The 113,713-nt window shown below is 72.4% G+C and carries 99 protein-coding genes, 3 pseudogenes and 1 riboswitch (2 of these 103 running past the window's edge); of the genes and pseudogenes, 53 read left to right on the top strand and 49 right to left on the bottom strand.

Annotated elements, in window-relative coordinates; all coding sequences use genetic code 11:
- On the top strand, positions 1 to 868 hold the 3' portion of the coding sequence (locus ABD832_RS28425) for a carboxyl transferase domain-containing protein (RefSeq protein ID WP_344900809.1). 647 nt of this gene lie to the left of the window's left edge; the window shows 868 of its 1,515 coding nt (coding positions 648–1,515); the start codon falls outside the window, past its left edge; it ends in the stop codon at positions 866 to 868.
- Positions 869 to 1,085: 217 nt separating this feature from the next.
- Here the strand turns inward: ABD832_RS28425 and ABD832_RS28420 are convergent, their stop codons facing one another.
- From ABD832_RS28420 to ABD832_RS28405, 4 genes are read right to left on the bottom strand one after another with little or no spacing between them, the layout of a single operon-like run.
- Complete coding sequence (locus ABD832_RS28420) at positions 1,086 to 1,517, bottom strand: hypothetical protein (protein WP_344900807.1); 432 nt, start codon at positions 1,515 to 1,517, stop codon at positions 1,086 to 1,088.
- Complete coding sequence (locus tag ABD832_RS28415) at positions 1,514 to 1,975, bottom strand: hypothetical protein (RefSeq protein ID WP_344900805.1); 462 nt, start codon at positions 1,973 to 1,975, stop codon at positions 1,514 to 1,516. The genes ABD832_RS28420 and ABD832_RS28415 overlap by 4 nt, the downstream gene beginning before the upstream one ends.
- A gap of 10 nt (positions 1,976 to 1,985) precedes the next feature.
- The gene (locus tag ABD832_RS28410) at positions 1,986 to 2,780 is read right to left on the bottom strand and encodes a carbon-nitrogen hydrolase family protein (protein WP_344900803.1); all 795 of its coding nucleotides are present in this window, start codon (positions 2,778 to 2,780) and stop codon (positions 1,986 to 1,988) included.
- Positions 2,777 to 3,724: a DUF418 domain-containing protein gene (locus ABD832_RS28405; RefSeq protein ID WP_344900801.1), complete on the bottom strand. Its 948-nt coding sequence runs from the start codon at positions 3,722 to 3,724 to the stop codon at positions 2,777 to 2,779. Before ABD832_RS28405 ends, ABD832_RS28410 begins: the two co-directional genes overlap by 4 nt.
- Before the next feature lie 242 nt (positions 3,725 to 3,966).
- Between ABD832_RS28405 and ABD832_RS28400 the strand changes: the two genes are divergently transcribed.
- Positions 3,967 to 5,370: a GH1 family beta-glucosidase gene (locus ABD832_RS28400; protein ID WP_344900799.1), complete on the top strand. Its 1,404-nt coding sequence runs from the start codon at positions 3,967 to 3,969 to the stop codon at positions 5,368 to 5,370.
- Here the strand turns inward: ABD832_RS28400 and ABD832_RS28395 are convergent.
- The gene (locus ABD832_RS28395; protein WP_344900797.1) at positions 5,333 to 6,100 is read right to left on the bottom strand and encodes a MerR family transcriptional regulator; all 768 of its coding nucleotides are present in this window, start codon (positions 6,098 to 6,100) and stop codon (positions 5,333 to 5,335) included. The genes ABD832_RS28400 and ABD832_RS28395 overlap by 38 nt on opposite strands.
- Complete coding sequence (locus tag ABD832_RS28390) at positions 6,087 to 7,400, bottom strand: MFS transporter (RefSeq protein WP_344900795.1); 1,314 nt, start codon at positions 7,398 to 7,400, stop codon at positions 6,087 to 6,089. The genes ABD832_RS28395 and ABD832_RS28390 overlap by 14 nt, the downstream gene beginning before the upstream one ends.
- Positions 7,401 to 7,604: 204 nt before the next feature.
- On the opposite strand from ABD832_RS28390, the gene ABD832_RS28385 reads away from it, so the two are divergent.
- Both ABD832_RS28385 and ABD832_RS28380 read left to right on the top strand, forming a co-directional pair.
- Positions 7,605 to 7,808: a CopG family transcriptional regulator gene (locus tag ABD832_RS28385; protein ID WP_344900793.1), complete on the top strand. Its 204-nt coding sequence runs from the start codon at positions 7,605 to 7,607 to the stop codon at positions 7,806 to 7,808.
- Positions 7,805 to 8,188: a type II toxin-antitoxin system death-on-curing family toxin gene (locus ABD832_RS28380; protein WP_344900792.1), complete on the top strand. Its 384-nt coding sequence runs from the start codon at positions 7,805 to 7,807 to the stop codon at positions 8,186 to 8,188. Before ABD832_RS28385 ends, ABD832_RS28380 begins: the two co-directional genes overlap by 4 nt.
- Before the next feature lie 59 nt (positions 8,189 to 8,247).
- On the opposite strand, the gene ABD832_RS28375 is transcribed toward ABD832_RS28380, so the two are convergent.
- The 3 genes from ABD832_RS28375 to ABD832_RS28365 form a co-directional block, all read right to left on the bottom strand.
- Positions 8,248 to 9,630 (bottom strand): extracellular solute-binding protein, encoded by a 1,383-nt coding sequence (locus ABD832_RS28375; protein ID WP_344900790.1) that lies wholly within the window; start codon positions 9,628 to 9,630, stop codon positions 8,248 to 8,250.
- Positions 9,627 to 11,606 (bottom strand): substrate-binding domain-containing protein, encoded by a 1,980-nt coding sequence (locus ABD832_RS28370; RefSeq protein WP_344900788.1) that lies wholly within the window; start codon positions 11,604 to 11,606, stop codon positions 9,627 to 9,629. The genes ABD832_RS28375 and ABD832_RS28370 overlap by 4 nt, the downstream gene beginning before the upstream one ends.
- A 422-nt stretch (positions 11,607 to 12,028) precedes the next feature.
- Positions 12,029 to 12,334 (bottom strand): hypothetical protein, encoded by a 306-nt coding sequence (locus ABD832_RS28365; protein WP_344900786.1) that lies wholly within the window; start codon positions 12,332 to 12,334, stop codon positions 12,029 to 12,031.
- Between the two features lie 245 nt (positions 12,335 to 12,579).
- Between ABD832_RS28365 and ABD832_RS28360 the strand changes: the two genes are divergently transcribed.
- Positions 12,580 to 13,767 (top strand): pyridoxal phosphate-dependent aminotransferase, encoded by a 1,188-nt coding sequence (locus ABD832_RS28360; protein ID WP_344900784.1) that lies wholly within the window; start codon positions 12,580 to 12,582, stop codon positions 13,765 to 13,767.
- 59 nt (positions 13,768 to 13,826) lie between these two features.
- Positions 13,827 to 13,909, top strand: a riboswitch (ZMP/ZTP riboswitch).
- Between the two features lie 14 nt (positions 13,910 to 13,923).
- Entirely contained in the window at positions 13,924 to 14,889 is a 966-nt protein-coding gene (locus tag ABD832_RS28355) for a bifunctional 5,10-methylenetetrahydrofolate dehydrogenase/5,10-methenyltetrahydrofolate cyclohydrolase (RefSeq protein ID WP_425582662.1), read from the top strand.
- 8 nt (positions 14,890 to 14,897) lie between these two features.
- On the opposite strand, the gene ABD832_RS28350 is transcribed toward ABD832_RS28355, so the two are convergent.
- A complete protein-coding gene (locus tag ABD832_RS28350) occupies positions 14,898 to 15,785 on the bottom strand; it encodes an IS5 family transposase (protein ID WP_344895986.1) in 888 nt (295 codons plus the stop codon).
- A gap of 502 nt (positions 15,786 to 16,287) precedes the next feature.
- Here ABD832_RS28350 and ABD832_RS28345 point away from each other — a divergent pair.
- Entirely contained in the window at positions 16,288 to 16,851 is a 564-nt protein-coding gene (locus ABD832_RS28345; protein WP_344900782.1) for an RICIN domain-containing protein, read from the top strand.
- A 168-nt stretch (positions 16,852 to 17,019) separates the two neighbouring features.
- Here the strand turns inward: ABD832_RS28345 and ABD832_RS28340 are convergent, their stop codons facing one another.
- Positions 17,020 to 18,612, bottom strand: coding sequence for an MDR family MFS transporter (locus ABD832_RS28340; protein WP_344900781.1), 1,593 nt, complete (start codon positions 18,610 to 18,612; stop codon positions 17,020 to 17,022).
- Between the two features lie 81 nt (positions 18,613 to 18,693).
- On the opposite strand from ABD832_RS28340, the gene ABD832_RS28335 reads away from it, so the two are divergent.
- On the top strand, positions 18,694 to 19,269 hold the full coding sequence (locus ABD832_RS28335) for a TetR/AcrR family transcriptional regulator (RefSeq protein WP_344900779.1): 576 nt from the start codon (positions 18,694 to 18,696) through the stop codon (positions 19,267 to 19,269).
- An 87-nt stretch (positions 19,270 to 19,356) separates the two neighbouring features.
- Here ABD832_RS28335 and ABD832_RS28330 read toward each other — a convergent pair whose 3' ends face one another.
- Positions 19,357 to 20,265: a cation diffusion facilitator family transporter gene (locus ABD832_RS28330; protein ID WP_344900777.1), complete on the bottom strand. Its 909-nt coding sequence runs from the start codon at positions 20,263 to 20,265 to the stop codon at positions 19,357 to 19,359.
- Between the two features lie 289 nt (positions 20,266 to 20,554).
- Between ABD832_RS28330 and ABD832_RS28325 the strand changes: the two genes are divergently transcribed.
- The 5 genes from ABD832_RS28325 (at position 20,555) to ABD832_RS28305 (ending at position 24,570) form a co-directional block, all read left to right on the top strand.
- Positions 20,555 to 20,767 (top strand): MbtH family protein, encoded by a 213-nt coding sequence (locus ABD832_RS28325; RefSeq protein ID WP_344900775.1) that lies wholly within the window; start codon positions 20,555 to 20,557, stop codon positions 20,765 to 20,767.
- A gap of 25 nt (positions 20,768 to 20,792) precedes the next feature.
- A complete protein-coding gene (locus ABD832_RS28320) occupies positions 20,793 to 21,521 on the top strand; it encodes a thioesterase II family protein (RefSeq protein WP_344900773.1) in 729 nt (242 codons plus the stop codon).
- A 249-nt stretch (positions 21,522 to 21,770) separates the two neighbouring features.
- On the top strand, positions 21,771 to 22,679 hold the full coding sequence (locus tag ABD832_RS28315) for a carbamate kinase (protein ID WP_344900771.1): 909 nt from the start codon (positions 21,771 to 21,773) through the stop codon (positions 22,677 to 22,679).
- A 24-nt stretch (positions 22,680 to 22,703) separates the two neighbouring features.
- Positions 22,704 to 23,795, top strand: coding sequence for a barbiturase (gene bar / locus ABD832_RS28310; protein WP_344900769.1), 1,092 nt, complete (start codon positions 22,704 to 22,706; stop codon positions 23,793 to 23,795).
- A 220-nt stretch (positions 23,796 to 24,015) separates the two neighbouring features.
- The gene (locus ABD832_RS28305) at positions 24,016 to 24,570 is read left to right on the top strand and encodes an SseB family protein (RefSeq protein ID WP_344900767.1); all 555 of its coding nucleotides are present in this window, start codon (positions 24,016 to 24,018) and stop codon (positions 24,568 to 24,570) included.
- Between the two features lie 135 nt (positions 24,571 to 24,705).
- On the opposite strand, the gene ABD832_RS28300 is transcribed toward ABD832_RS28305, so the two are convergent.
- Positions 24,706 to 25,122, bottom strand: a complete 417-nt coding sequence (locus ABD832_RS28300; protein WP_344900765.1) for a VOC family protein — start codon at positions 25,120 to 25,122, stop codon at positions 24,706 to 24,708.
- 82 nt (positions 25,123 to 25,204) lie between these two features.
- Here ABD832_RS28300 and ABD832_RS28295 point away from each other — a divergent pair.
- The 6 genes and pseudogenes from ABD832_RS28295 to aroQ all read left to right on the top strand — a co-directional run bounded on the left by ABD832_RS28295 (position 25,205) and on the right by aroQ (position 30,523).
- Positions 25,205 to 25,796, top strand: a pseudogene (locus ABD832_RS28295) (TetR/AcrR family transcriptional regulator).
- Positions 25,797 to 26,216: 420 nt separating this feature from the next.
- Complete coding sequence (locus ABD832_RS28290; protein WP_344900763.1) at positions 26,217 to 26,750, top strand: prepilin peptidase; 534 nt, start codon at positions 26,217 to 26,219, stop codon at positions 26,748 to 26,750.
- Positions 26,751 to 26,980: 230 nt separating this feature from the next.
- Positions 26,981 to 28,159: a chorismate synthase gene (gene aroC, locus ABD832_RS28285; RefSeq protein WP_344900761.1), complete on the top strand. Its 1,179-nt coding sequence runs from the start codon at positions 26,981 to 26,983 to the stop codon at positions 28,157 to 28,159.
- A 64-nt stretch (positions 28,160 to 28,223) separates the two neighbouring features.
- Complete coding sequence (locus tag ABD832_RS28280) at positions 28,224 to 28,727, top strand: shikimate kinase (protein ID WP_344900759.1); 504 nt, start codon at positions 28,224 to 28,226, stop codon at positions 28,725 to 28,727.
- Positions 28,728 to 28,851: 124 nt separating this feature from the next.
- A complete protein-coding gene (aroB, locus tag ABD832_RS28275; RefSeq protein WP_344900757.1) occupies positions 28,852 to 29,928 on the top strand; it encodes a 3-dehydroquinate synthase in 1,077 nt (358 codons plus the stop codon).
- Between the two features lie 160 nt (positions 29,929 to 30,088).
- A complete protein-coding gene (gene aroQ / locus ABD832_RS28270; protein ID WP_344900755.1) occupies positions 30,089 to 30,523 on the top strand; it encodes a type II 3-dehydroquinate dehydratase in 435 nt (144 codons plus the stop codon).
- Between the two features lie 37 nt (positions 30,524 to 30,560).
- Here the strand turns inward: aroQ and ABD832_RS28265 are convergent, their stop codons facing one another.
- On the bottom strand, positions 30,561 to 32,759 hold the full coding sequence (locus ABD832_RS28265; protein WP_344900753.1) for an ATP-dependent DNA helicase: 2,199 nt from the start codon (positions 32,757 to 32,759) through the stop codon (positions 30,561 to 30,563).
- Between the two features lie 284 nt (positions 32,760 to 33,043).
- On the opposite strand from ABD832_RS28265, the gene ABD832_RS28260 reads away from it, so the two are divergent.
- The 4 genes from ABD832_RS28260 to ABD832_RS28245 all read left to right on the top strand — a co-directional run bounded on the left by ABD832_RS28260 (position 33,044) and on the right by ABD832_RS28245 (position 38,188).
- The gene (locus tag ABD832_RS28260; protein ID WP_344900751.1) at positions 33,044 to 34,510 is read left to right on the top strand and encodes a hypothetical protein; all 1,467 of its coding nucleotides are present in this window, start codon (positions 33,044 to 33,046) and stop codon (positions 34,508 to 34,510) included.
- 321 nt (positions 34,511 to 34,831) lie between these two features.
- Positions 34,832 to 36,415, top strand: a complete 1,584-nt coding sequence (locus ABD832_RS28255; RefSeq protein WP_344900749.1) for a Na+/H+ antiporter — start codon at positions 34,832 to 34,834, stop codon at positions 36,413 to 36,415.
- Positions 36,416 to 36,650: 235 nt separating this feature from the next.
- Complete coding sequence (locus ABD832_RS28250; RefSeq protein WP_344900747.1) at positions 36,651 to 37,124, top strand: carboxymuconolactone decarboxylase family protein; 474 nt, start codon at positions 36,651 to 36,653, stop codon at positions 37,122 to 37,124.
- 140 nt (positions 37,125 to 37,264) lie between these two features.
- On the top strand, positions 37,265 to 38,188 hold the full coding sequence (locus ABD832_RS28245) for an RNA polymerase sigma-70 factor (protein WP_344900745.1): 924 nt from the start codon (positions 37,265 to 37,267) through the stop codon (positions 38,186 to 38,188).
- A 263-nt stretch (positions 38,189 to 38,451) separates the two neighbouring features.
- Here ABD832_RS28245 and ABD832_RS28240 read toward each other — a convergent pair whose 3' ends face one another.
- Complete coding sequence (locus ABD832_RS28240; protein WP_344900743.1) at positions 38,452 to 38,715, bottom strand: UBP-type zinc finger domain-containing protein; 264 nt, start codon at positions 38,713 to 38,715, stop codon at positions 38,452 to 38,454.
- Between the two features lie 150 nt (positions 38,716 to 38,865).
- Here ABD832_RS28240 and ABD832_RS28235 point away from each other — a divergent pair, with 150 nt between their 5' ends.
- The 4 genes from ABD832_RS28235 (at position 38,866) to ABD832_RS28220 (ending at position 40,863) form a co-directional block, all read left to right on the top strand.
- On the top strand, positions 38,866 to 39,267 hold the full coding sequence (locus ABD832_RS28235) for a hypothetical protein (protein ID WP_344900741.1): 402 nt from the start codon (positions 38,866 to 38,868) through the stop codon (positions 39,265 to 39,267).
- 61 nt (positions 39,268 to 39,328) lie between these two features.
- Complete coding sequence (locus tag ABD832_RS28230) at positions 39,329 to 39,670, top strand: YidH family protein (RefSeq protein ID WP_344900739.1); 342 nt, start codon at positions 39,329 to 39,331, stop codon at positions 39,668 to 39,670.
- 24 nt (positions 39,671 to 39,694) lie between these two features.
- Positions 39,695 to 40,090: a DUF202 domain-containing protein gene (locus tag ABD832_RS28225; protein ID WP_344900737.1), complete on the top strand. Its 396-nt coding sequence runs from the start codon at positions 39,695 to 39,697 to the stop codon at positions 40,088 to 40,090.
- Positions 40,091 to 40,113: 23 nt separating this feature from the next.
- Positions 40,114 to 40,863, top strand: a complete 750-nt coding sequence (locus ABD832_RS28220; RefSeq protein ID WP_344900735.1) for a hypothetical protein — start codon at positions 40,114 to 40,116, stop codon at positions 40,861 to 40,863.
- 22 nt (positions 40,864 to 40,885) lie between these two features.
- On the opposite strand, the gene ABD832_RS28215 is transcribed toward ABD832_RS28220, so the two are convergent.
- From ABD832_RS28215 to ABD832_RS28205, 3 genes and pseudogenes are all read right to left on the bottom strand, one after another.
- Positions 40,886 to 42,013: a ferritin-like domain-containing protein gene (locus ABD832_RS28215; RefSeq protein ID WP_344900733.1), complete on the bottom strand. Its 1,128-nt coding sequence runs from the start codon at positions 42,011 to 42,013 to the stop codon at positions 40,886 to 40,888.
- Positions 42,014 to 42,178: 165 nt separating this feature from the next.
- On the bottom strand, positions 42,179 to 42,676 hold the full coding sequence (locus tag ABD832_RS28210) for an aggregation-promoting factor C-terminal-like domain-containing protein (RefSeq protein WP_344900731.1): 498 nt from the start codon (positions 42,674 to 42,676) through the stop codon (positions 42,179 to 42,181).
- A gap of 339 nt (positions 42,677 to 43,015) precedes the next feature.
- A pseudogene (locus tag ABD832_RS28205) lies at positions 43,016 to 43,306 on the bottom strand (aggregation-promoting factor C-terminal-like domain-containing protein); the annotation flags it as partial.
- A gap of 319 nt (positions 43,307 to 43,625) precedes the next feature.
- Here ABD832_RS28205 and ABD832_RS28200 point away from each other — a divergent pair.
- Entirely contained in the window at positions 43,626 to 44,111 is a 486-nt protein-coding gene (locus tag ABD832_RS28200; protein ID WP_344900729.1) for a glutathione peroxidase, read from the top strand.
- Here the strand turns inward: ABD832_RS28200 and ABD832_RS28195 are convergent.
- Positions 44,083 to 45,081 (bottom strand): LacI family DNA-binding transcriptional regulator, encoded by a 999-nt coding sequence (locus ABD832_RS28195; RefSeq protein WP_344900727.1) that lies wholly within the window; start codon positions 45,079 to 45,081, stop codon positions 44,083 to 44,085. The two genes, ABD832_RS28200 and ABD832_RS28195, sit on opposite strands and share 29 nt — an antisense overlap.
- A gap of 177 nt (positions 45,082 to 45,258) precedes the next feature.
- Between ABD832_RS28195 and ABD832_RS28190 the strand changes: the two genes are divergently transcribed.
- Positions 45,259 to 46,479: an ABC transporter ATP-binding protein gene (locus ABD832_RS28190; RefSeq protein WP_344900725.1), complete on the top strand. Its 1,221-nt coding sequence runs from the start codon at positions 45,259 to 45,261 to the stop codon at positions 46,477 to 46,479.
- Between the two features lie 451 nt (positions 46,480 to 46,930).
- A complete protein-coding gene (locus ABD832_RS28185) occupies positions 46,931 to 48,280 on the top strand; it encodes an ice-binding family protein (RefSeq protein WP_344900723.1) in 1,350 nt (449 codons plus the stop codon).
- 124 nt (positions 48,281 to 48,404) lie between these two features.
- Here the strand turns inward: ABD832_RS28185 and ABD832_RS28180 are convergent, their stop codons facing one another.
- On the bottom strand, positions 48,405 to 49,154 hold the full coding sequence (locus ABD832_RS28180) for an SDR family NAD(P)-dependent oxidoreductase (protein WP_344900721.1): 750 nt from the start codon (positions 49,152 to 49,154) through the stop codon (positions 48,405 to 48,407).
- Between the two features lie 269 nt (positions 49,155 to 49,423).
- Here ABD832_RS28180 and ABD832_RS28175 point away from each other — a divergent pair, with 269 nt between their 5' ends.
- The 3 genes from ABD832_RS28175 (at position 49,424) to ABD832_RS28165 (ending at position 52,992) form a co-directional block, all read left to right on the top strand.
- Positions 49,424 to 50,359: a hypothetical protein gene (locus ABD832_RS28175; protein WP_344900720.1), complete on the top strand. Its 936-nt coding sequence runs from the start codon at positions 49,424 to 49,426 to the stop codon at positions 50,357 to 50,359.
- Positions 50,349 to 52,115, top strand: coding sequence for a DUF4012 domain-containing protein (locus ABD832_RS28170; protein WP_344900718.1), 1,767 nt, complete (start codon positions 50,349 to 50,351; stop codon positions 52,113 to 52,115). Before ABD832_RS28175 ends, ABD832_RS28170 begins: the two co-directional genes overlap by 11 nt.
- Positions 52,116 to 52,266: 151 nt before the next feature.
- Positions 52,267 to 52,992, top strand: coding sequence for an arsenate reductase/protein-tyrosine-phosphatase family protein (locus ABD832_RS28165; RefSeq protein WP_344900716.1), 726 nt, complete (start codon positions 52,267 to 52,269; stop codon positions 52,990 to 52,992).
- Here the strand turns inward: ABD832_RS28165 and ABD832_RS28160 are convergent.
- The 7 genes from ABD832_RS28160 to asnB all read right to left on the bottom strand — a co-directional run bounded on the left by ABD832_RS28160 (position 52,970) and on the right by asnB (position 62,164).
- Positions 52,970 to 54,346 (bottom strand): tyrosine-protein kinase domain-containing protein, encoded by a 1,377-nt coding sequence (locus ABD832_RS28160; RefSeq protein WP_344900714.1) that lies wholly within the window; start codon positions 54,344 to 54,346, stop codon positions 52,970 to 52,972. The genes ABD832_RS28165 and ABD832_RS28160 overlap by 23 nt on opposite strands.
- Before the next feature lies 1 nt (position 54,347).
- Entirely contained in the window at positions 54,348 to 55,385 is a 1,038-nt protein-coding gene (locus tag ABD832_RS28155) for a glycosyltransferase family 4 protein (protein WP_344900712.1), read from the bottom strand.
- The gene (locus ABD832_RS28150; protein WP_344900710.1) at positions 55,382 to 56,371 is read right to left on the bottom strand and encodes an NAD-dependent epimerase/dehydratase family protein; all 990 of its coding nucleotides are present in this window, start codon (positions 56,369 to 56,371) and stop codon (positions 55,382 to 55,384) included. Before ABD832_RS28150 ends, ABD832_RS28155 begins: the two co-directional genes overlap by 4 nt.
- A 60-nt stretch (positions 56,372 to 56,431) precedes the next feature.
- The gene (locus ABD832_RS28145; protein WP_344900708.1) at positions 56,432 to 57,397 is read right to left on the bottom strand and encodes an NAD-dependent epimerase/dehydratase family protein; all 966 of its coding nucleotides are present in this window, start codon (positions 57,395 to 57,397) and stop codon (positions 56,432 to 56,434) included.
- A complete protein-coding gene (locus tag ABD832_RS28140) occupies positions 57,394 to 58,530 on the bottom strand; it encodes a glycosyltransferase (protein ID WP_344900706.1) in 1,137 nt (378 codons plus the stop codon). Before ABD832_RS28140 ends, ABD832_RS28145 begins: the two co-directional genes overlap by 4 nt.
- Positions 58,531 to 58,871: 341 nt before the next feature.
- Entirely contained in the window at positions 58,872 to 60,167 is a 1,296-nt protein-coding gene (locus tag ABD832_RS28135) for a lipopolysaccharide biosynthesis protein (protein ID WP_344900704.1), read from the bottom strand.
- Positions 60,152 to 62,164, bottom strand: coding sequence for an asparagine synthase (glutamine-hydrolyzing) (gene asnB / locus ABD832_RS28130; RefSeq protein WP_344900702.1), 2,013 nt, complete (start codon positions 62,162 to 62,164; stop codon positions 60,152 to 60,154). The genes ABD832_RS28135 and asnB overlap by 16 nt, the downstream gene beginning before the upstream one ends.
- Before the next feature lie 333 nt (positions 62,165 to 62,497).
- Between asnB and ABD832_RS28125 the strand changes: the two genes are divergently transcribed.
- The 3 genes from ABD832_RS28125 to ABD832_RS28115 all read left to right on the top strand — a co-directional run bounded on the left by ABD832_RS28125 (position 62,498) and on the right by ABD832_RS28115 (position 66,077).
- Positions 62,498 to 63,565 carry a methyltransferase domain-containing protein gene (locus ABD832_RS28125; RefSeq protein ID WP_344900700.1) on the top strand — a complete coding sequence of 356 codons (1,068 nt, stop codon included), beginning with the start codon at positions 62,498 to 62,500 and terminating at the stop codon, positions 63,563 to 63,565.
- 71 nt (positions 63,566 to 63,636) lie between these two features.
- Entirely contained in the window at positions 63,637 to 64,911 is a 1,275-nt protein-coding gene (locus ABD832_RS28120) for a hypothetical protein (RefSeq protein ID WP_344900698.1), read from the top strand.
- Positions 64,908 to 66,077, top strand: a complete 1,170-nt coding sequence (locus tag ABD832_RS28115) for a glycosyltransferase (protein ID WP_344900697.1) — start codon at positions 64,908 to 64,910, stop codon at positions 66,075 to 66,077. Before ABD832_RS28120 ends, ABD832_RS28115 begins: the two co-directional genes overlap by 4 nt.
- 76 nt (positions 66,078 to 66,153) lie before the next feature.
- Here the strand turns inward: ABD832_RS28115 and ABD832_RS28110 are convergent, their stop codons facing one another.
- Positions 66,154 to 67,023 carry a sulfotransferase family protein gene (locus ABD832_RS28110; protein ID WP_344900695.1) on the bottom strand — a complete coding sequence of 290 codons (870 nt, stop codon included), beginning with the start codon at positions 67,021 to 67,023 and terminating at the stop codon, positions 66,154 to 66,156.
- Positions 67,024 to 67,500: 477 nt separating this feature from the next.
- On the opposite strand from ABD832_RS28110, the gene ABD832_RS28105 reads away from it, so the two are divergent.
- A complete protein-coding gene (locus ABD832_RS28105; RefSeq protein ID WP_344900693.1) occupies positions 67,501 to 69,759 on the top strand; it encodes a hypothetical protein in 2,259 nt (752 codons plus the stop codon).
- Positions 69,760 to 70,036: 277 nt separating this feature from the next.
- Here the strand turns inward: ABD832_RS28105 and ABD832_RS28100 are convergent, their stop codons facing one another.
- Positions 70,037 to 71,605: a carbohydrate-binding protein gene (locus tag ABD832_RS28100; protein WP_344900691.1), complete on the bottom strand. Its 1,569-nt coding sequence runs from the start codon at positions 71,603 to 71,605 to the stop codon at positions 70,037 to 70,039.
- Between the two features lie 599 nt (positions 71,606 to 72,204).
- Between ABD832_RS28100 and ABD832_RS28095 the strand changes: the two genes are divergently transcribed.
- The gene (locus ABD832_RS28095; protein ID WP_344900689.1) at positions 72,205 to 73,785 is read left to right on the top strand and encodes a right-handed parallel beta-helix repeat-containing protein; all 1,581 of its coding nucleotides are present in this window, start codon (positions 72,205 to 72,207) and stop codon (positions 73,783 to 73,785) included.
- Between the two features lie 62 nt (positions 73,786 to 73,847).
- On the opposite strand, the gene ABD832_RS28090 is transcribed toward ABD832_RS28095, so the two are convergent.
- Positions 73,848 to 74,561: a thermonuclease family protein gene (locus tag ABD832_RS28090; RefSeq protein WP_344900687.1), complete on the bottom strand. Its 714-nt coding sequence runs from the start codon at positions 74,559 to 74,561 to the stop codon at positions 73,848 to 73,850.
- Between the two features lie 226 nt (positions 74,562 to 74,787).
- Between ABD832_RS28090 and ABD832_RS28085 the strand changes: the two genes are divergently transcribed.
- On the top strand, positions 74,788 to 76,113 hold the full coding sequence (locus ABD832_RS28085; protein WP_344900685.1) for an MFS transporter: 1,326 nt from the start codon (positions 74,788 to 74,790) through the stop codon (positions 76,111 to 76,113).
- A gap of 123 nt (positions 76,114 to 76,236) precedes the next feature.
- On the opposite strand, the pseudogene ABD832_RS42310 reads toward ABD832_RS28085, so the two are convergent.
- Positions 76,237 to 76,317: pseudogene (locus ABD832_RS42310) on the bottom strand (hypothetical protein); the annotation flags it as partial.
- 100 nt (positions 76,318 to 76,417) lie between these two features.
- Positions 76,418 to 77,239, bottom strand: a complete 822-nt coding sequence (locus ABD832_RS28080) for a permease-like cell division protein FtsX (RefSeq protein ID WP_344900683.1) — start codon at positions 77,237 to 77,239, stop codon at positions 76,418 to 76,420.
- Between the two features lie 484 nt (positions 77,240 to 77,723).
- On the opposite strand from ABD832_RS28080, the gene ABD832_RS28075 reads away from it, so the two are divergent.
- Positions 77,724 to 78,863, top strand: coding sequence for an epoxide hydrolase family protein (locus tag ABD832_RS28075; RefSeq protein ID WP_344900682.1), 1,140 nt, complete (start codon positions 77,724 to 77,726; stop codon positions 78,861 to 78,863).
- Positions 78,864 to 78,884: 21 nt separating this feature from the next.
- Here ABD832_RS28075 and ABD832_RS28070 read toward each other — a convergent pair whose 3' ends face one another.
- From ABD832_RS28070 to ABD832_RS28055, 4 genes are all read right to left on the bottom strand, one after another.
- A complete protein-coding gene (locus ABD832_RS28070) occupies positions 78,885 to 81,272 on the bottom strand; it encodes a hypothetical protein (protein ID WP_344900680.1) in 2,388 nt (795 codons plus the stop codon).
- Positions 81,273 to 81,430: 158 nt separating this feature from the next.
- The gene (locus ABD832_RS28065) at positions 81,431 to 82,135 is read right to left on the bottom strand and encodes a class I SAM-dependent methyltransferase (RefSeq protein WP_344900678.1); all 705 of its coding nucleotides are present in this window, start codon (positions 82,133 to 82,135) and stop codon (positions 81,431 to 81,433) included.
- Positions 82,136 to 82,180: 45 nt separating this feature from the next.
- Positions 82,181 to 83,248, bottom strand: coding sequence for a glucose-1-phosphate thymidylyltransferase (locus ABD832_RS28060; protein WP_344900676.1), 1,068 nt, complete (start codon positions 83,246 to 83,248; stop codon positions 82,181 to 82,183).
- Positions 83,249 to 83,373: 125 nt separating this feature from the next.
- Positions 83,374 to 83,748: a GtrA family protein gene (locus ABD832_RS28055; RefSeq protein ID WP_344900674.1), complete on the bottom strand. Its 375-nt coding sequence runs from the start codon at positions 83,746 to 83,748 to the stop codon at positions 83,374 to 83,376.
- Between the two features lie 172 nt (positions 83,749 to 83,920).
- On the opposite strand from ABD832_RS28055, the gene ABD832_RS28050 reads away from it, so the two are divergent.
- Positions 83,921 to 84,928 (top strand): glycosyltransferase family 2 protein, encoded by a 1,008-nt coding sequence (locus ABD832_RS28050; protein ID WP_344900672.1) that lies wholly within the window; start codon positions 83,921 to 83,923, stop codon positions 84,926 to 84,928.
- Here the strand turns inward: ABD832_RS28050 and ABD832_RS28045 are convergent.
- Both ABD832_RS28045 and rffA read right to left on the bottom strand, forming a co-directional pair.
- Positions 84,879 to 85,718 carry a GNAT family N-acetyltransferase gene (locus ABD832_RS28045; protein ID WP_344900670.1) on the bottom strand — a complete coding sequence of 280 codons (840 nt, stop codon included), beginning with the start codon at positions 85,716 to 85,718 and terminating at the stop codon, positions 84,879 to 84,881. The genes ABD832_RS28050 and ABD832_RS28045 overlap by 50 nt on opposite strands.
- Entirely contained in the window at positions 85,715 to 86,911 is a 1,197-nt protein-coding gene (gene rffA / locus ABD832_RS28040) for a dTDP-4-amino-4,6-dideoxygalactose transaminase (RefSeq protein ID WP_344900668.1), read from the bottom strand. Before rffA ends, ABD832_RS28045 begins: the two co-directional genes overlap by 4 nt.
- A 465-nt stretch (positions 86,912 to 87,376) precedes the next feature.
- On the opposite strand from rffA, the gene ABD832_RS28035 reads away from it, so the two are divergent.
- A complete protein-coding gene (locus ABD832_RS28035; RefSeq protein WP_344900666.1) occupies positions 87,377 to 88,636 on the top strand; it encodes a nucleotide sugar dehydrogenase in 1,260 nt (419 codons plus the stop codon).
- Positions 88,637 to 88,801: 165 nt separating this feature from the next.
- On the opposite strand, the gene ABD832_RS28030 is transcribed toward ABD832_RS28035, so the two are convergent.
- Entirely contained in the window at positions 88,802 to 89,185 is a 384-nt protein-coding gene (locus tag ABD832_RS28030) for a carboxymuconolactone decarboxylase family protein (protein ID WP_344900664.1), read from the bottom strand.
- Positions 89,186 to 89,686: 501 nt separating this feature from the next.
- Here ABD832_RS28030 and ABD832_RS28025 point away from each other — a divergent pair.
- On the top strand, positions 89,687 to 92,347 hold the full coding sequence (locus ABD832_RS28025) for a glycoside hydrolase family 3 N-terminal domain-containing protein (RefSeq protein WP_344900662.1): 2,661 nt from the start codon (positions 89,687 to 89,689) through the stop codon (positions 92,345 to 92,347).
- Positions 92,348 to 92,447: 100 nt separating this feature from the next.
- Here the strand turns inward: ABD832_RS28025 and ABD832_RS28020 are convergent, their stop codons facing one another.
- Entirely contained in the window at positions 92,448 to 92,675 is a 228-nt protein-coding gene (locus ABD832_RS28020; RefSeq protein WP_344900660.1) for a DUF397 domain-containing protein, read from the bottom strand.
- A gap of 33 nt (positions 92,676 to 92,708) precedes the next feature.
- Positions 92,709 to 93,575, bottom strand: a complete 867-nt coding sequence (locus ABD832_RS28015; protein ID WP_344900658.1) for a helix-turn-helix domain-containing protein — start codon at positions 93,573 to 93,575, stop codon at positions 92,709 to 92,711.
- Positions 93,576 to 93,725: 150 nt separating this feature from the next.
- Here ABD832_RS28015 and ABD832_RS28010 point away from each other — a divergent pair, with 150 nt between their 5' ends.
- Both ABD832_RS28010 and ABD832_RS28005 read left to right on the top strand, forming a co-directional pair.
- Positions 93,726 to 94,133, top strand: coding sequence for an ATP-binding protein (locus ABD832_RS28010; protein ID WP_344900656.1), 408 nt, complete (start codon positions 93,726 to 93,728; stop codon positions 94,131 to 94,133).
- A 138-nt stretch (positions 94,134 to 94,271) separates the two neighbouring features.
- Positions 94,272 to 96,095, top strand: a complete 1,824-nt coding sequence (locus ABD832_RS28005) for a M14 family metallopeptidase (protein ID WP_344900654.1) — start codon at positions 94,272 to 94,274, stop codon at positions 96,093 to 96,095.
- A gap of 126 nt (positions 96,096 to 96,221) precedes the next feature.
- Here ABD832_RS28005 and ABD832_RS28000 read toward each other — a convergent pair whose 3' ends face one another.
- The 3 genes from ABD832_RS28000 to ABD832_RS27990 form a co-directional block, all read right to left on the bottom strand.
- Positions 96,222 to 97,031 carry a methyltransferase domain-containing protein gene (locus ABD832_RS28000; protein WP_344900652.1) on the bottom strand — a complete coding sequence of 270 codons (810 nt, stop codon included), beginning with the start codon at positions 97,029 to 97,031 and terminating at the stop codon, positions 96,222 to 96,224.
- A gap of 98 nt (positions 97,032 to 97,129) precedes the next feature.
- Positions 97,130 to 98,665: an aldehyde dehydrogenase family protein gene (locus ABD832_RS27995; RefSeq protein WP_344900651.1), complete on the bottom strand. Its 1,536-nt coding sequence runs from the start codon at positions 98,663 to 98,665 to the stop codon at positions 97,130 to 97,132.
- 176 nt (positions 98,666 to 98,841) lie between these two features.
- A complete protein-coding gene (locus ABD832_RS27990; RefSeq protein WP_344901774.1) occupies positions 98,842 to 99,267 on the bottom strand; it encodes a cupin domain-containing protein in 426 nt (141 codons plus the stop codon).
- A gap of 193 nt (positions 99,268 to 99,460) precedes the next feature.
- On the opposite strand from ABD832_RS27990, the gene ABD832_RS27985 reads away from it, so the two are divergent.
- The 5 genes from ABD832_RS27985 (at position 99,461) to ABD832_RS27965 (ending at position 107,652) form a co-directional block, all read left to right on the top strand.
- Positions 99,461 to 101,101 carry an SWIM zinc finger family protein gene (locus ABD832_RS27985; RefSeq protein WP_344900649.1) on the top strand — a complete coding sequence of 547 codons (1,641 nt, stop codon included), beginning with the start codon at positions 99,461 to 99,463 and terminating at the stop codon, positions 101,099 to 101,101.
- A complete protein-coding gene (locus ABD832_RS27980) occupies positions 101,098 to 102,531 on the top strand; it encodes a DUF5691 domain-containing protein (RefSeq protein ID WP_344900647.1) in 1,434 nt (477 codons plus the stop codon). Before ABD832_RS27985 ends, ABD832_RS27980 begins: the two co-directional genes overlap by 4 nt.
- A complete protein-coding gene (locus ABD832_RS27975) occupies positions 102,531 to 103,598 on the top strand; it encodes an ATP-binding protein (protein ID WP_344900645.1) in 1,068 nt (355 codons plus the stop codon). The genes ABD832_RS27980 and ABD832_RS27975 overlap by 1 nt, the downstream gene beginning before the upstream one ends.
- A gap of 84 nt (positions 103,599 to 103,682) precedes the next feature.
- Positions 103,683 to 106,508: a DUF5682 family protein gene (locus ABD832_RS27970; protein WP_344900643.1), complete on the top strand. Its 2,826-nt coding sequence runs from the start codon at positions 103,683 to 103,685 to the stop codon at positions 106,506 to 106,508.
- A complete protein-coding gene (locus ABD832_RS27965) occupies positions 106,501 to 107,652 on the top strand; it encodes a VWA domain-containing protein (RefSeq protein ID WP_344900641.1) in 1,152 nt (383 codons plus the stop codon). Before ABD832_RS27970 ends, ABD832_RS27965 begins: the two co-directional genes overlap by 8 nt.
- Before the next feature lie 183 nt (positions 107,653 to 107,835).
- Here ABD832_RS27965 and ABD832_RS27960 read toward each other — a convergent pair whose 3' ends face one another.
- On the bottom strand, positions 107,836 to 108,018 hold the full coding sequence (locus ABD832_RS27960; RefSeq protein WP_344900639.1) for a hypothetical protein: 183 nt from the start codon (positions 108,016 to 108,018) through the stop codon (positions 107,836 to 107,838).
- Between the two features lie 90 nt (positions 108,019 to 108,108).
- Positions 108,109 to 108,471 (bottom strand): DUF4440 domain-containing protein, encoded by a 363-nt coding sequence (locus ABD832_RS27955; protein WP_344900637.1) that lies wholly within the window; start codon positions 108,469 to 108,471, stop codon positions 108,109 to 108,111.
- Positions 108,472 to 108,544: 73 nt separating this feature from the next.
- On the opposite strand from ABD832_RS27955, the gene ABD832_RS27950 reads away from it, so the two are divergent.
- The gene (locus tag ABD832_RS27950) at positions 108,545 to 108,955 is read left to right on the top strand and encodes a YybH family protein (protein WP_344900635.1); all 411 of its coding nucleotides are present in this window, start codon (positions 108,545 to 108,547) and stop codon (positions 108,953 to 108,955) included.
- A 203-nt stretch (positions 108,956 to 109,158) separates the two neighbouring features.
- Here the strand turns inward: ABD832_RS27950 and ABD832_RS27945 are convergent, their stop codons facing one another.
- The 3 genes from ABD832_RS27945 to ABD832_RS27935 form a co-directional block, all read right to left on the bottom strand.
- The gene (locus ABD832_RS27945; protein ID WP_344900633.1) at positions 109,159 to 110,379 is read right to left on the bottom strand and encodes an RNA polymerase sigma factor; all 1,221 of its coding nucleotides are present in this window, start codon (positions 110,377 to 110,379) and stop codon (positions 109,159 to 109,161) included.
- Between the two features lie 7 nt (positions 110,380 to 110,386).
- Positions 110,387 to 110,737, bottom strand: coding sequence for a YciI family protein (locus ABD832_RS27940; protein ID WP_344900631.1), 351 nt, complete (start codon positions 110,735 to 110,737; stop codon positions 110,387 to 110,389).
- A 294-nt stretch (positions 110,738 to 111,031) separates the two neighbouring features.
- A complete protein-coding gene (locus ABD832_RS27935) occupies positions 111,032 to 111,448 on the bottom strand; it encodes a MerR family transcriptional regulator (RefSeq protein ID WP_344900629.1) in 417 nt (138 codons plus the stop codon).
- Positions 111,449 to 111,690: 242 nt separating this feature from the next.
- On the opposite strand from ABD832_RS27935, the gene ABD832_RS27930 reads away from it, so the two are divergent.
- Entirely contained in the window at positions 111,691 to 112,740 is a 1,050-nt protein-coding gene (locus ABD832_RS27930; protein WP_344900627.1) for an aldo/keto reductase, read from the top strand.
- A 162-nt stretch (positions 112,741 to 112,902) separates the two neighbouring features.
- On the top strand, positions 112,903 to 113,713 hold the 5' portion of the coding sequence (locus tag ABD832_RS27925; RefSeq protein WP_344900625.1) for an MFS transporter. 563 nt of this gene lie beyond the right edge of the window; the window shows 811 of its 1,374 coding nt (coding positions 1–811); it begins with the start codon at positions 112,903 to 112,905; the stop codon falls past the right edge of the window.

Genomic DNA, 113,713 nt, shown 5'->3' with positions numbered 1-113,713 from the left:
CGCCGTACGGGCGCTCGCCGTGCTCTGTGCCCCCCGCCGGGGACTGGAGCCGGGGCCCGAGCCCGGCGGGCCGATCCCGCCGATCCAGGCGTGGGACGCGATCGGCCGCTCCCGGCGCGACGACCGCCCCGGCGTACGGGCGCTGCTCAAGCTCGGCGCCCACGAGGTGACTCCGCTCAACGGCACCGGCGTGGGCGAGAACGACCCGGGGCTGATCCTCGCGCTGGCCCGGTTCGGCCGGGCTCCGGCGATCGTGCTCGGCCAGGACCGCAGACGCCAGCGGATCGACGCCCCCCTCGGCCCGGCCGGGCTGCGGGTGGCCAGGCGCGGCATGCGGCTCGCCTCCGAGCTGGGACTGCCGCTGGTCACCGTGATCGACACCGCCGGGGCCGCGCTCTCCAAGGCGGCCGAGGAGGGCGGCCTGGCCGCAGAGATCGCCCGCTCCGTGGCCGACCTGGTGATGCTCGACGCGCCCACGGTCTGCCTGCTGCTGGGGGAGGGGGCGGGAGGTGCCGCCCTCGCGCTGCTCGCCGCCGACCGGGTGCTCTGCGCCCAGCACGGCTGGCTCTCGCCGCTCTCCCCGGAGGGCGCCTCGGCGCTGCTGTACCGGAGCGTCGACTTCGCCCCGGAGATCGCCGCCGCCCAGGGGGTGATCTCCACCGACCTGCGAAGGGACGGTCTCGTCGACCGGATCATCCCGGAGTCGCCGGACGCCGCCTACGAGCCGGAGGCGTTCTGCCGCCGGGTCTCGCGCGTGCTGGAGTACGAGATCGCCGGGCTGCTCGCCCAGGCACCCGAGGACCGCCTCGCCGCCCGCCTGGCCCGCTACCGTGCCCTCGGTCTCGGTTTCACCGGGGGGAACGGCTAGTCCGACCGGGTGTGCTCCCCTCGGAGAGTCCGAGGGTGCCGGCGATGAGGCCGGCCGCCTCCGGCCCCTGCGGATGCAGGTGCGGGAGGGGGCGGCTCACGCCGACCTCGCGGGCCGGGTGGCTCACGTGGTCACGGCCGACAGCTTCGCGACGATGCGCGCCGGGCCGCCGGGCGGGGCTCAGGGCTCCGGACAGCGGGGCTCAGGACAGCGGGGCTCAGGGCTCCGGCTCGGCCGGGATCAGCGGGACCGGCAGGCGCTCGATCCGGACCGAGAAGACCTCGTCCCGGGGGACGACGACCTCGTACGCGCCGTGGTCGACCATCCAGTACCCCAGCGCCTCGGCCTTCATCCCGCTGTGCCCGGTGTAGGCGATGTGCAGGTTCTCCTCGCCGTTCTCCTCGGAGACGTCCAGGACCAGGCAGGGCTCGCCGCCGAACGCGCCGACCGTGCGGACCAGCACCAGCCACTCGAGGTCCTCGCGGGCCACCGTCAGCCGCCAGTAGCCCGAGGCCGCCTCGAAACCGGCCTGGGCCTCCTCGCTGAACAGCACCACCTCGGAGGCGCCCGGCCCCAGGGCCGCTGCGTACGTCCGGCCCCGGTGACGGGCGGCGAACCCCGAGGCCACGGGCTCGATCTCGGTGCTCATGAGGCGGGCCGCCAGCTCAGGCCGTCGTACAGGCCGAACAGGCGCTCCTGGCCGGGCGTCACGTGGATGATCTCGGCTCCCGCGGGGATCGGCATCGGGGTGGTGTGGAACTGCGGCACCACGTGCTCGCGCGAGGTGGTGAAACCGTTCCCCGCGAAGGGCGGTGAATCGTTCCAGTCACCCCCCATGTGCGGGCCGTAGGGGACGATGTAGGCGTCCATGTCACGGGCGAACCAGCGCATCAGATAGATCTCCGGGACCGAGGCGGTCAGCTCCGAGCCCTCGAACCCCAGGTCCAGGCCTGCGAAGAGCTGCGCGGGGGTGGTCAGCCGCGCGCAGTCCTGAACCCGGTACACGTACCCCGAGATCACGGTGCGTCTGCCGGCCAGATAGGGCACGAGCAGCCGAGGCGGTATGACCTTCTGCATCTGCGTTCTACGCCCAGGTGGCTCACTCACGGTCGGCATTTTACGATCCGCCGACCTGGAGCCGCCGGTGTTCCAGGCACGGCAGGGCATTCCGGGTGGCAATCGTGATCTGGGAGTCGATTTCGCACGTCTGGACGGAGGGCGAGGAGCCCAGATCGGTACGGACCACCCCCATCGGATCGACCAGCATGCTCCGCCCGATCCCGTAGCCGTCGCGGGCCTCGGGATTCGGCGCCTGGCCCACGGCCGCGACCCAGGTGGTGTTCTCCAGGGCCCGCGCCCGGACCAGGGTGGTCCAGTGCTCCTCCTTCATCGGCCCGGACCCCCAGGCGGCGATCACCGCGAACACCTCGGCCCCGGCGTCGACCAGGGCCCGGGTCAGCTCGGGGAAGCGGATGTCGTAGCAGGTGACCAGGCCGATCCGCAGACCGGCCAACTCCACCACGACCGGCGTGTCACCCGGCGCGACCAGCTCCGACTCGCGGGCGCCGAAGGAGTCGAACAGATGGATCTTCCGGTACGCCGCCTCGATCGCCCCCGAGGGGCCGATGGCGACCGCGGTGTTGTGCACCCGGCCCTCGCCGGGCTCGAACACCCCCGCGATCACCGACAGGCCGTGCTCCCGCGCGGCCTCGGCCAGCCCGGTGACGAACGGCCCGTCCAGCGGCTGGGCGAGGTCGATGATGCGCCTGCCGTACCGGGTGAGCGTCGCCTCCGGCAGGACGGCGAGTTCGGCGCCGCCCGCGGCGGCCTCGGCGAGGGCGTCACGGGCGCGGCTCAGGTTGGCGGCGGGATCCTCCGAGACGGGGATCTGGCACAGGGCGATGCGTGTCACGGGTGTGACCCTATCCGTCGGTTCGGCACGCGTTCCATCCACGTGAGGCTCCGCCATACCCATTCCAGCGGCCCGTACCGGAACCGGGCCAGCCACGCCCGGCTGAACAGGACCTGGACCACCAGGACGGCGAGGGCGAACACCAGGCCGGTGACCCGGGTCGGGTCGGCGGTGAGCAGCGGCAGGGACATCAGGATGATCGGGGTGCTCACCAGGTAGCTGGTCAGCGCCGTCCGGCCCAGTGGGGCCAGCACCGCCGTCAGCGCCCCGCGCGCCCGGGTCCGCAACAGCAGCAGCACCCCCGTGCAGTAGGCCGTGGCCGTCGCCAGCCCGGCCGCCGGGTAGGTCCCCCGGTAGTACAGCGAGTAGTTCCCGGAGCTGATCATCCACAGCGCGGTGAGGGCCGCGCCCAGCACCGCCGAGAACAGGAAGACCGGCAGCAGCAGCCGCCCGGACGGCGGCCTCCCCATCACGGCCGCGCCCAGCAGGAACAACCCGGGAATGAGCACCACCCCACCCCCGAGGTGCACGGCGTACCCGGTCAGGACGATCCCCAGCGCCGCCATCGCGGGCGGCGACAGGAACGAGGCGGGAAGCAGCACCAGCGCGCCGGAGATCGCGTACGGCAGCAGGACCTCGCCGGAGTTGACGCGCCAGTGGAGCGCGCCGATCATGGTGAGCACCGCCAGCCTGCGGAGCAGCACGACGCGCGGGGCCCCGGTCCGCCCGGCCGCCGAGTTCAGGAACAGCACGAAGCTCAGCCCGAACAGGAACGAGAAGATCGGGTAGAACCTGCCCTGCAGCAGGTTCTCCACCCACAGATCGACCGCGTTGCGCTCGGGACCGTCCAGGCGGCCGCGGGTGAGCTGCCAGGTGTTGACCACCATGATCCCGCACACCGCGAAGCCGCGGAGCACGTCGAGGTCGGGGAGTCTTCGGGTCACGACAGACAGGCGTACCACTCCGGGATCGGGCGTGCATAGGGCTCCGGCGGCGCCGCGGGTGTCCCGGCCCGCCTTCACGGCCTCCGTGACCTCTGTCATCCCATGACCTCCGCGACCTTCGTGGTGCCGACGGCCCCGGTGGTCCCCGTGATCCCCGCGGCGCACGAGGTCCCGGAGGCGCTCGCGGCCGCGTCACCCGGCGGGCATATCATCGGACTCATCATGGCAGAGATGATCAAGGTATGACCGCGCCCGAGGCCCGTGTCCCGGAGGCGGACGCCTTCCCGCCCGGCTTCCTGTGGGGGGTGGCCACCTCCGCGTACCAGATCGAGGGGGCCACCGGCGCCGACGGCCGGGGCCCGTCGATCTGGGACACCTTCGCGCGCGTCCCCGGGGCGGTCGCGGGCGGGGAGTCGGGAGACCCGGCCTGCGACCACTACCGCCGCTGGCCCGAGGACGTGGCGCTGCTGGCGGACCTCGGCGTGGGCGCCTACCGGTTCTCGGTGGCCTGGCCGCGGATCTTCCCCGAAGGCGCGGGCCGGGCCGAGCGCCGCGGCCTGGACTTCTACCGCCGCCTGGTGGACGCGCTGCTGGAACGCGACATCGTGCCGTTCGTCACCCTCTACCACTGGGACCTGCCCCAGGCGCTGGAGGACCGCGGCGGGTGGCGGGTCCGCGACACCGCCGAGCGCTTCGCCGACTACGCCGCGACCGTGCACGAGGCCCTGGACGGCGTGCCGTACTGGACCACGCTGAACGAGCCGTACTGCTCCTCGATCACCGGGTACGCCGAGGGCCGCCACGCGCCCGGTGCCCGCGAGGGGCACGGGGCCCTGGCCGCGGTGCACCACCTGCTCGTCGGGCACGGCCTGGCCGTCGCGCGGCTGAGGGAGAACGCCCGGCCGGGAGAGCGGGTCGGCGTCACCCTCAACATGTCGCCGGGGGTGCCCGCGAGCCCGTCGCCCGAGGACGCCGCCGCCGCCCGCCGGATGGACCTGATGGTCAACCGGCAGTTCACCGAGCCGCTGCTCGGCGGCGTCTACCCCGCGGACATGGCCGACGTGTACGGGGAGATCACCGACTTCTCGTTCCGCCGCGACGGCGACCTGGAGATCGTCTCGGCGCCGCTGGACTTCCTCGGGGTGAACTACTACTACCCGATCCACGCCGCCGCGGCCCCGTACGCCCAGCCCGACCCGGCGCTGCGGTCGGCCTACGACATCGGGGTGCGCACGGTCATGCCGGACGGTCCGCGTACCAGCGGGCTCGGCTGGCGGATCGAGCCGCGCGGCCTGTACGACACCCTCACCGGGCTCGCCGCGCGCTTCCCCGGGCTGCCGCCGATCCTCGTCACCGAGAACGGCTACGGCGACGCCGGGGACGCCGACCACACGGACGACACCGGCCGCATCGCCTACCTGGCCGAGCACCTGGCCGCCACCGCCGACGCCGTCGCCGAGGGGGTGGACGTGCGCGGCTACTTCTGCTGGTCGCTGCTGGACAACTACGAGTGGGCCCGGGGGTACGCCGCCCGCTTCGGCCTGGTGCACGTCGACTACGCCACCCAGGCCCGCACCCCGAAGGCGAGCTACGGCTGGTACCGGGACGTCATCGCGGGCCGGGGAGCGCCTCCAGCCGCTCCATGACGCGGGCGATCACGATCTTCTGGGCGGGGTTCAGGGCGTCGTTCATGTACTGGTCGAAGAGCCCGAGCAACCTCCCGTCCAGCAGGTCGGCCTGCCCGTCCGGTCCGGTGAGACCGGTGACGAGCGCCCCGATCCGTCCGGCGAAGTCGTCGGCGAGGCGGCCGGTGACCTCCGGGTCCGCGTCCGCCTCCAGCCGGTCGAAGCGCCGGGCGAGCTCTGTCACCACCTCGATGACACCGGGGGCGGCGATGCGCTCGTAGAACCCGGTCAGTTGGGCGATGCCCTCCTCGCCGAGAAGGTGCGCCAGGAGAACGGACTGGTCCCGGTCGATCCTGTTCATGGCCGGTGAGGCGTCCGCGAGGGCGAAGGTCTCGAAGAACCGCGCCAGTTCCGGGGGCACGTCGGGGGAGGCGCGGTGCTCGCGGATCACCCCGAGCAGGGCCTTCTGCCTGGTGAGCCGGGCGATCTGGGCGTCGAGCTCGCGCTCCAGGCCGCTCAGCAGGTCGTCGTGGTCTCGCTCCTCGGAGTCCAGCACGCTCGCCACCTGGTCGAGGGGGATCCCGAGCGCGGCCAGCCGCCGGATGCGCAGCAACCGGATCAGGTCGTGGATCGTGTAGCGCCGGTATCCGCTCGCGTCGCGCCCGGGCTCGGGCAGGATCCCGATCCGGTGGTAGTGGCGCAGCGTGCGGACCGTCACGTCCGCGAGCGACGCCAGGTCACCGCTGCGCACGCGCGGTCACCTCCCGAGCGGTGTCCCGGACGTCCTGCGCGTCCCGGACGTCCTGCGCGTCCCGGACGTCCTTCGTGTCCTGGGCGTCCCGTGCCCCCTGTGCGTCAAGGGTACGCAGCGCCGGCACGCGGAGCGCCACCAGCACGGTGACGGCCCAGACGACGCCCATCGTGGCCCCCGCGGCGGCCGGCCCGCCGAGATGGCCGATGAGCGCGGCGGCGAGGATCCCCACCGGACCCGTGATCATCATGAGGGAGTTCTGCGTCCCCATCACACGGCCGCGCACGGCGTCGGGGATCCGCTCGATCATGAGGACCCCGAGCAGGCTGCCGAACAGCCCCGACGAGAGCCCCAGCGTGAACGCCCCGGCGAAGACGACCCACATCGGGGGAAGGGCCGAGATCACGCCGACGCCCACGGCGGTGCCGAGCATCCCGGTCGTGAACCAGGCCCGGCGCGACCCGCGCGTCCCCAGACCGGCGTACAGGCCGCCGCCCACGAGCGTCCCCGCGGCCAGCGCGGTGAGCACGAAACCGAGCATCTCCGGCCGGTCCAGCAGCGTGAAGTGCACGGGGAGGACGATCCCCTGCAGGGAGACGATCACCGTGACCAGCACCAGGTTGAGCACCGTGACCGCGAGCAGGAACCGGTCGCCCCGGAACAGCACCCGCCAGCCCTCCCTCAGCTGCTCCCGGCCCGACGAGGTGGCCGCACCGGTCCCGGCCGGGATCGTGCCCACGTCCCGGGGGATCAGCAGGGTGAGCATCGCCGCGACGGACGACGTGCCGGCCGTGATCCACAGCACCATGGAGCCGTCGAACAGGACCAGCAGGCTCCCGGCCGCGGCCGGGCCGATCACCATGACCAGCGCGCCGAGGCTCTCCCTGACGCCCATGAGCCGTTCCGCGGAGATCCCGCCGTTCCGCACGATCGCGGGCAGGATGGCCTCGCGGGCCGTCATCCCCGGCACGTCCCCGACCGCGCCGATGACACCGAAGAGGATGAACCAGCCCAGGTTCAGCCCGGTCACGAGATCGACGAGGGGCAGGGCGGCCAGCGACGCGGCGGAGATCAGGTCGGTGATCACCGACGACGTGCGCCGGTTGATCCGGTCGATGACCACGCCCATGACCAGTCCCGCGACGAACGCCGGTACCGCGGTGGCGGCCGAGAGGATCCCGGCGGACAGGACGCTGCCCGTCGTCTGCAGCACGATCAGGGGCAGGGCCACCGCGGCGATCGAGTTTCCCAGCAGCGACAGGGCGTACGAGGCCAGATAGACCAGGGGGACGCGTTTCATGGGGCCCAGTGAAAACCATGACGCTACGTCCGGGGCAAGCGCCGCAACCGCGACGGGACGCGCGGATCCACGAGCACGGTCGCGCCTTTCCTTGTCCTGCCCTGTCACGACGAACGGGGAAGCGAGTGCAAACCATGGGTGAGAATGCGTACACTCTCCGTTGTGGTATCGCGGTGATACCAGATCCCGCATACGATCGGAGGCATGGCGATGACGTTGCGGCTTTCCGACGACCAGACCGAGGCCCTCAGGCGACGCGCGGAGAAGGAGGGGCGGAGCATGCAGCAGGTCGCGCTGCACGCCATCGACGACTATCTCGCCCGGGTCGCCGACGACGACTTGACCGACGAACTCGCCGCCCAAGGAGCCGAACGGTTCGCGGAGCTACTGCGGAGGCTCGGGGAGTGACGGCGTTCATCACGCTGGAGCAGGGGCTGCGGATCGCGCGGGCGGCCGCCGGGATGCCCATCCAGATACGCGACCTGGGCCTGCTGGAGGCGGCATTGGTCCGTCCCCGGACCTCCGTGTTCGGTCAGGACGCCTATCCGGACGTGTTCACCAAGGCCGCCGCGTTGTTCCATTCGATCATCGCCAACCACCCGTTCGTCGACGGCAACAAACGGGCGGCCTGGCTCACGATGTACGTCTTCTGTGCCAAGAACGGTGTCAGGATCGAACCGTCCGACGACGACGAGGCCTACGACTTCGTCATCGCCGTCGCGTCCGGGAAGCTCACCGAGATCGACGAGATCGCCGGCGTGCTCCGGAGCTTCGCCGCGCCCGCCTGAGCCGCCCGCCTGAGCCGTCCGCCTGAGCCGCCCGTCCGACGTCGTCCGGCGGGTCAGGGTCAGCCGCCGGCGAGCGCCTTCCTCAGCTTGGGCGCCAGGCCGGCCGTGAACGCCTTCGCCTCCTGGCATCCCGTGCGTCTCAGCGCCCAGCAGCTCAGCAGGTCGTGGACCTCGGTGCGGAAGACCCGGCTGAACTGGCTGTAGTACGGGGTGGACGGCCGGGACCTGGCCTGTGTCAGGGCGCGCAGCAGAGTGTCGGGCGGCACGCTCTCGGCCTCGGGCTCGGCGGTGGCCCCGGGCCCCGCCCCGGACGGGGACGAGGAAGAGGAAGAGGACGCGGACGGAGCATCGGACGGGGCCCCGGACGGGGACGAAGACGACGCCGACGCGGGGCCGTCGCAGTCGGCCCTCTCCTGCGCGTACAGGGCGGACACCCTGGCCGGGGCGAAGCCGCCGCACTGGTAGAGCAGCACCGCCGCCTCACGGCCGGTGAGCGCCGCCACCAGCCGCTGGGCCAGGTCGCGCCTGGGGGAGTGGCGGGAGACGGCGAGGTACTGGCCGCCCAGCACCCCCTGCCAGGGCAGCGGGGCCGCCGCGAAGCCGATCCCGCCGGACCCGCGCTCCCCGGAGAGCACCTCGTGGGCCGACGGCCAGTGCCGCAGGAACAGCGCGCGTCCCTCGCGGAAGGTGCTCAGCGAATCCGCCTCCTTGCCGCCCAGGGTCTCCCCGGAGATCACCCCGGTGGTCACCGCCTCGATGAGCCCGCGGACGGCCGCGACCCCCTCCTTCTCGGCGATCACCACCCGGCCGGCGGCGTCGACCACGTCCCCGCCGTTCGCCCAGATCGCCTCCAGCGCGTTCACCGTCAGCCCCTCGTAGGAGGCGAACTGGCCGGTCAGGCCGAGGTCGGTGCGGGTGGCACCGCTCCGCCTGGCCGTGGCCAGGACGGTCATGTCCCGCCAGTCCGACGGCTCCCGCACGTCGTCGCGGCGGTAGAGCAGGCCGACGTCGGTGTTGAACGGCACCGCGTACCGGACGTCCTTCCAGCCGCCCGCGGCCCAGACCTGGGACAGGAAGTCGTTGGTCTCGCCGTGCGTGACGGTGTCGATCGGGCGCAGGAAGCCCGCCTCGGCGAACTCCGGGATCCACTGGATGTCGAGGTTGAACACGTCGTAGTGGCCCGCCCTGGCCTGGGCGGCCGCGATCATGGCGCTGCGCTGCTCGTCGGCGACCGAGGAGATCGCCACGAAACACGCCCGGGGCCTGCCCGGGTGGCGGTTCCACACGGCCTCCAGGGCCCGCTCGCGGACGCCTCCCGAGACGTCGGCGCCGGTGGCGATGCGCAGGACGCAGCCGCCCGGCGAGGGGCCCGGGGGCGGCACGGGCGCGACGCTCGCCGTCAGGCAGAGCAGGCACAGGGCCAGTGCGAGCAGGCGGCTCATCCGGTGGCCGTCCGGAGCTCGTTGAACGCGTCGTCCAGTGTCTTCTCCGGATCGGTGCTCACGTCGTGGCAGGACAGCAGCTCACGGTCGCGCAGTTCCGGCAGCGGGGGAGTGTCGCAGCCGTGCAGGTCGAAGGAGAGCATCGCCAGCCGGACGCCGCCGTGTCCCCGCAGGTCGGCCGCTGTCAGCCCGGCCGGGTTCCCGCCGTCGGTGAGCACCAGCACGATCCGCCGTTCCTCCGGATCGCCGGTCCCTTCCATCCTGGCGAGGGCCTCCTTCAGGACGGGACGCATCGGGGGGTCGGGGCGCGAGCCGGTGCGGTACTCCTCCAGGGCCGTGCCGAGCCTGCCGGCCAGCGCCTTCCCCCCGTCGCGGACGGGAGCGGGGTCGACGGCGTGGCCGTCGCCGGGGAAGAACGTCGCGATCCCGGTGGTCAGGTCACCGCCCCTGGACGTGACGACGAGCTGGGCCAGCTGGATCGCCGCCTCCAGCCGCGAGCGGCCGTCGTTCACCTTGTTGCGCGCCATCGAGCCCGAGACGTCGACCACGACGAGCACGTGCTCGCCGAGCGGGGTCCTCAGCTCGTGCAGCAGCGCCAGCACGTCCGGTCTCCAGTCCGCCACCCGCGCCTCGGCCTTCAACCAGGACGTCCGCTTGGGCAACCTGTCGAGGGCCAGGCGGCCCCGGTCGTCGCGGAAGCCGTACCGGGGCAGGATCTCCCGCAGCGCGCCGCAGAACTCCTCGACGGTCCGGGTGATGACGAGGGGCCGTCTCAGGTCCGGCCACTTCTTGGAGACGCAGGTGTACCGCATGGCGTGACCACCCGCCGGGTAGACGGCCGTCAGCGGCTCGTCCAGGGCCGACGGCCGGGTGGTCGAGGGCCGCCCGCCGACCGTGCCGGGGGCAGCGCAGTCGCCCGGCGCCGGTCCCGTGCCCGACAGGCCGAGGTTGAGCTCGTGCAGCTGCTGCTCGGTCAGGAGCATCGGGGACGCCTCGCCGGATCCGGCGTACCGGCACATCAGGTCGCGGGTGTCGTCGCTCAGCCGGGTCTTCGCGGACAGGTCCTCCTCGGGCAGGGGAGTGGCGGCCGCGGCCATCAGGCCCACGTTGGAGGCCCGGGGATGGGTGCGCAGCACCTGCAGGCGGCTGCCGGTCTTCCCGCGCAGCAGCGAGGCCCAGTCCCGCCCGCCCGGACGCCAGTCGCCCTGGGTGAGGTCGTCGGCGAGTGCCGGGGACGCGGCGACGACCAGCGGGGAGGTCGCCACGACCGTCCGTTCGCCGAACGTCCGTCCCTCGGCCGGGGTCTCGTCCCTGCGCACGTAGTCGATCTCCTCGGCGAAGTCGGCGATCCACCCGTCCGGCCGGGCGCCCGGCGCCTCCCGCGCGGTCCGCTCCGTCGTCGGCTGGACGGGGAAGGTCCAGTCCCTCAGCCGTTCCCGGGCCTCACCGGCGCGCAGGCCGCTGACGGTGATGTTCACCTGGCGGCACCCCCACCAGTCGACCTTCCGCGCCATGAACTCCCCGGCGGCCCGCCGGATGACCGGCGCGGTCTCGTCGGAGGCCAGCAGGGTGATCTCGTCGGGGATCTGGCAGGTACGCCACGGCTCGTCCTTGGGGACCACGGCCAGGACCACGAGGACGGTGACCAGGACACCGGCGGTGAGAAACCGCCAGGCGTTCCTCTGCGTCACACGGAAGAGGGACTCCAGCCGGCCGCTGATCCATCCGGGAAAGGCGCGGCGCAGCCAGGCGGCGTTCCGCAGCAGCACGCCCGGGAAAACGGTCAGTGCCGTCAGCGCGAGAATCGAGCCGATGAGGACCAGCTTCGAGGTGGTGGAAACGGAAAGGGCGAGAAGCACGAGAAGCGTTTGGACGAGGGCGTTGGAGAAACCCGTCACCAGCTGCCAGGCGCGGTTCGTCGGTCCGGTGTCGTCCGCGGGAGGGCCGGGCTCCCTGGTCTTCTCGCTCTGCACCATCTGTGGTCGTCTCCGCCAATGATCTCCCGAACCTGTGGGTTCACCTTACGTCCGCCCATCACCCCCATGACCGGGTTCGTGTGATCCACAGAATGAGGAACATTTCACCGAGCATTTCCGGTCGGCCGTATTAGCGGGCGGGAAAACGCGGGCATATTCGGTGAACGCATTCGACGAGCGGGTCATGTGAATCCACGAGGTTTTCCTCCCCGCTCTGTCCCGTCCCGCTTTGTTCCATCCCGTTCCCGTCCCCGTCCTCGTCCCGGTGCCCGTCCTCGGCCCGCGCTCGCCGAGCCGGGCACCGGGGGCCGGGCATCCGGACGCGTCGGCGGCGTCCGGACGCGGAGTCGAGGACGGCCACTCCGGAGAACGGTCACCGTGGTGAAGAAGGCCGTCCGGTGGGACCGGCCGGTCCGCGGGCGTCAGGGCCGGGGGGAGTCCCGGCGCCAGCTCTTGCTCCAGCCGCGTTCGGAACGGCCCCCGGCCGCCGCCCGGCACTTCGGGCAGACCCGCTGTATCTCCTCGGCGGCGCCGCCCGACTCCGGGAACACGTCCGGCCACGGGACGTGGTGGAACCGCAGCAACCGGGACCGGCTCAGCGCCAGGCCGCACAACGTCTGGTTCGTCCCCGGACGCCAGGCATGGGCCTCACCCGCCGGCATCCGCGTGCCCTCCCCGTCCCTCCACTCGCCCGACGCCGCGACCGAGGGCTCACCACGTGCTCGCATGGTCCTTCTCCTTCCCGTGTTCCTGCCTGCCCACGGAACCTGCCTGCCCACGGAACCTGCCTGCCCACGGAAGAGGCCCTCTCGTGCGGACGGGGAAAGAATTTCTCCCGGGACCGCCTTCTCGCCCGCGCCGCGGGGGCGACTCACCCGCCGACGAGGCGTCGTACGGCCCCACGACCCCGGCCGTCCGCGCGAGGCGTCCCACCCGGGGCCCGGTGGCGGGGGCGGAGACTACGCTGGAGCGCGTGAATGACCCTCTGGTGGCGCGGATGCGCGGGTTCGGCACGACCATCTTCGCCGAGATGTCGGCGCTCGCCGCGCGGACCGGCTCGATCAACCTGGGGCAGGGCTTCCCCGACACCGACGGGCCCCCCGCCATGCTGGAGCGCGCGGTGTCGGCGATCCGCGAGGGCGCCAACCAGTACCCTCCCGGGCCCGGCGTCCCCGAGCTGCGCCAGGCTGTCTCCGAGCACCGCAAGGACCACTACGGCCTCGGTTACGATCCCGACGGGGAGATCCTCGTCACGGTCGGCGCGACCGAGGCCATCGCCGCGACGATCCTGGCGCTCTGCGAGCCCGGCGACGAGGTGATCGCCTTCGAGCCGTACTACGACTCCTACGCCGCCTCCGTTGCGCTCGCCGGGGCGGTGCTCCGCCCGGTCACCCTGCGTCCGGACGGGGGCCGCTTCACCTTCGACCCGGCCGAGCTGCGCGCCGCCGTGGGACCGCGTACCCGGCTGATCCTGGTCAACTCACCGCACAACCCCACCGGGACGGTCTTCACCCGCGCCGAGCTGGAGGAGATCGCCACGCTGTGCCGGGAGCGCGACCTGCTGGCCGTGACCGACGAGGTCTACGAGCACCTGACCTTCGACGGCGTCGAGCACATCCCGGCGGCCACCCTGCCTGGCATGCGCGAACGCACCGTGATGATCTCCTCCGCGGGCAAGACGTTCTCGGTGACCGGCTGGAAGACCGGCTGGGTCTGCGGCCCGGCCGAGCTCGTCCGGGCCGTGCAGACGGTCAAGCAGTTCCTCACCTTCACCGCCGCCGCGCCCTGGCAGCTCGCCGCGGCCCACGCGCTGCGCCACGAGCTCGGCTGGGTCGCCTCGCTCCGGGCCGACCTGGAGTCCAAGCGCGACCGCCTGACCGCCGGGCTGTCGGCCGCGGGCTTCGAGGTGTACCGCCCGGCGGGCACCTACTTCGTGCAGACCGACATCCGCCCCCTCGGCTTCACCGACGGTCTCGCCCTGACCAGGGAGCTGCCGTCCCTGGCCGGGGTGGTCGCGATCCCGACCCAGGTCTTCTACGCCCGTCCCGAGCGCGGCAGGCACTTCGTCCGCTTCGCCTTCTGCAAGAAGAACGAGGTCATCGACGAGGCCGTGACCCGTCTGACCCGCCTGACCCGCCCGGGCACCGGTGACTCCCGCTGAGGAGCGCGACCGGGGCGGGGCGGGGACGGTTCGACCCCGGGGGAGCCGATCGGGCATCCTAGGAGGGACGCGACTGGCGGCAAGGGGATGGCATCAACCATCGGGGAGCTCGTCGTGGGAGTCGACCGCCTGGGCGCCCACGCCGAGAGGACGCGCATGTCCCGACCCGCATCGAACGTTCCCACGCCCACCGGCGACCACGGTGAGCAGGGCGAGCACACCGAGCACGGGGGCCGCCGGGCCCGGCTGCTCCCTGGCGGCCCGGTCGCCGAGCGGATCCTCGCCGACGTGGCCGCGCGAGCGGCCGCCCTGACCCGCGCGGGGGTCGTCCCGAGCCTGGCCACCGTCCTGGTCGGCGACGACGACGCCAGCGCCGGATACATCCGGATCAAGCAGCGCCAGGCCGCCGAGCTCGGGTTCGCCTCGCCGCACGAGCACCTGCCCGCGAGCGCCACCCAGGAGGACCTGCACGCGGTCATCTCCGCCTTCAACGACGACCCGGCGGTGCACGGCCTGCTCGTGCAGCACCCCGTCCCGCGTCACCTCGACTACGACCGGGCGCTTCAGGTGATGGACCCGGACAAGGACGTCGACGGCATGCACCCGCTCAACATCGGGCGGCTGGCACTGGAGCTGCCGGGCCCGCTGCCGTGCACCCCGGCCGGTATCGAGGCGCTGCTGGCCTTCCACGACATCCCGGTCGCCGGCAGGGAGGTGGTCGTCCTCGGGCGCGGTGCCACGCTCGGCCGCCCGCTCTCGATCCTGCTGGCGCAGAAGCGCCCGACGGCGAACGCCGCGGTCACCGTCGTGCACACCGGGGTGAGCGACTGGCCCCGCTACACGCTTCGGGCCGACGTCCTGGTGGCCGCCGCCGGGGTGCCCGGCATCATCCGGCCCGAGCACGTCAAACCCGGTGCCGTGGTCATCGGCGGCGGCGTGCGCTACGAGGGCAGGCGGTTGCTGCCCGACGTCGACGAGTCCTGCGACCGGGTGGCCGGGGCCATCACCCCCCGGGTCGGCGGGGTCGGCCCCACCACGGTCGCGATGCTGTTCCGCAACGCGATCACGGCGGCCGAGCGTGCGGCGGGTCTTCCCGCGGGCTCCCCGGGGGTCACGGGCTAGAGCCTGTTTCAAAGGCAGGTGAGCCAGTCGTTGATGGCGGCGATATGGATGGTGGCTTGGTAACGGACGGCGAGCTTGTCGTATCTGGTGGCGAGAGCGCGGTGGCGCTTGAGCCGGTTGATACCGCGCTCCACGGTGTTGCGATCGCGGTAGTCGATCCGGTCGAAGGCCGGAGGCCGACCGCCTCGGCTGCCGCGTCGTAGCCGTCCTTGAACCCGGTCGGCCGGTTCGGGAATCGTGGCGCGGATACCGCGCCGGCGCAGGTGAGAGCGGATGGCTTGGGAGGAGTAGGCCTTGTCCGCCCGTACCCGGTCCGGACGGGTCCGCGGCCGTCCCGGCCCTACTCTGGGCACCTTGATGGCGGCCATGACCGCCTCGAACTGCGGTGCATCTCCGCGCTGGCCGGCGGTCAGGACCAGCGACAACAGTTTCTGGCCCTGCTCGCACGCCAGGTGCAGCTTGGTCGACAGGCCACCGCGAGAGCGGCCCAGCGCGTGATCGCCGGGTTCGGTCTCCACCCCGCCGGGCGGCTCGGCCTGCCGGTCTGCTGTCCTTGATGCCCCGGCCGCGTGCTGGTGGGCTCGGCAGATCGTGGAATCGACTCCCACCTGCCAGCCGATCAGCCCTTGGGCATCGCCGGCGGCCTGCAGGCCGCACACGATCTGCCGCCAGGTACCTGAGCGCTGCCACCGGCGAAACAAGGAGTACACCGCCTGCCAGGAGCCATAGCATTCGGGCACGTCCCGCCACGGTGCTCCGACCCGTACCCGCCACCGGATCCCGTCGATCAGCTGTCGTTTGGTCCACCGCGAGGGCCGCCCCGGCCTCTTGGCCGCCGGCAGCAGCGGTTCCAAGGCCGCCCATTGCGCATCGGTCAGATCGAACCGCCGCGTCACCGCTAGGGTGGTCACGAGATCTCCGGTGTTCAGGTTCTTCTTGGTCGTTGAACCCTCTACCGGAGATCTCTTTATTTAGCGATCGTTACACACCGCTACATACCGGACTTCGAGACAGGCCTTAGCTCCATGAGCCCGTGGAGCCCACGGGTTCCCCGGGTTCCCCGGGTTCCCCGGGTTCCCCGGGCTCCCCGGGCTCCACGGACTCGAAGGACTCGAAGGGCTTCACGGGCTTCACGGGCTTCGCGGGCTCTCCGGCGAACGGCGGCGACCGGCGGGTCCCCTGCCGGTCGCGTGCCGTGAGCGCCGTGTCGCCGCCCCGCGATCGATCTCACTGCGTGTACCTTCTGCTCCGGAGAGTGATGGCCGGGCGTGCCCGCGGGAGCGGCAGGCGCGGTGCCGGGCGGGCCGGGCGGGCTTCCGCCCGGTCACGACGACTCTCCACGTCACTCCTCGAACTCCTTCGAGGAGTCCGTACCTCGACGAAGGGAGAGCGGCGACGATGCGATGGAGAGTGAGGGTGGCGGGCGCGATGACGGCGATCGCGCTGGGGTGCGCGGCGTTCGTCCCCGGCGTGCCGCCCGTCGTGAACACCGCGGGCACGGTGAGCACCGCGGACACGGTGAACACCGTGGGCACCGGGGGGACCGCGAGCACGGGGGCGGCCTGGGGGCCGATCCGCAGCCACCAGAACTGGCGCTGCCTGGATGCCGACCTGGGCACGATCGGGCCGAACGGCACCAAGGTGCAGCTGTGGGGCTGCAACGGCTGGGACAACCAGTCCTGGAGCTACGACGTCTCCAGCCACACGATCCACAGCCGGGAGAACGGCCGGTGCCTGGACGCGGACCTGGGGACGATCAACGCCAACGGCACCAAGGTGCAGCTGTGGGACTGCAACGGCTGGGCCAACCAGAAGTGGATCTACGACGCGACGAGCCACACGATCTACAGCATGTACAACGGCCGGTGCCTGGACGCGGACCTGGGGACGATCAACGCCAACGGCACCAAGGTGCAGCTGTGGAACTGCAACGGCTGGGCCAACCAGAAGTGGACGCTCTGACGGGTGTTCCCGCGCGGCGGCGGGGGCCGGCGAGAAGGCCCGGGACCGGCCGGAGAGCAGGGCCGGCCCCGGGCGGAACGGGGACGCGGGGTCACGCCTGGGGTGACGGCGCGACGGCGTGAGAAGCGGGCGGGGACGGATGCCCGTTCCGCCCGGGACCCCCGCGCGTCACGGCCGGTCGCCGGACGGGACCGACGGGGCGGCCGGGTCGGTGCCCGCTGCCGGAGCGGCGGTCCGGGCCGAGCGCAGCGGGATCTCCTTGACCATCAGGGCGGCCACCGCGGCGAGCAGGGCGATCGGGACGCCGACCAGGAAGACCGCGCTCATCGCCCGGGTGAACGCCTCCAGGATGATCTCCAGGAGCGGGGCGGGGAGGGCGTGGATGGCCTCGGGGGAGCCCAGACTGGGGGCGGTCCCGCCGGTCGGCGGCAGCTTCGCCGCCCTGGCGAGGGAGACCAGCTCGGAGCCGAGCCGGTTGGACAGGATGGCACCGAAGGCCGCGACGCCCACCGCGCCGCCCAGGGAGCGGAAGAACGACACGCCGGAGGTGGTCGAGGCCAGGTCGCTCCGGCTCGCGGCGTTCTGCGCGGCCAGGATCAGGATCTGCATGGAGGCGCCGAGCCCGACGCCGAGCACCGCGTTGTCGAGGCCGACGATCAGCAGCGAGCTGTCGACGTGCAGCCGGGAGAGCAGGAACAGGCCGAGCGCGACCAGCACCATGCCGACGACGGGGAAGATCTTCCACCGGCCGGTCCTGGTGACGAACCGGCCGACCAGGATCGAGGAGACGAGCAGGCCGAGCACCAGGGGCAGGGTCATCAGGCCCGAGCCGGTGGGGCTCATGCCCTTGACGATCTGCAGGTACTGCGGCAGGAACATCAGGGCGCCGAACATCGACGCGCCGACCAGCAGGGAGGCGGCGGAGGTGAGCACGAACGTGCGGTCGCGGAACATGTGCGGCGGCAGGATCGGGTCGGCGGCCCTGCGCTCGGCGACGACCGCGAGGCCGAACATCACCAGGCTGAGCGCGCCCAGGCCGTAGGTCCAGGGGGAGTTCCAGCCGAACTCGTGGCCGCCGAGGGAGAGCAGCAGCATCAGCGCGGTGGTCCCGCCGGTGATGAAGGTCGCCCCCCACCAGTCGACCCTGGTGTCACGGCGGGTGAACGGCAGCTTCAGCACCTTCTGGATGACGACGAACGCCACCACGGCCAGCGGCACGCAGATCCAGAACGTCCAGCGCCAGGACATGTTGTCCACGATGAACCCGCCGAGCAGCGGCCCGGCCACGGTCGAGACGCCGAAGACCGCGCCGATGTAGCCGGAGTAGCGTCCCCGCTCGCGCGGTTCCACCACGTCGCCCAGGATGATCTGCGGCAGCGCGGCCAGGCCGCCGGCGCCGATGCCCTGGACCGCGCGGGCCGCGATGAGCTGTGCCATGTCCTGGGAGAAGCCCGCCGCGATGGAGGAGAGCACGAAGACGACCAGGGAGACCTGGAACATGAGCTTGCGGCCGTAGAGGTCGGAGAGCTTGCCCCAGATCGGCGTGGAGGCCGTCATGGTCAGCAGGGTCGCGCTGGCCACCCAGGCCAGCTGGTCCTGACCGCCGAGCGTGCCGACGATGGTCGGCAGCGCGGTCCCCACCACGGACGTCGAGATCATCGACGTCAGCATGGCGAGCATCAGCCCGGCGAGGATCTCCAGCACCTGCCTGTGCGTGAAACGCGGTGCCGCCTCGGCCTGGACCTGTTGTTCGGTCAGCATGAACCGTCCCCCAATGCATGTACAGTACACATGAAGTTAGTAGACGCTTGTTTACCCGTCAAATCTGGAAGGATCGGTCAGGTGGACGAGACACGGCAGCGCGACAGGGAGGGCACCAGGCGGCGCATCCTCGACGCCGCCCGCCGCCTGTTCGCCGACCTGGGCTACGACCAGGTGACGATGCGGCTGATCTCCGCCGAGGCGGACGCCAACATCGCCCTGATCAACCGCTACTTCGGGAGCAAGCGGCAGCTGTTCGCCGAGGTGCTCGCGATGCAGGGGCGCTTTCCCGGCATCCTGGACGGCCCGCAGGAGGAGCTTCCCCACCGGCTGGCCGAGTACGTGGCCGAGCGGCTCTTCTCCGACCAGGGGAGCCCGGTGGTGGCCGCGCTCATCCGGTCGTCCAACTGCCCGGAGATCCACGAGATCATCCGGGACCGGGTGGGGTCGGCGATCCTGCAGCCGCTGTCCGCGCTGCTCCCCGGGCCGGACGCGGTGTTCCGGGCGACGATCGCCACCGCCCTGATCACCGGCACCGGCACGATGCGTCAGCTGTACGGCCCCGAGGCCGTGGGGACCCCCGACCGCGAGGCCGTGGTCGCCCGGCTCACCGCCGTCTTCGAGGCCTGCCTGGCGATCCGCACGCCGGTGCCCTGAACGCGCCGCCCCACCGGCGATCGGCCGGTACGCGACCGGGTGACCGATGACCGGGTGTCCGGGTGTCCGGGTGTCCGGCCGGGACGGTCAGCCGGTGTTCAGCCGGCACGCGGTGCCGGGGACGTGGTCGACCTGCAGGGTGGTGTGGTCGATCTGGAAACGCTCGTGCAGCAGCGCGGCCAGCTCGCGGCGTACCCGGTGGCAGTCGCCGCCCCTGACGACGGTCACGTGCGCCGACAGCGCGGGAAAGCCGCTGGTCACCGTCCAGATGTGCAGGTCCTCCACGCCGGTCACGGCCGGGTGGGCACCGATCGCGGCGCTCACCTCGGCCGGGTTCACCCCGTCGGGCGCCGCCTCGAACAGGATGCGCCCGGCGTCGCGCAGCAGGCCGTAGGCGGCCTTGGCCATCAGGGCCGCGACGACCAGGGCGGCGATCGCGTCGGCCCGCCCCCACCCGGTCAGCCAGACCACCGCGCCCGCGACCGCGGTGGCCACGAAGGCGTACATGTCGTTGAGGATGTGCTGGAACGCGCCCTCCACGTTGAGGCTGCGCCGGTCGGCCCTGGCGATGAGCCAGGCCGCGACGGCGTTGACCACGATCCCGGCCAGCGCCGTGCCGAGGACCAGGGCCCCCTGCACCTCGGGGGGGTCGATGAGCCGCCGCACGCCCTCGTAGACGAAGTAGACGACGAGCGCCACGAAGGTCAGCCCGTTGACCGCCGCGGAGATGATCTCCGCGCGCTTCCAGCCGAAGGTGTAGGCGCCGCGGGCCGGGCGGGCGGCCATCCGCATCGCGACCAGCGCGAGCGCGATCGCCGCGGCGTCGGTGAGCATGTGCCCGGCGTCGGAGATCAGCGCGATGGAGTTGGCGGCGATGCCGATGGCGACCTCGGCCGCCATGAAGAGGAGCAGCAGGACGAGCGCCGCCGCGAGATGGCGGCGGTCGGTGTTCGCGCCGTGCCCATGCCCGTGCCCGTGACCCATCACAAGATCCATTTCGCCAATACCTGAACAGATGCTCATATGTTAAGCAAGGTAAGCCTAACACGGCAAGATCCGGCTCCCCGTTCTCCCCCCGCAGGCCAGGAGACGCGGGGGACATGCCGGGATCGTCCGGTCCGCAGGGGACGGTTCCGTCGTCGCGGCGCCGGAGGCCGTACCTCAGGGGCGCCGTCGACGGACGCGTGATCGCCTGCCACCATTCAGCATGGTGGATCCCGGGCGCGTCGCGTGGATCGCCGCTCTTCCCGGAGAGATCGCCGCGCTTCCCAGAGAGGACGAGGACATGAGCAGCAACCCCTTCGAGGACGCCGACGGCGCCTACCTGGCGCTGGTCAACGACGAGGGACAGTACTCCCTCTGGCCCGCCCGGTCGGAGGTCCCGGCCGGCTGGACCGTCGCCTTCGGCGAGGACACCCGGCAGGCCTGCCTGGGGCACATCGAGGCCACCTGGACCGACATGCGGCCCAACAGCCTGATCAGGGCCATGGGGCAGTGACCGGACGGACCCGCGGGGAGACCGCATGACCTGGTTGCGCTGTGCCGCGCGCCGTCCGGCGGCGGTCGCGCGGCTGTTCTGCTTCACGCACGCGGGCGGGTCGGCCACGGCCTACCGCGAGTGGCACGCGCTGTTGCCCGCGACGGCCGAGCTGCACGCCACGCAGCTGCCCGGCAGGGCCGACCGGTTCGCCGAGCCGTCACCGGAGAGCATGGACGCGCTGGCCGACGTGCTGACCGAGGCGATGCTCCCGCTGCTGGACCGGCGTTTCGCGCTGTTCGGCCACAGCATGGGGGCGACGCTTGCCTACGAGGTCACCCGCCGCCTGGAGGGACGCGGGTACGCCCCGGCGCGGCTGTTCGTGTCCGGATCGACGGCCCCGCACGACCGTCGCGACAGGCGCGCGCTGTCCACCTACGACGACGACGCCCTGGTGGCCGAACTGGCCAAGCTCGGCGGCACCGAGGCGCAGGTGCTCGCCCACGAGGCGATGCGCGAGATCGTGCTGCCCTACGTCCGCGCCGACCTCCGCCTGCTGGAGGCGTACCGGCACCGGCCCGGGCCGCCGCTGCGCACCCCGGTCTCCGTCCTCCTCGGCGACGCCGACCCGGTGGTCACCCCCGAACAGGCCAAGGCGTGGGAGGCCCGAACCTCGTCCGGGTTCTCCCTGGAGGTCTTCCCCGGCGACCACTTCTACCTGCAACCGCGCCGCGCGGCCGTGGTCGAGGAGATCACCCGGTCGCTCCTGGTGTGAACGGGCCCGGGGACGCTCCGGTCCCCGGGCCGGGTTCCTGGCCGGTTCTCGGCTCGGTCGGGGGTGGTCGCCGGATCGGCCCTCATGTCGTTCGAGAGGTCGGCCGAGGGAATGGTCCTCGGATGAACCCCTGGGTCGGTCGACGGGCCCGGTTGGCGGGTTGTGCCGAAGGGCGGGTGCCCCTTGGGCAAGGAGTGCCCATGAGGGCGGGACCCGCGGGCCGTTAGCGTCGGCCTGTGGGTGAACCAGGTGGGTGAACGAGTACTGATCGCGCTCGGCGGCAACGCGATGACGGGCCCCGACGGCGCCGCCTCGCCCCTCGACCAGCACCGCGCGGTCGAGCGCGCCGTGCGCCACGTGGCGGCGCTCGTCGAGGACGGCCACCGGGTGACCCTCACCCACGGCAACGGCCCCCAGGTCGGCAACCTGATCCTGAAGAACCAGCTCGCCGCCCACGTCGTCCCCCCGGTGCCGCTCGACTGGTGCGTGGCCCAGACCCAGGCCACCGTCGGCACGCTCGTCCTCAACGCGCTCGGCGGCCGGGCCGCGGTCGTGGTCACCCGCACGCTCGTGGACCCCGCCGACCCGGCCTTCCAGGACCCGGTCAAGCCCATCGGCCGCTACTTCGACGAGGCCCGGGCCCGCCACTTCGAGGGGCTCGGCCAGACCTGGCGCCGCTTCGACCGCGGCTGGCGCCGGGTGGTGGCCTCCCCGGAGCCGCTGGAGATCCTCGACGCGCCCGCCGTGACGGCCCTGACGGAGGCCGGGTTCACCGTGGTGGCCGCGGGCGGCGGGGGAGTGCCCGTGGTCCGCGACGCCGAGGGACGGCTGACCGGCGTCGAGGCGGTGATCGACAAGGACCTGGCCGCCGCCGTGCTCGCCCGCGCGGTGGGGGCGACGGTCCTGGTCATCGCGACCGACGTCCCGGCCGCGGTCGTCGGTTTCGGTACGGCCGGGGCCAGGCCCCTCGGCGGCGTCGGTGTGGCCGAGCTGCGCGCGCTGCACACCGCCGGGCACTTCGCCGGGGGCAGCATGGGCCCCAAGGTCGAGGCCGCGCTGCGCTTCGTCGAGCAGGGCGGCGACCGCTCGGTGATCACCTCGCTGGAGGAGATCGGAACGGCGCTGACCGGGAAGACCGGCACCGTGGTGCGAAAGTGAACACGACTACGAAAGGCGGCAGGGATGCCGGAACCCATTGAAGTGCGCAAGGTGCCCATCGAGAGCGTGACCGACGCCTCCGGGCTGGCGCGGCTCATCGACGACGGGGTGATCGAGGCCGCCCGGGTGCTCGCGGTGATCGGCAAGACCGAGGGCAACGGCGGGGTCAACGACTACACCCGCATCCTGGCCGACCGCGCCTTCCGCGAGGTGCTCGCGGACAAGGGGCACCCGTCCCCGGAGAGCGTCCCGCTGGTCTGGTCGGGCGGGACCGACGGCGTGCTCAGCCCGCATGCCACGATCTTCGCCACCACGGCGGACGCCGAGCCGAGCGACGAGCCGCGGGTCAGCGTCGGGATCGCGATGAGCGAGGTGATCCTTCCCGAGGACATCGGCCGTCCCGCGATGGTGGAGAAGGTCGCCGCCGGGGTCCGCGAGGCCATGAAGCTCGCCGGGATCGACGACCCCGCCGACGTCCACTACGTCCAGACCAAGACCCCCCTGCTCACCCTGTCCACGATCAACGACGCCAAGTCGCGCGGCAAGGACGTGGTGATCGAGGACACCGGCCCGTCGATGGACATCTCCAACTCGACCACCGCGCTGGGCATCGCCGTGGCGCTGGGCGAGATCGAGATGCCCGCCGCCGACCAGATCCACCGCGACCTGTCGCTGTACTCCTCGGTCGCGTCGTGCTCCTCGGGCGTCGAGCTGGACCGCGCGCAGATCGTGGTCGTCGGCAACGTACGGGGCATCGGCGGCCGCTACCGGATCGGCCACTCGGTCATGAAGGACGCGCTGGACGCCGACGGCATCTGGGAGGCGATCCGCTCCAGCGGCATCGAGCTGCCCGAGCGTCCCCACCCGTCCGACCTGGGCGACAGGCTGGTCAACGTGTTCATGAAGTGCGAGGCCGATCCGTCGGGCAGCGTCCGGGGCCGTCGCAACATCATGCTCGACGACTCCGACGTGCACTGGCACCGGCAGATCAAGGCCACCGTCGGCGGCGTCGCGGCCAGCGTCACCGGCGACCCCGCCGTGTTCGTCTCGGTCGCCGCGGTCCACCAGGGCCCCAGCGGCGGCGGACCGGTGGCGGCCATCGCCGACCTCGGCTGAGGGCCGCCCGCGGTCCCGGGCACCGCGACGCGTCCTCGGGAGCATCGGGACGCAGCCCCGGGGCACCGGGACGCGTCCCCGGGACACCGCGACCGGCACGCCCCGGCACGCGACCGGCACGCGACCGGCCCGCCCCGGCGGGGATCGGCCCGGGGACGGGAACGGTGACCGGGGCGCGGCGGTCGCCCGCCCGTCCCGGCCGCCGGTAGGCTCCCGGTTCGTGCCGAGCATTCCGCAGCCCCTGGTCCCCGGCGACGACGGCGCCGCCGACGCCGCGGTGACGTCCGCGCTCGCGGCCTTCGCCGCCGGGACGGCGCACGCGGGCGAGGTGGTCACCGCCCTGGGCGGGGCCCGGCTGCTCGTGCCGGTGGTCGCCCTGCTGAAGGAGTCGGAGATCGGCGAGCACGGCCTGCGGCAGGAGAAGGAGAGCGAGATGGCCCTCCCGAAGCTCGTCGGCGCCGACGGCCGCGAGGCGGTGCTCGCCTTCACCGGGGTGGACGCGCTGCGCCGGTGGCGCGCCGACGCCCGTCCCATCCAGGCCACCGCCCTTCAGGTCTGCCAGGCCGCCGTGCACGAGGACGCCGCCGCCGTGGTGGTGGACGTCGCGGGCCCGGTGCCCTTCGTCGTCGAGGGGGACCTGCTGCGCGTCCTGGCCGCGGTCGAGTCGGGCACCCTGGACGCGCTGGGACCCGACGTCACCGTGGCGCGGATGGAAGAGATCGCCGAGCCCCCCAGGCGCCGGCGGTTCGGCTGGCCGTCGCGTGGACGAGGCTGACCGTCAGGATCGCCGGGGCGATCACGGCGACGGCCCGGCCGGGACGGTCTTCGCCCGGGCCGGGAGCCGGCCGCCCCGCATCACCCCGGTGACCGGGAGCGGATCGACCTGGGCGACCACCACCGCCATACGGCCTCACGGGCCGACGTACCGCTCGGCGTAGGCCTCGGTGGGCGCGATGGGCGTGATCACGTCGATCAGGACCCCGTCGGGGTCGGCCACGATGAAGTGCCGCTGCCCGAAGTCCTCGCTGCGCAGCTGCAGCTCGGGCCGCAGCCCCTCGCGGACGACGAGCCGTTCCCACTCCGCGTCCACGTCCTCCACCTCCAGGTTGAGCAGCAGCCCCCGCACGGGGACGCGGTACGCCTCGGGCAGTGTCGGGTGGCCGTGGTCGAGCAGCGCGAGCTCGTACGACGGGTCGCCGGGCCGTCGCAGGCTCACGTACCAGTCGGCCTCGAACGTCGTCTCGAAGCCCAGCAGGCCGGTGTAGAAGTCGCGGGACCTCTCGATCCGCGAGGTGCAGATGACCGGATAGAAGCTGGTCAGTCTCATGGGCCTCCCTTTCGCATACCGTCGGTATGTGAAGGTACGATATTGGCGTACCGTCGGTACGTCAACGAGCGGGAGCGGGACGATGAGGGACGGCGGCAGGGCGCGGCAGCGCGAGCAGACCAGGCAGGCCCTCCTGCGCGAGAGCAGGCGCCTGTTCGCGACGCTGGGCTACGGCGCGGTGGGCCTGTCGGAGATCGTCCGCGCGGCCGGGGTCACCAAGGGTGCGCTCTACCACCACTTCGACGGCAAGGCCGCCCTCTTCCGCGCCGTCCTGGAACAGGTCCAGGAGGAGGTGGCCAGGCAGGTGGCCGCCACCGCCGACGCCCAGGACGACCCGTGGGAGCGGCTGGTCGCCGGGTGCCAGGCGTTCCTCACCGCCGGGACCGCCCCGGACGTCCGGCAGATCATGCTCGTCGACGGCCCCGCCGTCCTGGGGTGGGCCGAATGGCGCGCCATGGACGAGGCGGCCTCCGCCCGTCACCTGACCGACGAGCTCACCACCCTGATCGAGGCGGGGACGATCGTCCGCCGGCCCGTCGCGCCGCTGGCCCACCTGCTGTCGGGCGCCATGAACGAGGCGGCCCTGTGGCTGGCCGGCTCCACCGACCCCCCGGGACCTGGCCGAGACCCGGGCCGCCCTGTCACGGATGCTGGAGGCGCTGCGCGACGGCTGACCCCGCGTCCTCGGCCCGTGGTCCTCGGCCCGTCGTTCTGAGCCGTCGTTTTCGGCCCGTCGCTCTGGGCCCGCCGTTCTGGGCCCGTCGCTCCGGGCCGTCGTGTTCAGCACGTCGTGCTCAGCACGTCGTCTTCGGGCCGTCTCGTCCCCGCAGCCGTCGTCCTGCGGGGGAGAACGTCCGGATCGCGGGCGCGCGCCGGGAGCACGGGTTATCGTCGCCCCATGACCCCCCCGGCCTGGCTCGTGCTCCTCACCGTCCTGGCGGGTCTGGCGGGACTGGCGATCGGATCCTGGACGCGACGCCTGGTGGTCCTGCACGCGGTGTCCGGCGATCCGGAGGCCGGACCGGAACGCGACCTGCCGCCCGGCCGGGTCCTCCGTCCGGCCAGGGGGGGCCGTCGAGGCGGTCACCGCCGCGGTGCTGGCCGCCCTGGCGCTGCGGGCGCTGTGGCCCGGCGTGCCCGCCGAAGCCGGGACGACGCCGGCAGGAAGGGCGGGAGAGCTGCTCGCCTTCGGCTGGCTGGCGGTGGTGGCCGTCGTCCTGGTCTTCGTGGACGCGGCCGTCCACCGGCTGCCCGACCGGCTCACCCTGGCCGCCTACCTGGGTACGACCGCCCTGCTGGCGGTCTCGGCCCTGGCCGACGGCCGCCTCGCGGACCTGCTCACGGCCGGGCTCGGCGGCCTCGCCCTGGTGGCGTTCTACCTGCTGCTCTTCCTGGTCAACCCGGCGGGGATGGGGCTGGGCGACGTCAAGTTCGCCGGGAGCCTGGGCACCGCGCTCGGCTGGCTGGGCTGGGACACGCTGGTGACCGGGGCCTTCCTCGGCCTGGTGGCCGGTGCCCTGTACGGGGCCGCCCTGATGCTCCTGCGCCGCGCGGGCCGCAAGAGCGAGATCCCCTTCGGCCCGTTCATGGCGCTGGGCGCCCTCGCGGCCGTTCTCACCGCGCTCTGAGCGCCCGTCATGAACCGTCCTGAGCCGTCCTGTGAGCCCGTGGTGCGAGTCGTGGCGCTTTGAACCGAACGCCGCCTTCCGGAACCCGCTCTCCACCGATGTCCACCGCTTCGCGGGCCACCGTCTTCCGGACCCGCCGCCCCGCGGGACCCCCGATCCGGGAGCACCGGCGCGTCTCAACCCGTGAACCTGGACCATTCCAGTGGGCGGCACGTGGAAGACTTGTCACCATGTTGCGCTGGTTGACCGCCGGAGAGTCCCACGGCCCCGAGCTCGTCGCGATCCTGGAAGGGTTGCCCGCCGGGGTGGAGGTGACCACGGCCCAGCTGGGCGAGGCGCTGCGCCGCCGCCGCCTCGGCTACGGCCGCGGGGCGCGGATGAAGTTCGAGCAGGACCTGGTCACGATCGTGGGCGGGGTCCGCCACGGCCGGACCCTCGGCAGCCCCGTCGCCATCCGCGTCGGCAACACCGAGTGGCCCAAGTGGGAGACGGTCATGGCGGCCGACCCCGTCGATCCGGCCGTGCTGGAGGGCCAGGCGCGCAACGCGCCGCGCTCGCGGCCTCGCCCCGGTCACGCCGACCTCGCCGGCATGCAGAAGTACGGCTTCGACGACGCCCGCCCGGTGCTCGACCGGGCCAGCGCCCGCGAGACCGCCGCCCGCGTCGCGCTCGGCCAGGTGGCGCGGAGCTTCCTCAAGCAGGCCCTCGACGTCGACATCGTCAGCCATGTCGTCTCGATCGGTGGGGCCGCGGCCACCCGGGGCGTCCTGCCCGGTCCCGGCGACCTGGAGGCGATCGACGCCGACCCGGTGCGCTGCGCCGACCCCGAGGGCAGCGCCGCGATGGTCGCCGAGATCGACAAGGCGCACAAGGACGGCGACACCCTCGGCGGCGTCGTCGAGGTCGTCGCCTACGGCCTGCCGCCGGGCCTGGGCAGCTACACCCACTGGGACCGCCGTCTCGACGCCCGCCTCGCGGCCGGCCTGATGGGCATCCAGGCGATCAAGGGCGTCGCGGTCGGGGACGGCTTCGAGACGGCCCGCCGCCCGGGGTCCCTGGCCCACGACGAGATCGAGAACACCGAGGCCGGCGTCCGCAGGGTCACCAACCGGGCCGGCGGCGTCGAGGGCGGCATGACCAACGGCGAGCCGCTGCGCGTCAGCGCCGCGATGAAGCCGATCTCCACCGTCCCCAGGGCACTGGCCACCGTCGACGTGCTGACCGGCGAGGCGGCCAAGGCCCACCACGAGCGTTCCGACGTGTGCGCGGTCCCGGCGGCCGCGATCGTCGCCGAGGCGATGGTCGCGCTGATCCTGGCCGACGCCGTGATCGAGAAGTTCGGCGGCGACTCCGTCGACGAGGTCGCCCGCAACCTGTCCGGCTACCTCTCGTCATTGGTGATCAAGTGAGCGGGCGTCCGGGCCGGGGAGCCTGTGCTCTCCCGGCCGGTGGCCCGCGGTCCGAGGAGAACACGTGAGTCCCCGAGCAGTGCTGATCGGCCCCCCGGGGTCGGGCAAGTCGACCGTCGGGCGGCTCCTGGCCGACCGGCTCGGTCTCGCCTTCCGCGACACCGACGCCGACGTGGAGCTCGCGGCGGGCAAGCCCGTCAGCGACGTCTTCATCGAGGACGGCGAGGAGACCTTCCGCGCGATGGAGGCCGACGCCGTACGGCGGGCGCTGGCCGAGCACGACGGCGTGCTCGCCCTCGGCGGCGGGGCGATCCTGGCCGAGGCCACCCGCGAGCTGCTGGCCGGTCACCAGGTCGTCTACCTGGAGGTCGGCCTGTCCAACGCCGTCCAGCGGGTGGGCCTGGCCTCGGCGCGCCCGCTGCTCGTGCTGAACCCGCGCAGCCAGCTGAAGAAGCTGATGGACGCCCGCCGTCCCCTCTACAGCGGTCTGGCCACGATCACCGTGGCGACCGACGACCGTCCGCCCGCGGAGGTCGTGGACGAGATCGCCGCGAGCCTCAAGGAGTGAGCGCGGCCGGCCGCCCCGGAGGCCGTCTTCCCGCTTCACCCCGGACCCGTAGCCACCCGCTCGACCCACCACGGAGTTCCCACGTGTTCCTGAACGCAGCCCCCTCACCGATGGACGGTGACCGGTGACGGTCACCCGGATCTCCGTCAGGGGCGAGAGCCCGTACGACGTGGTGGTCGGCGCCGGTGTGCTCGGCGAGCTGCCGGGACTGCTGGGCCCGAAGGTCCGCACGGTCGCCGTGGTCCACCCGGAGAGCCTGCCGGAGATCGCCCGCCCGGTGTGCGGCGCGGTCGAGGCGGCCGGGTACGAGGTCGTGCCGCTGCCGGTGCCCGACGCCGAGCGCGCCAAGACGGCCGAGGTGGTCGCCGGGTTGTGGTCCGCCTTCGGCCGCGCGGGCATGACCCGCTCCGACGCGGTGGTCGGCGTCGGGGGCGGGGCCACCACCGACCTGGCCGGGTTCGCCGCGGCCACCTGGCTGCGCGGCGTCAAGGTCGTGCAGGTGCCGACGACCCTGCTGGGCATGGTCGACGCGGCGGTGGGCGGCAAGACCGGCATCAACACCCCCGAGGGCAAGAACCTGGTGGGCTCCTTCCACCCGCCGGCCGGGGTCCTGTGCGACCTGGCCACGCTGGTCTCGGTGCCCCGCGACGACTACGTGGGCGGCCTCGCGGAGATCATCAAGGGCGGCTTCATCGCCGACCCGGAGATCCTCACGCTCATCGAGGACGACCCCGAGGGCGCCCGGCTCCCCGAGGGACGGCACACCCGCGAGCTGATCGAGCGGAAGATCCAGGTCAAGGCCGACGTCGTCGGCGCCGACCTGCGCGAGAGCGGCCTGCGGGAGATCCTGAACTACGGTCACACCCTGGCCCACGCCATCGAGCGCGCCGAGAACTACCGGATGCGTCACGGCGAGGCCGTCGCGATCGGCATGGTCTACGCGGCCGAGCTGTCCCGCCTGGACGGCAGGATCGGCGCCGACCTGGTGGAGCGCACCCGGTCCGTCCTGACCTCCGTGGGCCTGCCCACCGCCTACCGCCGGGAGGCATGGCCCGAGCTGCGCGACCACATGCGCCTGGACAAGAAGAGCCGCGGCGCCACGCTGCGCTTCGTCCTGCTCGACGGCCTGGCCAGGGTCTCCCCGCTGGTCGACCCGCCGGAGGAGCTCCTGGAGGCGGCCTACCGCGAGGTCGCCCGGTGAGCCCCATAAGCCGTGTGAGCCCCGTAGGCCGTGTGAGCGCGGTGAGCCGTGTGAGCCCGGTGAGCCGGGCGGGCGGGGACGGCCGGTCCGGTGGGAGTCCGGTGAGGAACGTCGGCCCGCGCACCGGGCGCGCGGCCATCGAGGAGCGGTGAGTGATCCGATGAGACCCGTGTACGTGCTCAACGGCCCCAACCTGGGACGGCTCGGCACCCGCGAGCCGGACGTCTACGGCGCGGAGACCTTCGCCGACCTGGCCGAACTCTGCCGGCAGACCGGTGAAGGGCTCGGCCTCTCGGTCGAGGTGCGGCAGACCGACGACGAGGCCGAGATGCTCCGCTGGCTGCACGAGGCGGCCGACGGCAGGATCCCGGTGGTGCTGAACCCGGCCGCGTTCACCCACTACTCCTACGCGCTGCGCGACGCCATCGCCCAGCGCACCGCTCCGCTGGTCGAGGTGCACATCTCCAACCCGGCCGCGCGGGAGGAGTTCCGGCACACCTCGGTCGTCGCCTCGGTGGCCACCGGCACCATCGCGGGCTTCGGCCTGAGGTCGTACGTGCTGGCCCTGCACGCCATCGCCGAGAGCGCCGCCTGACCGCCGACGGCGTCCCGTCCTCCGAGGGCGCGTCCGGTCAGGAGGCGCCCAGGCGCTTGAGGGCGCTGCGGACCTTCGCCGGGTCCTCGGTGGGCCAGAAGGGCGGCAGGGAGTCGCGCAGGAACCCGGCGTAGCGGGCCGTGGACAGGCGCGGGTCCAGGACCGCGACCACCCCCTTGTCGTGCTGGCTGCGCAGCAGGCGGCCCGCCCCCTGGGCCAGCAGCAGTGCGGCGTGGGTGGCGGCGACCGACATGAACCCGTTGCCGCCCTTGGCGGCGACGTGACGCTGCCGGGCGGAGCTGAGCGGGTCGTCCGGACGCGGGAACGGGATGCGGTCGATGATGACCAGGCGCAGCGACGGGCCGGGCACGTCGACGCCCTGCCACAGGGAGAGCGTGCCGAACAGGCAGGTCGGCTCGTCCTCGGCGAACTGCTTGACCAGCAGCATCGTGGAGTCGTCCCCCTGGCACAGCAGCGGCACGCTCAGCCGGTCGCGCAGCGCCTCGGTCGCCGCCCTGGCGGCCCGCATCGAGGAGAACAGGCCCAGGGTGCGGCCCCCGGCGGCCTCGATCAGCTCGGTGATCTCCTCGATGTAGGCCTCGGGCAGCCCGTCACGCCCCGGCTGGGGCAGGTGCTTGGCGACGTACAGGATGCCGCTGCGGGGGTGGTCGAAGGGGGAGCCGACGTCGAGGCCGGTCCAGCCGGAGCGGCTCCTCGTGCCCTTGCCGGCGGCCTTGTCGCCGTTCCCCCTGGCGCGGCGCCCGCCGTTGCCGCGCTCACCGTCCCGCGCGCCGGTGCCCGCGGCGTCATCGGTGCCGGCGGTATCACCGGTGCCACCTGTGTCGGCGGTGTCGTCGGCGTCGCCGCGGGCCGCGTCCCGTGACGGCTCGGCCCGGCCGCCCCCGGCGCCCAGGCCCCACTGACGGGCCAGCCCGTCGAAGGCGCCGCCCAGGGCGAGCGTGGCCGAGGTCAGGATCACCGTACGGTCGCCGAAGAGCTTGTCGCGGAGCATGCCCGCCACGGTGAGCGGGGCCACCCGCAGCAGGGGCGGGCGCCGGTCGGTGCCGTCCTCCAGCCAGACCACCTCGGCCCGGTCCACCTCCGTGGCGTGACCGAAGGCGTCGAGCATGCGCTGCGCGGTGTCGTGCACCTCGTCCAGGGACGTGAAGGCCGCCTTGCGCAGCCCCGCGCCCTCGGGATCGTCCTTGTCACCGCCACGCGGCCCCAGCGCGGTGATGCACGCCCACGCCGCGTCGCGGATCAGGGCGAGCGTCATGCCGAGCACCTCGGGAAGGTCGTCGAGACGCCCCGCGGGCGCGGCGGCCAGCAGCGCCTTGAGGTCCTCGCCGGCCTCCATCAGCCGGTCGGCCAGGTGCTGCTCGATGAGCTTGCCGACCCGCCGCACGGCCACCGAGACCATGGTCTCCGACAGCTCGCCGCTGACCACCGAGGTGACGCGGTCGACCAGCTCGTGGGCCTCGTCGACCACGACCACCTCGTGCTCGGGCAGCAGCGGGAAGTCCTCCATCGCGTCGATCGCCAGCAGCGCGTGGTTGGTCACCACCACGTCGGACTCACCGGCGCGGGCGCGGGCCAGCTCGGCGAAGCACTCGGCGCCGTTCGGGCAGCGCATGGCGCCCAGGCACTCCCTGGCGCTGACCGAGAACTGGCGCCAGGCCTGCTCGTTGACACCGGGCACGAGCTCGTCGCGGTCACCGGTGTCGGTCTCGTTCGCCCACTCCTGGATGCGCTGGACCATCCGGCCCGTCGCGTTGACCTCGCGCGGGTCGAAGAGCTGGTCCTGCTCCTCGTCGGGCCATCCGGCGCTCGCCTTGTACCGGCACAGGTAGTTGCGGCGGCCCTTGAGGATCGCGAACGCGGGCTCGTGAGGCAGGTGCGGGGCGAGGGCCGCAGCCAGGCGGGGCAGGTCGCGGTCGACGAGCTGGCGCTGCAGCGCGATGGTCGCGGTGGAGACGACCACGGCCCCCTTGGAGGTCATCGCGTGCCTGATCGAGGGGATCAGGTAGGCCAGCGACTTGCCGGTGCCGGTGCCGGCCTGGACGGCCAGGTGGTCGCCCGACTCGATCGCGTGCTGCACGGCCCTCACCATCGCGATCTGGCCGGGGCGCTCGACCCCGCCCACCGCTTCGACGGCGGTGCTCAGCAGATCCTCGACGGGGGGAATATCCGTCTTCGAGGAGACGTCTTCGGATGGGGCGATGGAGTCGGTCGGCACGACAGCCAACCGTACCCGTTCACTCCGACGATCGCGGCGGCTCCGGGGGCTTCGGCGGTTCCGGAGGAGTTCGCCGTACGGACGCATGGCGGTATTCAGGAAGCCGAGGTTCACGTCACGTGGCAAACTGGCTGGATCACCCGGCTCGCCGAGCCCCGCAAGGTCACGGAAGATCTATCGTTCTGGTGTCCCTGGGGCGGAAGATGGGGATGGAAAGGCCGGTTCGGTAGGGTTTCCCGAGGTCGAGTGGACGAATAAAGGCTGGTTAAAGCACTATGTCCTCCATGTCGGAAGTTGTGCCGTTGCCGTCGTTCGGCGAGGTGTTCTTTGACGAGCGTGGCCAGGAGCGCGTGCTCCGGGTCACCTGGCACGAAGGCACCCTGGTCCTGAGCCTTTGGCGCGGTGAGATGTGCACCGCGAGTTTCCGCATGCCCATGAACGACGTGGGACGCCTGGTCGACACCCTCGACGAGGGTTTCGTCGAGGCCGGTGGACAGTACCCCGACGAGGTGGACGAGCCCGCCCCGGCCGAGCAGCCGCACCACGGCGAGCAGCAGGTCTACGGCGACTACCCGGGCACCGGGCAGTACGCCAGGCCCCGCCCCGAGGACTACGCCCAGCCGCAGCAGCAGTACGTCGACCCGCTCGGTCACACCACCGACCCGAGCGCGTCCCGCCCGGCCGCGGCCCCGGCTCTCGGGCCGAACGACGTGCTCGTCGCGCGGGGCGCGGTGCCCGCCTTGGATCGATCCTCCGACCGCGTCCAGCCCGGGTACGGCCCGGCCGACGTGGTGCCCCGCGAGAACCTCATCGTGAACGACGCGCTGCCCTACGGGCAGCCCCAGCCCGCCGATCCGCTCGCCACGGACCCCGGGCCCGGCGAGGCCGGCTACCGGATGCCCGGCGACCTCTACCCGCCCGCCCAGCGTCCCGGCCCCTACGGCGGCCCGCAGGACGCCTACCCCGGCGGCGCCGCGCAGCCCCCCGCCCCGTACGGGACCCCGCAACCCGGCGCGCCCGCACAGCCCGCCCCCTACGGGGGCCCGCAGCCGGACGGCTACCCCGGCCCGGTCCCGCAGGCCGACTTCTACGGCGCGCCCGCCCAGCAGCCGGGCCCCTACGGCGGCCCGCAGGACGCCTATCCCGGCGCCGCCGCGCAGCCCGCCCCCTACGGGGCCCCGCGGTCCGGCGCGTACGAGGTGCCGCCGCAGCCGCACCCGGTGGACCCCTTCGCGCCCCCGGCCGAGCGGCAGAAGCCCGTGGACCCCTTCGCGCCGCCCGCCGACCGTCTCCCCGGCCACGCCCGCCCGGCCGAACCCGACCCCTACGCGCAGGCGCAGCAGACCTCGACCGACCCCTTCGGGTTCGCCGCGCAGCAGGCCGCCCAGGGAGCCGGGCAGGCGGCGCCCTACGGTGGTTACCCGGCCGCCGCGCAGCCCGACCCCTACGCGCCGGGCGTCCAGCAGCCGCACCCGGCCGGTCACCCGGCCGACCTGCGCGACCTGTACACCCCGCCCGCCTACCCGCAGGAGGACGTCGACCCGTCCGACCCGCTGGGGCTGTTCGGCCGCTCCGCGCCGGACCAGCGGCTGCCGCGCCCCTACGTGCAGGAGCCGCCGCACTCCACCGGTGAGCGTCTGCGCCCCGAGCAGCGTCACGACGAGCGGCACTACGAGGAGCAGCGGGAGGAGCCCCGCTACGAGGACGGGCGCCACGAGGGCAGGCGCCGCGGCGAGCGCCGCGACTGGTGACCGTCCGCGGGTGACCTCCCGCCGACGACCTTCCGACGACCTTCACCGGACCGTGCGTGAGGCGGGACCGCGCCTGGACCTGAGCCGGGACCTGGGCCGGGCCCGCGCCGGGCCGTGAGCCCGGACGGCCCGCCGGTGTGTCCCGGCTCACGTTCCGCGCGGTCCCGTCGCGCCCGTTCGCCAGCGCGGCCCCCGAGGGGATACGGTGACCCGTTCGCCGGATACGCGGACCCCGGCGCCCGACGGCGTCCCGCCCCTCGCGGGCGGCCCCCCGGAGGCACCGGGCGGGCGGGCTGATCGATCTCTATCGGGCGGGGTGGCGTGGACCAGTCGACGGTGCTGCAGATGCTGGCCGTGTCGGTCGTCGGGATCGCCGTGGCCGCGGTGGCCAGGCGCAGGGGGTGGCCGGCGCCGCTGCTGCTGGTGTTCGCGGGCCTGGTGCTGTCACCGCTGTTCCCCGAGTACGAGCTCGACCCCGAACTCGTCCTGCTGGTCTTCCTTCCGCCGCTGCTCTACGCGGCGGCGATCGACAGCTCCTACCTCAGGCTCAAGGATCTCCGCAGGCCGGTCGCGCTGCTCTCGATCGGCCTGGTGCTGTTCACCACGCTGGTCGTCGGAGGGGTCGCCCACCTGCTCCTGCCCGAGCTGCCGCTCGCCGCCGCGTTCGCGCTGGGCGCCATCGTGGCCCCGCCGGACGCGGTCGCCGCCGTCGCCGTGGCCCGCAGGCTCGGGCTGCCGCGCAAGGTGGTCACCATCCTGGTGGGGGAGAGCCTGTTCAACGACGCCACCGCGCTCACCGCCTACCGGGTGGCCATCGCCGCCGCGCTGGGGCAGGGCCTGACCTGGCTGGACGTCACCGTCGACTTCGTCCTGGCCGCGGTGGGCGGCGTGGTCATGGGGCTGGCGCTCGCCTGGATGCTGACCTGGGTGCTGCTGCGGCTGCGCGAGGCGCTCATCGAGAACACGGTCATGCTGCTGGCCCCGTTCGCCGTCTACCTGGCGGCCGAGAGCGTGCACGTCTCCGGGGTGGTCGTCGTCGTGATCGTCGGCCTCTACATCGGGCACCGGATGCCCAGGGCGGGCTTCGGCACCCGGCTGCTGTCCGACGCGATCTGGCGGGTGCTCGGCTTCTTCCTGGAGACGATCGTCTTCGCGCTGATCGGCCTGCAGCTGTGGCCGATCGTCAGGGAGCTGGAGTGGAGCGACCGGTGGAGACTCACCGGGATGGCCCTGGCCGTCTTCGCCGCGGTGGTGATCTCCCGGGCGGTCTGGGTGGTGCCCAGCCTCTACCTGCCCAGGATGCTGTCCAAGAAGGTCCGCAGCCGCGAGACCCACGCGCCGTCGTGGCAGTACGCGACCATCGTGAGCTGGGCCGGCATGCGCGGCGTGGTCTCCCTGGCCGCGGCCTTCGCCATCCCGGAGGACTTCGAGGGACGCGACCTGCTGCTCTTCCTCACCTTCGCGGTGGTGATCGGCACCCTGCTCCTCCAGGGCCTGACGTTCCCGGCGCTGATCCGCAGGCTCAGGGTCTCCAACGAGCAGGAGACCTACGCCGACAACCTGTCCGAGGCCGCCGCCCAGCAGGCCGCGGCCTCGGCGTCGCTGGCCCGGCTGGAGGAGCTGGTGGCCGACGGGGTCGACGACGTCCACCGGGAGGTGGTCGACCAGCTCAGGTCGCGCACCGAGCGCCGCGCCCTCACCGCGTGGGAGCGGCTGGGCGGCGGGACCGGCCCGGAGGGCGAGGAGACGCCCAGCACCGTCTACCGGCGGCTCCGCAGGGAGATGCTGGCGGTCGAGCGCGAGGTCTTCGTCCGCCTGCGCGACGAGCGGCGCGTCGACGACGAGGTGCTCCGCCGGGTCCTCCACGAGATCGACTTCGAGGAAGCCACGCTGGAGCGTGACTGAGCCCGGTCACGGACCCGGCCGGTGAGCCCTCTCGGGAGCCCGCGCGGGCCCGTGGCGCCGTCCCGTCACGTTCGCGAGCCCGGCACACCGTCCCGAGAGCCCCGGACGGAACGAGGCCGGCCGCGACCCCTCGGCCGGCGGCCGGGAGACACAGGTCACATTCGTCCATGTCACTGGGGGTCGGGCCACCTCGTCTCAGGAGGTGTAGCCATCACCGACCGCACAGGAGCACGACGTGGACGCTCGACTGAACTACTTCGCCGACCCCGCCGCCGGCAAGGTCCTCAAGCACTTCATGTCGGCGGGCAGGGCACTCAAGGAGTCCCCGCTGCCGGCCGCCACACAGGAACTGGTGGCGCTCCGCGTGAGCCAGATCAACGGCTGCGCCGTCTGCATCGACATGCACACCAAGGAGGCCACCGCCGCCGGTGAGAGCCCGGTGCGGCTGAACCTGGTCGCGGCATGGCGGGAGGCCACGGTCTTCACCGAGGCCGAGCGCGCCGCACTGAGGCTGGCGGAGGAGGGGACCCGGGTCGCGGACGCGGCCGACGGGGTCGGCGACGACACCTGGGCCCGCGCCGCCGAACACCACGACGAGGGACAGCTCGCCGCCCTGGTGATCCTGGTCTCCTTCATGAACACCGCGAACCGGCTGAACATCATCGCCCGGCAGCCGGCCGGTGACTACGTGCCCGGGCAGTTCCACTGAACGGCACCGGCGACCGGCTCAGGGTCCGCGGGCTCCGGGCCCCCGCCGGGGCGTCGCCCTGCCGTGCCGGCACCGTGGACGATCACCGGAAGACTCCCGCGCCGGACGGTACGGACGAGGGACAGGGGAGGGAAGCCGGAGTGGACAAGGCCGAGGAGTTCGAGGAACTGCGACCGCTGCTGTTCTCGATCGCCTACCGGATCCTGGGCAGCGTGGGGGAGGCCGAGGACGCGGTACAGGAGACGTGGCTGCGCTTCGACGCCCTGACGACCCCGCCCATGTCGACCAAGGCCCTTCTGTCGGCCGTGGTGACACGGATCTCGATCGACGTGCTGCGCTCCGCCCGTGCGCGGCGCGAGGAGTACGTGGGCCCGTGGTTGCCCGAGCCGCTGCTGAGCGACCCGTACCAGGATCCGGCGCGGTCGGCGGAGCTGGCCGACTCGGTGTCGATGGCGGCGTTGCTGCTGCTGGAACGGCTCAGCCCGCTGGAACGGGCGGTGTTCGTACTGCGGGAGGTGTTCGGCTTCGGGTTCGACGAGGTCGCGTCGGCGGTGGGACGCTCGGAGGCCGCGTGCCGGCAGCTGCTGGTGCGGGCACGGCGGCACATGGAGACCGGCCGGCCCCGCTTCGAAGCGGCCCGCAAGGAGCGGGAGGAACTGGCCTCACGGTTCTTCGCCGCCCTTCGCGAGGGCGACGTCGCCGGCCTGCGGGAACTGCTCGCCGCCGACGTGTCGGTGGTCGGCGACGGTGGGGGCAAGGCCCCCCAGCTGGCCAGGACCGTCTCCGGCGCCGAGAACGTGGCCCGGCTGCTCGCCTCCTTCTTCTCCCGGGTGGCCCGGATCGACGTGACGTTCGAGCCGCACGAGATCAACGGCCAGCCGGGTGCGATCTTCCGCGACCGGGACGGCCGGGTGCTCCACGTCCTGGCGCTCGATGTGCTCGGCGGGAGGATCCAGACGGTCCGCTCGGTGATCAACCCCGACAAGCTGGGGCACCTGGGCCCGGTGGCGGACGCCTGGGCGATCGACCGTGAAGCGAGGCGGGCGCGCCGGTCCACGGGATGACCGCAGATCACGCGGCCCGCACCGAGGCGGCGAGCAGGCCCGGTCTTCGAACCGGCCCTCCCCCGGGGGGTGAGAGGCGAGGGTGAGGGACCGGTGACGGCCCGGCCGGTGCCGACCGGCACGTTCCCGGCCATGACCCGGCCATGACCCGGCCGTCGGTCGAGGCGCCGCGCCTCCACGACGAGCCGGACGTCGCGCACTCGTGCGACACGGCGTGTCCGGCGCCTCGGTGCGGCGGAGCCGAGATCGTCGGTGGACGCGCCTCAGCCCATGACGTTGTCCACGTAGCACCAGCGCCAGCTCTCGCCCGGTTCGAACGAGGCGATGACCGGGTGGCCGATCTCGGTGGCGTGGCCGGTGGCGTGCCGGTTGGGCGACGAGTCACAGCAGCCGATGTGGCCGCAGGACAGGCACCTGCGCAGATGGACCCAGCGCGCTCCGATCGCCAGGCACTCCTCACACCCCTGCGGCGTGCGCGCCGGCGGGTCCTCGGTCCGGGCCTCGGTGAGATGCTGACAGAGCTCCATGGTTCCCCCCTTGTGCGAATACTGAGGATCGTACGACCCGAACCATGTTCGGGTCGGTGTGCCTCTCCGCGTTCCGGGCCCGCGGCCTCCTTCGGTAACGAGCCGGTACGACGGCGCCTGCCGCGCGAGCGGGTTGGGTAGGGTCGGGACATGCGACCCCTTCCGCGACGAATTCCCGTCCTCGCCGCCTCAGCGGTGGCCGCCGCCCTGCTGGTCACGGGCTGCTCCGAGATCCAGCAGGTGAGCCAGGGCATCGACAAGGCGCAGCAGTGCGTGCAGGCCGCGGGTATCGTCACCGAGACCGCCTCCAAGGTGTCCGGCCTGCTCAACGACCCCGCGGGCATGGAGAAGGCGCTGAACGACGGGGGCGCCAAGCTGGGTGATCTCGCCGACAAGGCCGCCAACACCTCCCTGAAGGAGGCCGCCGACGGCGTGTCCAACACCCTGCAGGGCTTCAATGTCACCGACGCCAACAGCGCCGTCGACGCCGCCCAGAAGGTGGCCACCGACTCGGTGGGCTGGGTCCAGCAGCTGACCAACGCCTGCGGGTGACGACGGCCTGTTCCCAACCCGCATTCTCCTAGGGGAATAGCGCTGAAATAGCGTCGTTCCCATGGACGCTCCGGACAACGAACCGGATCCCCGGTTCACTCTCGCCAACGAACGCACCTATCTGACCTGGTTGAGTACGTCGCTCGCGCTCAGCGCGGGCGGCGTCGCCATGGCCGCGGTCTCCGCCGACGTCTTCATCCCGTGGATGCGCACCCTGCTCGCGGTGGTCCTGGTGTCGCTGTCCGCCCTGGCCGCCGCGATGGCCTATCCCCGCTGGCGCAGCGTCGAGCGGGCCCTGCGCAGCTCCGCGCCGCTCCCGCCCCCGGCCCTGGCCCCGCTGTTCGGGTACGGGGTGGCGGCCGTCGCCGTGCTGGCCCTGATCCTCATCCTGCTCTCCCGATGAACGGCTCCCGATGAGCGGTTCCCGATGCACGGGCTCTCGATGCACGGGCTCTCGATGAGCGGGCTCCCGATGAGCGGCCCCCGGGACGGAGACGGGTCCGGGGACGGCGGCCTGCAGGGCGAGCGGACCAGGCTCGCCTGGGTCCGTACCGCCACCGTGCTGGCGGCCGGTGGCCTGGGCGGCGCCGGGGTGGCCCTGCGCGCCGGTGCCCCCGCCGGGATCGCCCTGCTGTTCGTCCCCGCCGTGTTCTGCGCCTTCCTGCTGCTGACCCAGACCGGCGTCCGCTACCGGCGCGCCCAGGAGGCCCTCCGCCGGGGACGCCCCCTCGACGACCGCGCCGACGTCCTCATCGCCTGGGTCGGCACCATCGCCGTCACCGCCGGGGCCGTCGCGTCCGTGCTCGCGGGGGTCGGACGGTAAAAAATGCGGCAAGATAGCGGAGCATGTCCCGCTTCGATGATCTGCCCGGCTACGCGGCGTCGATCGGCCCGCTGATCGACGCGGTCAACCTCGGGGTCCACATCGCGAGCAGGCCATCGTGCCGGGAGCTCACCGAGCGCTCGGGGCTGCAGGCCGACCTGCTGGTCGATCTCCGCTTCGTGCTTCCGGTCAGGCCGCTCACCCCTGCCGGGGTGGCCGCCGTCTACCGCTACAACCCCCTGCGACGGTCCGAGATCGACGTCCACCTCGTCCAGGGCACCCTGGCCGAGGACACCGCCCCCACCGGCGCTCCCGCCCAGGGGGGCGTCCTGCGCGCGACCCCGGCCGCACGGGCCTTCATCGCCTCCCTGTACGAGGTGCACGCGACGGTGCTCGGCGGGCTGTGGGCCGCCCAGGCCGACCGGCTGCCCGAGCTGGCCGCCATCGCCGGGCGGCTCCTGGAGGCGGGCGCGGCGACCGGCGGGGCCGCCTTCACCCAGGCCTCGCCGCCGTACGAGCCCGCGGGCACCCCGCCGGGCGTGCTGCTCTTCAACCGGCTGGCGGCCCTGCGCTACCACCGCGCCGACGCGCACGCCGGAGCCTGGACGCGGGCGGGCCTGACCGCCGCCGAGATCGTCTCCCTGCCCCCGGGGCCGGTCCGGGACCGGATCGAGGCCGACACCAACCGCCGCGCCGCGCGGCCGTACGAGACCCTGACCACCCGCGACCGGCAGACGTTCCTGCTCGGCCTGAGCGCCCTGGACCTGCCCTGAGACGAAGGGGGTGAGCGGGGGATCAGGGCCGGGGGGAGTCGGTGCCGCCCATGGCGACGGTCTCGGCGACCTCGGCCTGGCGCTCGGCCTCCTCGGCGGCGAACCGCTCGGCGTCGAGCCGTTCGGCGATGTCCTCGTCCTGGCGCATCAGCCGGTCCAGGTCCTGGCCGGCCATCTCCAGCACGCCCATGTCGGCGTAGGCCTGCTGCAGGCGCGGGCTCCACAGCCCGATGTCCTTGACGCAGGGGACGATCCGGCTGAACAGCAGCGAGCGGAAGATCCTCAGGTACTCCGACCGGTCGACGCACTCCATGGCCTCGGCCACCTCGGCCTTGTTCAGGCCCAGGGTCTCCCAGGTCTCGCGGCCGCGCAGCCGGTCGCGCATCAGGTAGCAGCCCTCGATGACGAAGTCCTCGCGCTCGCGCAGTTCGGCCTCGCCGAGCTGCGCGTAGTGGTCGCGCAGCGCCATCCGGCCGAAGGCCACGTGCCGGGCCTCGTCCTGCATGACGTAGGCGAGGATCTGCTTGGGCAGCGGCTTGGTGGTGATGTCGCGCATCACGCCGAAGGCGGCCAGCGCGAGACCCTCGATGAGCACCTGCATGCCCAGGTAGGGCATGTCCCAGCGGGAGTCGCTCAGCGTGTTGTCGAGCAGCGCCTTGAGGTGGGGGTTGATCGGGTAGGCCAGGCCCACCTTCTCCTGCAGGAACCGGGCGTAGGTCTCGGCGTGCCGGGCCTCGTCCATGGTCTGGGTGGCCGCGTAGAACTTCGAGTCCAGGTCGGGGACCGACTCCACGATCCTGGCCGAGCAGATCATCGCCCCCTGCTCACCGTGCAGGAACTGGGAGAACTGCCAGGAGGCGTTGTGCAGCCGCACGTCGGCGCGCTGCCTGTCGTCCATCCGCTCCCACAGCGGGCTGCCGTAGATCGCCAGCGTCTGGTCGGGGACGCCGAGCACATTGTACGGATCGACCTCCAGGTCCCAGTCGATGCGCTTGGCCGAGTCCCACTGCTTGTCCTTGCCCTTCTGGTACAGGCTCAGCATGCGGTCCCGGCCCTCGTCGTACTCCCAGGTGAACCGGGCGGCCCCGGCCGCCTCGACGTCCCACGTGGACAGCTCGGAGGGGATGGCGTAGAGGTCGTGCGTCGACATGGGGGCCTCCTGGAGACGTACATCGTACGTACGTTCACGAGGGTGGCACGTACGCTGTACGTCCGTCAATGAGGCCGCGGGGCCCGCGAAGGGTGACGCCCGGGGCCGTGGACGGCCCCGGGCGCCGGGAGAGTGTTCCCTTCCCCTGGACACTCTCCGGACGGGTCAGTACCAGTTGCTCGACCGGAAGTGACCCCACGCGCCGCACGGTGACCCGTAGCGGCTCTTGATGTAGCGCAGACCCCAGTGGATCTGCGTGATCGGGTTGTACCGCCAGTCCCCGCCGCTGCCGCCCATCTTCGAGCCGGGCAGCGCCTGCGGGATGCCGTAGGCCCCCGAGGAGCGGTTGTAGGCGCGGTGGTTCCAGTTGCTCTCCCTGGTCCACAGGCTGTCCAGGCAGCGGAACTGCCTGTGCGGCCACGCCCGCCGGGAGACGAGGCGGTAGGCGATCGTCTTGTTCCTGCTCTTGGCGGTCCTGGCGACCGCCTTCATCGTGGGCTTCACCTGGGTCATCCAGGTGAAGCGGTGCACCATCCGCGCCGTCCCTTTCCTGGACGACTCGGTGGCGCTCTCGGCTCGTCCCGCCGTCGACGGACCGACCATCGCCGAGGCGGCGAGAACGGTGACGACGGTACCGCGTAGGACACGGTGGCTGCTGTTCACATGTTTCCTTGTCCTCGGGCCGCGTGCGGGGGCGGGCGAGGGCATCGACGCCCTCGCCCGCCTGACGATTCCGGCGCCCGTGGCTCGGACGGGGAACGCCCGCGCGGTCTCGCCGGCCTGTTTCCGGCATGAGACGCCGCGGCGGTCTCTCTAGGCGGCTTTCTAGTACGCCGGAGAGCGCCGGGCGGCGGTTGGGACACGCGAAGGAAAGGTGTTTGCCCGATCTTCGGGATCTACGGGTGATTCAGCGAGAGGTCGATGACGACCGGCGAATCCCCCATGCCCGGAGACGGCATGAAAATCAGCCCACCATGGGGTTTCGGAGTGCTCGCTCCTGATCTAGTACCAACCCCGCGACAGCGAGTGCGACCACGCCCGGCACGGTGAGCCGTAGCGCTGCTTGATGTAGCCGAGCCCCCACTTGATCTGCGTCCTGGGGTTGGTGCGCCAGTCGCGTCCCGCGCTGGCCATCTTCCCGCCGGGCAGCGCCTGCGGGATGCCGTACGCGCCCGAGGAGCGGTTGCGGGCGCGGTGGTTCCAGTTGCTCTCCTTGGTCCAGAGCCTGCTGAGGCAGTCGAACTGAGTGCTGTTCCAGCCGTGAGCGGACACCATCGGCCTGGCGACCGCCCGGTTGCCCGTACTCGCCGAGGACGCCTGGGCGACCGTGGTGGTGCCGAGGGCGAGCACCGAAGTGATCACCAGCGCACCGGTACGGCGTAGCGTCGACATGGGACTCCCTTGTGCCTTGAGGTCGGGGGACGGCGCCACGATGCCTCGCGATCCGGTGGCGGGCCAGCCGACAGCGGCTGTCAGGAGCCATGTCAGAGATCGGTAAGAGAATGATCAAAGCGATGGTGAGGCGGGTGTCGTCCCGCCTGTGGCTTCAGTCACATTTCACTTTATGGACGTCATAACTCTCAAATGTGACAAGGGGATTAGGGTGCACTGCATGGGAATCCGTGATACCGCCGTACAGACTCTTTCCGGCACCCCCACCACCCTGGCCGAGCTGGCCGGGGACGGGGCCGTCCTCGTGGTGAACGTCGCCTCCAAGTGCGGGCTCACCCCGCAGTACGCCGGGCTCGTCGAGCTCCAGCGGACCTACGGCGAGCGGGGCCTCACCGTGGTCGGCGTGCCGTGCAACCAGTTCATGGGCCAGGAACCGGGCAGCGCCGAGGAGATCCAGGAGTTCTGCGTCAGCACCTACGGCGTGGACTTCCCGCTGCTGGCCAAGACCGAGGTCAACGGTGAGGGCAGGCACCCGCTCTACGCCGGGCTCACCGAGGTCCCGGACGCCGACGGCCAGGCCGGGGACGTGCAGTGGAACTTCGAGAAGTTCCTCGTCTCCGCCGACGGCGAGGTGGTGGCCCGCTTCAGGCCCGGCGTCGAGCCCGGCGACCCCGCCGTCATCGCGGCGATCGAGAAGTCCCTCTAGCCGCGCAGCTGCCCCTGACGATCAGCTCGGTGGGCAGCAGCACGCCGCGCGGGCGCCTGCCGCCGCCGCGGAGCACCAGCTCGGCGGCGCGGTAGCCGATGTCCTGGGCCGGCTGGGCGATCACCGTCAGCGACGGCGAGCACAGCTCCGCCCAGGGCACGTCGTCGAACATGATCAGCGACATGTCCCTGGGCAGGCGCAGGTCCAGCTCCCGCGCGGCCAGCACGGCCGCCTCGCCCAGCAGGTTGCCGCCCGCCAGCACCGCGGTCAGGTCGGGCCGGTGCTGGAAGAGCCCGGCCGCCGCGGCGTAGGCGGAGTCGCGGCTGCCCCGGGCCACCACGATGAGCTCCTCGTCGACGAGCGGGCCCATCGCCTCCCGGAAGACCGCCAGCCGCTGGGCCTGCCCGGGACCGCCCAGGTAGGCGATGCGCCGGTGCCCCAGCCCGGTCAGGTAGTCCACCGCGGTCCTGACCCCGGCGCGGTCGTCGGCCAGCACGGCCGGGATGTCCCCGCACCCGGCCGAGGTCCGGTGCGCGAACACGGTGGTCAGCCCGGCCCGCAGGGTCGGCGCCCAGCTCTCGCCGTCCCCCGAGGGGATCGCGACCAGCCGGTCCACCCCCTGCTCCATGAGCATGCCGATCAGCTCGGCCTCGCGCTCGGGGTCGTCACCCGTGGTGCCCACGATCACCGGCTCTCCCGCCGAGCGTGCGCAGGCGAGCACCCCGTCGGCCACCCTCCCGTAGAAGGTGTCGGTGATGTCGGGCAGCAGCAGGCCGATCCCGCCCGAGCGGCGCTGGCGCAGGTTGCGGCCGAGCGCGCTGGGCCGGTAGTCGAGCTGGGCGGCGACCGTCAGCACCCGCTCCCTGGTCTCCGGGCTGGCCGACCCGCCGGACAGGACCCGCGACACGGTGGCGACCCCGACCCCGGCGGTCTCGGCGACGTCCCTGATCGTCGCGCGACGCATGTTCATGGAAACGATTCCATCATGTTTTTCACGAACGATCCAGTACGGAGGCATAACGACCGCCCTGCTGACAGGCCAGAACCGGGCAACCTCTTGACACCGATGTCCGTTTCCGATGAGATGCATGAAAACGTATCCAATATCGGGTGAACACGGGGTTGGCCCGGGGCGGTAAGGACATCCATGGCATCCATCGTTCTCAGCAAAGTCGACAAGATCTACGCGGGCGGCGTCAAAGCCGTGAACGGCCTCGACCTTGAGATCAAGGACGGCGAGTTCATGGTGCTGGTCGGCCCGTCCGGCTGCGGCAAGTCCACCGCCCTGCGCATGATCGCGGGCCTTGAGGACATCAGCGGCGGTGAGATCGCGATCGGCGACCGGGTGGTCAACCACCTGCCCCCGAAGGACCGCGACATCGCCATGGTCTTCCAGAACTACGCGCTCTACCCGCACATGACCGTCGAGGAGAACCTCGCCTTCGGTCTGAAGCTCCGCAAGATGCCCAAGGCGGAGATCGCCAAGCGGGTCGGCGAGGCCGCCAAGATGCTTGGCCTCGACCAGTACCTCAAGCGCAAGCCGGCCGCCCTGTCCGGTGGTCAGCGCCAGCGTGTCGCGATGGGCCGCGCCATCGTCCGTGAGCCCCAGGCCTTCCTGATGGACGAGCCGCTGTCCAACCTGGACGCCAAGCTCCGCGTCTCCATGCGCGCCTCCCTGAACACCCTGCACGAGCGCCTGGGCGTGACGACCGTCTACGTCACCCACGACCAGGTCGAGGCGATGACCCTCGGGGACCGCGTCTGCGTGCTCCGCGACGGTCTGCTGCAGCAGGTCGACACCCCGCAGAACCTGTTCGACAAGCCGGTCAACCTGTTCGTCGCCGGCTTCATGGGCTCCCCCTCGATGAACTTCGTCAACGCCGAGCTGGTACGCGGCGACGGCGGCGCGGCCGTCACCTTCGCGGGCCTGAACCTGCCGGTCCCGGCCGAGACCTTCGCCGAGAAGCGCGGCCTGGAGGACTACATCGGCAAGAAGATCATCCTGGGCATCCGTCCCTCCGACTTCGAGGACTCGGTCGCCGCCAACGGCACCCCGGGCGGCTGGACCCGCCTGCAGGTCCGCGCCGAGGTCACCGAGGAGCTCGGCTCCGAGATCAACGTGCTCTTCCTGATCGACGCCCCGCCGGTCCAGCACCAGGACACCGTCGCCGCCGCCGCCGACGACGGCGAGGAGGACGCCACGCTGCCGCTGGTGGGCGACAAGTCCCTGTGGACCGCCCGCGTCAACTCCCGCAGCCACGTCCGTCCCGGCCAGAACATCGAGCTGGTCGTCGACACCCACAACCTGCACTTCTTCGACCCGGTCTCGGGTCTGTCCATCGGTCACCCGGCCAACGCCCGCGTCTGACCCCTGACGGGCCGCACCCGGCCCGTCCCGGACCACATCCCGCAAGGCCGACAGGGCCCGCGCCACGACCCCCTCCCGTGGCGCGGGCCCTTTCGTGTCCGCGTCCCCTTGCGGCGCGACGTCCCGCGGATATTCAATGAAGAATTAAGCGATCTTTGTTTCCCGTTTCAGCGGTTCACGCCGAGGCTTTCCGATATTCCCGGGTAGCGTGCGGAATCGCGGGGTAGGGCTCTCGGACCTCCCGGGCCGTCGAGAATGCCGGCAGGCGCTTTCGACCCGAGGGAGATTTCATACGGCCGGATGTCTTCACCGCTCCTATGAGTCCAGGCGCGTTCGCCGCCCCTTGAGGGAGAAGATCCGGCAAATGACAGTATTTCTCATTGGTTTTGCCCGAAGGTCGCCAGGAGTGTTCGGGCTTCTCATCGGAATTCTGCTTCTTCCGGTCATCGCCGTGACCGTCGCCACGCAATCCGGGGCGAGGGTGATGCAGGAGCCGGTGAACCTCGGCACCGCCGACGCCTTCGCCGTGCTGGCCGGGACCACCGTCACCAACATCGGCCCCAGCGTGATCACCGGCAACCTGGGCCTGAGCCCGGGCACCGCGGTGACCGGGTTCCCCCCGGGCACCGTGTTCGGGACCCAGAACATCGCCGACGCCGTCGCGCTCCAGGCGCAGAACGACCTGACCATCGCCTACAACAACGCGGCCGGGCAGGCCTCGACCGCCCTCGTCTCGGGGGACCTGGTCGGCCGGACGCTGGTGTCCGGCGTCTACACCTCCACCTCCTCGCTCGGGCTGACCGGCACCCTGACCCTCGACGCGCAGGGCGACCCCAACGCCATCTTCATCTTCCAGGTCGCCTCGACGCTCATCACCGGATCGGCCAGCAGGGTCCAGCTCATCAACGGCGCCCAGGCGTGCAACGTGTTCTGGCAGGTGGGCAGCTCGGCGACGCTGGGGACCAACTCCACCTTCGTCGGCAACATCCTCGCGCTGACGTCGATCACGGTGACGACCGGCGCCGTCGTCGACGGCCGGGTACTGGCCCGCAACGGGCAGGTCAGCCTCGACACGAACACCATCACCCGGGCCGTCTGCGACGTGACCCCCACCCCGACCGTCACTCCCACGGTGACCCCGACGGTGACGCCCACGGTGACGCCGACCGTCACCCCGACCGTGACGCCCACGGTCACTCCCACGGTGACGCCGACCGTCACTCCCACGGTGACCCCGACGGTCACGCCCACCGTCACTCCGACGGTGACCCCGACCGTCACTCCGACGGTGACCCCGACGGTCACTCCCACGGTGACGCCCACCGTGACGCCCACCGTGACGCCCACGGTCACTCCGACGGTCACGCCCACGGTGACGCCGACCGTCACCCCGACCGTGACGCCCACCGTCACTCCCACGGTCACTCCGACCGTCACGCCCACGGTGACCCCGACGGTCACCCCGACGCCCACGGTGAGCCCGACCCGTACGCGGCGCCCTCCTCAGAGGCGGCAGATCATCATCATTCCGTCCGACGACGATGACGAGTCGGGCCGGCAGGGACGGCGCGGAGGACGAGGCGGAGCCGGGGACGAGGGTGAGGGCGAAGGCGAGGGTGAAGGCGCGGGCGAGGGCAGGTTCGGTGATCGTGGGGCCGGTCCGGGAGGGTTCGGCGACCGGACCTTCGGTCCGGGCCGGTTCGGTGACCGCTGGTACGGCCCGCGCGGGCACCAGGACCGCGGGCCCGGCCGGGCACCGGTTCCCCGGCCGGTCGACCGCGACCTCCCGGTGACCGGCTGACGTCCCGGCCCCCGGCACGCGACCCCGATCCGGAGCGCGCCCGCTCACCGTCTCCCGGCCCGGGAGCGCTCCGATCCGCCCTCCCAGCGGCCCGGGCGCTCCCGGCCGGTCCCTCGTCCGCCGGCTAGCGGCCGATGCGGCGGGAGACCTGGCCGATCAGGGTCAGCGGGAGCAGCCTGCCGACCCTGACGAGCGCCTTGTAACGCAGGTCGGGGATGCTCACCCGCACGCCGCGGGCCAGGTCGCGCATGGCCTCGCGGACCACGTTCTCCGCCGACAGCCAGAGGAAGCCCGGGATCCCCGAGGTGTCCATCGAGGCGCGTTCGTGGAACTCGGTGCGCACGAACCCCGGGCACAGGGCCATGACCCGCACCCGGGTGCCGGCCATCTCCGCGGCCACCGACTCGCTGAAGCTGACCACCCACGCCTTGGACGCGCTGTAGGAGCCCCTGGTGAAGAACGCCGCCACCGACGCGACATTGATGACCGCGCCCCGGTCGCGTTCCCTCATCCCCGGAAGCGCGGCCAGCGTCAGCCGCAGCACGGCCTCGCAGTGCAGCCTGAGCATCCGTACCTCCTGCTCGGCGGGAACGTCGAGGAAGTGGCCCGGATGGCCGAAACCGGCGTTGTTGACCAGCAGGTCGACACCCTCGCGCAGCCGCCGCTCCACCGCCTCCAGGCCCTCCTCGGTCACCAGGTCGGCGGCGAGCACCTCGCTCGCCGCCCCGTGGCGCAGCCGCAGCCGCTCGGCGACCTCGGCCAGGCGTTTCCCGTCGCGGGCGACCAGGACGAGGGAGAAGCCGTCGGCGGCCAGGCGGTCGGCGAAGGCGGCACCGATGCCGGCCGTCGCCCCTGTGATCAATGCGGTTGGCATATCCGAATTCTAGGGACGCGGCGGGGCGCCGGAGACGGGCGCGCCCGGCCGGGCCGCGGCACTCCGCCCGGATGGATCCGCCTCGCCCGTGAACATCAAAGATCGGAGAACAGTGAGTGATCATTCGGTAAGGGCGGTGAGCCGGATAAGCCGCCTTTTTCGATAGTCAAATATAACGGGTTCCGGAGGCATGTCGCTTGTGTTCCAAGCGCTGTGCTCCTGGCCTGAATACTTGCCATGAGGAGTTCGAAATGGTCAAAAAATACACAATGTCCATCCTTCTTACGGTGCTGGCCGGGAGCGGGCTGGGCGTTGGAATCGCCGGAACCGCGACCGCCGGGACCGGGCTTCCGGCCTCGGCCGCCGGTTTCCACGCACAGCCGTATCCGCCCGTCATCGACTACGCAGCCTCGGCCAACCGGATCGCCCTCCAGGCCCAGGACGTCCTGGACGACGCCGAGGCGGTCGCCGAGGAGGCCGAGGACGTCGCGTCCGACGCCGAGGACATCGCCAACGCGGCGGAGGACATCGCCGGTGACGTCGGCGGAGCCAACCTCAACGCCGCGGAGGAGGCCCTCGAGGACGCCAGGGAGGCGCTCAACGACGCGCAGAACGCGGGGGCGACCGCGGCCAGGCTCGCGCCCGGCACCGTGGAGCTCGTCTCGGCCTCCCGGCCGATCGTCTCCGGCGGTGCGGTCGCCCGCCCGGGCGACCTCGCCTGGATCGCGGCCGAGGCGGGCAGGATCGCCGCCAGGGCCAGGGACATCGCGGCCAGGGCCGAGGCGATCGCGGACCGGGCGGCGGACATCGCCTCCGACGCCGCGGCCATCGCGGCGCTCGCGGCACCGACCAACGCCGCCGCGGCCGCGGTGGCGACCAACGCCGCGCGGGTCGCGTCCGAGGCCGAGGAGCTCGCCTCCGCGGCGGCCGACCTGGCCAAGGCCGCGGAGAACCTGGCCCTCAAGGCCAGGAACGTCGCGCTGCTCGCACTCGAGGCCCGTGACGGCTGCGAGGGCGACCACTGCGGTGGCGGCTGCGGTGGCGGCGGATGCTTCCGCGACGCCTCCTGGGGCTCGGGGGAGAAGCTGCCCTTCACCGGAACACCGGTGTCGACGGTGGCCACGGTCGGCGGGGGCCTGCTGGCCGCCGGGATCGTCGGCACCCTGATCTCCGTCCGGCGCCGTCGATCGTCCAGTGCCCGCTAGACGACACCGCCGGACCGCCGTCATCTGCCTGCTGGCCCTCGTCGCCGTCCTCGTGTCGGCCGGGGGCTGGTCGGCGCACCTCGGTCTGAGCGTACGGGACCACCTGGAGGCGACCCGGGGCGCGCTGCTCCGGCTGCGCGCGGCGGTGAGCGCGGGACAGCCGTCGCTCGTCGCCGCGCCGCTCGCGGACGCCGCCCGGCACGCGGCCGAGGCGCGGCGGCTGACCGCGGGTGCCGACTGGTCGCTGCTCACCCGCCTCCCGACGGTGGGACAGGCCGCGAGCACCGTACGGGGGCTGTCCGAGGGGGTGGCCGAACTGACCGGCGTGCTGAACGACCTCCAGCGCGTCGGCGCGGCGTTCATCACCGCGGGCACCCCCTCGCCGGGGGACCCGAGGCGGCTGCTGGCCGCGGTCGAGACGGCGGCACCCGTCCTGGACGAGGCCGTCGCCCGGCTCGCCCGGGTGAGCTCGCGCCTGGCGTCCACCCCGGCGCGGACCGGCGTTGACGAGCTCGACCAGGCCCGCGGCACCGCGTTGCGGGAGATCGACGAGCTGCGCGGCACGCTGGGCGACGCGGTGACCGCAGCCGCGCTGCTGCCCCCGATGCTGGGCGGCGACGACCCGCGCCGCTACTTCCTGGCCTTCCAGACCAACGCCGAGGCGCGCGGCACCGGGGGACTGGTGGGGGCCTTCGGCATCCTGCGGCTCGACCGGGGCAAGGTCGTCATCGAGCGGCTCTCCTCCAACAACGACCTCGACACCAGCCCCGTCCCCGTCACCGACCCCGGCCGTGGATTCCTCGGCCGCTACGGGCCGAACGCCACCCGGATGCTGTCGGTCTCCAACCTCTCCCCGCACTTCCCCTACGCCGCGGCCATCTGGACCGGCCTGTGGGAGCGCCAGGCCCGCACCCGGCTCGACGGCGCCATCGCCACCGACCCGGTCGGCCTGGCCCATCTGCTCCGGGTGATCGGCCCGGTCACCGTGCCCGGCGGGGAGGTCGTGACGGCGGGGAACGTCGTCGACCTCACCGAGCGGGTGGCCTACGCCCGCTATCCCGACCCCCTGGCGCGCAAGGTGTTCCTCATGGGGATCGCCCGCGCCGTCGGCGAGGCCCTGCCCGCCGCCTTCGCCGACCCCGCCCGGCTGCTGCCCGTGCTGGCCGGAATGGCGTCCGACCGGCGGCTGCAGATCTGGAGCCGTCACCGGGCCGAGCAGCGGCTGCTGGCGCGCACCCCCCTCGGCGGCGTGCTGCCGTCCCGGCCGGGGCCGTTCGCCGCCCTGGTGGTCAACAACTCCGCCGGCGGCAAGCTCGACTACTACCTGGAACGTTCGCTGCACTACCGGCTCGGCCCCTGCCGGGACGGCAGGCGTTCCTCGACCGTGCGTGTGCGCCTGACCAACGACGTCCCCTCAAAGACCCTGCCCTCCTACGTGACCGGCCGGCTCGACAACGCCGGCATGGGACGGCACCGTCCCGGGTCCAACCTGCTGTGGGTGTCGCTGTACGCGGGCGTCGGGGCGGAGGTGACCGCGGCCCGGCTCGACGGCGACCGGGCGCCGATCATCCGGGAGACCGAGCGGTCCCGTCCGGTCTACTCGACGATGGTGGAGTTCGCCCCCGGCCAGTCCAGGGTGCTGGAGCTCGACCTCACCGAACCGGTCTCGAACGAACCACCGCTGGTCCCGGTGCAGCCGCTGGTCCGGCCGCAGCGGACCCGCGTCACCCAGGACGCGCGGGGATGCCTCCCGTGACGACGCCGGGCCGCCACGCGCGCCGGAGCGCGACGGCCCGGCACGCGACGGGCCCGCGTGTGATGCGCGGGCACGCGGCGGGCCGGTATGAAAGGGCAAAGGGCGGTGCGCCGCGGCCCGCCGCCCACCGGCACGGACCTACCCTCTCGTCATGAGGGCTTCGCCGGGGACCACCGGGACCACGCAGGGGCGCGTGACCGGGGAGCGGAGCGCGGTCCCCGCAAGCGGTGAGAAGGCCCCTCCCGGGCACGAGGACTGCGGCACGCGCTGCTGGCGGGACCCCCGGGACGCGCAGGCGCCGAGGGACGGCGTCCGCTTCCACATCCTGTTCGTGTGCACCGCCAACATCTGCCGCTCCCCGCTGGCCGAACGGCTGGCGCGTTCGGCGCTGGGCCCCTGCCCGGCGCTGCGGATCGGCAGCGCGGGCACGCACGCCCGGCCCGGCATGGAGATGGACAGGCGCGCGGGCAACACCCTGGCCCGGCTCGGCGGCGACCCGGCCGGGTTCACCTCCCGCCCGCTCACCCCCCGCCTGGTGGCCGGCGCCGACCTGGTGCTCACCGCCACCCGCAGGCACCGCGCGCAGGCGGTGGCCCTGCATCTGGCCGCCGCCACCCGGACCTTCACCATCGCCGAGTTCGGCGCGCTGGCACAGGCCGTGCCGCCGGAGCGGATCCTGCGCCACCACGACCCCGTGCGCAGGGCCCGTGCCCTGGTCGAGGAGGCACGGGCCCTGCGCGGGCTGGTACGCGTCGACGAGTCCGACATCGACGACCCCTACGGAAGATCGTGGCTGGCCTACCGGATGGCGGGGCGGACCATCACCCGCTACCTGGCCGCCCCGCTCCGGCTGCTCACACCCCCACCGGACGCTTGACCTCGGGCTCGTAGCCGTACCCGTACCCGTACCCGTAGCCGAAGTAGGTCTCGTGCCGGGGCGGGACGAAGTTCAGGACCGTTCCCACCACCCGGGCGTTGATCGACGCCAGCAGCGCGGCGGCGCGGACCATGTGCTCGCGGCGGGTCTTGCCGTGCCGGCTGACCAGCAGGGTGCCGTCGCACAGCGCGCTGAGCGTCGCGGCGTCGGTCACCGGCAGCAGCGGCGGCGCGTCGATGATGACCATGTCGTAGGTCTCGGTCAGCTGGGTCAGCACCTCACGCATCCCGCCCGAGCCGAGCAGCTCGCTCGGGTTCGGCGGGATCTGCCCGCTCGGCAGCACCGACATGCCCGGCTCGCCCCAGACCTGGATGACCTCCTTCAGGCGCGCCCTGTCGATCAGCACGTCCGTCAGGCCCGTGGTCCCCTCGATGCCGAGATAGCGGGGGATCGTGGGACGGCGCAGGTCGCCGTCCACCAGGACGATCCGCCATCCGGCCTGGGCCAGCGTGATGGCCAGGTTGACCGAGGTCGAGGACTTGCCCTCGCTCGGCAGGCAGCTGGTGACCACGAGCGACCTGGGCTGGCGGTCGACCCCGATGAACTGCAGGTTGGTACGGAGCGTGCGGAACGCCTCCGACCTGGACGAGCGGCCGTTGTTGCGCAGGATCAGCGGCTGGTGCCGCGCGTCCCGCTCGTAGCCGATGATTCCCAGGGTCGAGCTGCCCGACGCCTCCTGCAGCGCCTCCGGCGTCTTGATGGTGGTGTCCAGGTGGTCGCGGACCACGATGACGGCCATCACCGTCAGCAGGGCCAGCAGCACGGCCATCAGCAGGTTGACCACGGGCTTGGGGCTGACCGGCTCCTGCGGCACCTCGGCGTGGTCCACCACCGTGACCTTCACCGTGGGACGGCTGGAGGAGGTGGGCCGCTCGATCTGGTCGATGAGGTCGGCGAAGCTCGCCCCCAGGTCGTTGGCCAGCTCGGCGGCCCGCTTGGGCACCGTGTCCGCGACCGTGGCGCGCAGCAGCACCGTGCCGGGCACCGCCTCGGCCGTGATGTTCGACTGCAGCCGCTCCACGTCGGCGTCGTCGGTGACCCGGCTGAGCACCCGCCGGGTGGAGAGCAGGGTGGCGTAGGACTGCACCCGCTGCGCCGACAGGATGCCCGCCTGGTACGCGGTGGACAGGCTGCCCTCCTTGTCGTGACCGGAGACCAGCATGGAGATCGTCGCGACGTACTTCGGCGGCGTGTTGGCCGTGACGGTCACCGCCGCGCCCACCGCGATCACCAACGACAGCAGGATGAGCGGCCAGTTCCGGCGCGCGAGCCGTACGTAGTAGAGCAGTTCCATGTCAACGTCGCCTTTCGCGGATTCTCTGGAGGGGCTGGGGGGTTCGGACGGAAACGCGGACGCTCATGTCCCGCAGCAGGCCGACCAGGCCACCGGCGATCGCCCCGGCCACGGCCGTCGCGACGAGCGGGGGCATCCGGCCCAGCGCCGTGGCCAGGCAGAGGACACCGGTGACCGCCGTGATCGCACCCAGCGTGACGGCGACCGAGCGGGTCCCCAGCCCGGCGCGCCGCAGCCGGTGCGACACGTGGTCGGTACCGCCCTGCAGCGGCGACCGGCCGGTCAGCACCCGGGAGAGGAAGACCACGCAGGTGTCCACGGTCGCGACGAAGGTCGGCAGGAACAGCCCGGCGATCGTCGCGTCCGGGGGGCGTCCCGCGACCAGCACGGTCGCCGAGCAGGCCAGCGTGAACCCGATGAACAGCGACCCCGAGTCGCCCATGAACACCCTCGCCGGCGCCCAGTTGTAGGGCAGGAAGCCCAGGCAGGCGCAGGTGAGCGCGACCAGCGGCACCGCGAGCGCGACATGGCCCTGCAGCAGCGCCGTCACCGCGAGCAGCGCCGCGGCCACGAAGGTGACGGAGCCCAGCGCGCCGTCCATGTTGTCCAGCAGGTTGAAGGAGTTGGTCATCACGACGATCCACACCGTCGTGAGCACGGCGTCCAGCCACGTCCCGGTCACGGTCGCCTGGACACCGGAGAGCACCACCCCCACGGCCACCACGGTCTCCACCGTCAGCCTGGTCACCGCCGGCAGCGGGGAGATGTCGTCGATCAGCCCCAGCAGGGACACCGCGGTGGCGGCCAGCAGGATCGCGGTGATCTGCAGGTCGGCCAGGCCGAGCGCGACCGCGGCGGGTACCACGGTGCCCACCGTGATCGCGATGCCACCGAGGTAGGGGGTCGGGCGGGAGTGCGCCTTGTGCCCCCCGGGATGGTCGGTGAGGTCCCAGCGCAGCGCCAGGCGCCGCAGCGGCACCACGGCCGCCGCGCTGAGCAGGCAGGCCGTCCCCGCGGTGAGGGCGAGCGTCCCGCTCACCGCGGGGACGTCGCCGGAGCCTCGGAGGACGCGCCGATGATCTCCATGAGGATCTCGTCGAGAGCGCGCCGCGGCACCCAGCCGGTGAGGGCACGGAGCTTCGCCGTGTCCGGGACCCTGCGGGTCATGTCCTCGAACCCCTGCTCGTAGGCCTCGGAGTAGGGCACCAGCTCGATCCCGGAGGTCGAACCGGTGAACCCGATGATCATCTTCGCCAGCTCCAGGATGCTGACCTCGTCCGAGGAGCCGATGTTGAACGTCTCCCCGATCGCCGCCTCCTCGTCGAGCAGCCCCAGCAGCGCGTCCACCACGTCGGCGACGTGGGCGAAGCACCGGGTCTGGGTCCCGTCGCCGAAGACCGTGAGCGGCGCGGCCGACAGGGCCTGGCGGACCAGGCTCGGGATGACCATGCCGTACGTCGGGCTCTGCCGCGGGCCCACCGTGTTGAAGAGCCGGACGATGATCGTCGGCAGGCCGCGCTCCTTGTGGTAGGCGTTGGCGAGGATCTCGTCCACGGCCTTGGCGGTGCTGTAGGCCCAGCGGACCACGGCGGGACTGCCCAGGATGCGGTCGGAGTCCTCGCGCAGCGCGCCCGAGGAGTTCTTGCCGTAGATCTCGCTGGTGCTGGTGATCAGGATCTTCTTGCGGTAGCGGTGCGCGGCCTCGATGACGATCTCCGAGCCCCGGATGTTGGTCGTCAGGGACCGCAGCGGCTGCTCGACGATCAGCTTGACCCCGACCGCGGCCGCCAGGTGGACCACCACGTCGCACCGGTGGACCAACTCGTCCACCATGAGCTCGTCCAGCACCGAACCGTGCACGAAGTGCAGGTCGGGGTGGGGCCGGAGGTTCTCCAGCCGTCCCGTCGAGAGGTTGTCCAGGACGACGACGGAGTCGTCGCGGGCGAGCAGCGCGTCGGCCAGATGCGATCCGATGAATCCGCTGCCACCCGTTATCAGATAGCGGGTTCTTGATGCCTTGCTCACGTGCTGCTCCTCATCGCGTGCTTGGAGAGAACTGGGTTGCCGGCGGGAGGCGGCGGTGGTTCACGCGGGCGCGCCGAGTCTCGCGTCCGCGCCCGGTGCCCGCGTCCCCTCGAACCAGGCCACCGTCCTGCGCAGCCCGTCCTCGAGCGAGACCGGGCACACGCCGGGGAACAGCTCGCGCAGCAGACGGCTGGAGGCCTGGGACTCGCGGATGTCGCCCCGGCGCGGCGGCAGCGGGACCGTCTCGATCGTGCGGCCGAGGATCTCGCCCAGGACGTCCATCAGCTGCCGCAGCGAGACACGGGTGCCGAAGGCCAGGTTCACCGGCTTGGCGCTCGTCACCCCCCGGGCCGCGGCGTCGGCGAGGATCCCGGTCACCGACCCCACGTAGGTGAAGTCCCGCGCCTGCCCGCCGTCGCCGTGCAGCGGCACCGCCTCGCCGCGCAGCGCGGCCGAGACGAACGCCGGGATCACCGCCGCGTAGGCGTGCCCCGCGCTCTGCAGCGGCCCGTAGACGTTGAAGAAGCGGAACGGCAGGACCGGCAGGCCGTAGCTGGCCGCGTACGCCAGCGTGTAGGCCTCCGCGGCCAGCTTCCCGGCCCCGTACGGGCTGAGCGGCCTGGTGGGCAGGTCCTCGTGCTTGCGGGGTTCGGGACGGTCGCCGTACACCGAGGAGGACGACGCGAGGATCACGTGCGGCCGCCCGGCGCGGCACGCCTCCAGCACGTGCAGGGTGCCGGTCGCGTTGACGGTGTGCGAGGCCATCGGGTCGGCCAGCGACCGGGGCACCGACGGCCGCGCGGCCAGGTGGATCACGTGCGTGGCGTCGGCCGCCAGGTCGCCCAGCAGGTCCCGGTCCAGGATGCTGCCGGTCACCACCTCGGCCCCGACGCCGTCCAGGTTGGTGAGATCGCCGCTGCTCAGGTCGTCCAGCACCGTGACGCGCGCCACGTCGTCCCTGGCCGCCAGGGTCCGGCACATGTGCGCGCCGATGAAACCCGCGCCGCCCGTCACTAGGACCCTCATCGGCTGCTCCCCTCGGGCAGCGGATCGCGGCCGGGGACCGGGCACAGCGACCGGTAGAGGTTCTCGGTGTCGGCGACCAGGCGGTCCACCGCGAAGGCGTACGTGGTCCAGTCGCGGGCCGCCTCGCCCATCCGCCGGGCCAGCACGGGATCGTTCAGCAGCCGGACGACGTGCGCCGCCAGCTCGTCCGGCCCGGCACCCGACAGCAGGCCGGTGTGGCCGTCCCTGACGACCTCGGCCACGCTCCCCACCCGGGTGGAGACGACCGGGACGCCCGCCATCCCCGCCTCGACGAGCGTCACCGGGGTGCCCTCGTTGTCGGAGGTCAGCAGGACCACGTCGGCCGCGGCGTAGACCGTCTCGGGATCCGCGCGCCAGCCCAGCAGGTGGAAGGAGCCGCGCATGGACTCCGCCTCCCGCTCCATCGTCCGGGCGAGCTCGCCCCCGCCGCACACCACGAAGTGACAGTTCGGGACGCGGCCCAGCACGGTACGGGCCACCGTGACGAACCGGTCGGGCCGCTTCACCCCGGTCAGCCGCCCCACGTACGCCACCACGGGCGCGTCCAGCGGCAGGCCCAGCGCGGCACGGGCCGCCTCGCGGGCGGGCACCGGCCCCAGCCGCACCCCGGGAGGGATGACGACGTACTGCTCGGGCCGGCCGATCCCCGCCTCCAGCAGCTCGTCCCGCACCCGGGTCCCGACCGTCACCAACCGGTCCGACAGCAGCGCCAGCAGCCGTTCCGACCGTACGTAGAGCCCGCCTCTGAAGGGGGAGAAGTAGCCGTGCAGCAGATGGCCGTGGAAGACGTGGACCCGGGCCGCGCCGACACCCGACAGCCGGGCCGCCACCCGGCCCAGGGCACCGGCCTTGGCGGTACGGGTGTGCACGATGTGCGGCCGGAACGACCGCATGGCACGGACCAGCCAGTACAGGGCACGCTGGTCGTCACCGGGCCTGACCGAGCGGCCCAGGCCCGGGACCCGGTGCACCGGTGCGCGCGCGCCGTGCAGCAGCAGGTGGTCGCCCTCCCCGGCGCCGACGTGGCCGGTGTAGAGACGGTGGTCGAACTCCTCGCGGTTCAGACGCTCGTGCAGCCCCGAGACCTGGGTGGCGGGACCGCCGACGTTCATTCGCGCGATGATCTCCATAACGCGAATCCGGCCGTCTGGCTTCATGGAGGCTCCTTGCTGACAGGCCTGGCTCACGTCGGAGAAACTAGTTCTCCACCCGATCCGTCCGCCGACACCATCACGGGGGCGGCGCGATGTTTTTCCTACTCCCTACCTAAACGTGATGTAGCGGCGTGTCATGGCGACGCTTCGCGTCGCGGTGAGGCCGCTCTTATCCGGCTCCTTCCCTCGTCGGGAGGGATCGCTCGTTCCTCACGATCCATCCCTCCTCGGTCCAGTCGCCGGCGCGGCCTCACGGGGGGTCCCTGATGGGGGGCATGGGGGCGGTCCCCGGCGTGTCCTCATGGGGGTGCTGTGATCGGGGCGGGGGGTCTTAGGGCGGCTTTCAGGTCGGAGGGGCGGGGGAGGAGGGCGCGCAGGGGGGTGGAGGTTCTGGTGGCGAACCAGGCGATCTCGGTGACGGCCATCGCCGTGTAGCTCACGCTGGCGGCCAGTGCCGCTCCGGCGGCTCCCCAGCGGGGGATGAGGACGGCGTTCAGGGCCAGGTCGAGTGTCAGGGCCCCGGCGGCGATGACGGTCATGGTCGCCGGGCGCTCCAGGCGGATCAGGTACTGCTCGACCGGCCGCAGCAGCGAGAGCGCGACCATGCCGGGGGCCAGCAGCAGCAGCGGCGTCACGCTGCCGGTGAACGCGGCGCCGTACAGCAGGGGGACGAGCACGGGTGAGACGGCGGCCAGCGCGCCGGAGAACAGCGCAGAGAGCGCCAGGTTGAGCCGGAGCACCCGGACGGTGACGTCCCGGGCGCCGGCGCCGTCCACGACCGTCTGGCGGGGCAGGACCACCTGGGTGACCGCGTCGGCCGGCACCCGGGAGAAGGTCAAAAAGGCCGTCCCGACCGTGTACAGGCCCACCTCGGCCGGGGAGGCCAGGGCGCCCAGCAGGAAGACGTCGGCGCTCAGCAGCAGGTGGAACGCGACCAGTCCGGGATGGTAGCGGCACGACAGGGCGAGCTGGCGGCGGGCGAGCGCCGCCTCGACGCGCATGGCGCGCGGCCCGAGCCCCGCGAGGAGCAGCCAGAACGGCGCGGTGATCGCGAGCGTCCAGCAGACGATCACCGCCGCCACGGTGAGCTTCCCTGCGGCCGACAGCACCAGGATCGGCAGGTTCAGCACGAGCGCCGTCGCGACCACGCCCCGGTTGGCCAGGTCGCTGCGCGAGCGCAGCAGCGCGATCCCGTTGAGGTTGACCGCCGCCACGCCGAACGGCACCGCCAGCAGGGCGACGACGAGCAGGTGCGGCGCGGGGACGGGCACGAGCGCGGTCACCGCCGCCAGCGTCACCAGCGCCGACGCCACGCCGAGCAGCAGCCCCAGGAGCAGGCCGTTGCCCGTCAGCGCGCGGTGCCGCGCCGGGTCGGGCCAGAGCGCGATCTGCGACCTGCCGATCGACAGGCCGCCCAGCACGATCGCGATCCCGCCGGTGGTCGCGATCATCGCGTAGACGCCCCGCCCCTCCGGCTGGAGGGTACGCGCGATGAGGATGCCCGTCAGCGCCGCCAGCGTCAGCCGAACCAGATGGCTGGCCATCGTCTGGACGGTCCGCTTCAGGGTGGTGCTCCCGTTCAGGACCCCGGGCATCCGATCTCCGCGGGCACGGCGCCGTCCGGGACCGCGTGCGCGCGGTGCCAGAGCTCGAACTGCAGCAGCGCCCAGAGGCGGTCGCCGTGGTCGGCGCCCTCGTCGTGCCGCCGCAGCAGATCGGCCACGACCTCCGGCCGGAACAGCCCCCGGCCGCGGGCGGTGTCGTCGGTGAGCGCGTCGTGGGCGAGGTCGCGCAGATCGCCCCGGAGCCAGGCGGCGAGCGGCACGCCGAACCCCCGCTTGGGGCGGTTGTGCAGCCGTGCCGGCAGCCAGGGTGCGACCGCCCGCCGCAGCAGCAGCTTGGTCCGCCGGTCGCGGACCTTCAGCGGGTCGGGCAGCCCGGCCGCCCACTCCATCAGGTGGTGGTCCAGGAACGGGGAGCGGGCCTCCATGGAGTTGGCCATCGTGGTGATGTCGACCTTCACCAGCAGGTCGTACGGCAGGTAGCCGGTGGTGTCCACGTCCATCACCCGGCCCAGCGTGGTCGTCGCCGAGGACGCCAGGAACGCCTCCTCCAGCAGCGCGCCGCTGTCCACCCCCGCCAGCCGCTCGCGGAGCGCGGGCTCGTACAGCTCGTCCTTCTGCCCGGGCGTGAAGCAGGACATCAGCCCGGCGTAGCGCCGCGCGGGAGGCTCGGCGGCGAACCGCATCAACCGGCCCAGCAGCCGTGCCGGTGAGCGGTAGCGGCTCTGCTCGGTGATGCGGGTGCCCGCGCGGGCCGACACGGCCGCCAGGGCGCCGGGCATGGCCGGGATCCTGGCGGCCTGGTTCATCAGGGCGTAGCGCTGGTAGCCGCCGAAGCACTCGTCCCCGCCGTCCCCGTTGAGCACCACGGTGACGTGCCGCCGGCTCAGCCGCGCCACGTAGAAGCTCGGCACGGCCGAGGAGTCGGCGAACGGCTCGTCGAAGTGCCAGGCCAGCAGCGGCAGCACGTCCGGGACGTCGGCCGTCACCATGAGCTCGTGGTGGTCGGTGGAGTAGCGCTCGGCCACCAGCCGCGCCTCGGCGCGCTCGTCGTAGCGGCCGTCGTCGAAGCCGACGCAGAACGTCTTGACCGGGTCGCGGCTCTGCATGGCCATCGCGGCCACCACCGCGGAGGAGTCGACCCCGCCGGACAGGAACGCGCCGATGGGGCGCTCGCTCACCATCCGGACCCGGGTCGCCTCCAGGATCAGCTCCCGCAGCCGCTCCTCCTCCTCGCGGACGTCGGTCACCACCCGCGGGGTGCGGTCCAGCCGCCAGTAGCGGTCCACGGTGATCCGGCCCCGCTCCCAGACCAGCACGTGACCGGGGGGCAGCTTGTGCACGCCCTGGTAGATCGACCAGGGGGCGGGGACGTAGCGGTAGGTCAGGTAGTGGTGCAGCGCCACCGGGTCGATCTCGCGGGGCATGCCGGGGTCGCGGGCCAGCGACTTCAGCTCCGAGCCGAACCGGATCGAGGTGTCGTCGGCCCACCAGTACAGCGGCTTCTTGCCCGCCCGGTCCCTGGCCAGGACCAGCCGCTGCCGGTCGCGGTCCCAGACGGCGAAGGCGAACATCCCGCGCAGCAGCCGGGTCAGGTCGGGGCCGTGCTCCTCGTACAGGTGGACCAGGCACTCCGAGTCGCCGGACGAGCGCAGCAGGTGCCCCCGCCGCGTCAGCTCCCGCCGCAGCTCGGGGAAGTTGTAGAGCTCCCCGTTGAAGACCGACACGACCCGCCCGTCCTCGCTGTGCACGGGCTGGTGCCCGGTCGCCACGTCGACGATCGCGAGCCTGCGCATGCCGAGCGCGGCGTGCTCGTCGGTGTGGAAACCTGCGCCGTCCGGGCCCCGGTGCACGATCACGTCGCACATGCGGCGCACCAGCTCCGGATCCGGACGCGACGTCGACGCGACTCCGGCTATCCCGCACATCGGGTCCTCCATTGCTCGGTGACGCTCGTCGGCCCGCGCCCGCAGGCCCGTGCCCGTACGCCGGCGCGGACGGCCCCCGTCGGTGACGTTCTGCAAGATCACGGTAACGGAGCGGGGTGTCACCGGCCAGCGGGCCGCGGGGGCGTGTCGCCGGGAGTTCCGCCACGGGGAGGTCGGCGCCGGGGCGTCCGGCGGCGGGGTGTCCCAAGGCCGGGTAAGGATCGTGAAGATCATTGCTCGCGGGGGAGCCGCCGTGCCCCGCGCGCGGGCGGCGGCGTGTGAGCGTGTGAACGAACGTGGCGGAAGGCATGACTCCGGCTCGTCGCCGGCGCCCGGCACGCGCGCCGGCCCGCCCGGCGGACGCCCGTGGCGGACCCCGGGATCCGGCCGCGACGCCGCGTCCCTTTCCTTCCCTCTCGCTGAACGGGTGGCCGGATGACCTTTGCGGAAGACAAGACCGGCGGAACGGGCACCGGCGTCACCCGGCACCCGCCGCTCTGCTGCCCCCGGTGCCGGGGCCCGCTGCACGGCGGGTCCGGCGGGACCGGTGGGGCCGAGGGCACGCCCGGCGGGTCCGACGGCGGGTTCGACGGGGCCTTCGACGGCGCCTTCGACCAGGGCCCGCTGCGGTGCGTCCGGTGCGGGGCGAGGTACCCCGTCGACCGGGGGATCCCGCGCTTCGTCCCCCGGGACGGCTACGCCGACGGGTTCGGGTTCCAGTGGAACAGGCACCGGCTGACGCAGCTCGACTCCCACGTCGGCATGCCGATCTCCCGCGACCGGCTGATGACCGCGAGCGGCTGGTCCGCCGGTGAGCTGCGGGGCAGGACCGTGCTGGAGTGCGGCAGCGGGGCGGGCCGGTTCACCGAGGTGCTCTGCGAGACCGGCGCCCTGGTGACCTCGTTCGACCTGTCCGGGGCCGTGCACGCCAACGCCGCCTCCAACGGCCGCTTCCCCAACCTCAGGCTCGTCCAGGCGAGCGTGTACGAGCCGCCCTTCCCGCGCGAGTCCTTCGACTTCCTGGTCTGCCTGGGGGTCATCCAGCACACGCCGGACGTGCGGCGCACCTTCACGACGCTGCTCGACCAGCTCAGGCCGGGGGGCCGGTTCTGCGTCGACGTCTACGCGGCGCCGGTCGCCTACCCGCACCTGCGGCAGCTGATCCGCCCCTTCACCCGGCGGATGCCCCCCGAGCGGCTGTACCCGCTGGTGGAACGGGCGGTGCCGCGCCTGCTGCCGCTGTCCATGGCGCTCAGCTCGGTGCCGGGCGTGGGGCAGGGGCTCGCGCGGCTGGTACCGGTGGCCAACCACCGCCACCTGGGGCTGAAGGACGCCGAGACGATGCGGGAGTGGTCGGTGCTGGACACCTTCGACTGGCTCTCCCCGCGCTACGAGAAGCCGCAGTTCCGCCGGACGATCAGGCGCTGGACCGAGGACCTGGGGCTGCGCGAGGTCTCGATCGGGCGCCGGCGCGGGATGTACGTCGTCCGCGGCGTCAAATGACCCCTCCGCCGGCCCGCCGGGCGTCCTCGGCGGCGCACGCCCCTGACGCGTCTTCGAGGTGAACCCGATTCATGGAGTACTTCCTCGTCGCCTTCCTGGCGACGTTCCTGATCTTCGTGGCCTACGCGGGACTGGGGGTGCGGCAGGCCAACCGGCTGCTTCCGGTGCTGCTCCTCGCCTTCGTCGCCCGCCTGGTCGTGCACATCACGGTGATGCGGCCCGGCCTCATCGAGTACGGCGGGGACAACCGCACCTACCTGGCCAGGGCCGGGGAGATCGCCACCTACTGGAGGCAGGCGGGCTTCCGGTTCGTCACCGCCGACCAGATCGCCTCCGTCCACTCCATGGAGGTGCCCTGCAACCTGTTCGCCCTCGTCGTCTACCTGTGCGACGGGCCGGCCGCGCTCGGCTGCACGGCGGTGGTGGCCACCCTGGCCTGCCTGCTGTGCATTGTCATGTACCGGTTCGCGCAGCTCATCGGGGCCAGTGAGCGGGCGGCGTTCCGGCTGTTCGTCGTGGTCGCCTTCCTGCCGGCCCTGCTGCTGCACACCTCCGACACGTTCAAGGACGGCATCAACGCCTTCCTCGTCGTCACCTGCCTGTGGCTGGTGGTCTCCAACGTGCAGCGCTTCGACGTGCGCAAGCTGATCCTGATGATCCCGCTGCTGTGGATGATCTGGCACGTGCGGCCCTACATGGTGTTCATGTGCGCCCTGCCGCTGACGGTCGGGCTCTCGCCGATGAGGCGGAAGCTCACCCTGCGCTCGATGATCGTCTCGACCCTGCTGCTCATCCCCCTGCTGGTGCTGCTCGCCGGGATGGACGGCGGGGCCTCCCTGACCATGCTGCAGGAGCAGCTGGAGGTGGGGCAGTCGGAGTCGGTCCGCCGGGCCAACGCCGGGGGCGGGTCGGGCGTGCTGTTCGAGGACGGCGGCGACGCCTGGAGCGAGCTCGCCCCCAAGCTGCTCTACACGCTGCTGGCCCCCTTCCCCTGGACGTCGGGCAGCATGACACTGCAGCTCGGGAAGGTGGACACGTTCATCTGGTACTACCTGCTCTACAGCGCGCTGCGCGGCGGCCGCCGCCTGTGGGTCCGGAACCGGACGCTGCTGTTCGTCCTGGTGCTGTTCATCATCCCCGGCACGATCGCCTACGCGACCACCATGGCCAACATCGGCCTGATCTTCCGCCAGCGGATGCCGATCATGTTGATCGTCAGCCTGCTCTCCGCGCTCGCGTGGACCACGACCGGTCCCCGGCGGTTCCGGTTCACCGCGTCCGGGCGCGTGCCCGACCCCGCGCCGCCACCGGGGCCCGCGGTCGCCGTCCCCGGGGTCGTCCGGTGAGCGGGCCGTCCCGGCCGCCCGGCGGCACGCCGAGGGAACTGCGGGTGTGCGAGGTCGTCAAGACCCTCGACGCGGGCGGGGTGGAGGTGCTCCTCGTCGAACGGCTGCGGCGCGCCCCCAGGGTGAACAAGGACTACACGGTGGTGTGCCTGCAGGCCTCCACCGGCGAGCTCATCGACCGGCTGCGCGCGTCCGGGATCGCGGTCGTCGACCTCAGCCCGGACCCGCGCCCGCTGGTCTACGCCCGCCTGGTCCGGGTCGTCCGCAGGCTCGCCCCGGACGTGCTCAACGTGCACTCGCCGACCCCGGCCGCCGCGCTCTGGCTCTCGGCCCGGCTCACCCCGAGGCGGCCGGTCCTGGTGTCCACCGTCCACTACTGCCACCGGCCGACCACCGTGCGGTTCCGGCGGCTGACGGCGGCGGCCAGCATGGCCCTGGACTACCTCACCCGCAGGCTCGACGACCGGACGGTGGCGGTCTCCTCGCAGGTGGCGCGTTCCCCGTCGGTGCGCGGGGCCCGCCGCCTGCTGACCCGGGTGCACGGCGTGGACGTCGCCGAGCAGCGCTCCTGGGCGCTGCGCTCGGGGATCGTCAGGCGCCGGTTCGACGTGCCCGAGGAGGCGTTCCTGGTGGTCTGCGTCGCCAACTTCCGGCCGGAGAAGAACCACGCGCTGCTGATCCGGGCCGCCGCCACCGTGCTGGCCGAGCGGGACGACGCGGTCTTCCTGCTGGCCGGGGACGGGCCGCTGCGCGAGGACGTCGTCCGCGAGATCGAGCGGCGCGGCCTGCGCGACCGGGTGCGCGTGCTGGGCCGGGTGCGCCAGGCCGGGAGGCTGGTCGCCGCGGCCGACCTGCTGGTGCTGAGCTCGCACTACGAGGGGCTGCCCGTGGTGGTCATGGAGGCGCTCGCCGCCGGGGTGCCGGTGGTCTCCACCGACGTGGGCGGGATCCCGGAGCTGGTCTCGTCCGGCTGGAACGGCATCCTGACGGAACCGGAGTCGCCGGACGCGCTGGCCGCCGGAATCCTCCGGGCGATGGAACCGGCCGTGCACCGCCGCCTGAGGTCCGGGGCGGCCGCCAGCGCGGAGACCGTCGAGATGGCGGGCACGGCGGAGTGGTTCGAGAGCCTCTACGAGGAGCTGGCGCAGACGGCGCGCCGCGTCTGAGCACGCTTCCGTACACTGCGCCGCGTCCGATCGCGTCCTCGTACGGCGTGCCGCGTCCGAGCGCGCGCCCCCGCGGTCAGAGCCGGTAGCCCAGGTCGTGGAGGTGGCCGGACAGGGAACGGTCGAGCAGCGCGACCTGGGCGGGGGCCAGGTCCCGCCGGAACGCCTCGGACCGGCCGGAGGAGAAGGCACGGCGCCCGAAGTCCCGCTCGAAGGCGGGCGTCCAGGTGAGCCCGAGGAACTCCAGGACCAGGTCGGTCTGCTTGCGCGGGTCGTCGAGCAGGTCCTCGTAGCGCACCTGCAGCCACGACTCCGGCGGGAGCGCGGCGCGCGCCGTCTCGGTGGCGTCCATCAGCAGCTTCCAGCCGATGCCCGCCAGGTGCACCTGCGAGCGGCCCTGCTCCTCCCACTCGCGGGCGTAGTGCCCGGGCAGCGGGCCGAAGTGCCACCCCGGCGCCCCCAGGTGCCCGCGCCACCACGGCATCTGCAGCCACGAGTTGGCCACCGCGCGCCCGTCGCGCACGATGTGCACGAACCGCGCCTGCGGGAACACCTCGTGCAGGAACGCGGCCCGCGGCCAGCCGGTGAACTTGTGCAGGTAGTGCCCGGCCCGCTGGACGGTGGCCCGGGTCTCGAAGAACGTCCGCAGCCGCCCGGCCAGCCAGGGGGTGGCGTCGGCGGCCGTCAGGTCCTGGAAGGAGTCGACGACCAGCGGGGACACCTCGCGCCTCAGCGCGCGGTGGGCCTCGCAGGGGCGCAGCCGCTTCTGCGGGAAGTCCGCCGGTGTCCTGCGGTAGATCCCGCCGCCGATCCGCCTGGCCACGTCCGGGGTCCGGGGGAAACGGTCGTCCAGGTTGGTGACGAACCCCACCTGCGGATGGCGGGTGAGGACCTCGTACAGGAGGGTGGAACCACAGCGTCCGCTGCCGATGAGGAAATCGAGCATGGGAATCCCCGTTCCGGGTGATGTCGCGAATAAGGATCCGGTCCATCGGGGCCGGGCCGGGTATTCGACGGTAACGCACCTTCCGGGGCCGCCGGTGGATGTCGCCCCCGTGGGGACGGTGTCGGCGGGAAACGACGGCGGAACAGCCGGGAAAAGGCCGCGGTCCCCCCTCGCGCCGTTCTCACGCGGGGATCGGCCGCCTTTCCGGGAGCGTTTCACCACGGCCGCCGCACTGACGCGCCGTCCGCCCGGCACACAGGCTCCGAGCTGGACAAACGGCCGGTAAAACATCTCCCGGTACGGGGTCGCGCGCCCGGCCCGCGCGCCCGGGTCGCCAGAATCGCACGTATGACAGAATCTGTGACCGATCAGGATTCCGCGCCCGGTGCACCGGAGGTCACGGCGGAAACCGGAATGCCCGCATCCGTATCCGGCGCGGTCCTTTCACGGAGAAGACGGAAAACACCCTTCAAAAGGGTGAATCGCACCTGGGGCCGGGTCCGGACATGGGCTCCGGCGGTGTTCGCGGCCGTCGTCGTGGTGGCCGCGCTGCGCCTGTACGGGGTCCCGGTCACCGACACGCTGCTCTTCGGCGGCTACGTGGCGCTCGGGGTCGCGTTCCCAGGCCTGCTGCTGGTCCGGGCCCTGTACCGGGGGGCGCGCACGCTCGCGTTCGCCGAGGAGCTCGCGCTCGGGCTGGCACTGGGGTATGCCGTCGAGGTGCCCGTCTACGTCGCCGCCCGGGCGGCCGGGGCACCGCTGCTCGTCCTGCTCTGGCCGCTCGGCGCGTACGCCGTCTTCGCCGCCGTCCCCCGGCTGCGCGAGCACTTCCGCGGCGCGGCCCGCCCGGGGGAACCGGCCTGGTACGCGTGGTTCCTCGCGCTGCTCGTCGTCCACGTGACCGCCTGGAGCGCCTTCACCTACTTCAGGACCACCGCCCTGACCTGGCCCGCGGCCGGGACGTCCCTGTTCGACATGCCGTACCACCTGGCGCTGATCGGCGAGCTGAGGCACCACGTGCCGCCCACGGTGCCGGTGGTCGCCGGGGAGCCGCTGCTCTACCACTGGTTCGTCTACGCGCACCTGGCCGCGGCGAGCTGGGTCACCGGCCTGGAACCCCTGGTGCTGCTCTTCCGCCTGGGCATGTTCCCGATGCTCGTCGCCTTCGTCGTCCTGGTGGGGGCGATCGGGCACCGCGTCACCGGTTCCAGGGCGGGATCGGCGCTGTCCGTGGCGGGCACGGTCTTCGTGGCGGTGCCGAGCCTGTACGCCGACGCGAACGGGCTGCTCACCTGGACGGGCGTCCAGCACTCCGCGTGGGAGAGCCCCACCCAGACCTTCGGGGCCCTGCTGTTCGCCCCGGTGGTCCTGCTCCTGATCGACCTCTTCGAGCGCCGCCGGCGGTACGGCGCCGGACGGTGGACGCTGACGGCGATCCTGCTGGCGGCGGTGGCCGGGGCCAAGGCGACGTACCTGCCCATGCTGGTCGTGGCGCTCGCGGCGCTGGGCGTGGCCGAGGGGGTCAGGCGGCGCAGGCCGCCGCGGACCGTGCTCGGCGCGCTCGCGATGGCCCTCGCCTGCCTGCTGTACGCGCAGGCGGTGCTGTTCGGCGGTGCCCGGCAGGCGATGTCCCTCGATCCGCTCGCGCTGATGCGCAGGACCTGGGGCGAGCTGACCGGCCTGGGGGAGCACGCCCAGCCCTCACCGGCCTCCCTGCTCGGGATCACCCTGCTGTACGCCGCGTGCTGGGCCGTCACCTGGTGCGGGATCGCCGGGCTGCTGAGCCGCCCGCGCTCGCTCGCGCGTCCCGGCACCGTTCTCGTCCTGGGCATCGGCGCCGCCGGGATCGGCGCGGTGCTGCTGCTGGGGGGACCGGCCCTGAACCAGGGCTACTTCCTCCAGGGCGCCTACCCCTATCTGGCGGTCGCCGCGTCCTACGGCTTCCTGACCGCGGTACGCGGGACGGGCGTGCCGCGCCTGGCGCTGGTGGGGGCGGCGGTCGCGGGGGTGGTCCTGGCCTGCCTGATCCGCGTCCTGGCGGACGTGCGGGTCCCGCTGGCCCCGGGCCGCAGCGAGGCCGTCCTGTACCTGCCCTACCTCGCTGTGGCGGTCGTGGTGCTGTCGGCGGTGGTGTTCCTGCGCGAGGCCGGACGGCGCCCGCGCGACTGGGCCCTGCTGATCGCGCTGGTCACCGCCGTCGGCCCGCTCTCCGCGTGGCAGGCCCGCGCCTGGTCGATCGTGTACGGCGGCGGGGAGAACGCCGTCTACCGGGTGAGCCGGCCCGCGGCGCAGGAGGTCCCGGCGGGCATGCTCGCCGCCGGGCGCTGGCTGCGGGCCCACTCACGCCCGGACGAGACGGTCGCCACGAACGCGCACTGTGTCTGGCGGGCCGGGACGCCCTGCGACAGCCGGCACTTCTGGATCTCCGCGCTGACCGAGCGGCGCGTGCTGGTCGAGGGCTGGTCGTACACCGCGAAGAACCTGGACCGGTGGCGCCCGGGAGGGTCGGTGATGCAGATCCCGTTCTGGGACGCCGAGCGGCTCTCGCTGAACGAGACGGTCTTCCGGGCGCCCTCGGCGGAGGCGGTACGGCGCCTGCACGAGCGGTACGGGGTGCGCTGGCTCTTCGTCGAGGAGGGCCGGGAGGGGCTGAGCCCGAGGATCGGGGAGTTCGCGACGCTCCGGTTCCGCTCGGCGGGCTGCGCGGTCTACAGCCTTCCGGGCGCCTCGTCCTGAACCTCCTGCCGGGCCTCCTTCCCGGAGGGCCCGGCGTGCCCGTACGCGGAGCGGCCTCCCCGGCGACCGCCCCGTGAGGGGGAGGTCGCCGGGGAGGCCGGGGGAGGGACCGCGGCACCCGCCGGCACCCGCCGGCACCCGGCGGTACCCGTCGGCGGCAGGCGAGGGGACGGGGGCGGGACCTCACGACCCGCCCCCGCCCCCCGCCCCCACCTCCCGCCCGCGCCGCGCCGGCCGGTGGAGGGACCGTGCGGCGCCGACCGGCCGGTGGAGACCGTTACGGCGTCACGGGCCTGCCGCCGAAGGTCACGACGAGGCGGCCGTCCGCGGCGAAGGACCAGCCCAGGGCGCCGGTGTAGGAGGAGCAGCGGGAGCCGTTCGAGCCCGACCAGAACTGGTTCGAGGCGTCGGAGTTGCCGATGATCCGGTCGTTGGACCCGCTGTCGCACGAGGTGTTGTTGCGGAACACCGACGAGCCGCCGTCGAAGTTGAAGTTGCGCTCGGTGTTGCCGATGCCGACGTTGTTCGACACCGTCATCGTGCCGAGGTTGCGGTTGTAGGTGAACCCGTGCTTGCCGTTGTTGTAGGCGATGTTGCGCCGGACGACGTGGTCGACCGAGATGTCCTCGCCGCCGAGCTTGTAGCCGTTGCGGTCGCCGTTGCCGGCCTGGCCGCCGTTGCTGAGGGTGCCGTTGTCGTAGGCGAGGGAGTCCTCGATGGTCACCGCGCCGATCGGGCCGGTGTCGGTCTTGGTGAACAGGTCCCAGCCGTCGTCGATGTTGTTGTGGGCGACGGCGTACCGGAAGACGTTGCCCGGGCCCGAGGTGAGCTTGGCGGCGAAGCCGTCGGCGTCCTCGCCGTCGGAGTCGGCGTTGTCGTGCGACTCCACGCTCACGATGAGGTTGCGGGAGGGCCACTGCTCCCGGGGCGCCCCGGCCACCAGCCGCGAGAGCTGCAGCCCGGTGTCGCGGTTGAAGCGCGTCACCGTGCGCTCGATGATGTTGTCGTTGCCGCCCAGGAGGATCCCGTTGTCACCGGCGCGCTCGACGACGATGCCGTGGATGTGCCAGAACGACCCGCCCACGGCGAGACCGCGGTTGGCCGGGTCCTCGCTCTGGGCCGAGAAGTTCAGCACCGGGGTCTCACCGGGGTAGGCGGAGATCTTCTTGCGGGCGCTCGCGGTGCCGTTGTTGCCCGGCGCGATGGTGACCGTCTGCGAGAAGTCGTAACGCCCGCCGCGCATGGAGATCGTCCCGCCGGGCGCGATGCGGGTGATCGCGGAGGTGAGCGTCGTCGGGGCCGCCTGCGTCCCGGGCGCGCCGTCGGTGCCGTTCGGCGCCACGTACAGCGTGTCACCCGGTGGCGGCGGTGGCGTGTCGCCCGTCTCCACGTCGATGTGGTCGATGTTCGGCAGGCCGGCGCTGCCGGTGGGGGTGAACCGGATCGTGTTGCTTCCCGCGTTCAGGGTGACGGTCAGCGTCTTGGTGACCCAGGTGCTCCACGCCCCCGTGCCCTCGAACGACACCGCCTGCGCGCCCGCGCCGTTGACGGTCAGGCCGGCGGGACGGCTGCTGCTGGTCCCGCTGGCGAAGCGCACCGCGAGCGTCGCCGTGCCGGCGGTGGTGGCGTTCACGGTGAACTGGGCGTGGGCGCCTGTGGCGTTGGTGCCGTTGCAGAAGCCGGTGCCGGAGTATCCGGCGTGGTTGGAGTCGATGGTGCCGGTGCAGACCGCGGGCGAGGTCTCGGCCTCGTACCGGGTGGGCGCGGCGTGCGCGGCGGATGGTGACACTCCGACGAGCCCGACGGCGAGCAGGCCGGCGCATGTGGTGACGGCTTTGAGGCGCATCCTTCGTCTCCATGGGTCGGTAAGCGCTTTCCTCGATGAGGCGAAGCTAAGCACGCCCCGGCGGGCATGGGAAGGGCCCGCCTCCGGAGGGGGCCGTCCGCGGCGTGGCGGCCCACCGGCGCGCGGGGCCCCGGCCGAGGCCGGGATCGGCGGAAAGGGGGAGCGCCCGCCGCCGTGCCCCGCGGCCGGGCGGCCGGGCGGCCGTGAAAGTTTCAGGGCGGGAGCGGCGATCGGGGGCCCGGACGGCACGCCCGGCTCCCGTCGTCCGTGACGGGTCCCGGTCGTGCCGCCACCGGTGCGATGACATGGAGCGCACGATGTACGGTTTTCTTGCAAGCGGTTGTTGCAGGAATCCCGAGAAGACCAGGAGAGATTCCCGGCGGCATGTGCAGTTTCGCCGGGACGTATTGACGTTTCCCCGATGTGACGCGACTGTGTCTGCAATCGGTTGTCAACGGCGCGGTCCCCGATGGCCCTCATGACCGCAGCGCCGGGACGGTACGGCCGGTGACGGCGTGCAGCGGGGCGGCGGGGCGGACGGCCCCCGGCGGACCGAGGGCCTGAAGATCCGGAAGAACCGACGATCCTGGAGACCAAGGATGCGCCTGACGCCACTTCACGCGTGCGTCGCCCTGCTGGCCGGTGTGCTCGCCGCGCTGCCGGTGAACGCGGCGCACGCCGCGCCCACCCGGTACGAGGCCGAGACCTCGCCCGCGGTCTGCACCGGCACCATCGACTCCAACCACGCCGGATACTCCGGCACCGGCTTCTGCAACGGCACCAACGCCACAGGCGCCCACGCCCAGTTCACCGTGAACGCCACCACCGCCGGCACGGCGACCCTGGGCGTCCGGTTCGCCAACGGCACCGCGGCCCGCGCGGCCGCCCTGGTCGTCAACGGGGCCACCGTGCAGACCCTCTCGTTCGCGGGCACCGGCGCGTGGTCGGCGTGGGCCACCACGACCGTGACCGTCTCGCTGAACGCCGGCGCCAACACCGTCCGGCTGAACCCGACCACCGCCCTCGGCCTGCCCAACCTCGACCGTCTCGACGTCGAGACCGGCGACCAGCCGCCACCGGCCGGCACGCTGTACGTCGCCACCAACGGCGACGACGCCGCCCCGGGCACCCAGGCGTCACCGCTGCGGACGATCCAGCGGGCCGTGGACCTGGCGCAGCCGGGGCACACGATCGTCATCCGCGGTGGCACCTACGCGCCGAGCGCCAACATCCAGATCCTCAAGAACGGCACGCCGGGCCTGCCCATCACGATGCGCAACCACGACGGCGAGCGGGTCGTCATCGACGGGGAGAACATGCCCCACACACCCGGCGCGGTCGGCTCCAGCATCCCGCGCCCCGAGCGGGGCGCCGTCCACATCGAGGGCGACTGGTGGCGCCTGTCCGGCCTGGAGATCATCCACGGCCCGTACGGCGTCTTCGGCCTGGACGTCAACAACACCGTCTTCGACCGCCTGGTCACCCGGGACAACTACGAGTCGGGCCTGCACCTCCAGGGCGCCTCCGGCAACAACCAGATCGTCGGCCTGGACGCCTACGGCAACCGCGACCCCCGCAAGAACGGCGAGAGCGCCGACGGCCTGGCCATCAAGGAGGGGTCGGGCAGCGGCAACGTGGTGCGCGGAGCCCGGCTGTGGAACAACTCCGACGACGGCCTGGACTTCTGGATGTTCCTGTCCCCGATCACCGTGGAGTCGTCGGTGGTCTGGGGCAACGGGTTCAACCGGTGGAACCTGCCCGACTACACCGGCGACGGCAACGGCTTCAAGCTCGGCGGCGGCGACCCCGACCCGGCGGCCGACCACGTGATCCGCAACTCCATCGCGTTCGACAACGCGGTCGGCGGCTTCATCGACAACGGCAACCCCGGCAGGCTGACCGCCGACCGCAACACCGCCTGGCGCAACGGCGGCACCGGGTTCGACTTCGCCGACTCCGACTCCACCCTGACCAGGAACCTGTCGGTGGCGAACGCGACGCAGGTCTCGCTCGGCTCGTCGTCCTCGGGCTCGGGCAACTCCTGGAACCTCGGTGGCACCTGGACCTTCGTCAGCACCGACCCCGGCACGATCACCGGCCCCCGTGCTGCGGACGGCTCGATCCCGTCCTCGTCCTTCCTGCGCCCGTCCAACGGCGCCGACGTCGGGGCACGTCTCTGACCTCTGCGGATCTCGGCTCCGAAGGCTCCCGTGCCACGGGTACGGGAGCCTTCGCCGTCCGGTCAGCGCTCGCAGACCACCCCGTCGCCGTCGCGATCCTGGTACCAGGCGTACTCGGGGTCGGTTCCGCGGCGGTAGGGCCCGTGCCCGGCGGCGTTGGCCGCCGCGCAGGTGGAGAAGCGTGGATCGTTCCCACCGGAGGACGAATCCGGCGCCGCGGTGGGCCTCGGGGCGGCGGTGGGACGCGGCGCCGGCGTCGGGGTGGGGGCCGGGGCGGAGGTGGTGTCGCACCTGCCCGACCAGACGCGCAGCCGCTCCCGCTTGGCCTTGGCCTGCTCGGCGCGCATCACCGCGATGTACCGGTCGTTGGGCTTGTACAGCACGGCCTTGCCGTAGCCGTGGCGGACGAGGTTGCGGTTGACGAACACCCCGCCGACGTTCCAGGCGTAGTACAGGGAACGGCCGTAGCGGTCCTTCGGCGCCTTGTCCGCGAGCAGGTACGTCGTCCTGCCGACGGGCAGCAGGGAGGCGGTGCGCCTGGTGGCCGCCTGGAACCAGCACTCCCCGCGCTCGGGGGTGTCGACCTGCAGGAGACGTACCCGGACGGGGGAGCCGGTGCGGGTGAAGCGGACGTCGATCGTGTCGCCGTCCACGATCTTCACCACCGTCGCCTTCTTCGTGCCCTTCGGCACGGTGGAGGCTTCGGCGGGTAGCGCCATGGCCACGGGCACGGCGAGGACGGCGGCGAGCAGGGACGCTCTGATGGTGCGGATCACGGGGCTCCTTCGCGCAGGATGGAGCCTTGACCGTAGCCTTATGCGTTCAATTCGGTACACATAGTGATCAACCTGAAATGCGTGAGGATCCTTCATATTGCAGGTCGTCCTTACGCGAGAAGTCCGATCGCAGGCGGACACCGAGCGCGGCGCCACCACCTCGCCCGGTCGCACCGCTCCGTTGAATGCCGCCGCCACTCCCGGCTGTGGCCATACCGTGAGTTCGGTGGGTAATCGCGAGACGGGGGTTTCGCCGCACATCACCGCGGCCAAGAAAAGGCGGCCGGGCGGCCTGTTCCGCACCCGGAACTTCGCCCTGCTGTGGGCTGGGGAGTCGGTCAGCGGGTTAGGCTCGGCGATCACCACGGTGGCTGTCCCGTTCGTGGCGATAACCGTCCTGCATGCCGGCACCGGCACGGTGGCCCTGCTGACCGCAGCCGGCTGGCTGCCCTGGTTCCTGATCGGCCTCCCGGCCGGTACCTGGGTCGACCGCTGGCCGCGCCGCCGCATCCTCGTGTCCGCCAACCTGGTGTCCGCCGCGGTCCTGACCGCTGTCCCGGTCGCCGCCTGGACCGGTGTGCTGACCGTGCCCATGCTGCTGGCCGCGGTGCTGATCGCCGGCACGTCCAGCATGTTCTTCACCCTGGCCTTCAACGCCTACTTGCCGCACCTACTGGCCCCGGATGACCGGATGGAGGGCAACGCCAAGCTCCAGGCCAGCGCCTCGGCCGCCGAGATCGCCGGCCCGGGCCTCGGCGGTCTGCTCACCGAGGTGGCCGGAGCGGTCGGCGGCCTGCTCATCGACGCGGTCACCTTCATCGTCTCGGCCGCCTGCCTGCTCAGATTGCGGACCACGCCCGAGCCGAGGGCGGCGGCGGGTGAGCGGCCCGGCATGCTCCGGCAGCTCAGCGAGGGCCTGAGGTACTTCAGGTACGGCGAGTTCATGCTGCCCATGCTCATCGTGGCGGCGATGATCAACCTCGGGTTGCTCGGCGTGTTTTCGCTGCGCATCGTCTTCCTGGTGCGCGCCGAAGGTATCGCGCCGGGAACGGTGGGCGGCCTGATCAGCCTCGCCGGCCTGGGCGGCCTGCTGGGCGCCGTGCTCGCGTCCCGGGCCGTCGCCCGCTTCGGCAGCGCGCGCACCTACGTGGGGGTCAATGTCGTGACCGCGCCGTTCATGCTGCTGCTGCCGGTCGGCGGCCCTGGCCGGCAGCTGGCGCTGTTCACGGTGGGATCGTTCGTGGTCATGCTCGGCGCCACGATATCGGGCACCGTCACCGCTACCTTCCGCGTGAACTACATACCGGCGCACCTCCTGGGCCGGGTCACGGCGGTCTCCCGGTTCGTCATCTCCGGCACCGTGCCGCTCGGCGCAGCCACCGCCGGCGTCCTGGCGACAGCCTTCGGGATCGGCACCGCGATGTGGGTGCTGGCTACCTTCTTCGCCGTCACCCCGCTGCTCCTGCTCGCCACCTCAATGCGCGGCATGCGTGACTTCCCGACCCTCCCCAGCCGGCCTCCCGTATGCGGCAACGATGATCAACCTCGCTGAAGCATGAGAAAAGGTGCGCCTGACCCGCGAGGATTCGAGTACCGCGTCCATCTCCAGCGCGGGAACAGGTTCACCTTCCGATCCCTCGGAAAGAGCCGCACCCATCTCCGGTGGGACAGGCGAGGGGGCGGCTCCGGCGTAGGCCTTGAGCGCGCGAGCGTCGACGAAGCGGGTGCGGTCATCGCCGATCTCGGCGAACAGCCGGACGGCCAAGACGTGGCTGTCCACCATCCGATGAGCCGTCTGCCGACCTCGGCGACCCGCGCAGTCCCGGCCCTGCCGAGAGCTCTGCGCTTGACGCGTCTCACCCCGGCTCCTTGTCCACCTGAGCCACCCCGGGCAGGTCCTTCACCGCGTCCGCAATCGAGGTGGCATGCTTCGGATCGTCGATCTTGACACGATAGGTTCCGGAATACTTTTCCAGTGGCCTGGGTTCGGTATCGTCGTCCTTGTTTTGAGAGTCTCGGCCTGTCACCTGCGACCATCGGACCATGAATTCCCTGGCCACCCATATGTCGTGCGCACGATCTGCAAAATAGATGCGCTTGACGCCTTTTGCCTTCCTCAGGAGAGCCTCGATCGTCGCCCTTTCGGTAGCCGTTACGCCACCTCGTCCTTTGCAGGGCTCATCTTCTCCGTTATCGTCGCAGAGCGTGACGGAAATGTCGGCCTTGCCTTTCCAGAAGAAATCAGGAAAGACATAGGTGTTGGAGACTCCCGGCAGAACCCTGGTCGCAGCATCGAACGCGTTGGCGTCGCTCCACCGGAGAAGCCTGCCGTGGAAGCCATCCGGCATATCGGTTACTTCTATGACTTCCCTGAGCTCGGGCGACTCCTCAACCAGCGTCATCCACGCATCCACTTTGTCCTGGTAGCGTAAATCCACAAGCCGAGGTATCTGCCGTAGCCTCTGTTCGATCGCGCGCCTCTGCTCCGAAGTCACCTCTTCGTCTCCGCAGGCATCCCAGGCGTCGTTCTCGCCACACAAGAAAACGGAGAATTTCCCGCCTTCCGGCCAGGGGACGTCCGGAGGGGGAAGTATCTTCGGGAGCCGGTTCGCCTCGGCGGCCGAGGAACTCAGCAGGAGAACCGTCATCGTGGCAAGAGCAAGAAACACGCGGAGCATGGAGGAACTATGCCATCAAGCTCGCGAAACCTCACATGGAAATCCCGGGGGCCGGCATCCTGATCGCCGTCCTGTCTCGCTTGATGTACAACGTTCCGGCCTTGACGCCTTGCTCGTCCTCTGTGCCTGCTCGCGGCAGCCACGGCCGGCGGAGTGACGTACGGGTCGACCCCCACGTGATCCTGTTCCTGCAGCTCGAACGGTAAGCGTCCATGGAATGGATTCTGCTGCGGTGTGTCACCGACGACGCGCGGCCATGCGGCCGCCTCTCACCTCGGTGACGCATCCGCAAGTCCCTGTGCGGATCCGTGCCGAGATCATGAGGCACCGTGATCGACGCCCGGGAGAGGAGGGGCAGCCCTGTGAGACCGGTAGGGGAAGCGGTCCGCACAGAATGCCGTCGAAAGGTGATTTATCTGATCTCGCCGGGTAAGGGCGGGCTCGTACGGATCGGGGACGGCGGTGACGATCGCGAGGTGCGGAAATGCCGGAGGACAGCGCGTTGCGGCCGTTCCGGATCGCGGTGCCGCAGGCGGACCTGGACGACCTGCGCGCACGGCTGGCCCGTACCCGCTGGCCGGAGGAGGCGCCGGTCGCCGACTGGTCGTACGGCGTGCCGGTCGGTTATCTGAGAGGGCTGGCCGAGTACTGGCGCACCGGCTACGACTGGCGCGCGCATGAGGCGGAACTGAACCGGTTCCCCCAGGTCACGACCGTGATCGACGGGGAGCACCTGCACGCCCTGCACGTGCGCTCCCCCGAGCCCGGGGCACTGCCGCTCATCGTGACCCACGGCTGGCCGGGCTCGATCGTGGAGTTCACGAAGGTCATCGGGCCGCTCACCGACCCGCGCTCGCACGGGGCCGATCCGGCCGACGCCTTCCACGTGGTGGCCCCCTCCCTGCCGGGCTTCGCGTTCTCGGGGCCGACGCGCAGCGCCGGCTGGACCCTGCGCAGGATCGCGCGGGCGTGGGCGGAGTGGATGGACCGTCTGGGCTACGAACGCTACGGCGCCCAGGGCGGTGACACCGGCTCGCTGGTCTCGCCGATGCTCGGCCGGGTCGCGCCAGAAAGGGTGGTGGGCGTGCACGTCAACGGCGCGCTGGGCCATCCCCGAGGCGATCTCGTCGCCCCCGAGGACCTCACCGGACCGGAGCGGGCCCGGTTGCGGCTCTACACCGACACCGGTGACCGCTCCGGGTACGCGACGATCCAGTCCACCCGGCCGCAGACCCTGGCCTACGGGCTGCAGGACTCGCCCGCCGGCCAGCTCGCGTGGATCACCGAGAAGTTCAGGGAGTGGACCGACCCGGCCAGGGAGCTGCCGGAGGACGCCGTCGACCGCGACCAGCTGCTCACCAACGTGAGCGTCTACTGGCTGACCGGTACGGCGGGCTCCTCCGCGCGCCTGTACAGGGACGGCGCCATGGACTGGTCGCAGTCGATGGGCCGTTCGGCCGTCCCGACCGGCGTGGCGGTCTTCCCCGGGGACGCGGGGATCCGGCGGATCGCCGAGCGGGACGACAACGTCGTGCACTGGTCGGAGTTCGGCCGGGGCGGCCACTTCGCCGCCATGGAGGCCCCGGACCTCCTGGTCGAGGACGTCCGGGCGTTCTTCCGCTGACCTCCCGGCCGGGCCCGGCCCTCACGCCGGGGCGTCGGGAAGCCGGTAGACGGCGTAGTCACCGGAGCGGAACATCGGCGTCGCGAACCTCCCCAGCCCCGGGGACACGTTCCCGCGGTGCTCGTCGGCCAGGAGCCAGCGCACCCCGTGACGATCCCGCAGCCGCCGTACGGTGTCGTCCGTGGGCGCCGCGAAGACCGCGTCGTTCAGCCCGATGAGCCCGGCGTCCCAGAACGGCAGGTGCAGCGTCGGCATGCCCGGGCGCCACCGGGCCGTGTTCCGCGCGGTGTACGTCCAGCCCTCGACCAGCACGCGCCGCTCGGTCAGCGCGGCGACCCAGAAGTGGCGGCCGTCGCACGGCTCCTCCATGCCCCAGCGGCAGTGCGCGTTCGTGGCGACCAGTTCGTCCGGCCGCGAGTGGGCCCGCAGCCACCGCCCGGCGGCGAGCGCGCCCGGCGGGGGCGCCGTCACGGTCCCGGTAACGGCTCCCGGCGCCGTGGTCGGCCCGGTGGTCTGTGCGGTCCCCGTCCCGCTGGACACGACCGTCAGCACGCGCGCGTGCACCCCGGCGGGCAGGCCGACGGCCGCGAGCGCGGTGACCACCAGGGCCCAGGCGCGCACCCGTCCCCGGGTGAGGGCCAGCACGGCCGCGGCCACCGCGGTGACGGCCAGCAGCACCGCGTACGGCCGGTGGAGCAGGGCGCCGGGCGCGCCCGGTGGCAGCGGGATCCTGACGCCGCACACGAACGGGATCAGGTAGGCCGCGGCCAGCCCGGCACCGGCCGCGCAGAGCGTCGCGCGGGGCGACTGCCCGGCACGCCGCAGCAGGACGGCGATCCCGAGGGCCGTGACGGCGGCCAGGTAGGGGTAGGCGCCCCAGAGGAAGAACAGCTGGCTGCGGCCGGGATGGCCGAGCAGCAGGGCCGCGCCGAGACCGGCCGCGCCGATGCCGAGCATCAGCGTCACCCCGGGACGGGCCGGCAACCGGGGCCGGCTCAGCAGCCCCGAGATCCCGCCCCAGGTGATCGTCCAGCCGAGCAGGAACACCGCGACGATCCCTGCGGCCGACAGCGGCGAGGGGACGGCCTCGGCCCCGGCACCGGTCATCTCCGCCCAGGCCGTCCGCATGAAGGAGAAGGGGTCGACGACGAGCGCCTGCTTCGCCCCGCCGAACAGCACGAACTGCGCGAGCAGGAAGCACGTCGCGGTCATCCCGAGCGCGACGAGCGCGGGCCGGGAGGGCCTGCGCCACCTGACCGTGCCGGTCACGACCACCGCCAGCAGCCCGGCGCCCAGCAGCGGCAGGTACGTGGCCTTGGCTCCCGCCGTCGCCACCAGGAGGATCCCCAGCAGCGGCCAGTGCCCGGCGGTCCGGCGCCGGTGTTCGAGCAGGTCGACCAGGAGCAGGACCACGGGCGCGAACAGCAGGGCGCCGAACATCTGGGTGGGGCTCGCCCAGATCAGGTCGGGGACCCCTCCCCAGGTGAACGCCCCGCTCCGGCCCAGGTAGAGGCTCGGCGTCGTCACCAGCACCGTGCCGGCCGCGGTCAGCGCCGCCCCCGCCCAGGAGCCGGTGATCCGACGCCCGGTCATCCCGGCCAGCACGACGAACGCGCACGTCATGGGCAGCATGCCCAGGCGGAAGAGCAGCACCAGCGGTTCCAGGCCGGTGACCCAGCTCGCCGCGGCCAGGTGCGCGTAGACGAACCAGTGGTAGAGCAGCGGCTCCCCGGCGACCACCGGCACCGTGGGCGGCACGTGGTGCCTCAGCTCACCGGTCAGCGCCAGGTGGTACGGCATGTCGGGGAAGGCGTTCCCGAGCGCGGGCCAGGTCAGGGCGTTGCGCGCGAAGAACGACACCGCGCTCCAGGCGAGCAGGTACGCAAAAAGCAGCGCCAGCGACCAGGACCACCAGGCCGGTGCCCTGACCAGCCGGGACGGATCGCCCCTCCAGTGCCGGCGCAGCCGCGGCACGGCCAGGAAGAGGAGGCAGGCGGTGACCGGCCAGACCAGGACGAGCAGCGGCGTCCCCAGGGCGCGGGCTCCGGCGTAGGCGAGGACCTCCACGGCGTAGCCGAGCGCCAGCCCTAGCGCGACCTCCTCGGCGAAGGTGCGCCTGACCCCGTACAGCAGCCGCAGCACCAGCACGCCGGGCAGTGCCACGCATGCCGCGACGTAGAGGAGGAACAGGGCCGCGTCGGTGCCCGGGACGCCGTGGCGGTACAGCACGGCCCCGGTCAGGGCGGTCGCCGCCACGGCGGGCGCCCACCCGGCCAGGCGCCCGATCCCGCGGGGCGGCGCGTCCCGCGGGCCGGGCTCCGGCTCCGTGGAGGGCTCGCCCGCCCCGCCGTCCCCGGCGGTCAGCAGCGGCCCGGTCGAGGGAGGGCGGTGGGACGGGGTTTCTGCCATGGGCCGAGCCTCGTGAAACGAGCGCCCCGCGGGGCCCCCGCCGCTCGCGCCCTGCGATGTCTTTCCGGGTCCTTTGCCGTTCTCCAGGCCACCGCGTCACGGACGCGGCCGTTCACGACGGCACGGCTCCGGGATCCACGGGCCGGGAACGCCGCGGGTCAGGGGCGGTGGGCCCGCACCATGAGCGAGACGCCGGGCAGCGAGGTGACCGGCAGGTACCTCTCGGCCATCACCACGGCCCGCAGGCCCATGTTCACCAGGCGCGGGGTCTCCGTCACGTCCGAGCCCGCGGTGTGCCTCCTGCGGCGGGCCACGACCGGCCGCAGCAGGACGTTCCAGCTCCACATCCGGTCGACGACCAGGCCCGCGCCGGTCAGCAGGGCTCCCAGGTCCTCGCGGGTGTACCGGCGGACGTGACCGGACGCCACGTCGTGCGCGGACCACAGGGCCATGTCGCAGGGGACCGTGATCAGCGCCGTGCCGCCGGGCCGGAGCACGCGCGCCAGCTCACCGGCGGCCCGGTCGTCCTCCTCGATGTGCTCCAGCACGTCGAGCGCCGTCACCAGGCCGAACTCCGCGTCGGGCAGCGGCAGGTCCCGCGCGTCGGCGTGGATCGCCCGCAGCCCGCGCTCCCTGGCGAGCTCCACCGCGAGCTCGGAGAAGTCCGCCACCAGGGCGTCCCAGCCGTGCTCGACCAGCACGCGGGTGTTCCCGCCCCCGGCCGCGCCGACGTCGAGCGCCCTGCCGGGCGGGCCGAGCCGGCGCAGCTCCCGGAGCTCCCGGGCGAGGATGGCGCGCCGCTCGCGGTACCACCAGTGGCGGTCCTCCAGCTCGACCGTACGGCGGATCTCGGTGGCCTCCATGCGTCCTCCCAGACGTGTGCCTCGATGGGATGGTGCCCCCGCGCCTCAGGCGCGCAGCTGCACCCGGCTGTGGTCGCCGACCATGAGCTGGTGCGTGTCGGGCAGCCCGACCGCCCTGGTGACCTCCACGTTCCGGCCGATCAGCGAGCGGGTCAGCGGTGACACGCCCCTGACGACGGAGTCGGCCAGGATGATGCTGTACTCCACCCCTGCCTCCTCCAGCACGCAGCCCTCGCCGATCGAGGTGTAGGGGCCGACGTAGGAGCCGTCGATCCTGGCGTTGGCGCCGATGACGGCCGGGCCGCGGATCACCGACCCGCGCACCGTCGCGCCCGGCCCGATGTCGACGCGCCCGGTTATCTCCGAGGCCGCGTCCACCGTCCCCCGGACGGTCGTCTCGATCGCCTCCAGGACCATGCGGTTGCACTCCAGCATGTCCTGCAGGCGGCCGGTGTCCCTCCAGTAGCCGGTGACGAAGTGCGAGTGCACGCGCCGGCCGTTGTCGATCAGCCAGGTGATCGCGTCGGTGATCTCCAGCTCGTCGCGGGCCGAGGGGACGATCGCCCGGACCGCCTCGTGGATGGCGGGGGAGAAGGTGTAGACGCCGACGATCGCCAGGTCGCTGCGCGGGTTCTCCGGCTTCTCCTGAAGGGCGACGATCTCCCCGTCCGGTCCCAGCTCGGCCACCCCGTAGAACTGCGGCTCGGTCACCTTGGTGAGCAGGATCTGCGCGTCGTGGTCGGACGCGCGGAAGGCGTCCACCAGGCCGGCGATGCCGTCCAGCAGGAAGTTGTCGCCCAGGTACATCACGAAGGGCTCGTCGCCCAGGAAGTCGCGGGCGATCAGCACGCAGTGGGCCAGGCCGAGCGGCGCCTCCTGCTGGATGTAGGTGACCTCCAGGCCGAACGCCGAGCCGTCGCCCACGGCGGCGCGGACCTCCGCGCCGGTCTCGCCGACGACGATGCCGACGACGGTGATCCCGGCGTCCCTGATCGCCTCCAGCCCGTAGTGCAGCACCGGTTTGTTGGCGACCGGAACGAGTTGTTTCGCGGACGTGTGGGTGAGCGGGCGCAGCCTCGTTCCCCTGCCCCCCGCCAGCACAAGTGCCTTCATCGATTCTGGCCCCTTCCACCGGGACCGCGTGGCCACGGCGGCCGGTGGATCCCGTTGAAAACTACGGGGGGATCCGGACGGCGCCCGTCCGCCGCAATGGCCTTTGCGGAGAAAGGGGAGCGTTTTCAACCGGGCCGGACGTTCACCCGCTCGCGGAACGTCCAGGCGCGGTGGACCGCGTACGTCACCGTGGGGCTGATGACGAGGATCACCGCCTGCGCCGCCATCACGGGAAGGCGGCACAGCTCCACCAGCACCGGGAGCCCGGCCAGGGACGCCCCCAGGAAACCGAGTCCGACCGCGTAGAAGCGCAGGTAGCCCGCGACCCACGACCGGTCGCTCGTGCGGAACACCACCAGCCGGTACCACGGGTAGACGATCACCACGGTCGTCAGATGGGCCGCCATCGCCAGCAGAAGGTAGGAGACCGCATCGTTCACGACGAGCAATGCCAGGCCCAGGAGAGCGTAATAGAGCAGGGCCGTCGTGGCGCTGGCCATCAGGTATGTGATGCGCTGTCCACCACGGGAGGAGATAAAACCTCCTCGCCAGAAACAAAGACGTTTTTCGCGATCGGTCCGATTTTCCGCTTGTACCATATCCGGCCGTTCAATCGTGTTCATCATCGCGGCACATGATGCTAGCTCGCTGTGAGACGTAATCGGGGGATCAATGTCCGTGTCGGTGGTCATTCCGTGTTACCGCTCCGCGCGGACCCTTCCGGCACTGGTGACGGGTGTCGTCGCGGTCCTGCGCGAGCTCTCCGTCCGGTACGAGGTGATCCTCGTCGTCGACGGGAGCCCGGACGACACCTGGCGGGCCGCCACCGAGCTGGCGCAGCGCGTCGAGGGGGTACGGGCACTGCACCTGTCGCGCAACTACGGCCAGCACAACGCGCTGGTCGCCGGGATCAGGGAGGCCCAGTGCGAGGTGGTCGTCACCATGGACGACGACCTGCAGCACCCTCCCGGGCAGATCCCCCTGCTGCTGGCCGCCCTGGAGGACGACGGCCTGGACCTGGTGTACGGCGTGCCGCACCGCGAGGAGCACGGGCTGGTCCGCAACCTCGCCTCCCGGTCGGTCAAGACCGCGATGGCCGGTGGGCTGGGGATCCGCACCGCGCGGACGATCAGCGCCTTCCGGGCCTTCCGCACCCGGTTGCGCGACGGTTTCCAGCAGCTGTCCGGGCCGCACGCCTGCGTCGACGTGGCCCTGTCCTGGGCCACCACCCGGGTGGGATCGGTCGGGGTGCAGATGAGCGAGCGCGGCCACGGGCGGTCCAACTACACCCCGGGCATGCTGCTGCGGCACGCGGTCAACATGCTCCTGGGCTACAGCGCGGCCCCGCTCCGCGCGGCCAGCTACCTGGGGTTCCTGATCGGCACCGTCGGCCTGCTGCTGGGCGGCGTCGTGCTCTGGCGCTTCGCCAGCGGGGACACCACCGTGGCCGGGTTCACCACGATCGCGTCGATGATCACGCTCTTCTCCTCGGCCCAGCTGATCTCCGTGGGCGTGCTCGGTGAGTACGTCGGGCGCATCCACGGCAACGGCATGGGCCGGCCGACCTACGTGGTGTGCGAGCGCGTCGGGTCGCCGGCCGGGCCTGCCGTTCCCCGGCAGCCGGGCGGCGCTAGCGTCGCCGTCCACGCAGCAGCCGGCTCCGGACCAGGTGAACGGTGAGGAAGGTGTGCACGGGCTCGAACCCGTACCGGGCCCAGGCCCGCTGCACGCCGGTGTTGTGCCCCTGGGTGGAGATGACGACCTCCCGCCCGCCCCGGGCCAGGGTGCGCTCCTCCACCGCGGCCAGCAGGTGGGCGTAGAGACCCTGCCCGCGCGCGCGGGAGACGACCCCGGCGAGCAGGATCTCGGTGGCCCCGTCGTCCTCGGAGAGTGTCGCCAGCGCGAGGACCCCGCCCCCGTCGTCCCCGCCCTCGTTTCCATCTTCGGAAGGAACCACCACGGCACGGGCGCCGTCCGCGTCCCGCTCCCGCAGGGCCACGCACCTGCCGGACGCGGCCGAGCGCACCGCCCACTCCCGGTACCCCTCCAGCGCGGCCGCGGCGTCGAACAGCGGGTTGGCCACGTAGTGGCTGCGGTAGGCGGCGAAGATGTCGGAGACCGGGCCGGGCACGGCCGCCGGGGGGAGCGGGCCACCGGCCAGCAGGTCCGGTCGCGACCTCGGCGCACGGCCCCGTCCCGCGCGCAGCCGCCAGTAGGCCAGCGAGTCCGCGAGCACGGCGGTACGGCCGAGCGAGGTCAGCTCGGCGAACCAGCCGACGTGCCCGGCCGGGTAGCGGAGCACGATGACGTCGGCCGCCGAGCCCAGGACGGCCTCGCGGACCGGTCCGAAGGACGGCCCGGCCCCCGCCGGGACGGTCAGGCGCTCCACCGGGCGGCCGAACCGGGCCGAGTCGAACGGGGCCTCCACGGTCCGGGGCGCCTGGTTCCCGGTCATCTCCCGCCAGCTCACCGGCGTACCTCGTGGCCGAGCACGGCCTCGACCACGCGCGTCACCCCGGCGTCGTCCAGGTCGGCGAAGAGCGGCAGCCGTACCAGGCGGTCGGCGACGTCCTCGGTGACCGGGCATCCCCCCGGGGCCACCCGGCCGTAGCGCACGCCCGCCGGGGCGGTGTGCAGCGGCTGGTAGTGGAACGCCGCCTGCACGCCCCTGCCGGCGAGGTGGGCGATGAACGCCTGCCTGCTGTCCAGGTCGGGCAGCAGCAGGTGGTACAGGTGCGCCGGGTGCTCGCGGTCGTCGGGGACCGTCGGACGCCGGACCCCGTTGGCCGCGGCCCAGCCCGCCAGCTCGGTGTGGTACCTGCGCCACACCTCCTGGCGCATGGCCTGGATCTTCCCGAACGACTCCAGCTGGGAGGTGAGCTGCGCGGCGAGGACGTCGGAGGGCAGGTAGCTGGAGCCGATGTCGACCCACCGGTACCGGTCCACCTGGCCGCGGAAGAACCGCCCGCGGTCGGTGCCCTTCTCCCGGACGATCTCGGCGCGGACGGCGAGCTCCGCGTCGTTCACCAGCAGCGCGCCGCCCTCGCCGCACTGCACGTTCTTGGTCTCGTGGAAGCTCTGCGCCGCCATCCGGCCGAACGACCCCAGCGGGCGCCCCCGGTAGGAGCCGCCGAGACCGTGGGCGTTGTCCTCGACCAGGGCCAGGCCGTGCCGCTCGGTCACGGCGAGGATCGGATCCATCTCGCAGCCGACCCCGGCGTAGTGGACGACGACGACGGCCCGGGTGCGGTCGGTGATCGCCGCCTCCAGCATCGTCTCGTCCAGGTTCAGGGTGTCGGGCCTGCAGTCGACGAAGACCGGCACCGCCCCGCGCAGGGCGTAGGCGTTGGCCGTCGAGACGAAGGTGAACGACGGCATGATCACCTCGTCGCCGGGCCTGAGGTCGAGCAGCAGCGCCGACATCTCCAGGGCGTGCGTGCAGGAGGTGGTCAGCAGCACCTGCCGCGCCCCGGTCATCTCCCGGAGCAGCGCGGCGGCCCGCCGGGTGAACGGCCCGTCCCCGGACGTGGAGCCCAGGCGCACGGCCTCGGCCAGATAGTCGATCTCGTCGGCCGATACGTACGTCCGGTTGAAGGGAACGGCCGGTGCCGGGCGGCCGGAATTCGACGGAAGGACGCGAGAAGAAGCGCCGCCCGCGGTCAACGGACCCTCTTCTTCGATTCGGCGCCGATGTCGCGCATGGAATACACGGCTGAATGCTACGTACCCCGCCGCGTTCCGTAGCGGAGCGACATGCGGGCGGACGGGTCTGTTGTACGCGCGGTCGCGGCACCTTTACCCGGTTCGCTGAGCTGCGAGAACACCGTAATGTCGATAAAAGCCGGATATTTTCTATTTATGAGCATACGGTGTTCGTAACGGCCCGCGCCGGGACACCGACCGGTGCGGGCCGCGAACCACGGCCGAACCGTTCCCGGCGCGATTCCCGGCCGGTCCCGGGCCGGCCGGGGACGGCCCGCGCGTCGATTCCAGGCCGTTTCCACGCCGTTTCCGGGACGATTCCCGGGCGGCGACACGCCCGGTTCACCGCCTGATAGGTGCCGGGAGAACATTCCCTCCTAAAGTCGTTTCGTATTCTCCTTTTTCCGAGGCGACGGAGGTCCTGCCGTGGGAGAGAAGCTGGTCGTGGTCGGCCAGGGGTACGTCGGCCTGCCTCTCGCGATGCGGGCCGTCGCGGCGGGATTCGACGTGGTCGGCGTCGACGTCGACGAACGGCGGGTCAAGCGCCTCAACGCGGCCGAGTCCTATGTCGAGGACGTCGGCGACGGAGCGCTGGCCGCCGCCCACCGCTCCGGCCGCTACGTGGTCGGTGCCGACTACGGGGCCGCCGAGGGGTTCGACGTCTGCGTGATAACCGTGCCGACACCGCTCCGCGACGGCGTCCCCGACCTGCGCCACATCGCCGCGGCCGGGGAGGCGGTCGCCCCGCTGCTGCGGCGGGGCGCCGCGGTCGTGCTGGAGTCCACCACCTACCCGGGCACCACCGAGGAGTACCTGCTGCCCCTGCTGGAGGAGGGCTCCGGCCTGCGCGCGCCCGAGGACTTCCACCTCGGCTACAGCCCGGAACGGATCGACCCGGGCAACGGGCACTGGCGCCTGGAGAACACCCCCAAGGTGGTCTCCGGCATCGACGCGGCCTCCCTGGAACGGATCCGGGCGTTCTACGCGCGGCTCGTCGACCAGGTCGTCCCGGTCTCCTCACCGCAGGTGGCGGAGCTGTGCAAGCTCCTGGAGAACACCTTCAGGCACGTCAACATCGCCCTGGTGAACGAGCTGTCGATCTTCGCGCAGCAGCTGGGCATCGACGTCTGGGAGGCCATCGACGCCGCCTCCACCAAACCGTTCGGCTACATGCGCTTCACCCCCGGACCCGGGGTCGGCGGGCACTGCCTGCCGATCGACCCGTCGTACCTGTCCTGGAAGGTCAAGCGCAGCCTCGGGCACAACTTCCAGTTCGTGGAACTGGCCAACGACATCAACCGCCACATGCCGGACCAGGTGGTACGCCGGCTGGGGCTCGCGCTGAACCGGTCGCGCAAGCCGGTCAACGGCAGCCGGGTGCTCGCGCTGGGCCTGGCGTACAAGAAGAACGCGGGGGACTGCCGCGAGTCGCCCGCGATCGACGTGGTCAGGGGCCTGCGCAAGCTGGGCGCCGACGTGCGGGCCGCCGACCCGCACGTGGACTCCTTCCTGCTGCCGCCGGGGGTCGAGGTGGTCGCGTTCTCCGAGCGGGAGCTGGCCGAGGCCGACGCGGTGGTGGTCCTCACCGACCACGACTGCTTCGACTACGCGCTCGTCCAGCGGGCGAGCGCCTTCGTCCTCGACACCCGCAACCGCTGCCGCGGGCCCAACGTCGAGAGGCTCTGACCGGCGGCCGGTCCGCGAAGGGCCGCCGGGGGCCGCCAGGGGCCGCCGGGGCCGGCCGCCCGGGAGCGGTTCGCGCGCGAGAACGGGATGAGCACCTGCGGCGGGTGAGCCGGCGCGGCCGCCCCCGGAACGCGGGGCCGCTCCGCTCCGGCCCCCGGCGGGCCGCTACGACCGCATGACGCGGGCGATCAGTTCCTCGACCTGGGTGTTCAGCCGGGATCCCCGGGGCCAGCCGGCGTAGTGGGTGAGGAAGACGACGATCTCGCGCAGCTCGCCGGGGGTGAGGTCGCCGGTCCGGATCGCCGCGTCCAGCTGCACCTCGACCGGGTCGTCCATGCCCTGGCCGACGAGCAGGCCGAGCAGGAGCAGCCGCCGGTCGCGGTTGGAGATGCCCTCCCTGGACCACACCTCGGCGAACAGGTGCTCGACCGTCATCCCGAAGAAGTCACCGGGCCCCTCGTCGTCGTGGTCCCCGCCGTAGACGTTTCTCATGATCTCCAGTCCGCGGGCCCGGCGTTCGGGGGTGATCTCGTCCGCGTGGTCGCTCATGGGTCACTCCAAGTCCGTCGGCCGGCCGTTCCGGGTCGAGGGCGGCTCCCGGAGGTCTCGATCCCGAGGCCCGTGCGAGTTCCGGCGCCCGGGGAGATCCTTCATTCCCAGGATTCTGACATGTAGGAATATGTCCTACCCCAGATTTCGTCACCGGGTGGCGCGGGTGAGGCGTGCGCTCCGGCGAAGTTAGTGATCTACGTTGTAAAGGCGCCGGGCGGTGAGTCGTGAGGTGAACGATCCACCGGACGACACGCTGAGAGCGCTCTCTCTACGAGATCCGTCCGATCCCCGCTCCGGGGCAGGTGGGGGTGATCCCGATGGTGAGGCCCCTGGTGGGAGCGCTTTTCCCCGTCCGGCGGGCTCGCGGGACGGCGCTTCGCCCGAGAGAGCGCTCCCGCGAGGCTATTGACTAGGTCGCGTCACAGCGTCAGGATCTGCCAAGTGCGGACTCCGGGGGGACCGCCGCGACCGTCGCAGTGCCTCGAGAACGGACCCTCGATGATCAGACCCTTCGCCCGCCCGGGCGCCCGCCGGAGCGGATTCGCGGTGCTCGCGAGTCTCGCCGTGCTGGCCACCGGGACGGCCGGCATCCCGAGCGCGGGAGCCGAGAGCGCCACCGGCGCCCGGCAACCGGTGATCGGCAAGCCGGCCCTGGACTCCCGCGGCTGTGCCCGCATCGAGAAGAAGCTGCCCACCCTGACCGAGTGGCCGAAGGTCAAGAGCAAGATCGGGCAGAACTGGTTCCACGAGCGCCGGATCGCGAAGATCCTCGCGGGCATGACGCTCGCCGAGAAGGTCGGCCAGATGACCCAGCCGGAGATCACCGCGATCACCCCCGCGGAGGTCGGGCAGTACTTCATCGGCTCGGTGCTCAACGGCGGCGGCGCGTGGCCGAACCGCGACAAGCACGCCGCCCCCAAGGCCTGGCTCGACCTCGCCGACTCCTACTGGAACGCCTCCGTCGCCAGCCGGACGAAGATCCCGGTGATCTGGGGCATCGACGCCGTGCACGGCAACAACAACGTCTACGGCGCGACGGTCTTCCCGCACAACATCGGCCTGGGCGCGGCGCAGGACCCGTGCCTGGTCCGTGACATCGGCGCGGCGACCGCCCGCCAGATCCGCGCCACCGGCCAGGACTGGGCGTTCGCGCCGACCCTCGCCGTCCCCCTCGACGACCGGTGGGGCCGTACCTACGAGGGCTTCTCCGAGGACCCCCGCATCACCCGCGCCTACGGGTACGAGGCCGTCAAGGGCCTGCAGGGCAGGCACCCCTGGGGGATCGGCCAGGACGGGGTGATCGCCACCGCCAAGCACTTCATCGGTGACGGCGGCACCCTCAAGGGCGTGGACCAGGGCGTCAACCCCTCGTCCGAGGCCGAGATGATCAACGTGCACGGCCAGGGCTACTACGGCGCTCTCGCAGCCGGCGCCCAGAGCGTGATGGTCTCGTTCAACAGCTGGACCAACACCGAGCTCGGCATCGAGGAGGGCAAGCTGCACGGCAGCAAGCGCGCCCTCGACGAGATCCTCAAGAAGAAGATGGGCTTCGACGGCGTCGTCGTCTCGGACTGGAACGGCATCGGCCAGGTCGCCGGCTGCACCAACGCGAGCTGCGCCAAGGCCGTCAACGCGGGCATCGACGTGGTGATGGTGCCAGGCGACTGGAAGGCGTTCATCGCCAACACGATCGCCCAGGTGGAGAGCGGCGAGATCCCGATGGCGCGGATCGACGACGCGGTCACCCGCATCCTGCGGGTGAAGCTGCGCGCCGGTGTGCTCGACGGGCCCAAGCCCTCCAAGCGCGCCTTCGCCGGGTCGGCCGACGCGCTGGAGGCGCGCAGGCTCGCCAGGGAGGCCGTGCGCAAGTCGCAGGTCCTGCTGAAGAACAACGGCAAGGTGCTGCCGCTGGCGTCCGACTCCAAGGTCCTGGTGGTGGGCAAGAGCGCCGACAGCCTGCAGAACCAGACCGGCGGCTGGACGCTCACCTGGCAGGGCACCGGCAACGTCAACGCCGACTTCCCCAACGGCACGACGATCCTCGGCGGCCTGCGCGAGGCGCTGGGCGAGGCCGACGTCACCTTCAGCGAGACCGGTGAGGGCGTCGACCCGTCGGCGTTCGACGCGGTCGTCGCGGTGATCGGCGAGACCCCGTACGCCGAGGGTGTCGGGGACCTGGCGCGGCGCTCGCTGGAGGCCGCCAAGCTCTACCCCGGTGACCTGGCCGTGCTCGACCGGGTCAGCGGCAAGGGTGCGCCGGTCGTCACCGTCTACGTCAGCGGCCGGCCGATGTGGGTGAACAAGGAGCTCAACCGCTCCGACGCCTTCGTCGCCGCGTGGTTGCCGGGCACCGAGGGCGGCGGCGTCGCCGACCTGCTGGTGCGGGGCAAGCACCGCGAGGGCTACACCGGCAAGCTGCCGTTCTCGTGGCCGAAGGGCGCCTGCCAGACGCCGCTGAACCCCGGCACCGAGGGGTACGACCCGCTCTTCGGTCTCGGGTACGGCCTGCGCAACGGCCAGACCGCCCCGGTGGGGACGCTGGACGAGACCGCGCCGACCGGCTGCGGCCCGCAGGGCGGCGGTGGCGAGGCCAGTGAGGATCTGGAGATCTTCAACCGGACGGACGTCGCGCCGTACAAGAGCCTCATCGGTTCGGCGGAGAACTGGGGCGGCACCGAGATCGGCGCCGACGGCCGGGCGGCGCACGCCGAGATCAGCGTGGAGCCCGTGGACGTCAACGTGCAGCAGGACGGCCTGAAGGCGACCTGGAGCGGCACCGGCCCGGCCCAGCTCTACATGCAGAACCCGGCCGGAGGTTCGGACCTGCGGGGGTACCTCAACGCGGGTGGGGCGCTGGTCTTCGACACGATCGTGCACCAGGCCCCGGCCGCCAGGACCGTGCTGAGCGTGCACTGCGTCTACCCGTGCCTGTCCGAGGTGGTGGCGACCTCCCTGTTCCAGGGGATCCCGGTCGGCACCAAGACGACGGTCAAGATTCCCGTCTCGTGCTTCGCCGCGGGTGGTCTGGACCTGGAGGTGGTGAACACGCCGTTCCTGGTCTACACCGAGGGGGCCTTCTCGGCCTCGTTCGCCAACGTCCGCTGGGTGCCGAAGGCAGCCGGTGATCCCGACGCCAGGAAGTGCGAGGACCTGACCTAGGGTCCGGTGCGCGACGGGTCCCGTGTCCGGCCGGAAAAGGGCCGGGCACGGGACCCGCCGGTTCCGGGGGAACCGGTGAGGCGGTTCCCCCGGAGGTGTGTCAGTCGAACTCGCCGTCCTTCACGCCGCCGACGAAGGCGTCCCACTCGCTCCGGGTGAACGCCAGCGCCGGGCCTTTCGGATCCTTGGAGTCGCGGACGAGGTAGAGGTGGTCGGAGCCGGCCTTGTGGACGACGGTCGTCGCGTCACCGGGGACGACCGCCACCTCCACGCAGTTGCCTCCGGTGCTGCGGCCGCTCTTGCGCCATTGGGCGTCGGACAGATCCATCGTGGACCCTCGCACTTTTTCTTCCTTCGGGTACTAGGGGGTGGAGAACCTTCTCGCCATCTGGGCGATGAAGGCCGCCGACGCCTCCTGGTCGAGGGCCATGGCGCAGAGGCTCTCGAACATGGAGGCGTACCGGCTGACGTGCTCTGGTGCGTCCGGCAGGAGCCCGCTCGCGGCCTGCTCCAGGTAGAGCAGGTCGGGATCCTCCGGTTCGGGGAAGCTGAGCAGGCAGAACGGCCCGTCCATCGCGGGGTGGGCCCCGGCGGAGAACGGGAGGACCCGGATCTCCACGTTGGGCAGCCCGCCGAGGTGGACGAGATGTTCCAGCTGCTCCGTCATGATGCCGCCGCCGCCGATCCGGCGTCGGATCACCGCTTCGTCGAGTACCGCGACGAGGTGGATGGGGTCGCCTGGTCCGTGCAGCAACCGCTGACGCGAGATGCGCACGGCGACCGTCTCCTCGACCGTTGAGGGGGTCTGGACGACGGAGGTCGCCTCGACCACGGCACGTGCGTACGGTTCGGTCTGCATCAGGCCGGGGACGACGAGCGGCTCGTACGAGCGCACGAGGGACGCCTCCGCCTCCAGTCCGATGTAGGAGTCGAAGCCGGGCTTGAACGCCTGCCGGTGGCGGTGCCACCAGTCGCGTCGCCTGGCCTCGACGGCCAGCTGGATCAGGAAGTCCCGTGCCTCGCCGGTCACTCCGTACACATCGGTGAGGGCCGACACGTCCGAGGGCCGGGGACGGGTCTGACCCGTCTCGTACCGCCAGACGGTGGTGTCGGTGGAGCCGATCCGCTCGGCCACCTCCACCCTGGTCAGCCCACTGTCCTTTCGCAGACGGTTGAGTTCAGCGACCAGGCGGCGATGCCGGGCCGTGGGGCTGCGCCGAGAAACCACGCATCTACCTCCCTCCGTCCTTTGATAGGAAAACTGTGGAATCTCAACATGAGGTATTGCAGTCCTTGATAGAACAGTTCACCGTGAGTGAGTGTGCCATCTCAGAGGGCGACGTGCATGGAATATGCGTGTCGGGGAGTGAGGTCGACGATGAGGACCGGACGGCAGGCCGTCTCACCTCGGATGAGGGTGACCCTCAAGGGGGTGCCGGAATCGGTGGCGGTGGCGCGCGGCCGGGTCAGGGAACTGCTGGGTGAGGGCCATCCCGCCCTGGACGACGTCGTTCTCCTGGTGAGCGAGGTGGTGACCAACTCGGTCGTGCACTCCGGCTCCCGGGCGGGCGGCGAGGTCGCGATGACGGTGACGGTGAGGCCGGCGGCGGTGCTGGTCGAGGTCTGCGACGCGGGGTCCGGTGCCTCGGCGCCGCACGTGCGCAACGACCCCGAGGCCGAGGGCGGGCGGGGCATGTTCCTGGTGGACCTGCTCGCGGACCGGTGGGGCGTGCGCCCCGGGACCCCGGGGGGTGCCCGGACGCTCTGGTTCCGGATCGTCTTCTGATCCCCTCCCTCGGCCCTGCAGCTCCTCCCGGAGTCCACGCGGCGCCCAAATTTGGGCCTTTTCCAATCAACGCCGTTGTCTGACTCTCAGTGGAGGCACGCGACCAATCCCTAGAGTGCGTGCCTGAGGAGGACACAGGTGAGACGCCGACTGATCGTGGTGTTCGCCGCCCTGGCGCTGTTGTGTCTCGGTGTGACCGGGGCAGGAGCCTCGGCCGAGCCACAACCGAACAGCCAGTACAAGGTCCAGGGTCCGAGCACGTCCCAGCAGCGCAGTGCGGTCGCCGCCACGGGTGCCGCGATCGACCAGGTCGGCTCCGACTCCGTCGTGGTCACCGCCAGCCAGGAGGAAGTGGCCGAGATCAAGAAACTCGGCTACGCCGTCACCCGGATCCCCCGGGCGTTATTCCCGACCGGCCCCGAGCAGCGCGCGGACTTCCCGCCGTCCGACTCGGGCTACCACAACTACGCCGAGATGACCGCCGCGGTGAACCAGATCGTCGCCGACCATCCGACGATCGCCCGCAAGATCAGCTACGGCACGTCGTACGAGGGACGCGACCTGATCGCCGTGAAGATCAGTGACAACGTCGCCACGGACGAGAACGAGCCCGAGGTGCTGTTCACCCACCACCAGCACGCCCGCGAGCACCTGACCGTCGAGATGGCGATCTACCTGCTCAACCTGTTCACCGACGGCTACACCACCGACAGCCGCATCGCGAACCTGGTCAACGGCCGCGAGATCTGGATCATGCCGGACCTCAACCCGGACGGCGGCGAGTACGACATCGCCAGCGGCTCCTACCGCTCCTGGCGCAAGAACCGCCAGCCCAACTCCGGCTCGTCGTACGTGGGCACGGACATGAACCGCAACTGGGGCTACAACTGGGGCTGCTGCGCCGGCTCGTCCGGCTCGGCCTCCAGCGACACCTACCGCGGTCCCGCGGCGGAGTCGGCCCCCGAGGTGCGGGCGGTGGCCAACTGGGTGCGCAGCCGGGTCGTCGGCGGCGTGCAGCAGATCAAGTCGCACATCGACTGGCACACCTACGGCGAGCTGATCCTGTGGCCGTACGGCTACACCTTCAACGACACCGCGCCCGGCCTGACCCAGGACGACCGTGACGCCCACGCGACCCTGGGCCAGAACATGGCCTCCACCAACAACTACACCCCTCAGCAGGCCAGCGACCTGTACGTCACCGACGGCACGATCGACGACTGGATGTGGGGCGTCTACAAGATCTTCAGCTACACCTTCGAGATGTACCCGGTCAGCGCCTCGCCGGGCTTCTATCCTCCGGACGAGCAGATCGGCCCGCAGACCACCCGCAACCGCGAGGCCGTGCTGCGCTTCGTCGAGTACTCCGACTGCGTGTACCGGATCATCGGCAAGGAGTCGCAGTACTGCGGCGGCTCCAACCCCGGGGTGACCGTCTACTCCGACGAGTTCGAGACGGCGACCGGCTGGACGGTCAACCCGTCCGCGACCGACACCGCCACGGCCGGCGCGTGGGAGCGCGGTGACCCCGAGGCCACCACCTCCAGCGGCACCAAGCAGCTGGGCACCACCGTCAGCGGCAGCAACGACCTGGTCACCGGCCGTCTGGCCGGCGCCTCGGCGGGCGAGCACGACCTGGACGGCGGGGTCAGCAGCATCCGCTCCCCGGCGATCACCCTGCCGACCGGGACGCTGAAGCTGGGGTTCTCCTGGTACCTGGCGCACGGTTCCAACGCCTCCAACGCCGACTTCCTGCGGGTGAAGGTCGTCGGCTCCACCACCACGCAGGTCTTCCAGCAGCTCGGCTCGGCCGCCAACCGTGACGGCGCCTGGGCCACCGCCAACGTCGACATCTCCGCCTTCGCCGGGCAGAGCGTCCGCATCCTGGTCGAGGCCGGTGACGCCTCCGGCGCCTCCCTGGTCGAGGCCGGCGTCGACAACGTGAAGATCACCAAGCAGTAGTCCCGTCCGTTCCCGGGGCGTCCGCGTCGGCGGGCGCCCCGGCCCTTTTCCCGGGCCACCCGGTGTGCGGGGCGACCGCGCAGGACGACCGCGCGGGGCGATCCGCGCCGGACGGGTCACGGGTCCTCAGGCGCGGCAGATCAGCTCGCCGTGCAGCAGCGACAGCCAGCCGTCCGGCTCCCCGGCCCACTCCAGCCATCCCTGGGAGATGCGGCGCAGATCCTCCTCGGTGGCGACGCCCGAGGCGAGGACCTGGCGGGCCATGTCGGAGCGCAGCACCCGCTCGGCCCACATGCCGCCCCACCAGGACCGGTCCTCGGGTGTGGCGAAGCACCAGGTCGAGGAGGTGGCCGTGACGTCGGTGAACCCCGCCCGGCGCGCCCACGACAGCAGCCGCCGCCCGGCGTCGGGCTCGCCGCCGTTGGCCCGCGCCGCCGTCCGGTAGAGGTCGAGCCACTCCGTCAGCGCGGGCACCTCGGGGAACCAGGTGAACGCGGTGTAGTCGCTGTCGCGTACCGCCACGATCCCGCCCGGCCGGCACACCCGGCGCATCTCGCGCAGCGCCCGCACCGGGTCGCCGACGTGCTGGAGCACCTGGTGGGCGTGGACCACGTCGAAGGTGTCGTCGGGGAAGTCCAGGGCGTGCACGTCCGCCACCGCGAACGCGATGCCGTCCTGCCCCCGGCGCCCGGCCTCCGCCCGCGCCAGGCCGAGCGCCTCCTCGCTCACCTCCACCGCGGTGACCCGGCCGGGCGCGACGCGCGCGGCCAGGTCGGCGGTGAGGGTGCCGGGCCCGCACCCCACGTCCAGCAGGCTCGTGCCCGGCCTCAGGTGCCCGAGCAGGTACGCCGCCGAGTTCTCCGCGGTACGCCACCGGTGGGACCTGAGCACGGACTCGTGGTGCCCGTGGGTGTAGACGGCGTTCGTGCCTGTCATGGGGACCTCTCCCTCGTCGGCGATCGCTCCGACCGTAACAGAGGTCTCACATTTCAAGAAGAATCGTCTCACATGATGGTCACAGGGGCGAGGCCGTCTCAGAGGCGGAACTCCAGGTCGGGAACGATCTCGGCGACGTCCATCTGGGCCTTCTGCAGCCTTCCCGAGTGGTCCCAGTTCATCGACTGCCACCGGGTGAACTGGTCGAGGACCCACACCCCGGACTGGCGGCTCCCGTTCCCGGACCTGCCGTTGCCGCCGAACGGCAGGTGGGCCTCCGCGCCGGAGGTGGAGTTGTTGACGCTGACCATGCCCGCGCCGATCCCCTCGCGGAAGCGGAAGACCGAGGCCGGATCGGTCGTGTAGATCGAGCAGGAGAGCCCGTAACCGGGCAGGTTGGCCAGGTGGAGGGCCTCCTCCAGGGTGGTGAAGGAGGTCACGCCGACGACGGGGCCGAAGGTCTCCTCCAAAAACAGCCGGTCGTCGGGACGGACACCGTCCACGACCACCGGGTGGTAGTAGAGGCCGCCCTCCCCGGTGAAGTCGCCGCGCGGGCTGTCGGCGGTGATCCGGCCGACCGGGCCGGAGACGACCGTGTGGTGCGGCAGGATCCAGCCCAGGTACTCCTCGTAGCGGTCGGCGAACCTGCGCTCCAGCAGCGGGCCGCACAACACGTCCCCGGACGGGTCGCCGATCGCGGCCCCGGCCACGGCGCGGGCGTACCGGCTCAGGAACTCGTCGTGGACGCTCTCGTGCACGATCACCGTGCCGAGCGAGGTGCAGCGCTGCCCGGCCGTGCCGAAGCCCGCGAACAGCGCGCCCTCCACGGCCAGGTCCAGGTCGGCGTCCGGCATCACGACCATCGGGTTCTTGCCGCCCAGCTCCAGGCAGGGGGACTGCAGGTGGCGCCCGCACAGCTCGCCGACGGCGCGGCCCACCTCGGTGGAGCCGGTGAACCCGACCTTGTGCACCGTGCCCTCGGCCAGCGCCGCCTCCAGGCCCTCGAACGTCGTGGCGCCGTCGGCGAGGACCAGGTTCAGCACGCCGTCCGGCAGACCGGCCGCCTCGAACAACCGGTAGAGCGCGTGCGCCGAGGCCGCCGCGTACTCGGCGGGCTTCCACACCACCGCGTTGCCGCAGAGCAGCGCCGGGACGAGGTACCACGACGGCACCGCCACCGGGAAGTTGCCGGCGGTTATCACCGCGGCCACCCCGACGGGGACCCGGAAGGTGAACAGGTTCTTGTCCGGCATCTCCGAGGGGACCGTCTGCCCGTACAGCCTCCGGCCCTCGCCGAGGAAGAAGTCGCAGGTGTCGACGATCTCGCGGACCTCGCCCAGCGCCTCGGCGTACGGCTTGCCGATCTCGCGGGTGACCAGGCGGGCGAGCTCGACGGCGTTGGCCTCCACCAGGCGCCCGATGGAGGCGATCACCCGTCCCCGGACGGGCGCCGGGACGCGCGCCCACTCCCTCTGCGCGGCGGCGGCCGTGCGGCACGCGGAGGAGAACGTGCCCGGGTCGGCCAGTCGGACCCGTGCGACCACCTCGTCCAGGTGGGCCGGGTCGACCGACTCGTAGGTCACACCGCTGGACGTTTCTTTTCCGCCGATGACGGAGACGATCTCGCTGGTCACCTTCGACCTCCCGGGTATGCGTGTAACCGCATTCTCCCCACGCGGGAAGAGGACGTCACATCGGCCGGGGACGTCGTGCGGGGGCGTCGGGCAGGAGCGTCGGTCGGGGGCATCGGGCGGGGGCGTCGGGCCGGGCGGGGGCGTCAGGTGGGGGCGTCGGTCGGGTGGTGGCGTCGTCAGATCATGCGGAAGTCGGCGAAGTCGAAGCCGGGGGAGACCACGCAGCTCACCAGCACCCCCTCGTCGCCCGCGGGCCGGGCGGCCTGCCAGGTGCCTCCGGGCACCAGGACCTGTGGCAGCTGGCCCTCCTCCACCAGGGGACCCAGGGTCACGGTGGTGGCGGGCACCCCCTCGTGACCGCCGAGGACGAGCGTCAGCGGACCACCCCGGTGCCAGAACCAGATCTCGTCGGAACGGACCACGTGGGGACGCGACTCCTCGCCGGGCTGGAGGAGGAAGTAGATCCCGGTGGCCGTGGCCCGGACCCCGTCGTATCCGGGAGGGGTGAGCTCGGCGGAGGTCCGCCAGGTCTCGCGGAACCAGCCGCCCTCGGGGTGCGGCAGCAGATCGAGCGCCTCGGCGAGCGGAGGTCGGGAAAGCATCGTCACAGACGGATTCTAGGGATCGCGGACGACAGTACGTCACGTCGCGTCGCGTCACGGAGCGCGTCCCGCAATCCTCCCGCGGCACCGGACGTCCCGCGGCACGGTACGTCCCGGAACGCGTCCCGCGGGCGGGGACGGCCTGGTGGAGATCGATGTGGTTTTGTCGGCACAGTTGGCTAGCGTTCGCTGCGTGATCGAACGGTGGAACCGGGATCAGGTGCTGGCGCTCGCGCCCGACGCCTCCTCCCAGAAGGCAGCCCACGGAGTCTCCTCTCCCGCCAAGTGGTCGGGGACGGGAGTCGGTGCCGACGCGCTGTGGGGCGAGTGCAAGGGCAGCGGCTCCAAGCCCTACCGGGCGTGCGTCGACCTGTCCGAGCCCGCCTACAAGTGCACCTGTCCGAGCAGGAAGTTCCCGTGCAAGCACGCGCTGGGCCTGTTGCTGCTCTGGTCGGCCGACGGTGTCCCCGCCGCCGACGAGCCCGCCGACTGGGTGGGCGAGTGGCTGGACGGGCGGCGCGGGCGAGCGGCCAAGGCGGCCGAGGCCGGAGCGGCCCGAGCGGCCAAGGCCGCCGAGGCGGGTCCCGCCGACGGCCGCAGGGCCGACCGGCGCGAGCAGCGCGTGACCGCCGGTCTCGCGGATCTGGAACGCTGGCTCGCCGACCAGATCAGGCAGGGCATCGCCGGATCCCGGCGTCACGACCAGTGGGACGCCCTGGCCAAGCGCCTGGTCGACGCCCAGGCTCCCGGGGTGGCGGGCTCGCTCTCCCGGCTGGGCGCCACCCTGGACGGCGACGACTGGCCGGCCCGTCTTCTCGGCGAGTACGCGCTGCTGCACCTGCTCTGCGTGGCGCACCGCCGTCTCGCGGCGTCCTCGGGGTCCCCGGCGTCCTCTTCCGACGGCGCCGGTGACATCGGTGATGCCGCTGATGCCGTCGCCGGAGCGGACGGCGAGGTCCGGGGCGGGGCGGAGGCCGGGGGAGCGGTGCCCGCAGGGCTCCTGCAGCGGGTGCGCGACCGGGTCGGCTTCTCGATGACCAAGGAGGAGGTGATCGCCGGCGGCACCGTCCGCGACCGGTGGGACGTGCTGGGACGGCGCGACGAGGAGAACGACAGGCTGACCGCCCGCAGGGTGTGGCTTCGTGGCCGTGAGACCGGCAGGGTCGCGCTGGTGCTCTCCTTCGCCCCGGCCGGGCAGGCCCTGGACGCCTCCCTGGTCACCGGCACGACCGTCGACGCCGACCTGGCGTTCTATCCCGGCTCGGCTCCGCTGCGCGCCGTGGTCGCCGCCCGTCACCGGACGATCCGTCCCGGGGCCGGTTCCGTGACGGCCCGTTCCGGTGACGCCGGGATCGGTCCGGGCGGGGTCGGCTCGGACGGGGCCGGTCCGGACGGGTCCGACGCGGTCCGTCCCGGTGCGGCCGGGACGACGGCGCCCGGCCCTGAGACGCCCGGCCCTGAGACGCCCGGCACGTCGGTGGCCGGTAAGACGGTGGCCGGGACGGTGGCGGCGAGGGGTGAGGACGTGGGAGCGGGCCCGCCGCCCGGCACGAGCGTGCGGGCGGCCCTCGACCAGGTCGCCGAGGCGCTGGCCGGCGATCCCTGGCTCGACTCCTGGCCCGTGCTGCTGGAGGGGGTGGTCCCCGCCGGGAACGACCTGCGGTTGCTGACCGGCCCCTCCGGAGGGCTCGCCCTCCACCCGTCGGTGGGAACCCCCTGGCGGCTGGCCGCCGTCTCCGGCGGTCACCCCGTGACCGTCGCCGCCGAATGGACCCCCAGGGGCCTGCGTCCCCTGACGACCTGGGACGAGGAAGGCAGGGTGATCGTCCTGTGAACGCCTCCGCCGAATGGGAGGACCTGGTCTCCACCGCGCTCGTCGGGACCGACCGGCGCCCGATCCCCGGGCAGGCCGCGAGCGAGGTCGAGCTGCTCGAACGCGCGGCCGTGCACACGCTGCGGACGCGCGCGGGACGGCGACCGGTCACCGGGGTGGAGCCGCCGGCCGCGGCGGCGCCCGAGGAACAGCCCGTGATCCCGCCCGCCGCCGCCGACCGGTTCGCCGGCCTTCTGGAGGGCAAGGGGCCGAAACTGCTCGACGAGTGGCTGGAGGCGGCCGCGGGACGCGGTTACCGGCTCGCCCCGCACCTGCTGCCCAGACTCCTCGACCACGCCGCCAAGGACAGGTCGATCCGGCCGCACGTCGGTGTGCTCGCCGGGAACCGGGGCCGCTGGCTGGCCGGTCTCAACCCGTCCTGGAGGTTCCTGCTGGAGGAGGTCACCTCCGCCGCAGTGACCGGGTTCGACGGCGACGAGGTCTGGGAGCTCGGCACCTCCGGGGACCGCCGGGTCTACCTGTCCGCGCGGCGGGCCGCGGACCCGGCCGGGGCCAGGGAACTGCTCGCGGCGACCTGGGAGAAGGAGACGCCCGCCGACCGGGAGGCCTTTCTCAAGGTCCTCGCCGACGGCCTGTCCGACGACGACGAGCCCTTCCTGGAGGCCGCGCTCGACGACCGCCGCCGCGAGGTCCGCAACGAGGCCGCCTACCTGCTCAGCAGGCTTCCGGGCTCGCGCCTCGGGCAGCGGATGGCCGAACGGGCCGCGCGCCACCTGACCCTCAAGCCCGGCAGGATCCTCGGGGGCGGGAAGATACTCGTCACCCCGCCCGAGACCTGTGACGCCGCGATGGAACGCGACGGCATCCGGGCGAAGCCCCCGCACGGTACCGGTGAGAAGAGCTGGTGGCTCCAGCAGCTGGTGGCCCGTACCCCGCTGGCCGTCTGGCCCCGGCTGTTCGGGGCCTCGCCCCGCGACATCGTCCGCATGAAGGTCGTCGACTGGCGCCGGGAGGTCGTGGCCGGATGGGTCAGGGCCGCCGTCGTACAGGGCGACCCGGCGTGGGCCCGCGAGCTCTTCCTCGACGACCCGCTCGCCGACCTGCTCGCGGTGCTGCCCCCGGTGGAGCGCGAGGCCGTGGCGGTGGACTTCGTCCGTCACCACGCCGACCGGCACGGACGGCTGGTCGACCGCCTGGTGGGCGTCCCCGCCCCCTGGGGTCCCGACCTGACGCTCGCCGTGCTGGAGAAGATCCTCAAGCTCTCCTCCGGCAACCAGTCCTGGTACGTCGGCGAGGTCACCAGACTCGCCGGGGAGCGCGTCGATCCGGCCCTGCACGACACGGCCGCGCGTTTCTCCCCCGAACCCCCCATCCAGGAGGTCGCCGCCCTCCTGCGTTTCCGTGACGACATGTTGAAGGAGCTGCAGTAGTGACAACGGTTCTGCGGGCCCACGCCGAAGACCAGTACGCCGAGGAGCTGGCGATCCTGGCCAAGAGCGACGACCGGACCCGCCCGCCGGGGTGGAAGCTGTCCCCCTGGGCGGTGACGACGTACATCCTCGGTGACGGCGACCAGATCACCCCGAAGTACATCGGGCCGCGGCGCATCGTCGAGGTGGCGGTGGCGACGCTCGCCACCGACCGCGCGCTGCTGCTGCTCGGCGTGCCCGGCACGGCCAAGACCTGGCTGTCGGAGCACCTGGCCGCCGCGATCAGCGGCGACTCCACCCTGCTGGTGCAGGGCACCGCGGGCACCGCCGAGGAGGCCGTCCGCTACGGCTGGAACTACGCCCGGCTGCTGGCCGAGGGCCCGTCCATGGAGGCGCTCACCCCCAGCCCGGTGATGCGGGCGATGGCCGAGGGACGGCTCGCCCGCGTGGAGGAGCTGACCCGCATGCCCTCCGACGTGCAGGACGCGCTGATCACCGTGCTCTCGGAGAAGACGCTGCCGATCCCCGAGCTCAACCGGGAGGTGCAGGCCACGCGCGGGTTCAACGTGATCGCGACGGCCAACGACCGCGACCGCGGCGTCAACGAGCTGTCGAGCGCGCTGCGCCGCCGGTTCAACACCGTCGTGCTGCCGGTCCCCGCCACCGCCGAGGAGGAGGTGGACATCGTCTCCCGCCGGGTGGGCCAGCTCGGCCGCTCCCTGGAGCTGCCCGAGACCCGTACCGGCCTGGAGGAGATCCGCCGCGTGGTCACGGTCTTCAGGGAGCTGCGCACCGGCGTCACCGAGGACGGCCGCACCAAGGTCAAGTCTCCCAGCGGCACGCTCAGCACCGCCGAGGCCATCTCCGTCCTCACCAACGGCATCGCCCTGGCGGCGCACTTCGGTGACGGCGTGCTGCGCCCGTCCGACGTGGCCGCGGGCATCGTCGGCGCCGTGATCCAGGACCCGGTCTCCGACCGTGTCGTCTGGCGCGAGTACCTGGAGACCGTGGTGCGCGAGCGCCGCGACTGGCGCGACTTCTACCGGGCCTGCCGTGACGAGGGCTGAGGCGATGCTCCCCCCGAAGAGTCTCCCCGTGAAGGGCCTCCCCACGACGTCGGTGCCGGTCCCCGCGACGGCCGGGTGGTGCCGATGAGCGTCTCCGTGCTGGGAATCCGGCACCACGGCCCGGGGTCGGCGCGCTCCCTGCGCGACGAGCTCGAACGGCTCGCGCCGGACATCGTGCTCATCGAGGGCCCGCCGGAGGCGGACGGGCTGGTCGAGCTGGCACGCGACCCCGACCTGCGGCCGCCGGTCGCGCTGCTCGCCCACGTGCCGGGAGAGCCGTCCAAGGCCGCGTTCTGGCCGTTCGCGGAGTTCTCCCCCGAATGGCAGGCGATCCGTCACGCGCTCGGGGCGGGCGTCCCGGTCCGGTTCTGCGACCTGCCCGCCGTGCACAGCCTCGCCTCCCGGCCCGGCGAGCCAGGCGACGCGAGCCCGGACGCGGGTCCGGGATCGGGATCGGGTCCTGGATCAGGTCCGGGATCGGCCGAACCGGAACGGACGGATCCCGGGACGGCCGGGGACAGGGACGACGAGGAGGAGGGCGTCGAGGGCTCCGGGGGTGTCACGGATCCCGAAGGTGCCGGGAGCGACACCGGGGACACCGGGGACACCGGGGACGCAGTGCCCGGGGGAGAGCGGGACGACGGGGACGCCGCTCCGGAGGCGGTACGGATCGACCCGATCGGAGCCCTGGCCCGCGCCGCCGGGTACGACGACCCCGAACGCTGGTGGGAGGACGCGGTCGAGCACCGCGGCGACACCCCGTTCCACATGATCGCCGAGGCCATGGAGGCCGTCCGCGAGGGCCACTCCGCCGACGAGTACGAGGCGCGGCGCGAGGCGTTCATGCGGCGCACGATCCGCAAGGCGGTCAAGGACGGCTTCCAGCGGATCGCCGTGGTCTGCGGGGCGTGGCACGTTCCCGCGCTGGCGGGCACCTCGCGCGAGGGGGCGGCCTGGGGAGCCGGGCTGCCCACCGCGAAGGCCGACGACGCGCTGCTCAGGGGACTGCCCAAGGTCAAGGCCGAGATGACCTGGGTGCCGTGGACGTACGGGCGGCTGGCCGCGTGGAGCGGGTACGGCGCGGGCGTCACCTCCCCGGGCTGGTACCACCACCTGTTCACCTCCCCGGACCGTCCGGTCGAGCGGTGGCTGACCGGTGCGGCCGGGGTGCTGCGGGAGGAGGACCTGCCGGTCTCCTCCGCCCACGTCATCGAGGGGGTACGGCTCGCCGAGAGCCTGGCCGTGCTCAGGGGACGGCCGCTGGCCGGGCTGGCCGAGGTGACCGAGGCGGTCAGGGCGGTGCTCTGCGAGGGCGACGACCTGCCGGTGGAGCTGATCCAGCGGCGCATGGTCGTGGGGGAGCGCCTCGGCCAGGTGCCCGACAGCACCCCGATGGTCCCCCTGCAGCGCCACCTGCGCGAGGAACAGCGCAGGGTGCGCCTCAAGCCCGAGGCCCTCGACCGCGAATACGATCTCGACCTGCGCAAGCCCCTCGACCTGGAGCGCAGCAGGCTGCTGCACCGGCTGCGCCTGCTCGGCATCGACTGGGGCACCCCGCAGCGGAGCCGGAGCAAGGGCACCTTCCGTGAGTCGTGGTCGCTGGCCTGGCGGCCCGAGTTCGACATCGACCTGATCGAGGCGAGCGCCTGGGGCACGACCGTCCCGTCGGCCGCCGCCGCCCGCGTCCGCGACCTCGCCGACGGGGGAACGGCGCCGGGCACCCGGTCCGGCGCGTCCGGCTCGGCGACCGGTCCCGGAGGCACGGGCCCGTCGGGTACGGGTCCTGGAGGCGGGGGAGCGGGCGGGCCCGGTGGCCGGGCGTCCGGCGGGGTCACCCTGGCCACCCTCACCGGCCTGGTCGAGCGCTCCCTGCTCGCGGACCTGCCCGAGGCGCTGCCCCACGTCCTCGACGCCCTGTCGGAACGGGCGGCGCTGGACGGCGACGTCACGCACCTGATGGCCGCGCTCCCGGCGATGGTCCGCGCCCAGCGCTACGGCGACGTGCGCGGCACCCCCGCCATCGGCCTGACGGTCATCGTCGAGGCCATGCTCACCAGGATCTGCGTCGGTGTCGGCGGTGCCGTCACCGGCCTCGACGACGACGCGGCGAAGGACCTGCTCGGTCACATCGACGCCGTGCACGCCGCCGTCGCCCTCCTCGACAGCGACCCGGCAGGCTCAACGAACTCAACGGGCTCGGCCGGTTCCGCGGGCTCTGCGGGCTCGGCCGCCTCCCTCGGCGCCACGGGTTCCGGGGCGGCCGTCGACACGGACCTTGCGGCTCCTGAGGGCTCCCCGGATTCCGCGAACTCCGCGGAATCCGGGGATTCCGTGAACTCCACGGACCCTATGGGCTCCGCCGAGGCCGGTTCCCCGGGTGCCGACGGCTCCGGAGAGCGGGTCGCCGGAACAGAGGAGGCGCCGAGGGGGCGGTGGCTGGCGGCGTTGCGCGCGGCCTCGGGCCGCGCCGACCTGCACGGACTCATCGAGGGACGGCTCACCAGGATCCTGCTGGACGCCGGAGACCTCGACACGACCGAGGTGGACCGGAGGATGTCACGCGCGATGTCGGCCGGGCACCCTCCGGCCAGGGCGGCCGCGTGGATCGAGGGTTTCCTGTCGGGCGGCGGGCTGCTGCTGGTCCACGATCCGCGACTGCTCGGGCTGGTCGACGCCTGGCTCACCGGGCTCGCCCCGGAGACCTTCGTCGACGTGCTGCCCCTGCTGCGCAGGACGTTCGGTGCCTTCGCCGCCCCGGAACGCCGCTCGATCGGCTCGCGCGTCCGCTCGCTGGGCACGGGCACCGCCGACCGGGCACCGGAGGCGGAGGACTTCGACGAGGAGCGCGCGGCACCGGCCGTGCGGACCGTACTGGCGATCCTGGGAAGGACGGGACGGACCGATGGATGAGAGGCTGCGCCGCTGGCGGATGGTCCTGGGCGGCGACGCCGACGGCACCGGCTGCTCGCTGACCGGAACCGACGCCCAGATGGACGGTGCCCTGGCCGCCCTGTACAACGGCGGCGAAGGGTCGGGTGAGCGGAGCGGGGGTCTGGGAGCCTCCGCGCCCAGGGTGGCGCGCTGGCTGGGCGACATCCGGTCCTACTTCCCCTCGACCGTCGTCCAGGTCATGCAGAAGGACGCCGTCCAGCGGCTGAACCTGACCCGGCTGCTCATGGAGCCGGAGATGCTCGAGGCCGTCGAGCCCGACGTCCACATGGTCGGCACGCTGCTGTCGCTCAACCGGGTGATGCCGGAGAAGGCGCGCGAGTCGGCCAGGGCCCTGGTCCGCAAGGTCGTCTCAGAGCTGGAGCGGCGGCTCGTGCAGAAGACGAAGGCCGCGGTGACCGGGGCGCTGGACCGCTCGGCCCGGACCCACCGGCCCAAACGGGTCGCCGACATCGACTGGGACCGCACGATCCGCGTCAACCTGAAGAACTACCTGCCCGACCGCAACACCGTGATCCCCTCCAGGCTCGTCGGGTACGGCAGGAGGCAGCGGGCGGTCCAGCGCGAGGTCGTGCTCTGCATCGACCAGAGCGGGTCGATGGCCGCCTCCGTCGTCTACTCCAGTGTCTTCGGCGCGGTTCTCGCCTCGATGAGCTCGCTGAGGACCTCGCTGGTCGTCTTCGACACGGCGGTGGTCGACCTCACCGACCAGCTTCACGACCCCGTGGAGCTGCTGTTCGGCACCCAGCTCGGCGGCGGCACCGACATCAACCGGGCCATCGCCTACAGCCAGGGCCTCATCACCCGCCCCACTGATTCGATCTTCATTCTGATCAGCGACCTCTACGAGGGCGGGGTGCGCGAGGAGATGCTCCGCAGGGTCGCCCAGATGACCGCGGCCGGGGTGCAGGTGATCGTGCTGCTCGCGCTCTCGGACGAGGGCGCGCCCTTCTACGACCACGACAACGCCGCGGCGCTCGCCGCCATGGGGGTGCCGGCCTTCGCCTGCACACCGGACGCCTTCCCCGACCTGATGGCGGCGGCGATCGAGCGTCGCGACATCGGCCAGTGGGCCGAGCGGGCACTGGGACGCAGCGCCGGGTGAGCATTGGCGCCGGGTGATCGTTCCTGTCGGCCGGGCCGAAGCCGGTACCCGGTCCTCCGGCCCGGTCTCCGGACCCGAACCTGGACCCGAACCCGAACCCGGACCCGGACCTTCTGAGCCCGATTCGACCCGGTCCCAAGGAGTATCCGGCCGGGAGGGGACGTGGGTGCCGGGGCCGGGCGTTCACCCGGCGCCGGCGTTGGCGCCGATGACCCGCCCGGCCAGCACGACCAGCCATCGGCCGCACGCGCATCGCGCGTACCGGACGATTCCCTCCGAGGTGTGGTGGGTGGACGCCGGAACGGTGGCCGGCCGCCCGCACGAGGGGCAGGCGGGCCGCCGTCCGGCCGAGATCTCGTCTGTCATACCTCCAGCGTGCTGTAAACGGTTAATACACCTCAACCATTACAGCGGTACGACTTACCCCTTACATCGCCGCCGGTGCCGGGGGCCGGTTCAGCGTGGTGTCTGCTGATGGAAGACCAGCCTCCAGCCCTCCTGGCGGCGCGCGTACAGGCTGCTCATCAGGGCCGAGTACGGCGGGGCGCCGTCACGCCGGGCGATGACGCCGTAGGTGACCAGCGCGGTGTCGGGCGTGGGGTGGGACGCGCGCGGGTCCTGAAGCTCGTGGGAGGACCAGGGCCGCCCCGACATGGCCTTCACGATCGCCGCCCGGTCGTCGAGGACCATGCCGCCGGGCAGCAGCATGACGACCGTGCGGTCGAGGATCCGCTCGTAGAACCCGGTGGCGGCCTCCGGGGTGGAGGAGAGTGCCTGCCAGCCTTGCCTCTCAAGGTCGAGCACGTCGTCCCGTGTCATCCTTCGTCTCCGTTCTCTCCTGCCATTCGGCCCCGCCCTATGAAGATCATTTTCATGGTACGATGCGTATGTCATGACACGTCATGACAACACCGCCGCCATTCTTCCCACCGACGCCGAGCTGCTCCCTGCGGCCTACGTGGACGCCTTCAACTCGGGGAACGCCGAGCGCCTGGACGGCCTCTACGAGGACGCGAGCGTGCTCGTCCCCTCCCCGGGCCATCCGGCCACCGGTACGGAACGGGCCGCCGCCGACCGCCATCTCCTCGGCTTCGGCCTGCCGATCGACGCCCGGCTGCGGCACTCCTACGTCGCCGGAGACGTCGCCCTGCTCATCGTCGACTGGTCCCTTCGAGGCACGGGCGCCGACGGCCACGAGGTCCACCTCGGGGGAACCGCGGCCGACGTCGCGCGACGGGGCCCGGACGGGCTGTGGCGCTACGCCGTCAACAACCCCTTCGGAACCGGCCGGGCCCCGCACTGAGTGAGCCCCACCGGTCCCGGGTGACGGCCGAGGCCCATTGTCCGGCCGTCACCTCGGTATGATCGCCGGCCTCGGTCACCTCGACCGGCTCGACCTGGTGATCATCGGCGACCGGCCGACCGACCGGCGCGGCCGGGCACGACGATCGCGACGTGTTCGATGTCCGTGACGCGTGCGACGAGGCGGGGCGGGTCCCGCGACGGTCAGGGATCCACCGTCGCGCGCATGCGCCGCAGGAAGTCGCGCTCGGCCGCGTTGCCGACGAGGTCCAGCGCGGCGTCGTACGCACGGGCCGCCTCGGGGGCCCGGCCCAGGCGCCGCAGCAGATCGGCCCGGACCGCGTGGAACAGGTGGTAGCGGTCCAGGTCGAGGCCGTCGACCAGGTCGAGCGCAGCGGCCGGTCCCTCGACCTCGGCCACCGCGACCGCACGGTTGAGGGCCACCACCGGTCCCGGGGCGAACTCCAGCAGCCGGTCGTACAGGGCCAGGATCTGCCGCCAGTCGGTGGCGGCCGCGATCGGCGCGTCCGCGTGCACGGCGTTGATCGCCGCCTGGATCTGGTACGGCCCCGGCAGGTCGCGCCGCAGGCAGCGCCGGACGATGGCCTGCCCCTCGGCGACGAGCTCCCGGTCCCACAGGCTCCGGTCCTGGTCGGCCAGGAGCACGAGGTCGCCGCCGGGGGTGACGCGGGCGGCCCGGCGCGACTCGGCGAGCAGCATGAGCGCGAGCAGTCCCAGCACCTCCGGCTCGTCGGGCATCAGCTCGGCCAGCAGCCGTCCCAGGCGGACGGCCTCGGCGCACAGGTCCTCGCGGACCAGCCGGTCGCCCGTGCTGGCCGTGTGCCCCTCGGTGAAGACGAGGTAGACCACGGCCAGCACGGCCCGCAGGCGATCGGGCAGTTCGGCCTCGGCGGGGATCCGGTAGGGGATCCCCGCGTCGCGGATCTTGTTCTTGGCCCTGACCAGCCGCTGGGCCATGGTCGGCTCGGGGACCAGGAACGCGCGCGCGATCTCGGCCGTGGTGAGCCCGCCCAGCAACCGCAGCGTCAGCGCGACGCGGGCGCCGGTGGAGAGCGCGGGATGACAGCAGGTGAAGATCAGCCTCAGCCGATCGTCGCGCACGGGACCCTCCTCGACGGGTTCACCGGGGGTGTGCAGCAGGGCGGCCTGGGCGTACCGGTCCTGGCGGGTGGCCTCCCGGCGCAGCCGGTCGATCGCCCGGTTGCGGGCGGTGGTGATGATCCATCCCGCCGGGCTCGGGGGAGGGCCGGTGACCGGCCACCGCCGTACCGCCTCGGTGAACGCGTCCTGGACCGCCTCCTCGGCGAGGTCGATGTCACCGAGGTGGCGGATCAGGACGGCCACCGCGCGGCCGTACTCCCGGCGGAACACGCCTTCGATCTGCTCGGCGGACAGGCCCGTCATGGGGAGGTCAGTCCTCGGCCTCGCCCTCGAGGGGACGCACCTCGACCGGGAGCGTGGTCGCGCCGGCGAGCTTGCGTCCCCACTCCAGGGCGGCGTCGAGATCGGGTGCCTTGATGACGGTGAACCCGCCGATGTGCTCCTTGCCCTCGGTGAACGGGCCGTCGGTGGTCAGCGTCTCACCGTCACGGACCCGCACCACGGTGGCCGAACTCGCCGGGTGCAGCCCTCCGGCGAAGACCCACGCCCCCGCCTCCTTGATCTCCCGCTCCACGGCCCCGACGTCCCGCATGATGGGTTCCAGTTCACCGGACGGCAGGGTGCCGTCGGGCTGGTACACGCTGAGCAGATACTGCTTCATGGTCGATCCTCCTGGTTCTCGCGACCACCGGCGCCACCACCCCGGTGGCGGCCCCCGTCGCCGCCGGGCACGGCACGGCGCCGGCCTCTCACCTCCTACACGAACGGCCCTCGCCCGCATCGACATCGCGCGCGGGGAGAACCGGAATTTTTCCGTACGGCTCGCGCGACCCGTCCGTCCGCCGCGGCCCGCGTTCCCGGCGGATCCGGTGGGGTACGCCGGGGCCCGCCCGTGCTCGCAGGCCAGGCCACCGGGAGCACCGGGAGCACCGGGAGCCGTCGGGGAGGACCCCGGTCACGAAGGCGGTGCCGAGCACGGGTGGTCGGTGGCGCCCTGGTCGAGGAGGTCCTCGTACACCCCGACCTTGTGGTTGATCAGGTCCATGCACCGCGAAAGGCCGTCGATCTGTGCCGTCACCCGCTCCCTGTGCAGGCGCAGCAGGGCGAGCCGCTCCTCCTCGTTACCGGTTCCCTGCCGGACGAACTCGGTGTAGCGGCGGATGTCGGGCAACGGCATGCCCGAGGCGCGCAGGACGATGCACAGGGTCAGCCACTCCACGTCGCCCTCACCGTAGACGCGACGCCCGCCGGGGCCGCGCCGTACCGGATCGATCAGGATGCCCTCGCGCTCGTAGAAGCGCAGGGCGTGGACGCTCAGCCCCGTGCGCTCGGCGACCTGGCCGATGCTCAGACCCGGTGTGACATCCCGCATGCCGTCCAGGATACGGACTTGATCTAGAGTCGGCTCCAGCTCCTAGGATGCGGACCCGAGCGGCCCATCCGTCACGGTCATCGCGGGGGCGCGGCGGCGACGGCCGCCGGGCACGCCCGGCACGCCCGGCACGACAGGCATGACGGGCACGGGGCCGCCGCGTTCTCATCGCCGGGTACGGCCACGACCGTCCCGGCGCGTCCTCACCGGCACCCGCCGGACGTCAGCAAGGGAGCCTGACCATGCGCTACCGCACTCTCGGCGGCACCGGCATCGAGGTGAGCGTCCACTGCCTCGGGACCATGATGTTCGGCGCGGTCGGCAACGCCGACCACGACGAGTGCGCCCGTATCGTCCACGCCGCGCTCGACCGGGGGATCAACTTCGTCGACACCGCCGACATGTACTCGGCGGGGGAGTCCGAGGAGATCGTCGGGAAGGCGCTGAAGGGGCGCCGCGACGACGTCGTGCTCGCCACCAAGGTGCACTTCCGGATGGGCGAGGGGCCCAACCGGAGCGGCAACTCGCGTCGCTGGATCCTCAAGGAGGTCGAGGAGAGCCTCAGGCGCCTGCGGACCGACTGGATCGACCTCTACCAGATCCACCGTCCCGACCGCTCGACCGACATCGAGGAGACGCTCTCGGTGCTGAGCGACCTCGTCCGCCAGGGGAAGATCCGCGCCTTCGGCTGTTCGAGCTTCCCGGCCGAGGAGATCGTCGAGGCGCACCACGTCGCCGAGCGCCGCGGCCTGCAGCGCTTCAGGACCGAGCAGCCGCCCTACTCCCTGCTCGCCCGGGGCGTCGAGGCCGGCGTGCTCCCGGTCTGCGGGCGGTACGGGATGGGGGTGCTGACCTGGAGCCCGCTCGCCTCGGGCTTTTTGTCCGGCGCGTACCGCAGGGGGCGGCCCGTCGACCTGTCCACCGGCCGTCCCGCCCTGACCCCGGCGCGCTTCGACCCCGCCCTCCCGGAGAACGCCGCCAAGTTCGACGCCCTGGAGAAGCTGGTCGCCCTCGCGGAGGAGCTGGGCTGCTCGCTTCCCGCGCTCGCCGTGGCCTTCGCCGCGGCGCACCCCGCCGTCACCTCGGTGATCACGGGGCCCCGGACCATGGGGCACCTGGAGGAGTTGCTGAAGGGCGCCCCGCTCATCCTCGACGACGCCGTCCTCGACCGGATCGACGAGATCGTCCCGCCCGGGACGAACCTGTACGCCCCGGACGGTGCCTGGCGCCCGCCGTCGCTGGCCGACGCCGCGCTGCGACGGCGCCCGCTCGCGGAACGCGCCGCCGGGTGAGGCCGCCCGCCGGTCCCGCGCGGGCCGCCCGTCCCGTGGGGGCCGCCGGTCTCGCGGGAGACGTCGCTCCTGCGGGAGAGGACCGGGACGCCGGTCCTACGACCAAGGGCCGAACCACGGGCCCGATGACGGGTGCCGGGCACCGGCCGTACCGTCTATCCCATGGTTAGCACGACGATCGAAGAACGTCCCGCCGGAATATTCGCCCCCCGCTACCGGGCGCTGACGGTCGGGACGGTGGCCCTGATCACCCTGGCCGCCTTCGAGTACCTGGCCGTGGCCACCGCCATGCCGGTCGTGGCCGCCGAGCTGAACGGCCACGCGCTGTACGGGCTGGCGTTCAGCGGGGCGCTGGCGGCCGGGGTGGTCGCGACCGTGCTGGGCGGGCGCTGGGGAGACCTGGCCGGGCCGGTCGCGCCGCTGTGGACCGGGTCGGGGGTCTTCGCGGTCGGGCTGATCCTGGCCGGGGTCGCGCCGACGATGGACGTGTTCATCGCGGGCCGGTTCGTCCAGGGCTTCGGCGCGGGCATGCTCCAGGTGGCGATGTACGTCCTGGTCTCACGGGTCTATCCGGCCGAGCTCCACCCCCGGGTGTTCTCGATCTTCGCGACCGCCTGGGTGGTGCCCTCCATGGTGGGACCCGCGATCACCGGCGTCGTGGTGGAGAGCGTCGGCTGGCGCTGGGTCTTCTACGGCGTGGCGGTGATCCTCCTGCCGGCCGCGCTGCTGCTCTGGCGCGGGCTGGCCTCCGCGCCGATGTCGGAGCAACCGCCCGTCCCGGCCCGCGCCTCGATCGCGTGGAGGCTGGGCTGGGCGTTGCTCGTCGCGGTCGGAGCCGCCCTGATGCAGTACGGCGCGTCGCTCATGCAGTACGGGGGCGCGACGCGCGGGGCCGGGCTCGTCCTGGTCGCCGTCGGTCTGGCCGTGCTGGCTGCGGCGCTTCCGCGGCTGCTGCCCACGGGGACCCTGCGCG

Source organism: Streptosporangium longisporum, assembly GCF_039534895.1.
GTDB lineage: Bacteria > Actinomycetota > Actinomycetes > Streptosporangiales > Streptosporangiaceae > Streptosporangium > Streptosporangium longisporum.
Note: the sequence above shows the minus strand (reverse complement) of the source record. Positions and strands in the feature narration are given on the sequence as shown.

What these genes read in the sequence shown, in the direction of transcription:
- ABD832_RS28420 (WP_344900807.1), bottom strand. Translation starts at nt 1,517, where the DNA reads ATGAGCACCGAGATCGAGCCCGTGGCCTCGGGGTTCGCCGCCCGTCAC.
- ABD832_RS28400 (WP_344900799.1), top strand. Translation starts at nt 3,967, where the DNA reads ATGACCGCGCCCGAGGCCCGTGTCCCGGAGGCGGACGCCTTCCCGCCC.
- ABD832_RS28390 (WP_344900795.1), bottom strand. Translation starts at nt 7,400, where the DNA reads ATGAAACGCGTCCCCCTGGTCTATCTGGCCTCGTACGCCCTGTCGCTG.
- ABD832_RS28385 (WP_344900793.1), top strand. Translation starts at nt 7,605, where the DNA reads ATGGCGATGACGTTGCGGCTTTCCGACGACCAGACCGAGGCCCTCAGG.
- ABD832_RS28375 (WP_344900790.1), bottom strand. Translation starts at nt 9,630, where the DNA reads ATGAGCCGCCTGCTCGCACTGGCCCTGTGCCTGCTCTGCCTGACGGCG.
- ABD832_RS28370 (WP_344900788.1), bottom strand. Translation starts at nt 11,606, where the DNA reads ATGGTGCAGAGCGAGAAGACCAGGGAGCCCGGCCCTCCCGCGGACGAC.
- ABD832_RS28365 (WP_344900786.1), bottom strand. Translation starts at nt 12,334, where the DNA reads ATGCGAGCACGTGGTGAGCCCTCGGTCGCGGCGTCGGGCGAGTGGAGG.
- ABD832_RS28355 (WP_425582662.1), top strand. Translation starts at nt 13,924, where the DNA reads ATGTCCCGACCCGCATCGAACGTTCCCACGCCCACCGGCGACCACGGT.
- ABD832_RS28345 (WP_344900782.1), top strand. Translation starts at nt 16,288, where the DNA reads ATGCGATGGAGAGTGAGGGTGGCGGGCGCGATGACGGCGATCGCGCTG.
- ABD832_RS28340 (WP_344900781.1), bottom strand. Translation starts at nt 18,612, where the DNA reads ATGCTGACCGAACAACAGGTCCAGGCCGAGGCGGCACCGCGTTTCACG.
- ABD832_RS28330 (WP_344900777.1), bottom strand. Translation starts at nt 20,265, where the DNA reads ATGGATCTTGTGATGGGTCACGGGCACGGGCATGGGCACGGCGCGAAC.
- ABD832_RS28325 (WP_344900775.1), top strand. Translation starts at nt 20,555, where the DNA reads ATGAGCAGCAACCCCTTCGAGGACGCCGACGGCGCCTACCTGGCGCTG.
- ABD832_RS28320 (WP_344900773.1), top strand. Translation starts at nt 20,793, where the DNA reads ATGACCTGGTTGCGCTGTGCCGCGCGCCGTCCGGCGGCGGTCGCGCGG.
- bar (WP_344900769.1), top strand. Translation starts at nt 22,704, where the DNA reads ATGCCGGAACCCATTGAAGTGCGCAAGGTGCCCATCGAGAGCGTGACC.
- ABD832_RS28300 (WP_344900765.1), bottom strand. Translation starts at nt 25,122, where the DNA reads ATGAGACTGACCAGCTTCTATCCGGTCATCTGCACCTCGCGGATCGAG.
- aroC (WP_344900761.1), top strand. Translation starts at nt 26,981, where the DNA reads ATGTTGCGCTGGTTGACCGCCGGAGAGTCCCACGGCCCCGAGCTCGTC.
- aroQ (WP_344900755.1), top strand. Translation starts at nt 30,089, where the DNA reads ATGAGACCCGTGTACGTGCTCAACGGCCCCAACCTGGGACGGCTCGGC.
- ABD832_RS28260 (WP_344900751.1), top strand. Translation starts at nt 33,044, where the DNA reads ATGTCGGAAGTTGTGCCGTTGCCGTCGTTCGGCGAGGTGTTCTTTGAC.
- ABD832_RS28240 (WP_344900743.1), bottom strand. Translation starts at nt 38,715, where the DNA reads ATGGAGCTCTGTCAGCATCTCACCGAGGCCCGGACCGAGGACCCGCCG.
- ABD832_RS28235 (WP_344900741.1), top strand. Translation starts at nt 38,866, where the DNA reads ATGCGACCCCTTCCGCGACGAATTCCCGTCCTCGCCGCCTCAGCGGTG.
- ABD832_RS28230 (WP_344900739.1), top strand. Translation starts at nt 39,329, where the DNA reads ATGGACGCTCCGGACAACGAACCGGATCCCCGGTTCACTCTCGCCAAC.
- ABD832_RS28225 (WP_344900737.1), top strand. Translation starts at nt 39,695, where the DNA reads ATGCACGGGCTCTCGATGCACGGGCTCTCGATGAGCGGGCTCCCGATG.
- ABD832_RS28220 (WP_344900735.1), top strand. Translation starts at nt 40,114, where the DNA reads ATGTCCCGCTTCGATGATCTGCCCGGCTACGCGGCGTCGATCGGCCCG.
- ABD832_RS28215 (WP_344900733.1), bottom strand. Translation starts at nt 42,013, where the DNA reads ATGTCGACGCACGACCTCTACGCCATCCCCTCCGAGCTGTCCACGTGG.
- ABD832_RS28200 (WP_344900729.1), top strand. Translation starts at nt 43,626, where the DNA reads ATGGGAATCCGTGATACCGCCGTACAGACTCTTTCCGGCACCCCCACC.
- ABD832_RS28195 (WP_344900727.1), bottom strand. Translation starts at nt 45,081, where the DNA reads ATGAACATGCGTCGCGCGACGATCAGGGACGTCGCCGAGACCGCCGGG.
- ABD832_RS28190 (WP_344900725.1), top strand. Translation starts at nt 45,259, where the DNA reads ATGGCATCCATCGTTCTCAGCAAAGTCGACAAGATCTACGCGGGCGGC.
- ABD832_RS28180 (WP_344900721.1), bottom strand. Translation starts at nt 49,154, where the DNA reads ATGCCAACCGCATTGATCACAGGGGCGACGGCCGGCATCGGTGCCGCC.
- ABD832_RS28175 (WP_344900720.1), top strand. Translation starts at nt 49,424, where the DNA reads ATGTCCATCCTTCTTACGGTGCTGGCCGGGAGCGGGCTGGGCGTTGGA.
- ABD832_RS28165 (WP_344900716.1), top strand. Translation starts at nt 52,267, where the DNA reads ATGAGGGCTTCGCCGGGGACCACCGGGACCACGCAGGGGCGCGTGACC.
- ABD832_RS28160 (WP_344900714.1), bottom strand. Translation starts at nt 54,346, where the DNA reads ATGGAACTGCTCTACTACGTACGGCTCGCGCGCCGGAACTGGCCGCTC.
- ABD832_RS28145 (WP_344900708.1), bottom strand. Translation starts at nt 57,397, where the DNA reads ATGAGGGTCCTAGTGACGGGCGGCGCGGGTTTCATCGGCGCGCACATG.
- ABD832_RS28140 (WP_344900706.1), bottom strand. Translation starts at nt 58,530, where the DNA reads ATGAACGTCGGCGGTCCCGCCACCCAGGTCTCGGGGCTGCACGAGCGT.
- ABD832_RS28135 (WP_344900704.1), bottom strand. Translation starts at nt 60,167, where the DNA reads ATGCCCGGGGTCCTGAACGGGAGCACCACCCTGAAGCGGACCGTCCAG.
- ABD832_RS28125 (WP_344900700.1), top strand. Translation starts at nt 62,498, where the DNA reads ATGACCTTTGCGGAAGACAAGACCGGCGGAACGGGCACCGGCGTCACC.
- ABD832_RS28120 (WP_344900698.1), top strand. Translation starts at nt 63,637, where the DNA reads ATGGAGTACTTCCTCGTCGCCTTCCTGGCGACGTTCCTGATCTTCGTG.
- ABD832_RS28110 (WP_344900695.1), bottom strand. Translation starts at nt 67,023, where the DNA reads ATGCTCGATTTCCTCATCGGCAGCGGACGCTGTGGTTCCACCCTCCTG.
- ABD832_RS28100 (WP_344900691.1), bottom strand. Translation starts at nt 71,605, where the DNA reads ATGCGCCTCAAAGCCGTCACCACATGCGCCGGCCTGCTCGCCGTCGGG.
- ABD832_RS28095 (WP_344900689.1), top strand. Translation starts at nt 72,205, where the DNA reads ATGCGCCTGACGCCACTTCACGCGTGCGTCGCCCTGCTGGCCGGTGTG.
- ABD832_RS28080 (WP_344900683.1), bottom strand. Translation starts at nt 77,239, where the DNA reads ATGCTCCGCGTGTTTCTTGCTCTTGCCACGATGACGGTTCTCCTGCTG.
- ABD832_RS28075 (WP_344900682.1), top strand. Translation starts at nt 77,724, where the DNA reads ATGCCGGAGGACAGCGCGTTGCGGCCGTTCCGGATCGCGGTGCCGCAG.
- ABD832_RS28070 (WP_344900680.1), bottom strand. Translation starts at nt 81,272, where the DNA reads ATGGCAGAAACCCCGTCCCACCGCCCTCCCTCGACCGGGCCGCTGCTG.
- ABD832_RS28065 (WP_344900678.1), bottom strand. Translation starts at nt 82,135, where the DNA reads ATGGAGGCCACCGAGATCCGCCGTACGGTCGAGCTGGAGGACCGCCAC.
- ABD832_RS28060 (WP_344900676.1), bottom strand. Translation starts at nt 83,248, where the DNA reads ATGAAGGCACTTGTGCTGGCGGGGGGCAGGGGAACGAGGCTGCGCCCG.
- ABD832_RS28055 (WP_344900674.1), bottom strand. Translation starts at nt 83,748, where the DNA reads ATGGCCAGCGCCACGACGGCCCTGCTCTATTACGCTCTCCTGGGCCTG.
- ABD832_RS28050 (WP_344900672.1), top strand. Translation starts at nt 83,921, where the DNA reads ATGTCCGTGTCGGTGGTCATTCCGTGTTACCGCTCCGCGCGGACCCTT.
- ABD832_RS28030 (WP_344900664.1), bottom strand. Translation starts at nt 89,185, where the DNA reads ATGAGCGACCACGCGGACGAGATCACCCCCGAACGCCGGGCCCGCGGA.
- ABD832_RS28025 (WP_344900662.1), top strand. Translation starts at nt 89,687, where the DNA reads ATGATCAGACCCTTCGCCCGCCCGGGCGCCCGCCGGAGCGGATTCGCG.
- ABD832_RS28020 (WP_344900660.1), bottom strand. Translation starts at nt 92,675, where the DNA reads ATGGATCTGTCCGACGCCCAATGGCGCAAGAGCGGCCGCAGCACCGGA.
- ABD832_RS28010 (WP_344900656.1), top strand. Translation starts at nt 93,726, where the DNA reads ATGAGGACCGGACGGCAGGCCGTCTCACCTCGGATGAGGGTGACCCTC.
- ABD832_RS28000 (WP_344900652.1), bottom strand. Translation starts at nt 97,031, where the DNA reads ATGACAGGCACGAACGCCGTCTACACCCACGGGCACCACGAGTCCGTG.
- ABD832_RS27990 (WP_344901774.1), bottom strand. Translation starts at nt 99,267, where the DNA reads ATGCTTTCCCGACCTCCGCTCGCCGAGGCGCTCGATCTGCTGCCGCAC.
- ABD832_RS27970 (WP_344900643.1), top strand. Translation starts at nt 103,683, where the DNA reads ATGAGCGTCTCCGTGCTGGGAATCCGGCACCACGGCCCGGGGTCGGCG.
- ABD832_RS27965 (WP_344900641.1), top strand. Translation starts at nt 106,501, where the DNA reads ATGGATGAGAGGCTGCGCCGCTGGCGGATGGTCCTGGGCGGCGACGCC.
- ABD832_RS27960 (WP_344900639.1), bottom strand. Translation starts at nt 108,018, where the DNA reads ATGACAGACGAGATCTCGGCCGGACGGCGGCCCGCCTGCCCCTCGTGC.
- ABD832_RS27955 (WP_344900637.1), bottom strand. Translation starts at nt 108,471, where the DNA reads ATGACACGGGACGACGTGCTCGACCTTGAGAGGCAAGGCTGGCAGGCA.
- ABD832_RS27950 (WP_344900635.1), top strand. Translation starts at nt 108,545, where the DNA reads ATGACACGTCATGACAACACCGCCGCCATTCTTCCCACCGACGCCGAG.
- ABD832_RS27945 (WP_344900633.1), bottom strand. Translation starts at nt 110,379, where the DNA reads ATGACGGGCCTGTCCGCCGAGCAGATCGAAGGCGTGTTCCGCCGGGAG.
- ABD832_RS27940 (WP_344900631.1), bottom strand. Translation starts at nt 110,737, where the DNA reads ATGAAGCAGTATCTGCTCAGCGTGTACCAGCCCGACGGCACCCTGCCG.
- ABD832_RS27935 (WP_344900629.1), bottom strand. Translation starts at nt 111,448, where the DNA reads ATGCGGGATGTCACACCGGGTCTGAGCATCGGCCAGGTCGCCGAGCGC.
- ABD832_RS27930 (WP_344900627.1), top strand. Translation starts at nt 111,691, where the DNA reads ATGCGCTACCGCACTCTCGGCGGCACCGGCATCGAGGTGAGCGTCCAC.